This window comes from Cohaesibacter gelatinilyticus (assembly GCF_900215605.1).
Taxonomy (GTDB): domain Bacteria; phylum Pseudomonadota; class Alphaproteobacteria; order Rhizobiales; family Cohaesibacteraceae; genus Cohaesibacter; species Cohaesibacter gelatinilyticus.
In genome coordinates this window covers 398,785-511,566 of the sequence record NZ_OBEL01000002.1, presented here as the reverse complement: position 1 = coordinate 511,566, position 112,782 = coordinate 398,785, and the positions used below count along the sequence as shown (strand labels likewise).

Annotated in this window: 109 protein-coding genes and 2 pseudogenes (2 of these 111 cut by a window edge); 61 read left to right on the top strand and 50 right to left on the bottom strand. The window is 52.1% G+C overall.

Annotated elements, in window-relative coordinates:
• The 6 genes from CRO57_RS12535 to CRO57_RS12500 all read left to right on the top strand — a co-directional run.
• Nucleotides 1–20, top strand: partial view of a TonB-dependent receptor gene (locus tag CRO57_RS12535; protein WP_097153782.1) — the 3' portion only. 2,605 nt of this gene lie to the left of the window's left edge; the window shows 20 of its 2,625 coding nt (coding positions 2,606–2,625); its start codon lies beyond the left edge, outside the window; it ends in the stop codon at nt 18–20.
• 131 nt (nt 21–151) lie between these two features.
• The gene (locus tag CRO57_RS12530) at nt 152–1,210 is read left to right on the top strand and encodes a cytochrome-c peroxidase (protein ID WP_210200854.1); all 1,059 of its coding nucleotides are present in this window, start codon (nt 152–154) and stop codon (nt 1,208–1,210) included.
• A 135-nt stretch (nt 1,211–1,345) separates the two neighbouring features.
• Nucleotides 1,346–1,936, top strand: a complete 591-nt coding sequence (locus tag CRO57_RS12525) for a hypothetical protein (RefSeq protein WP_097153780.1) — start codon at nt 1,346–1,348, stop codon at nt 1,934–1,936.
• Between the two features lie 13 nt (nt 1,937–1,949).
• On the top strand, nt 1,950–2,306 hold the full coding sequence (locus CRO57_RS24405) for a hypothetical protein (protein ID WP_141401242.1): 357 nt from the start codon (nt 1,950–1,952) through the stop codon (nt 2,304–2,306).
• A gap of 164 nt (nt 2,307–2,470) precedes the next feature.
• The gene (locus CRO57_RS12515; protein ID WP_210200853.1) at nt 2,471–3,109 is read left to right on the top strand and encodes a hypothetical protein; all 639 of its coding nucleotides are present in this window, start codon (nt 2,471–2,473) and stop codon (nt 3,107–3,109) included.
• Between the two features lie 918 nt (nt 3,110–4,027).
• Nucleotides 4,028–4,927: an AraC family transcriptional regulator gene (locus tag CRO57_RS12500; RefSeq protein WP_097153776.1), complete on the top strand. Its 900-nt coding sequence runs from the start codon at nt 4,028–4,030 to the stop codon at nt 4,925–4,927.
• A gap of 246 nt (nt 4,928–5,173) precedes the next feature.
• On the opposite strand, the gene CRO57_RS12495 is transcribed toward CRO57_RS12500, so the two are convergent.
• From CRO57_RS12495 to CRO57_RS12480, 3 genes are all read right to left on the bottom strand, one after another.
• A complete protein-coding gene (locus CRO57_RS12495; RefSeq protein WP_097153775.1) occupies nt 5,174–6,574 on the bottom strand; it encodes an RtcB family protein in 1,401 nt (466 codons plus the stop codon).
• Nucleotides 6,575–7,734: 1,160 nt separating this feature from the next.
• Nucleotides 7,735–9,300 (bottom strand): vWA domain-containing protein, encoded by a 1,566-nt coding sequence (locus CRO57_RS12485; protein ID WP_097153773.1) that lies wholly within the window; start codon nt 9,298–9,300, stop codon nt 7,735–7,737.
• A 181-nt stretch (nt 9,301–9,481) separates the two neighbouring features.
• Nucleotides 9,482–9,742 carry a hypothetical protein gene (locus tag CRO57_RS12480; RefSeq protein WP_097153772.1) on the bottom strand — a complete coding sequence of 87 codons (261 nt, stop codon included), beginning with the start codon at nt 9,740–9,742 and terminating at the stop codon, nt 9,482–9,484.
• A gap of 445 nt (nt 9,743–10,187) precedes the next feature.
• Between CRO57_RS12480 and rtcR the strand changes: the two genes are divergently transcribed.
• Both rtcR and CRO57_RS12470 read left to right on the top strand, forming a co-directional pair.
• Nucleotides 10,188–11,780 carry an RNA repair transcriptional activator RtcR gene (gene rtcR / locus CRO57_RS12475; RefSeq protein ID WP_097153771.1) on the top strand — a complete coding sequence of 531 codons (1,593 nt, stop codon included), beginning with the start codon at nt 10,188–10,190 and terminating at the stop codon, nt 11,778–11,780.
• Between the two features lie 201 nt (nt 11,781–11,981).
• A complete protein-coding gene (locus CRO57_RS12470; protein WP_097153770.1) occupies nt 11,982–13,901 on the top strand; it encodes an AI-2E family transporter in 1,920 nt (639 codons plus the stop codon).
• Nucleotides 13,902–13,958: 57 nt separating this feature from the next.
• Here the strand turns inward: CRO57_RS12470 and CRO57_RS12465 are convergent, their stop codons facing one another.
• The 3 genes from CRO57_RS12465 to CRO57_RS12455 all read right to left on the bottom strand — a co-directional run bounded on the left by CRO57_RS12465 (nt 13,959) and on the right by CRO57_RS12455 (nt 18,052).
• Nucleotides 13,959–14,894 carry an alpha/beta hydrolase gene (locus CRO57_RS12465; RefSeq protein WP_097153769.1) on the bottom strand — a complete coding sequence of 312 codons (936 nt, stop codon included), beginning with the start codon at nt 14,892–14,894 and terminating at the stop codon, nt 13,959–13,961.
• A gap of 148 nt (nt 14,895–15,042) precedes the next feature.
• The gene (locus CRO57_RS12460; protein ID WP_097153768.1) at nt 15,043–17,145 is read right to left on the bottom strand and encodes a methyl-accepting chemotaxis protein; all 2,103 of its coding nucleotides are present in this window, start codon (nt 17,143–17,145) and stop codon (nt 15,043–15,045) included.
• A gap of 289 nt (nt 17,146–17,434) precedes the next feature.
• Complete coding sequence (locus tag CRO57_RS12455; protein ID WP_097153767.1) at nt 17,435–18,052, bottom strand: glutathione S-transferase family protein; 618 nt, start codon at nt 18,050–18,052, stop codon at nt 17,435–17,437.
• A gap of 53 nt (nt 18,053–18,105) precedes the next feature.
• Between CRO57_RS12455 and CRO57_RS12450 the strand changes: the two genes are divergently transcribed.
• Nucleotides 18,106–18,954, top strand: coding sequence for a helix-turn-helix domain-containing protein (locus CRO57_RS12450; protein WP_097153766.1), 849 nt, complete (start codon nt 18,106–18,108; stop codon nt 18,952–18,954).
• Nucleotides 18,955–19,157: 203 nt separating this feature from the next.
• On the opposite strand, the gene CRO57_RS12445 is transcribed toward CRO57_RS12450, so the two are convergent.
• Complete coding sequence (locus tag CRO57_RS12445; protein ID WP_170956077.1) at nt 19,158–21,053, bottom strand: autotransporter outer membrane beta-barrel domain-containing protein; 1,896 nt, start codon at nt 21,051–21,053, stop codon at nt 19,158–19,160.
• Between the two features lie 97 nt (nt 21,054–21,150).
• On the bottom strand, nt 21,151–21,333 hold the full coding sequence (locus CRO57_RS24780; protein WP_170956076.1) for a hypothetical protein: 183 nt from the start codon (nt 21,331–21,333) through the stop codon (nt 21,151–21,153).
• Nucleotides 21,334–21,573: 240 nt separating this feature from the next.
• On the opposite strand from CRO57_RS24780, the gene CRO57_RS12435 reads away from it, so the two are divergent.
• Nucleotides 21,574–22,614, top strand: a complete 1,041-nt coding sequence (locus tag CRO57_RS12435) for an AraC family transcriptional regulator (RefSeq protein WP_170956075.1) — start codon at nt 21,574–21,576, stop codon at nt 22,612–22,614.
• Between the two features lie 377 nt (nt 22,615–22,991).
• On the opposite strand, the gene CRO57_RS12430 is transcribed toward CRO57_RS12435, so the two are convergent.
• The 3 genes from CRO57_RS12430 to CRO57_RS12420 all read right to left on the bottom strand — a co-directional run bounded on the left by CRO57_RS12430 (nt 22,992) and on the right by CRO57_RS12420 (nt 28,034).
• Nucleotides 22,992–24,311, bottom strand: a complete 1,320-nt coding sequence (locus CRO57_RS12430; RefSeq protein WP_097153762.1) for a tetratricopeptide repeat protein — start codon at nt 24,309–24,311, stop codon at nt 22,992–22,994.
• A complete protein-coding gene (locus tag CRO57_RS12425) occupies nt 24,308–25,828 on the bottom strand; it encodes a YjgN family protein (RefSeq protein ID WP_097153761.1) in 1,521 nt (506 codons plus the stop codon). The genes CRO57_RS12430 and CRO57_RS12425 overlap by 4 nt, the downstream gene beginning before the upstream one ends.
• Before the next feature lie 247 nt (nt 25,829–26,075).
• The gene (locus tag CRO57_RS12420) at nt 26,076–28,034 is read right to left on the bottom strand and encodes an EAL domain-containing protein (protein ID WP_097153760.1); all 1,959 of its coding nucleotides are present in this window, start codon (nt 28,032–28,034) and stop codon (nt 26,076–26,078) included.
• Nucleotides 28,035–28,573: 539 nt separating this feature from the next.
• Here CRO57_RS12420 and CRO57_RS12415 point away from each other — a divergent pair.
• Nucleotides 28,574–29,224: a hypothetical protein gene (locus CRO57_RS12415; RefSeq protein WP_141401241.1), complete on the top strand. Its 651-nt coding sequence runs from the start codon at nt 28,574–28,576 to the stop codon at nt 29,222–29,224.
• A gap of 50 nt (nt 29,225–29,274) precedes the next feature.
• Here the strand turns inward: CRO57_RS12415 and CRO57_RS12410 are convergent, their stop codons facing one another.
• Nucleotides 29,275–29,835 carry a terminase small subunit gene (locus CRO57_RS12410; RefSeq protein ID WP_097153758.1) on the bottom strand — a complete coding sequence of 187 codons (561 nt, stop codon included), beginning with the start codon at nt 29,833–29,835 and terminating at the stop codon, nt 29,275–29,277.
• Between the two features lie 640 nt (nt 29,836–30,475).
• On the opposite strand from CRO57_RS12410, the gene CRO57_RS12400 reads away from it, so the two are divergent.
• The 6 genes from CRO57_RS12400 to CRO57_RS12375 all read left to right on the top strand — a co-directional run bounded on the left by CRO57_RS12400 (nt 30,476) and on the right by CRO57_RS12375 (nt 33,068).
• Nucleotides 30,476–30,856, top strand: coding sequence for a hypothetical protein (locus CRO57_RS12400; protein ID WP_097153756.1), 381 nt, complete (start codon nt 30,476–30,478; stop codon nt 30,854–30,856).
• 208 nt (nt 30,857–31,064) lie between these two features.
• Nucleotides 31,065–31,382: a hypothetical protein gene (locus CRO57_RS12395; protein ID WP_097153755.1), complete on the top strand. Its 318-nt coding sequence runs from the start codon at nt 31,065–31,067 to the stop codon at nt 31,380–31,382.
• Complete coding sequence (locus CRO57_RS12390; protein ID WP_097153754.1) at nt 31,379–31,684, top strand: hypothetical protein; 306 nt, start codon at nt 31,379–31,381, stop codon at nt 31,682–31,684. Before CRO57_RS12395 ends, CRO57_RS12390 begins: the two co-directional genes overlap by 4 nt.
• Nucleotides 31,681–32,157, top strand: a complete 477-nt coding sequence (locus CRO57_RS12385; protein ID WP_097153753.1) for a dATP/dGTP pyrophosphohydrolase domain-containing protein — start codon at nt 31,681–31,683, stop codon at nt 32,155–32,157. Before CRO57_RS12390 ends, CRO57_RS12385 begins: the two co-directional genes overlap by 4 nt.
• 180 nt (nt 32,158–32,337) lie before the next feature.
• Nucleotides 32,338–32,604 carry a hypothetical protein gene (locus CRO57_RS12380; protein WP_141401240.1) on the top strand — a complete coding sequence of 89 codons (267 nt, stop codon included), beginning with the start codon at nt 32,338–32,340 and terminating at the stop codon, nt 32,602–32,604.
• 83 nt (nt 32,605–32,687) lie between these two features.
• A complete protein-coding gene (locus CRO57_RS12375) occupies nt 32,688–33,068 on the top strand; it encodes a hypothetical protein (RefSeq protein ID WP_097153751.1) in 381 nt (126 codons plus the stop codon).
• Between the two features lie 510 nt (nt 33,069–33,578).
• Here CRO57_RS12375 and CRO57_RS12370 read toward each other — a convergent pair.
• Nucleotides 33,579–34,070, bottom strand: coding sequence for a P-loop nucleotide/nucleoside kinase family protein (locus CRO57_RS12370; RefSeq protein ID WP_097153750.1), 492 nt, complete (start codon nt 34,068–34,070; stop codon nt 33,579–33,581).
• A gap of 263 nt (nt 34,071–34,333) precedes the next feature.
• Entirely contained in the window at nt 34,334–36,262 is a 1,929-nt protein-coding gene (locus CRO57_RS12360; RefSeq protein ID WP_097153748.1) for a C1 family peptidase, read from the bottom strand.
• Between the two features lie 592 nt (nt 36,263–36,854).
• Between CRO57_RS12360 and CRO57_RS12355 the strand changes: the two genes are divergently transcribed.
• Nucleotides 36,855–37,277 carry a rhodanese-like domain-containing protein gene (locus CRO57_RS12355; RefSeq protein WP_097153747.1) on the top strand — a complete coding sequence of 141 codons (423 nt, stop codon included), beginning with the start codon at nt 36,855–36,857 and terminating at the stop codon, nt 37,275–37,277.
• A gap of 39 nt (nt 37,278–37,316) precedes the next feature.
• The gene (locus tag CRO57_RS12350; protein ID WP_097153746.1) at nt 37,317–39,245 is read left to right on the top strand and encodes a methyl-accepting chemotaxis protein; all 1,929 of its coding nucleotides are present in this window, start codon (nt 37,317–37,319) and stop codon (nt 39,243–39,245) included.
• A 535-nt stretch (nt 39,246–39,780) separates the two neighbouring features.
• On the opposite strand, the gene CRO57_RS12345 is transcribed toward CRO57_RS12350, so the two are convergent.
• The 4 genes from CRO57_RS12345 to CRO57_RS12330 form a co-directional block, all read right to left on the bottom strand.
• Nucleotides 39,781–40,587, bottom strand: coding sequence for a DUF1963 domain-containing protein (locus tag CRO57_RS12345; protein WP_244580089.1), 807 nt, complete (start codon nt 40,585–40,587; stop codon nt 39,781–39,783).
• A gap of 18 nt (nt 40,588–40,605) precedes the next feature.
• Nucleotides 40,606–41,382, bottom strand: a complete 777-nt coding sequence (locus CRO57_RS12340) for a hypothetical protein (protein WP_097153744.1) — start codon at nt 41,380–41,382, stop codon at nt 40,606–40,608.
• 64 nt (nt 41,383–41,446) lie between these two features.
• A complete protein-coding gene (locus tag CRO57_RS24300) occupies nt 41,447–41,899 on the bottom strand; it encodes a SecDF P1 head subdomain-containing protein (RefSeq protein WP_170956033.1) in 453 nt (150 codons plus the stop codon).
• A gap of 346 nt (nt 41,900–42,245) precedes the next feature.
• Nucleotides 42,246–42,596: a hypothetical protein gene (locus tag CRO57_RS12330; RefSeq protein ID WP_097153743.1), complete on the bottom strand. Its 351-nt coding sequence runs from the start codon at nt 42,594–42,596 to the stop codon at nt 42,246–42,248.
• A 183-nt stretch (nt 42,597–42,779) separates the two neighbouring features.
• On the opposite strand from CRO57_RS12330, the gene CRO57_RS12325 reads away from it, so the two are divergent.
• The gene (locus CRO57_RS12325) at nt 42,780–43,064 is read left to right on the top strand and encodes a hypothetical protein (RefSeq protein WP_097153742.1); all 285 of its coding nucleotides are present in this window, start codon (nt 42,780–42,782) and stop codon (nt 43,062–43,064) included.
• Nucleotides 43,065–43,338: 274 nt separating this feature from the next.
• Here the strand turns inward: CRO57_RS12325 and CRO57_RS12320 are convergent, their stop codons facing one another.
• Complete coding sequence (locus CRO57_RS12320; RefSeq protein WP_097153741.1) at nt 43,339–45,453, bottom strand: autotransporter outer membrane beta-barrel domain-containing protein; 2,115 nt, start codon at nt 45,451–45,453, stop codon at nt 43,339–43,341.
• A gap of 172 nt (nt 45,454–45,625) precedes the next feature.
• On the opposite strand from CRO57_RS12320, the gene CRO57_RS12315 reads away from it, so the two are divergent.
• Both CRO57_RS12315 and CRO57_RS12310 read left to right on the top strand, forming a co-directional pair.
• On the top strand, nt 45,626–46,255 hold the full coding sequence (locus CRO57_RS12315) for a response regulator transcription factor (protein ID WP_097153740.1): 630 nt from the start codon (nt 45,626–45,628) through the stop codon (nt 46,253–46,255).
• 28 nt (nt 46,256–46,283) lie between these two features.
• Nucleotides 46,284–48,143 carry a sensor histidine kinase gene (locus tag CRO57_RS12310; RefSeq protein WP_097153739.1) on the top strand — a complete coding sequence of 620 codons (1,860 nt, stop codon included), beginning with the start codon at nt 46,284–46,286 and terminating at the stop codon, nt 48,141–48,143.
• Nucleotides 48,144–48,511: 368 nt separating this feature from the next.
• Here the strand turns inward: CRO57_RS12310 and CRO57_RS12305 are convergent, their stop codons facing one another.
• Complete coding sequence (locus CRO57_RS12305; RefSeq protein WP_097153738.1) at nt 48,512–49,039, bottom strand: Crp/Fnr family transcriptional regulator; 528 nt, start codon at nt 49,037–49,039, stop codon at nt 48,512–48,514.
• An 83-nt stretch (nt 49,040–49,122) separates the two neighbouring features.
• On the opposite strand from CRO57_RS12305, the gene CRO57_RS12300 reads away from it, so the two are divergent.
• From CRO57_RS12300 to CRO57_RS12290, 3 genes are all read left to right on the top strand, one after another.
• A complete protein-coding gene (locus CRO57_RS12300; protein WP_097153737.1) occupies nt 49,123–49,854 on the top strand; it encodes an SDR family oxidoreductase in 732 nt (243 codons plus the stop codon).
• Between the two features lie 2 nt (nt 49,855–49,856).
• Complete coding sequence (locus CRO57_RS12295; protein ID WP_097153736.1) at nt 49,857–50,516, top strand: TVP38/TMEM64 family protein; 660 nt, start codon at nt 49,857–49,859, stop codon at nt 50,514–50,516.
• An 81-nt stretch (nt 50,517–50,597) separates the two neighbouring features.
• A complete protein-coding gene (locus tag CRO57_RS12290; protein ID WP_097153735.1) occupies nt 50,598–50,897 on the top strand; it encodes a hypothetical protein in 300 nt (99 codons plus the stop codon).
• Nucleotides 50,898–50,985: 88 nt separating this feature from the next.
• On the opposite strand, the gene CRO57_RS12285 is transcribed toward CRO57_RS12290, so the two are convergent.
• Nucleotides 50,986–52,068 (bottom strand): hypothetical protein, encoded by a 1,083-nt coding sequence (locus CRO57_RS12285; protein ID WP_097153734.1) that lies wholly within the window; start codon nt 52,066–52,068, stop codon nt 50,986–50,988.
• Between the two features lie 463 nt (nt 52,069–52,531).
• Between CRO57_RS12285 and CRO57_RS24400 the strand changes: the two genes are divergently transcribed.
• From CRO57_RS24400 to CRO57_RS12270, 3 genes are all read left to right on the top strand, one after another.
• Nucleotides 52,532–52,735, top strand: coding sequence for a hypothetical protein (locus tag CRO57_RS24400; protein ID WP_141401239.1), 204 nt, complete (start codon nt 52,532–52,534; stop codon nt 52,733–52,735).
• Nucleotides 52,736–53,058: 323 nt separating this feature from the next.
• Nucleotides 53,059–53,349: an antibiotic biosynthesis monooxygenase family protein gene (locus tag CRO57_RS12275; protein WP_097153732.1), complete on the top strand. Its 291-nt coding sequence runs from the start codon at nt 53,059–53,061 to the stop codon at nt 53,347–53,349.
• Nucleotides 53,350–53,390: 41 nt separating this feature from the next.
• Nucleotides 53,391–54,128, top strand: a complete 738-nt coding sequence (locus tag CRO57_RS12270; RefSeq protein WP_170956073.1) for an alpha/beta fold hydrolase — start codon at nt 53,391–53,393, stop codon at nt 54,126–54,128.
• Between the two features lie 188 nt (nt 54,129–54,316).
• Here the strand turns inward: CRO57_RS12270 and CRO57_RS24395 are convergent, their stop codons facing one another.
• The 3 genes and pseudogenes from CRO57_RS24395 to CRO57_RS12260 all read right to left on the bottom strand — a co-directional run bounded on the left by CRO57_RS24395 (nt 54,317) and on the right by CRO57_RS12260 (nt 56,325).
• Nucleotides 54,317–54,622, bottom strand: a complete 306-nt coding sequence (locus tag CRO57_RS24395) for a DUF4189 domain-containing protein (protein ID WP_141401238.1) — start codon at nt 54,620–54,622, stop codon at nt 54,317–54,319.
• 211 nt (nt 54,623–54,833) lie between these two features.
• Nucleotides 54,834–54,920: pseudogene (locus CRO57_RS25135) on the bottom strand (IS5/IS1182 family transposase); the annotation flags it as partial.
• Nucleotides 54,921–55,170: 250 nt separating this feature from the next.
• On the bottom strand, nt 55,171–56,325 hold the full coding sequence (locus tag CRO57_RS12260; RefSeq protein ID WP_097153729.1) for an alpha/beta fold hydrolase: 1,155 nt from the start codon (nt 56,323–56,325) through the stop codon (nt 55,171–55,173).
• A gap of 106 nt (nt 56,326–56,431) precedes the next feature.
• Here CRO57_RS12260 and CRO57_RS12255 point away from each other — a divergent pair, with 106 nt between their 5' ends.
• Entirely contained in the window at nt 56,432–57,328 is an 897-nt protein-coding gene (locus CRO57_RS12255) for a LysR family transcriptional regulator (protein WP_170956072.1), read from the top strand.
• Between the two features lie 86 nt (nt 57,329–57,414).
• Here CRO57_RS12255 and CRO57_RS12250 read toward each other — a convergent pair whose 3' ends face one another.
• The 4 genes from CRO57_RS12250 to CRO57_RS12235 all read right to left on the bottom strand — a co-directional run bounded on the left by CRO57_RS12250 (nt 57,415) and on the right by CRO57_RS12235 (nt 59,133).
• Nucleotides 57,415–57,645: a hypothetical protein gene (locus tag CRO57_RS12250; RefSeq protein ID WP_097153727.1), complete on the bottom strand. Its 231-nt coding sequence runs from the start codon at nt 57,643–57,645 to the stop codon at nt 57,415–57,417.
• Complete coding sequence (locus CRO57_RS12245) at nt 57,629–58,042, bottom strand: VOC family protein (protein WP_097153726.1); 414 nt, start codon at nt 58,040–58,042, stop codon at nt 57,629–57,631. The genes CRO57_RS12250 and CRO57_RS12245 overlap by 17 nt, the downstream gene beginning before the upstream one ends.
• 205 nt (nt 58,043–58,247) lie before the next feature.
• Nucleotides 58,248–58,655, bottom strand: a complete 408-nt coding sequence (locus CRO57_RS12240; RefSeq protein ID WP_170956071.1) for a DUF4279 domain-containing protein — start codon at nt 58,653–58,655, stop codon at nt 58,248–58,250.
• 64 nt (nt 58,656–58,719) lie between these two features.
• Complete coding sequence (locus CRO57_RS12235) at nt 58,720–59,133, bottom strand: hypothetical protein (protein ID WP_141401237.1); 414 nt, start codon at nt 59,131–59,133, stop codon at nt 58,720–58,722.
• Between the two features lie 66 nt (nt 59,134–59,199).
• On the opposite strand from CRO57_RS12235, the gene CRO57_RS12230 reads away from it, so the two are divergent.
• From CRO57_RS12230 to CRO57_RS12220, 3 genes are all read left to right on the top strand, one after another.
• On the top strand, nt 59,200–59,673 hold the full coding sequence (locus CRO57_RS12230; protein WP_097153723.1) for a MarR family winged helix-turn-helix transcriptional regulator: 474 nt from the start codon (nt 59,200–59,202) through the stop codon (nt 59,671–59,673).
• A gap of 127 nt (nt 59,674–59,800) precedes the next feature.
• Entirely contained in the window at nt 59,801–60,352 is a 552-nt protein-coding gene (locus CRO57_RS12225) for a hypothetical protein (RefSeq protein WP_097153722.1), read from the top strand.
• A 60-nt stretch (nt 60,353–60,412) separates the two neighbouring features.
• Nucleotides 60,413–60,664 carry a LysE family translocator gene (locus CRO57_RS12220; RefSeq protein ID WP_141401236.1) on the top strand — a complete coding sequence of 84 codons (252 nt, stop codon included), beginning with the start codon at nt 60,413–60,415 and terminating at the stop codon, nt 60,662–60,664.
• 59 nt (nt 60,665–60,723) lie between these two features.
• Here CRO57_RS12220 and CRO57_RS12215 read toward each other — a convergent pair whose 3' ends face one another.
• Nucleotides 60,724–61,044: a hypothetical protein gene (locus tag CRO57_RS12215; protein ID WP_097153721.1), complete on the bottom strand. Its 321-nt coding sequence runs from the start codon at nt 61,042–61,044 to the stop codon at nt 60,724–60,726.
• Between the two features lie 71 nt (nt 61,045–61,115).
• Here CRO57_RS12215 and CRO57_RS12210 point away from each other — a divergent pair, with 71 nt between their 5' ends.
• Nucleotides 61,116–61,850 (top strand): helix-turn-helix transcriptional regulator, encoded by a 735-nt coding sequence (locus tag CRO57_RS12210; RefSeq protein WP_170956070.1) that lies wholly within the window; start codon nt 61,116–61,118, stop codon nt 61,848–61,850.
• A gap of 70 nt (nt 61,851–61,920) precedes the next feature.
• On the opposite strand, the gene CRO57_RS12205 is transcribed toward CRO57_RS12210, so the two are convergent.
• From CRO57_RS12205 to CRO57_RS12180, 6 genes are all read right to left on the bottom strand, one after another.
• The gene (locus CRO57_RS12205) at nt 61,921–62,844 is read right to left on the bottom strand and encodes an ROK family protein (RefSeq protein ID WP_097153720.1); all 924 of its coding nucleotides are present in this window, start codon (nt 62,842–62,844) and stop codon (nt 61,921–61,923) included.
• Nucleotides 62,828–63,535 carry an N-acetylmannosamine-6-phosphate 2-epimerase gene (locus CRO57_RS12200; protein ID WP_097153719.1) on the bottom strand — a complete coding sequence of 236 codons (708 nt, stop codon included), beginning with the start codon at nt 63,533–63,535 and terminating at the stop codon, nt 62,828–62,830. Before CRO57_RS12200 ends, CRO57_RS12205 begins: the two co-directional genes overlap by 17 nt.
• 49 nt (nt 63,536–63,584) lie before the next feature.
• Entirely contained in the window at nt 63,585–64,859 is a 1,275-nt protein-coding gene (locus tag CRO57_RS12195) for a TRAP transporter large permease (protein WP_097153718.1), read from the bottom strand.
• Entirely contained in the window at nt 64,856–65,359 is a 504-nt protein-coding gene (locus tag CRO57_RS12190; protein ID WP_097153717.1) for a TRAP transporter small permease, read from the bottom strand. Before CRO57_RS12190 ends, CRO57_RS12195 begins: the two co-directional genes overlap by 4 nt.
• 106 nt (nt 65,360–65,465) lie before the next feature.
• Nucleotides 65,466–66,431: a sialic acid TRAP transporter substrate-binding protein SiaP gene (locus CRO57_RS12185; RefSeq protein ID WP_097154058.1), complete on the bottom strand. Its 966-nt coding sequence runs from the start codon at nt 66,429–66,431 to the stop codon at nt 65,466–65,468.
• Nucleotides 66,432–66,466: 35 nt separating this feature from the next.
• Complete coding sequence (locus tag CRO57_RS12180; RefSeq protein WP_170956069.1) at nt 66,467–67,219, bottom strand: FCD domain-containing protein; 753 nt, start codon at nt 67,217–67,219, stop codon at nt 66,467–66,469.
• Nucleotides 67,220–67,461: 242 nt separating this feature from the next.
• Here CRO57_RS12180 and CRO57_RS12175 point away from each other — a divergent pair, with 242 nt between their 5' ends.
• Entirely contained in the window at nt 67,462–68,364 is a 903-nt protein-coding gene (locus tag CRO57_RS12175) for a dihydrodipicolinate synthase family protein (RefSeq protein ID WP_244580088.1), read from the top strand.
• A 99-nt stretch (nt 68,365–68,463) separates the two neighbouring features.
• Here CRO57_RS12175 and CRO57_RS12170 read toward each other — a convergent pair whose 3' ends face one another.
• The 3 genes from CRO57_RS12170 to CRO57_RS12160 form a co-directional block, all read right to left on the bottom strand.
• Nucleotides 68,464–68,874, bottom strand: coding sequence for a thiol-disulfide oxidoreductase DCC family protein (locus CRO57_RS12170; RefSeq protein ID WP_097153715.1), 411 nt, complete (start codon nt 68,872–68,874; stop codon nt 68,464–68,466).
• A 212-nt stretch (nt 68,875–69,086) separates the two neighbouring features.
• The gene (locus CRO57_RS12165) at nt 69,087–69,506 is read right to left on the bottom strand and encodes an NUDIX hydrolase (protein WP_097153714.1); all 420 of its coding nucleotides are present in this window, start codon (nt 69,504–69,506) and stop codon (nt 69,087–69,089) included.
• Nucleotides 69,503–70,696, bottom strand: coding sequence for a multidrug effflux MFS transporter (locus tag CRO57_RS12160; RefSeq protein ID WP_097153713.1), 1,194 nt, complete (start codon nt 70,694–70,696; stop codon nt 69,503–69,505). The genes CRO57_RS12165 and CRO57_RS12160 overlap by 4 nt, the downstream gene beginning before the upstream one ends.
• A 123-nt stretch (nt 70,697–70,819) precedes the next feature.
• On the opposite strand from CRO57_RS12160, the gene CRO57_RS12155 reads away from it, so the two are divergent.
• The 7 genes from CRO57_RS12155 (at nt 70,820) to CRO57_RS12125 (ending at nt 76,641) form a co-directional block, all read left to right on the top strand.
• Entirely contained in the window at nt 70,820–71,374 is a 555-nt protein-coding gene (locus tag CRO57_RS12155; RefSeq protein WP_097153712.1) for a DUF2799 domain-containing protein, read from the top strand.
• 130 nt (nt 71,375–71,504) lie between these two features.
• The gene (locus CRO57_RS12150) at nt 71,505–71,840 is read left to right on the top strand and encodes a VOC family protein (protein ID WP_097153711.1); all 336 of its coding nucleotides are present in this window, start codon (nt 71,505–71,507) and stop codon (nt 71,838–71,840) included.
• Between the two features lie 172 nt (nt 71,841–72,012).
• Nucleotides 72,013–73,038, top strand: coding sequence for a DUF5671 domain-containing protein (locus CRO57_RS12145; RefSeq protein ID WP_097153710.1), 1,026 nt, complete (start codon nt 72,013–72,015; stop codon nt 73,036–73,038).
• 274 nt (nt 73,039–73,312) lie between these two features.
• Complete coding sequence (locus CRO57_RS12140; RefSeq protein WP_097153709.1) at nt 73,313–74,512, top strand: DUF2235 domain-containing protein; 1,200 nt, start codon at nt 73,313–73,315, stop codon at nt 74,510–74,512.
• A gap of 32 nt (nt 74,513–74,544) precedes the next feature.
• Complete coding sequence (locus CRO57_RS12135) at nt 74,545–75,186, top strand: LysE family translocator (RefSeq protein WP_097153708.1); 642 nt, start codon at nt 74,545–74,547, stop codon at nt 75,184–75,186.
• Nucleotides 75,187–75,428: 242 nt separating this feature from the next.
• Complete coding sequence (locus tag CRO57_RS12130; RefSeq protein ID WP_097153707.1) at nt 75,429–75,914, top strand: EF-hand domain-containing protein; 486 nt, start codon at nt 75,429–75,431, stop codon at nt 75,912–75,914.
• 187 nt (nt 75,915–76,101) lie between these two features.
• The gene (locus CRO57_RS12125) at nt 76,102–76,641 is read left to right on the top strand and encodes a cytochrome b (RefSeq protein WP_210200852.1); all 540 of its coding nucleotides are present in this window, start codon (nt 76,102–76,104) and stop codon (nt 76,639–76,641) included.
• Between the two features lie 247 nt (nt 76,642–76,888).
• On the opposite strand, the gene CRO57_RS12120 is transcribed toward CRO57_RS12125, so the two are convergent.
• Nucleotides 76,889–78,601, bottom strand: a complete 1,713-nt coding sequence (locus tag CRO57_RS12120; RefSeq protein ID WP_097153706.1) for a hypothetical protein — start codon at nt 78,599–78,601, stop codon at nt 76,889–76,891.
• 47 nt (nt 78,602–78,648) lie between these two features.
• On the opposite strand from CRO57_RS12120, the gene CRO57_RS24775 reads away from it, so the two are divergent.
• The 3 genes from CRO57_RS24775 to CRO57_RS12105 all read left to right on the top strand — a co-directional run bounded on the left by CRO57_RS24775 (nt 78,649) and on the right by CRO57_RS12105 (nt 81,077).
• Nucleotides 78,649–78,825 (top strand): hypothetical protein, encoded by a 177-nt coding sequence (locus CRO57_RS24775; RefSeq protein WP_170956068.1) that lies wholly within the window; start codon nt 78,649–78,651, stop codon nt 78,823–78,825.
• A 217-nt stretch (nt 78,826–79,042) separates the two neighbouring features.
• The gene (locus CRO57_RS12110) at nt 79,043–79,726 is read left to right on the top strand and encodes a polymorphic toxin-type HINT domain-containing protein (RefSeq protein WP_097153704.1); all 684 of its coding nucleotides are present in this window, start codon (nt 79,043–79,045) and stop codon (nt 79,724–79,726) included.
• A gap of 199 nt (nt 79,727–79,925) precedes the next feature.
• Entirely contained in the window at nt 79,926–81,077 is a 1,152-nt protein-coding gene (locus CRO57_RS12105) for a hypothetical protein (protein WP_097153703.1), read from the top strand.
• A 733-nt stretch (nt 81,078–81,810) separates the two neighbouring features.
• On the opposite strand, the gene CRO57_RS12095 is transcribed toward CRO57_RS12105, so the two are convergent.
• Nucleotides 81,811–82,662 (bottom strand): LysR family transcriptional regulator, encoded by an 852-nt coding sequence (locus CRO57_RS12095; protein ID WP_170956067.1) that lies wholly within the window; start codon nt 82,660–82,662, stop codon nt 81,811–81,813.
• A gap of 107 nt (nt 82,663–82,769) precedes the next feature.
• On the opposite strand from CRO57_RS12095, the gene acdA reads away from it, so the two are divergent.
• Genes acdA through CRO57_RS12065 form a run of 6 tightly spaced genes read left to right on the top strand, consistent with a single transcriptional unit; the run spans nt 82,770 to nt 90,493 of the window.
• Nucleotides 82,770–83,996: a 3-sulfinopropanoyl-CoA desulfinase gene (acdA, locus tag CRO57_RS12090; protein ID WP_244580087.1), complete on the top strand. Its 1,227-nt coding sequence runs from the start codon at nt 82,770–82,772 to the stop codon at nt 83,994–83,996.
• A gap of 11 nt (nt 83,997–84,007) precedes the next feature.
• On the top strand, nt 84,008–85,630 hold the full coding sequence (locus CRO57_RS12085; RefSeq protein WP_097153700.1) for a thiamine pyrophosphate-binding protein: 1,623 nt from the start codon (nt 84,008–84,010) through the stop codon (nt 85,628–85,630).
• Nucleotides 85,614–86,639, top strand: coding sequence for a YeiH family protein (locus CRO57_RS12080; protein WP_170956066.1), 1,026 nt, complete (start codon nt 85,614–85,616; stop codon nt 86,637–86,639). The genes CRO57_RS12085 and CRO57_RS12080 overlap by 17 nt, the downstream gene beginning before the upstream one ends.
• A gap of 20 nt (nt 86,640–86,659) precedes the next feature.
• Nucleotides 86,660–87,883 (top strand): pyridoxal phosphate-dependent aminotransferase, encoded by a 1,224-nt coding sequence (locus tag CRO57_RS12075; RefSeq protein WP_210200874.1) that lies wholly within the window; start codon nt 86,660–86,662, stop codon nt 87,881–87,883.
• Nucleotides 87,880–89,061, top strand: coding sequence for a CaiB/BaiF CoA transferase family protein (locus CRO57_RS12070; protein ID WP_097153697.1), 1,182 nt, complete (start codon nt 87,880–87,882; stop codon nt 89,059–89,061). The genes CRO57_RS12075 and CRO57_RS12070 overlap by 4 nt, the downstream gene beginning before the upstream one ends.
• The gene (locus CRO57_RS12065; RefSeq protein ID WP_097153696.1) at nt 89,048–90,493 is read left to right on the top strand and encodes an NAD-dependent succinate-semialdehyde dehydrogenase; all 1,446 of its coding nucleotides are present in this window, start codon (nt 89,048–89,050) and stop codon (nt 90,491–90,493) included. Before CRO57_RS12070 ends, CRO57_RS12065 begins: the two co-directional genes overlap by 14 nt.
• A gap of 266 nt (nt 90,494–90,759) precedes the next feature.
• On the opposite strand, the gene CRO57_RS12060 is transcribed toward CRO57_RS12065, so the two are convergent.
• The gene (locus CRO57_RS12060) at nt 90,760–91,410 is read right to left on the bottom strand and encodes a helix-turn-helix domain-containing protein (RefSeq protein ID WP_097153695.1); all 651 of its coding nucleotides are present in this window, start codon (nt 91,408–91,410) and stop codon (nt 90,760–90,762) included.
• 62 nt (nt 91,411–91,472) lie between these two features.
• Here CRO57_RS12060 and CRO57_RS12055 point away from each other — a divergent pair, with 62 nt between their 5' ends.
• The 3 genes from CRO57_RS12055 to nhaC all read left to right on the top strand — a co-directional run bounded on the left by CRO57_RS12055 (nt 91,473) and on the right by nhaC (nt 95,258).
• Nucleotides 91,473–92,753, top strand: coding sequence for an FAD-dependent oxidoreductase (locus tag CRO57_RS12055; protein WP_097153694.1), 1,281 nt, complete (start codon nt 91,473–91,475; stop codon nt 92,751–92,753).
• Nucleotides 92,754–92,776: 23 nt separating this feature from the next.
• Complete coding sequence (gene lhpI / locus CRO57_RS12050) at nt 92,777–93,712, top strand: bifunctional Delta(1)-pyrroline-2-carboxylate/Delta(1)-piperideine-2-carboxylate reductase (protein ID WP_097153693.1); 936 nt, start codon at nt 92,777–92,779, stop codon at nt 93,710–93,712.
• A 100-nt stretch (nt 93,713–93,812) separates the two neighbouring features.
• On the top strand, nt 93,813–95,258 hold the full coding sequence (gene nhaC / locus CRO57_RS12045) for a Na+/H+ antiporter NhaC (protein ID WP_097153692.1): 1,446 nt from the start codon (nt 93,813–93,815) through the stop codon (nt 95,256–95,258).
• Between the two features lie 49 nt (nt 95,259–95,307).
• On the opposite strand, the gene CRO57_RS24765 is transcribed toward nhaC, so the two are convergent.
• Genes CRO57_RS24765 through CRO57_RS12025 form a run of 4 tightly spaced genes read right to left on the bottom strand, consistent with a single transcriptional unit; the run spans nt 95,308 to nt 97,362 of the window.
• Nucleotides 95,308–95,475, bottom strand: a complete 168-nt coding sequence (locus CRO57_RS24765) for a hypothetical protein (protein ID WP_170956065.1) — start codon at nt 95,473–95,475, stop codon at nt 95,308–95,310.
• 43 nt (nt 95,476–95,518) lie between these two features.
• Nucleotides 95,519–95,911, bottom strand: coding sequence for a hypothetical protein (locus CRO57_RS12035; protein ID WP_141401233.1), 393 nt, complete (start codon nt 95,909–95,911; stop codon nt 95,519–95,521).
• A gap of 46 nt (nt 95,912–95,957) precedes the next feature.
• Nucleotides 95,958–96,410: a hypothetical protein gene (locus CRO57_RS12030; protein WP_097153689.1), complete on the bottom strand. Its 453-nt coding sequence runs from the start codon at nt 96,408–96,410 to the stop codon at nt 95,958–95,960.
• Between the two features lie 55 nt (nt 96,411–96,465).
• The gene (locus CRO57_RS12025; RefSeq protein WP_097153688.1) at nt 96,466–97,362 is read right to left on the bottom strand and encodes an MliC family protein; all 897 of its coding nucleotides are present in this window, start codon (nt 97,360–97,362) and stop codon (nt 96,466–96,468) included.
• A gap of 804 nt (nt 97,363–98,166) precedes the next feature.
• Here CRO57_RS12025 and CRO57_RS12015 point away from each other — a divergent pair.
• Nucleotides 98,167–99,732, top strand: a complete 1,566-nt coding sequence (locus CRO57_RS12015; protein WP_097153686.1) for a winged helix-turn-helix domain-containing protein — start codon at nt 98,167–98,169, stop codon at nt 99,730–99,732.
• Between the two features lie 71 nt (nt 99,733–99,803).
• Here the strand turns inward: CRO57_RS12015 and CRO57_RS12010 are convergent, their stop codons facing one another.
• Complete coding sequence (locus CRO57_RS12010; protein ID WP_097153685.1) at nt 99,804–100,673, bottom strand: LysR family transcriptional regulator; 870 nt, start codon at nt 100,671–100,673, stop codon at nt 99,804–99,806.
• A gap of 109 nt (nt 100,674–100,782) precedes the next feature.
• On the opposite strand from CRO57_RS12010, the gene gstA reads away from it, so the two are divergent.
• Genes gstA through CRO57_RS11995 form a run of 3 tightly spaced genes read left to right on the top strand, consistent with a single transcriptional unit; the run spans nt 100,783 to nt 101,996 of the window.
• The gene (gene gstA / locus CRO57_RS12005; protein WP_097153684.1) at nt 100,783–101,394 is read left to right on the top strand and encodes a glutathione transferase GstA; all 612 of its coding nucleotides are present in this window, start codon (nt 100,783–100,785) and stop codon (nt 101,392–101,394) included.
• A complete protein-coding gene (locus tag CRO57_RS12000) occupies nt 101,391–101,771 on the top strand; it encodes a nuclear transport factor 2 family protein (protein ID WP_097153683.1) in 381 nt (126 codons plus the stop codon). Before gstA ends, CRO57_RS12000 begins: the two co-directional genes overlap by 4 nt.
• A gap of 3 nt (nt 101,772–101,774) precedes the next feature.
• Nucleotides 101,775–101,996 (top strand): tautomerase family protein, encoded by a 222-nt coding sequence (locus CRO57_RS11995; RefSeq protein WP_097153682.1) that lies wholly within the window; start codon nt 101,775–101,777, stop codon nt 101,994–101,996.
• A 168-nt stretch (nt 101,997–102,164) separates the two neighbouring features.
• On the opposite strand, the gene CRO57_RS11990 is transcribed toward CRO57_RS11995, so the two are convergent.
• Complete coding sequence (locus CRO57_RS11990) at nt 102,165–103,400, bottom strand: NAD(P)/FAD-dependent oxidoreductase (protein ID WP_097153681.1); 1,236 nt, start codon at nt 103,398–103,400, stop codon at nt 102,165–102,167.
• 150 nt (nt 103,401–103,550) lie between these two features.
• The gene (locus CRO57_RS11985) at nt 103,551–104,501 is read right to left on the bottom strand and encodes a hypothetical protein (protein ID WP_097153680.1); all 951 of its coding nucleotides are present in this window, start codon (nt 104,499–104,501) and stop codon (nt 103,551–103,553) included.
• Nucleotides 104,502–104,698: 197 nt separating this feature from the next.
• Between CRO57_RS11985 and CRO57_RS11980 the strand changes: the two are divergent.
• The 3 genes and pseudogenes from CRO57_RS11980 to CRO57_RS11970 form a co-directional block, all read left to right on the top strand.
• Nucleotides 104,699–104,959: pseudogene (locus tag CRO57_RS11980) on the top strand (copper homeostasis protein CutC); the annotation flags it as partial.
• 290 nt (nt 104,960–105,249) lie between these two features.
• Complete coding sequence (locus CRO57_RS11975) at nt 105,250–107,703, top strand: phospholipase D-like domain-containing protein (RefSeq protein ID WP_097153678.1); 2,454 nt, start codon at nt 105,250–105,252, stop codon at nt 107,701–107,703.
• Nucleotides 107,700–109,274, top strand: a complete 1,575-nt coding sequence (locus tag CRO57_RS11970) for a hypothetical protein (RefSeq protein ID WP_097153677.1) — start codon at nt 107,700–107,702, stop codon at nt 109,272–109,274. The genes CRO57_RS11975 and CRO57_RS11970 overlap by 4 nt, the downstream gene beginning before the upstream one ends.
• Nucleotides 109,275–109,528: 254 nt before the next feature.
• Here CRO57_RS11970 and CRO57_RS11960 read toward each other — a convergent pair whose 3' ends face one another.
• Nucleotides 109,529–110,557 (bottom strand): fatty acid desaturase, encoded by a 1,029-nt coding sequence (locus CRO57_RS11960; RefSeq protein WP_097154054.1) that lies wholly within the window; start codon nt 110,555–110,557, stop codon nt 109,529–109,531.
• Between the two features lie 357 nt (nt 110,558–110,914).
• Here CRO57_RS11960 and CRO57_RS11955 point away from each other — a divergent pair, with 357 nt between their 5' ends.
• Nucleotides 110,915–112,231 carry an SAM-dependent methyltransferase gene (locus CRO57_RS11955; protein ID WP_097153676.1) on the top strand — a complete coding sequence of 439 codons (1,317 nt, stop codon included), beginning with the start codon at nt 110,915–110,917 and terminating at the stop codon, nt 112,229–112,231.
• A gap of 390 nt (nt 112,232–112,621) precedes the next feature.
• Here the strand turns inward: CRO57_RS11955 and CRO57_RS11950 are convergent, their stop codons facing one another.
• Nucleotides 112,622–112,782 carry the final stretch of a glycerate kinase type-2 family protein gene (locus tag CRO57_RS11950; protein ID WP_097153675.1) on the bottom strand. It continues 958 nt past the right edge of the window, so the window shows 161 of its 1,119 coding nt (coding positions 959–1,119); the start codon falls outside the window, past its right edge — the gene reads right to left on this strand; it ends in the stop codon at nt 112,622–112,624.

Below are 112,782 nucleotides of genomic sequence, written 5' to 3'. Positions count from 1 at the left end.
GACTGAAAGCCAGCTTCTAAGCTGAACTCATAGGAGATATCAGCGGGTTCCGTTCTGATGAGTGGGGCCTGCTTTGTCGTTTCAATCCAACTCACATAGGTATCGGACCTGGCTTATGCTTTTTGTGTCGAGATATTTTCTATCAAGTCTGATGATCAGTCTTGTATCCTTGGCAGCTGAGATCTCAGCCGCCAAATCTGACACGCTTGATCTGACCGAGCTTCGTCGTCTTTATCAAGGCCCTGTCTCTGACTGGCCGAAGGCAAAGGTGGCAGACGGCGTGAATCCTCTGCCCCTCGGGGTTTTGAAACGCCTTCCACGGCCACCCAAAGGCAGCATGGGCGCAAAACGCATTATGTTAGGCAAGCGTTTGTTCGAAGATCCAATCCTGTCAGGCAGCGGGCAAATTGCCTGTCAGTCCTGTCACAATCGTGAACTGGGGTGGGGGGATGGATTGCGGTGGTCCTTCGGCGACAAGCGCCAGATGGGCAATCGCAATGCGCCATCGGTGATCACATCAGGTTATCGCAAGCATCTGTTTTGGGATGGTCGCGCAGACAGTCTGGAAAGTCAGGCGATTGGCCCACTGACCAACCCGGTGGAAATGGCGACTGATCTGGATGAGATGCTGGCTCGGTTGAATGCGCATGAGACCTATCCGAGCTTGTTTGAGGCAGCTTTTGGCAAGGAGGGTGTCGATCTGGATCAGGTGGTTGCGGCATTGGCAGATTTTCAACGCCAACTGGAGCGCTCAAGCCGGTTCGAGCGCTTTCTGAAAGGCAAGCATAAATTGCTCTCCGACCAGCAAATCCATGGCTTGCATCTGTTTCGCACCAAGGCCCGCTGCATGAATTGCCATTCCGGCCCGCTTTTGAGCGATGAGAAATTTCACAATCTCGGCCTGACATTTTTCGGTCGCAAGCTTGAAGATCGAGGGCGATATCTGGTGACCGGAATGGATGATGATCTGGGGCGGTTTCGCACGCCAAGCCTTCGCCATGTCAGCAAAACTGCGCCTTATATGCATAATGGCATCCTGCCCACTTTGCGCGGGGTCGTGAATTTTTACAATGGCGGCGGAGGTGTTGAACGCCGACCCAAAGGCATGGCGGCAGACGCCCTCTTTCCAAGACGTTCAGACCTGATTGGCAAACTGAACCTGTCAAAAAGCGAGCGTGAGGCACTGGTGGCGTTTTTGAAAGTTCTTTGAAGATGGGGAGCTGGGCAAACGTATTTTCTATTTATTAAGAGCGAATTTTGTTTTTGCAATCAAAAATTGATTTCGTGTGGTGTGCGCCGCATTGTGTGATCGGTTGATCAATGGTGCAGCAAAAGGATATCTGCCATGAATATGCCCAAGATGAAGACTGCATGGAGGGCCATGACGCTTGGTACCATGCTTTGCCTCGGTGCACCGGCCTTGGCACAAGATGATCCTGTTGATGTAACGCCCAAGAATTGCAACACGCCCATCGGTATGACATTGAAAGGCCCATTGGCCAGTATGGTTCAGCCACGCCCGGATTATGCAGCCTATATCAATAAGCATGCGACCGAGCTTGATCTTTACAAGCTGCAAAACTGGATGGACAAATCTCGCGAAGTTATCTTCGAGGCGGAATATTCGAAAACCATGTCCAAGTTGCAGGGCAAACTGAGTTTGGCCAATATGCAGCTGCTGATCAAAACCTTTGATGGCCTCTTCTCGAAAAATGATAATCCGAACAAGCAGTTGATCGACAAGGAAATTGCTGCCGATCACGCTCATTTCGTATTCATCTCAACTTACAAGAACAAGCGTAGTCTTGTGATGGAATCGAGCTACTTTGTCGGCAGATGCATCGTCACAACCCGCCTGCAAGCCCCGCTTGCTCGCTTCTCTCCCCGTCAATGGATGAGCGCGGCCAACGAGGTGGATGTCGCGTTGATGAAGTAGGGGATGCAAAGTCGTGAGTGAGACGGAATATCATGAATTTCACGAGGCTGAAGTCACTCGTTTTGAGTCCAGCCTTGATGGAAAACGAATTACGTTAGAGGCCGTTGATGTCTTCATCGATGGTGTTAACACAAAGTGCCGAATTGAAGCGCAGAATGTGAGGAAGATCTTGAGAGATGATCTGGCCGTCAATCATGTCATCCTCGAGGCGAATTCTTCTGAAATTCTGGTCGTTAGAGGTGATCGTTCGCCGTTGTTCTTGCTTGTTCAATGGGAGGATTTTCAGCAAAAGGTGAGCCACACCAGAAGCTATGAAATCTGGTGTGATGACTTTCATATAACAAACCTCGGACCTCATGTTGAAGAATAATGCTGGAGGCTTTGGTTCTTGCGAGAGGTTGAAGTGTCTGCTTTCCATGCCGGGATATTATGGGTTCAGATATTTGATGCCACAGACTGGTTGTTTGCAGGATTGTGATGAAACGCCATTCATATTTGACATGGATCTGAACTCTGAGGAAGGGCGTCTGTAAGATGGCACAAACTTTGGAAACACTTTTGTCGAACTCTAGTGATCCGATGAGTTCAGCCGCGCCTTTCTTGAGCAAAGGTTTATATGATCAAGCCGGTTCGCTGGCGGAGGAGCTAGTGGCGATGCTGTCCAAGCGAAATGGGTTCTATGCGTTTGAAGCGGCTCTGCATGTTTTTCCTTCCCATTCCACCTGCTACGAGATTGGTCTAGACGAATGGAATAGCGAAAGCTTGTGGCGCGGTGAATATGAAGTATTGCTAGGGCGATGTGTGTTCTTTGGCGAGGACATATTCGGCAATCAGTTTTGTATTAAAGACGACAAGATATGTAGCTTTGATCCTGAAACGGCGGAGTTCGAGTATTTGGCCGATGATATTGAAGGCTGGTCACAGGCCATCCTTGATGATTATGACCTGTTGACGGGCTATCCGCTTGCTAATCAATGGCAACAGCGTAACGGAGCTTTGCTGTCCGGCCAGCGCTTGCTGCCCAAAATGCCATTCGTTGCAGGAGGAGAGTTTGCATTGGAAAACTTGTATCTCGGCAATGCGGTGGAAGCTATGCGGTCCAGAGCAAATTTAGCCAATCAGATTAATAATTTACCTGATGGATCTAAAATTCAATTTTCTGTTGTCGATTAGGCTGCAGCAAATCGTGGGGCTCGTTAGTGATGTCAAAGTTCTCTATGTTTGATGACATTTTGAGCAAAATATCCAGATATATGAAGAATGCATCGGACGCTGAATATTATCTCATTATGATCTCTGCGATCATATTCCCCTTGCTCACCTTCTCCCATTTTGGCCCTGCTATTCTTTTCAAGTTTTGGGCTGCTGTAACAATCGTGATTATCGTTTTTTATTTTCCTAGGAGAAAGTGACATTCGTATTGGCTCATATATGACAGGCTGCCTCAGTGCCTTCCCTTTTTCTTTCGTTTCCACGTGAGTTGCACATTCTGGGAGTTCAGTTTATGGACTTTTTTCTAATTATTGTATTGATGTTGTTAATGTTTTTCTTCTGGAAGAACAAAACAACGATAAAAATAAATGGCAAAGAATTCAGATTGGTCCCTGATGGTTCTTTGAAGGAATTTATTAATTTCGCTTATATTTTTGCCGTAACCGTCGTCTTTCTTCTGTTGGCCGTAATTTTTCTGGTGATCTGGCGGAACGCTCACGGAGAGTAATATTGGCCGAACGCTATTGGTGTGAAGCTCGGCCTTATTGGTTTCCAAACAATAGTCCTTTAAGCACTGCTGGCGATACTTTGATCGCGAGCAGTGCTTATTGGGAATTGGCCACTGGCAGGGCAGTCAATTCCCGTCCCCCCCGGAATAGGTTTTCTTGATATCCATGTTGCCTCACGTGCAAGCCTTGGGAAGGCGGGTCAAGGCGGCTGGAATCAAGGTTTTGACTGTTTGGGGAAGGTAGAAAGGGATTTTAAGCAGATGAATACACAAAGCTACAAAGTGCTTGCACATTTCTCCAAATCGGGATCTGCTCGGATGATTGTGGCAAAGCTCATGATAAGGTGACTGCCTTCAATTAGAGGTGCGGAATGCGTTCGGATTGCGAAAAACTTTTCAATTTCAAATCTTTGATCGAGCGCCATGTCACAGAAGACGGATTGCATTTCACGGATCTGGATGGCTTTGTTCTGTTTCGTGGATCGCAGACGCATAGCGCGGCCCAGGAGCTGTATCAGCCCATGATGGTCTTTTGTGTGCAGGGACACAAGAAGCTGATGCTGGGCGAGCAAGTGGCCGATTTCAAGACCGGAACCGCCTGCGGAATTTTCCTTCCCTTGCCCGTGATCTGCGAAGTGATCGAGGCCAGCGAGGAAGCGCCTTTGCTGGGTGGCGGGCTGGTGCTAGATCCGGTTCGCCTCTCCAAGATGATGCTGAAGCTGGATCGCTTGATCGAAGGTGAGCCCAAGCGATCGGGCGATCTGGATATCTCCGCCTTGCTGGCTGGGGATTTGAGCGACAATCTAATGGAAACCTTCACGCGGTTGATCTCCTGTCTGGACAATAAAAAGGACGCGCTGGTGATTGGTGATGCGATCCTTGATGAGATTTACTATCGCTTCCTGACAGACTATCCAGATTGGGATTTGCGCTATCACCTGAGACAGAAGGGCGACTTTGCCCTGGTCTCCAAAGCCATCGCCTATATCCATGACAATCTGGACCAGATGATCAGTGTTGATCAGCTCTCTGAAGAAGCCCGCATGAGTGCCTCTGGCCTGCATAAGAAATTCAAGGACATCATTCAGCTCTCACCCTTGCAATATATCAAGCTGGTGAAGCTTAAAAAAGCCCACGACAATATCCTGAACGGTATGAGCGCGCTGGAGGCCAGCTATTCCGTCGGCTATAACAGCCCCGCCCAGTTCAGCCGCGAATATAAACGCCAATTCGGTGTTTCTCCGTCGCATCAGAAGCGCTTGAGAGCTTAGTTATCTCTCACGGCTAATCCGGCCTTTGGCCGGGCCTCCGAGGGGGCGCAGTCAAGCTGCGGTCGCTTATCAGCTCCCGACGGAAGCGCGATGCTTCCGTCGAATTCTTTTCCCTTGAGAGGTTGGCTAGGAAAAAGAATCCGCAAAAGGAAATCCTTCCTTTTGCGACGGCCGATAGGCAAGCGCAAAGCGCACCCCCGTAGGCCCAAGCGAAGCTTGGAATAGCCGTGAGGGAGAAAAATACCCCTATCTTCCTTTCTTCTTTCGCTTCCAGAAGGGTTCCATCTCGCCAGCCATGATGCAGCCATAGGGGTCGATGTAATCTTCGATTTCGGCGAGGCCGAATTTCTCGATCTGGGCGACCACTGCGTCTGCCTTCTTGTAGCTGGAAGGCAGTTCCGAGATGTCGATCTTGTTTTCAAAGAAGCGGATATCCAATCCGGCTGTCTCCGCCGCCAAGATCTCTTCTGGCGTTTTGCCTGCATTGCGGCGCTTATGCTCGGTGCGGGAATAGTTCCGCCCCGCCCCATGTGGCGAGAAGCCAAGGGCGTGGTCGGCGTCTTTTCCGCGTACCACCAGAACAGGCTCTGCCATGTTCAGCGGGATGAGCGTCAGGCCGGTGGCGTCACTTGCATAGTCATCCCAGGCCGGGGTGGCGCCTTTTCCATGATAGAAAAGACCATCCCGTTCGAAGACGAAATTATGCTCGTTCCAATAGCGCTGTTCGCTATCGGCTTTTGCTGCCTCAACAGTGGCCTGATGGATGGCGTTATGGTTGGCCTTGGTCCATTTGCGAATGAGCTGCAAGGCTTCCCAATAGGCTTTTCCATCCTCGCTATCCGCCGGGATCCAGGCATTTTGCTTCAAGGTCTGCGGCGACAGGCGCTTGCGGACCTTCTCGGCCAGGATCATGCCGATCTTGTAAAGCTGCGCGCCCGGCCCGCGAGAGCCATGATGGGTGACGATGGCCGTCTGGCCTGTGGCCCGCGATGTGCCTACAAACAGGAAATGGTTGCCGTCGCCCTGTGTTCCCAGATGTTCCTGCGCGGCACGCAGGATCTTTGGATTGCTGAGGAATTTGTTCTCGCGGAACTGATCCATCAGCTTCTGGGACATGGTGAAGCGCTTGCCATTGGCGCGGCCACCGGGGCCGAAATGGGTCACGCTCTGGGCGGCATCCAGCACCGCTTTCGGGTCGGCATCCTTGACCATGGTGATCATCACCGAGCAGCAGATATCAGCGCTATGCATGCCGGGGTGAATGGCATTGCGCGCTGCCACCACACCGCCCACTGGAATGGTGCCCAAAGGGCCAGCCGGGCAGGCATCGGGCATGATGGCTCCGGTTTCCACTGTCGGGGTGCGCATCAGCTCGCGCATATGATGCATCACGGATTCCAGATTGGCTTTCTCGTCCTCGCCGTCCGCTTCAATATTGGCATGAAACGGCTTGGCACCGGTTGGTGCCAACTCCAGCTGAGGAGGCGGAATATAAGGCGCTAGCTTTTCGCGCACGGCGGCCAAATCCAGCCCTTCTTCCAAGGCTGTCTGCCCATCACGAAGCGCAGCGCCAAAGGCTTTCCCGGGCTTATGGCCCCATTCTTTCAAGACTTCACTGGTCAATGTATTGGTTTCAAATTCGCTCACGTTACTTTCCTCACATCGGTCGGAAGTCTGGCTTTTCTCTCACGGCTATTCCAAGCTTCGCATGGGCCTCCGAGGGGCGCTTCGCGCTTGCCTATCGGCCGTCAGAAAAGGAAGGATTTCCTCTTCTGGATTCTTTTTCCTCGCTGATTTCTCAAGAGAAAAGAATTCGGCGGAAACATAGGTTTTCGCCGGGAGCTGATAAGCGACCGCAGCTTGACTGCGCACCCTCGCAGGCCGACGCGGAAGCGTCAAATGGCCGTGAGAGGTTAGAAGCCAGACTTCCATTGGGGCAAACGGATGACAAGATGAAAATTCCGCCACCGGATTTCTCCGGGCCAGATTTGAACTGGCACGGATCACATCTTCATGTGATCCCTTCTGACAAGAGGCCTCATCAGAATGCGTTTACCTGTAATCCTGTCGGCATCCCCAATTGGGTTATTTTTTGTTTTCTCTCGGTGTTTTCTCTCACGGCTATTCCTCGCTTCCGCTCGGGCCTCCGAGGGGCGCTTCGCGCTTGCCTATCGGCCGTCGCAAAAGGAAGGATTTCCTTTTGCGGATCCTTTTCCCTTGCCAATCTTTCGAGGGAAAAGAATTCGGCGAAAACATGGGTTTTCGCCGGGAGCTGATAAGCGACCGCAGCTTGACTGCGCCCCCTCGGAGGCCGACGCGCAAGCGTCGAGTAGCCGTGAGAGAAAAAGAGCTAAGGCGACAAGTTTGTTGCAAAACGTTTCCTGCTCTACCTCTGAGCTACGCTGCATCATAAGTGGCTGCAGCGGCGGGATTCGAACCCGCGACCTGGCGGTTAACAATCGATGTAGTTCTGCAGGCATTCGCCCTAACCAATTTCAAACGTTCAAATCAGGCGACAAGGTGTTGATGAGACACAAGCCAGGCGCGCCACGATCATTGATCTCCGCTTTCCTGGTCCACGATGTAGTCTCATCGGCATTCGCCCTGTGTCAGATTTGGCAAGGAAGGGCAGGCGACAAGAGAGAAGGAATGGTTTTGGATGTCCCGTTCGGGCCGAAGCCTGTTGGAGCAAAGCTCGCCCAGACTTTTGAACGCACGCCTAGAGGGGAGTTGAACCCACTGAACATCCGGTTTGGTGGCGGCAATGTAATTCCTTCAGCATTCGCCTGCTTACTTTCTTGCTTAGTCTAACGCAATTCTATCCTTTCAATTTCGCCGACCACATATTCGGCGCTTGATCTGTCCTCTGCAAAAGCAGCGATCTGTTCGAAGACGGCATCAGAGAAGCCCCCTATATTCAAGACGTCCGGGCGGGATTTGGCCTGGCTTGTCCCGTAAGGGGCAATGTCGATGCAGACCAGTTTCGCCTTCGGGTTCCGCTTCTTGAGCTTCTCCCATTCGGCCATCATGTTTGTCTTGTTGTTCGATCCCCAGCTCTGGTCGACCCAGGACTGGTTGTCCGAGACCATGATGACCAGATCCGGTGCCTTCTGCCTTTTGTTCAGCCAAGCCAATGGTGCAGAGCAGTTTGTGCCTCCTCCGGCCAGCTCGGCCAGCCTTCGTGCATTGGTCAGGATGCTATCCCGTGGTTCCAATGAAACCTCTCGCACATCGAACTCAAACGGCAAGATTTCTGCCGATTTGTTCTGGCGCAAGACCGCTGCGCTCACCAAGGCCGCGATATCGACAAAGCGCGTGGACGTGGTTGCCGTGCCGCGTGTGCCGGTGACGGGCCAGGTCATGGAGCCCGAGACATCGGGACAGACCACGACTTTGCCGTCAAAGGCAGGCACATTGGAAACCGCAATCTCCATGGCGTCATGCAAGGCCTCGCGGATTTGCCGAGGCATTTGCATGGACAGCGCCTGATAGGTCGTCATCAACTGGTAAGGAAAGGCATTGGCTTTTCTCACGCGTGTTTCATCACTCACTATCCTTGCGACATCTGCAACCACCTGCTCATCTTCAAAGGCACCATGGCGCAAGAAGGTGTTCAGGTTCATGCGGATCATGTTCCAGCTTCCGCGCCGGGCGATTGTGGCCCAATCCTTTGCTGACAGCGGCAAGCTGGTCAGCATCTGAAAGGGAACATCGGGCACCATGCGGCCTTTTGGATCTTCCTTATAGGCTACATAATCACGCACCTGTTCTGGCAGATTTTCTGCTGCACATGGTTTGCCGATCAGCCAGCGATACAGGGCTTCACGCTCTGCATTGCGTGGCTTTGGATGCACCATCTTGATCACATCAGCCAGAGATGGAGACTGGCCAACGCTCGCCTGCAGCAGCTGATAATCGCTGGCGCTGTTCAGCCATGCCTGCACCAAAGCCTTTGGCCGTGTGCCAAGAGACTTTCGCCCGGTCTGGCCAGAGCGCATGATCTGCACGAAATTGCGCAGCATTTTGCCGTTGGTCACCACCTCGCCAAAGGCGCGAGAGAGCAGAACCGGATCGCGAGATGCCAGCACGGCCAGCAGCAAAGCGGGCATGTCTTTCATCTTGCCGTTTTGGCGGGCATAGATGGCTGTCTTTGCCAGAAAGTCATCGCTGACCTTGCTTGCAGCTGTCAGCACTGCCTGCAATTCCTGCTCGGCATTCTGATAATGCAGATCACCAATCGTGCCGGTTACGGCCAATTGTGCCAGCTTGTGCCGGTCGTCATATTCATAGGCCCGGCCTCCAGCCAGATTGTGGCTGACGGTCTTGTTTGAGAAGCGTCCTTTGAATGACGCGAACAAAGATTTATGTGCCATCGGTTTGACCCTTTCTCTTTCTCTCACGGCTAATCCAAGCTTCGCTTGGGCCTCCGAGGGGCGCTTCGCGCTTGCCTATCGGCCGTCAGAAAAGGAAGGATTTCCTTTTCTGGGTTCTTTTTCCTTGTGGGATTGATGAGGCAATAGGTCCTACTACGCGAAACTCTTTCCTTGAATGTGCCTAATCCCCTTCCACGAAGATCCATTTATCTTCGGAGATGCAGGTTTTCAGCATTTCTGACAAAGGAGTGTCTGCCTTGAAATTTGCCAGAACAATAGCGGCATGATCAGGACTTAATCTGCTGTATCCGTATGGGTCTATGTACACACCGGTTTTTTCCCTCAGTACATCGAATGCAGGAGCAACGCTGTCAAATTCGGCGTCATCCAGGCAAATGGAGTAGTTTTCTGAGTGATCCAGCCATCTGAAAAGAACTGCCATAATGTGTCTCCTGCCAACTTGAACGTGCCCTCGCAGGCCGACGCGGATGCGTCGAATTGCCGTGAGAGGAAAATTATTTGGTTATGCTCAATTTCGATGAACTAAGAATGCTGCAGGAAGCGTGCCCGAAAAATAGAAAAGTGAAAAATTACTAAGATATTGATTTGTTTGATGTATAAGTAAAAATGCAAAAAGAGGTGGCAAAATTTATGATAAAAATATATCGTCTTTTATAAATTCATATCGTTTGAGTGAATTTCATGAAAAAGGCCTCTGCATTATGAGGGTTTTTGTGATCTGACGCGGAAATGTGAAGCTGAGGATCGGAACATAGGCAGGGCTTAAGCGCGTTTCCGAAAAGTTGCAGACTTTTCGGACAAGAATTCGCTCAAAGGACGAGAACCGGAAGCGAACATTGACAAAGTCAGAGGGCAAAAGGACCATCATGCAGGGGTCTTTGAAAAAGAATGTTGTGATCGGCTTCCTGGGCACCCAGCTGGATGCAGGGAAGAAGCGGCGATGGCGGCCATCGGTGGCGGTGACGCAGCATGGGCATTTTCCGGTGCATCGGCTGGAGCTGCTTCATGATCGTAAATTCTCTCGTTTGGCCTATAAGGTGAAAGAGAATATCGAAGGGGCCAGCCCGGCGACGGAGGTTCTGCTGCAAGAGGTGGATCTCAATGACCCATGGGATTTTCAGGAGGTCTATGGCGCGCTGTTCGACTTTGCCAATGGCTATGGCTTTGATGAAGAGCGCGAGGATTATTATCTGCATCTGACCACCGGCACCCATGTGGCCCAGATCTGCTGGTTCCTGCTGGCCGAATCCCGCCATGTGCCCGCCAAGCTGGTGCAGACATCGCCACCGCTACAACAGGGGGATCCGGATTACGGCTCCTATTCCATCGTTGATTTGGACTTGCGGCGCTATGATGCCTTGCAGCAGCGCTTTGATCTGATTGCGCAGGAATATAATGCGCTTTTGAAATCGGGTATCGAAACCCGCAATGCCGCCTTTAATAGCCTGATAGAGCGTATAGAGCTGGTGGCGAGCCAATCGGATGCGCCTCTGTTGCTGATGGGGGCGACAGGCACGGGCAAGAGCGAACTGGCACAAAAGATTTATGAGCTGAAATTGCAGCGTCGCCGTGTCAAGGGCCGTATGGTGCATGTCAATTGTGCCACGCTGAAGGGCGAGCGGGCCATGTCCAGCCTGTTTGGTCATCGCCGCGGGGCGGTGGGCACGGGCAATTCCGACCGGCGTGGCCTGTTGCGTGAGGCGGATGGCGGAGTTCTGTTTCTGGACGAGATTGACGAGCTGGGACTGGATGAGCAGGCGATGATCTTGCATGCGGTCGAGACCGGGCGCTTTCTGCCCGTTGGCTCGGACCATGAAATCACCAGCCGCTTTCAGCTGATCGCTGGCACCAACCAGAATTTGGGGGCGCTGGTGGCCAAGGGTAAATTCCGCCCTGATCTTTATGCGCGGCTGAATTTATGGACCTTTGCACTGCCATCTCTGGCCGAGCGACGAGAGGATATCGAACCCAATATCGAATATGAGTTGAACCGCTGCGAGACCTTGCTTGGCACCCGCTTTGGCTTCAATGCCGATGCCTATGCCCGTTACTTGCGCTTTGCCACATCGCCTGCCACGCTGTGGCCGGGCAATTTTCGCGATCTTGGGGCCTCCATGCAGCGGCTTTGCACGCTGGCCCCGCGCGCCCGCATCACGCTGGCCGCTGTCGAGCAGGAGATCGAGACCCTGCAAGCTCATTGGGAAAGTGCCAGGCAAGATCCGGATGCAGAGCTTTTGAGTTCTGTTCTGGGGGAGGAGGCGAAGCTGCTGGACCCGTTCGACCGGGTGCAGCTTGCCTATGTCATTCGCACCTGCCAGCAAAGCCCCAGCCTCAGCGCCGCAGGCCGCAGCCTCTTTGCCGCCTCTCGTGAGAGCCGCAAAAGCAAAAATGATGCGGACCGCTTGCGCAAATATCTGGAGAAATTCGGCCTGTCCTGGGCTGAGATCAGCGAGGGGTGATATTCATCTGATCGAAGATGAAACAGGGGAAGTAGAAACCATTTGGTTAGGATGATTTCATTTGGTTGTTGGCGTATTTGCTTCAAGTGCTGATTGCAGTGTTTGATTCACACTTGCAGTGCAGTCTGACTGGCAAGAAAACAAGGGATAGGAGGTTCGCTTTCCGCCCTTGTCAGTTTCAGATATGTGATTGAGACAGTCATGAGTGAAAGTGGAATGCCACTCACGCCTTCTGAGGGGCGTGGGCGAGGAAAGAAATCCCGCCCATGGTTCAAGATATTTGTCGTGGCCTTGGTAATCTCTACCATTATTACCTTTATAATGCCGGGCTTTGCATGGGCATTGGTTTTGACCATTGTAGGGACACCGGTTGGTCTGTTTCTGCTTTTGGCACCAACCCTTCTGCTCTATCTGTTTTTGCTCTGGGCTTTGCATAAGCTTTTCAGCCAGCGCACCGACAAGAGATGGATCAGCATTTCTCTCAGTTTGGGTGTGGGGATTGGTCTGTTGGCCATTCCGCCCTATGTCAGCAATCCAAAGATCGAAGAAAAAGCCCGTCAATTGATTGCGGGTGACCATGATGACATCACCCACCCGGTTAAGGTGAAGACGATTGCTCTGCGTAAAAGTCGTTATGATCCGACCGAATGCAATGGTTTTTGTGTTTATGCGCTTTTGAGCGGGGCAGCTGAGCGGGTTTTGATGATCGAGGCGTCAGATGATGATCTTCTGGGTGATGTCTTGTCTTATCAGGATGGTGCGCAATATCGACTGGTTGAGCAGGAAAACTGTGTTTTACCAAAGAATTTGCAACGCAACTTTGTCGCGTCTCCAAAATTAGGCAAGGATAGCAAAGGGCAAACCGTCAAGCTGATTGAAGAGTTGAGGTTGCGAGCCAGCTTGGGGCAGTGTCTGGTGAAGACGGATGAGGTGGATCTGGAAGATGCGGATCTGATCGTCTCCAAAGGTAAGGGGTATTCTTCTGCAGAAGGCAGCCGCTTCAGTCTCGATTTTTTGGGTGCTCGATGGTCACATATTCGCGTGCACCAACCTGATGAAAACGGTCGCAAGCTGAAGGAGATCTATCGCTGGACAGGCGGATCCTATGAAAAAATGTTCCCTATATTGTTCATCTCACCTGGTGCGATGGAGCGGGGCCGTAAGGAGAGCGCTGGCTGGTTGCGTGGTTCCGAACTGCTTGGGGAAGGCCATGGCAGGCTGAATGACAAGGTTTGGTCGCGTTTTCTGGATGAAGTCCTGCAATTTTCCCTGCCTGCGACCGGCGAGACACCTTATGACATCATGAACCGTCAGATTGATCAGATCCTTTCGGAAAATCGAAAGCCATCAATTGCTGAATGGTCGATGATTAATCTGAAACTCAATACAAGAGTTCGAGGTGCACCTGAAGGCTTTGATGAGAAGCGGATTGAGCACATGTTGGCTATTCTTGCCAGCCCACATTTCCCGTTGCCTGCCGGTCTGGATGATATCAAAAGGATGCTGGCAAAGAGTGGAGATGAAGAGCGGCTCGCTCTCATGGTCCAGCATGTGTTTGAGCGTTTGGACAACTGGAATGAGCGGAGAATCAATATGGCGTTTGAAGAAGAGGGAACATCGCTCAGTTCTGCTCACTGGTTTCTCAGCCGTTCTCCTGATTATGCTCTTCAACCAAATTTTGATGTGATTGAAAGATGGCTATCCGATCCTGAAATGCGTGCGAAAATGCGAGGGTTTTTGCATAGGCTTCCTGAGTTTGGAGAGCCGGGGCGCACGCTGTTGATTGAGCAGTTTCGGGCCATCATTCAAACGGGAGTGATCAATAGTGAAGACGATGTAGATTGGGATCGCTATTGGCGAGCGCTTCGTGGGCTTTGCAAGGCTGGAGAGGCAGCCACGCAGTTTTTGCCGGAGCTGGAGCAGATGATCCTTGATGGAAAAGTGCCATTAGGAGATCGTAGTTTGCTACGACAGCTTATGGACACCCATATACGGTTGGGCGGCGACCCCGACATGATTTGGGGCAAAATTGAGCAAGCCAATGCGCATCGGGAAGATCTTGATGACTGGTTGCGCCGATTGGAGAAAAAACGCGCAGTCTCTGAGCGAGACTGCAATTGATGACTGGTTATGAAGGCGGACGGCCTCTCTTGGGCTGAGGTCAGTGAGGGGGTGAGGCTACAGATCGAGCGCTTCCTTTAGCCATGCGTCGATCTGTAGGGCGCTTTGCTTGGCATTTCGTTCCAGCATCAGATCATGGCCAGCATCGGGAATGGATAGATAGTCGGCGCCATAATGGTTGGCCGCGCGGCGAGATGCTGCGTCGGGGATGATGGCGTCCTCTTCTGCGCCAAGCCAGAGCATGGGCATTTGTCCTGCGGCTGGGGGTGTCCAGATAGGGGCGCGATGTTGCATCAAGACGATCTCGGATTCCGGGCCAAGCTCGGGTCTCAGCTTTTGTGCAGCCTCATCATTGCCCTTGGTGAAGAACCATTTGCGAACGGCCTGATCATTTCGAAACTGAAAGCGCCAGCCGAGAAAGGGTGAGAGACATGTGCCCAACGGATCAATCTTCATGGCATTCCAAAGGCTGTCCTTGAGGATGTCATGAGACGTCCAGGATGCGACCAGCACCATGGCCGGGAGTGGGCCGACATATTTCAGATACCATTGGGTCAGTGCGCCACCCATGCTGTGACCCATCAGGATTGGTGGCGTGTCATGGCGCTGGATCTCATCTGCCAGAAAACGAAGATAATAGGCCAATGAGCACTCTGGTACGGTCCTTTGCTCTGGAGAACGGCCATGGCCGGGCAGCGAATGGGCATGACTTTCCCAGCCACATTCGGCAAGCCAAATTTGCCAATCCCGCCAGCAGGAAGCGCTATGCCACATGCCATGTTGCATGACCAGAGCCGGACGTTTGGATGGTATGGATGGTTTGACCACGACCCGCTCGATACCGTCTTCAATGCTGTGAGACAGGGACCAGCTATCCGTTTTCTGCTGCTCAATGGTGATGGACTTGCTGCCGAGCAGCTCGTTCTTGCTGGATTGATAATCCGAGAGAGGGTCCACAGAGGATAATCGTTTGATCGTTGAAGGGCTCAGCATCTTTTTCTTTGTGACAAGTGGATAGTAAGATTGTGCGTTCCGGGTTCAAAGGAAAACGTGGCCATATGGTTTTCATTCAACAGACAGGTATGGCCACCCGGCAGATAGTCATAACATGATCTATCCGCTGGGTGGGACCTAATCGATATCAGCTTGCTCTGACCTGTTGAATGAATTTGCCGACTTCGTCTTTCAGGATGGAGGCCTGTTGGGCGAGTTCGCCCGCAGCTGATTGGACCTGGGCTGACGCGGCGCCTGCTTCCTGGGATGCGTCCGAGACCGCCCTGACATTGTCATTCACCACTTGCGTGCCCTCTGCTGCCTGATGAATGCTGTCGGCAATTTCATGGGTGGCTGCATTTTGCTCTTCCATGGCCGCTGCAATGGCCGAGGAGATTTCATCCACCTGCTGGATCACATGGCTGACCTGTTCCATGGAAAGGGTCGCTTGCTGGGTGGCGTTTTGAATGCCGGTGATTTGCTGCGCAATCTCGTCGGTTGCCTTGGCGGTTTGGCCTGCCAGATCCTTGACTTCTCCGGCGACCACGGCAAAGCCCTTGCCGGCTTCTCCGGCGCGTGCTGATTCAATGGTTGCGTTCAGGGCGAGCAGATTGGTCTGCTCTGCGATGGTGGAGATCATCTCGACCACCTCGCCGATCTTGTTGGCTGTTTCCGCCAGCAATTGCATCTGGCCGTTGGTCTCATCCACCTTGGTCACGGCATCTCTTGCCGATTGCGATGCCTGTACCACCTGCTGGCTGATCTCGGCTATGGTCGAGGTCATTTCCTCGGTGGCCGTGGCAACCGTCTGCACATTGGAAGAGGTTTGCTCGGATGCAGCAGAGGCTGCTGTGGCCTGAGAGGAGGTTTCCTCGGAGACGTCTGCCATGCTTCTGGCGGTGGTGCTCAATTCGGTCGATGCAGAGGAGACCGCATTCACGATGCCGCCGACATGGCTGTCAAAATCGTCGGCCATTTGCAGCATCATGGCATGTTTTTCTTCTTCTGCGCGCTGTTTGGCAGTGGCCTGCTCGGCCTCCAGCTCGCGGGCGCGAATGCCATTCTGCTTGAAGACCTCAACGGCCCCAGCCATCTGGCCCAATTCATCTCCACGGTTTTTGCCCGGCACATGAATGGTAAAGTCATTGCGTGCAAGTTTGTCCATGACGCTGGTCAGATCGAGAACCGGCCTGGTGATGCCGCGAGAAATGACAAAGGCTGCAATCAGGCCGAACAGAACAGCCAGTGCACCGACAATCATCATGGCATTTTCAGCATCAAGCAATGTATCGCTTACATCTTGCAGAAGAATTTTCTCGTCTTTTTGGGCAGAGGCTTCGATGGCATTGGTATTTGCCATCATCTGCGTCGCGCCATTGTCCAGAATGGTTTTGCGGATCTTGTTGCGTCTGAAGATGATTTCTGTCAGTTCGTTGAAAGATGCTTGATATTTGGGTGCGGATTTCTGGACTTTTGCCAAAAGGGCCCGGCGTGACGGATTTTCCAGGCTGGCTCCGAGATCGGTCAGTTTCTGACCCAGGGCGGCCAGCTCCTGATTGGCCCGATCCATGCTTTCCTTGCTGTTGTCGTCGAGAAATTTCATTACATACAGACGAGCAAGCAGCAAATGCTCCTGAGCCACGCCAGCAAGACTGGCGGATTCATAATCATTGGCGTCAAAGGCGCCTTCGCGGATCTGGGTGAGCCAAATGCGGATATCCATGCCGGAGACCGACAGATCCGAGTAGAGCAATTCATTACGCCGATCAAGAAGGGTAGCTATTTCCGAGAAACCCTTACCATAGTCATTCATTTGTCTGGAAACGCGGCTTAGAAGTTCCACCCGTTCGGGTTTGAAGATTTCACCTTTGGCTTGCTTTGCCAATGCATCCAGCTTTGCAAAGTTTGTTTCGAATAGGGATTTTTCCTTAGTATCAGAGGTTGCCAGAAACTCCCGTGCGGCCAGTTGTGTTTCAACGACTGAACGCTGGATAGCGGAAACCAGGCGGGAGTCACCCGCCATGTCTTCATATTTCAGAAAACTGTCATCCAGGTTTCTCAGCTCCATGATGGAAAAGAAACCAAGGCCGACCATTGTGGTCAGGACAAGTCCAAAACCCGTGTAAATTCTGGGGCCTATCTTTAATTTGGAAAAGAGAGAAGAAGATTTGGAACTAGTGAGATCTTTGGCGTTTTTGTGCGCGCCATCGATGCTTGCCCGCGTGTCCACGCTCATCGAGTTATGCGACATTTTTTAAAGAGCCTTAATTGAAAGTGAGACTGATCCGTCTCAGGGGTAGGGTGTTATATACACCCCCATTCTGTGCTCTCGTTAAGTTAACAAGGACTTACCAAAACTTGTCCAAAAGAGAAGGTGGTTTTGTATGTTCGCAATTCAAGATATTGTTTTGTCGACATTTCCCCTCACACGTGTGATCAATTTGTGCCATTTTGTCGCACCCTGCAAAAGACTATGGATTGTTACATGATGCGCTTCGTGATCCGGTATCCATCTGAATTGTCGGCGATAATTCGTCTGCTCAATGAGCCAGATTCTTCATTTTTGTCTGGAATTCTGTGTCTTCCTCGGTCACCTTGGCAAAGGCCGGACGGGTGGCGCAGCGCTGGAGCCAGCTTTGTATGGCCCCAGCCTTCGGGGCCATGACGGGGAACCAGATGAAGGGGGCGGCGATGAGGATATCGGCTGCCGAGAAATGATCGCCCAGCAGGAAAGGATGTTTGCTGAGTTGATCATTGAGGCAAGCTTCCATCTCTTCAAAGCCACGGAAGGTGGAAGTGAAAAGCTTATCTGGCTCCATGGACGACATATGCATGGTCAGCACCGGCTCGATCACGCCGCCATAATAATGCAGCCAGCTTAAGTAAGCCCCGCGCTCCTTATCGCTGATGCCGGGTGCAAGGCCAGCATCGGGGAAGAGATCATTGAGATATTGCACAATGGCACCGGACTCTCGGATCATCACGCCATCATGCTCCAGCAGCGGGACTTTGCCCTCGGTGTGGGGACTTTTCGGCGCGGATTGGCCGGGGCGGATGGAGACCAGTTCCAGCTGGACCTGATCGCGGGCGCCGAGCTCTTCCAGCAGCCAGAGAATGCGGGTGGAACGGGTTTGTGGGCAATGGTATAGACGGATCATCGGGGCCTCTTCATTTGCTTTGCGGCACCGTAGCGCGTGGCCGGGAGGGGCTCTTGGAAAAAGCCGACAAAATCACATTGGTTGAACGGGAACTGCCCATCACACGTGGCGTGGTGGTGGATGATCCAACCCGCAAACATCTGTCCATCAGGCAGTTTGTGCCCTCTCAGCCCGATCTTGTGCCATGGCTGGAGCATGTCTGGATGGTGGCTTGGGATATGCCGGACGGGCAACAGCATATGCAGCGCACGGTGCCGTTTCCGCTGTTCAATCTGGTGGTGGACCAGTGTCGGGGCTCGGCATTGTTTGGCTGTACGCGCAGCTATTTTGAATATCCCTTGCAAGGCTCCGGCTGGGTGGTTGGCTTTCGCTTCAAATCCGCTTTTCAAGGGGCCTTTCATGACGGTCCAGCGGTGGAACTGACTGATGGCTTTGCCCCCGCAACCAGCTTCCTTGCGCCAGACATCTTGCAGCCTTTGGAAGGTGTGAATGGGAGACTGCCTACGAGGGAGGATATCGCCGCCAGTTTGCGCAATTTGTGCGATGTGGCAAAGCCGGTATCCGATGTTGCCCGGCGTGTGAACCAGATGACCGCCTTCATCGAGGCGCATGGGGATCTGTTTCGTGTGGCTGATCTGGCGACAGAATTCAGCCTTACCGAGCGGACGTTGCAACGGCAATTCGAAGCCCATCTTGGCATGACGCCCAAAGCGGTGATCGAGCGCTTTCGCATCCATAACGCCCTTGCCAATTGCGCAAGCGGTGAGGAGACTTTCTCGGACCTTGCCTTGCAGCTTGGCTATTTCGACCAATCCCACTTCATCAACGCCTTCAAACGCATCGTCGGCTGCTCCCCAGCCGATTATGCCAAGCGATTGAGAGAGACGGATAGCGTGGGCTGATGACAACGAACAGTTCAATCTTACGATTGCATGCTTTGGAGATCACAAGGTCCTGTCTGACAATAAAGGAATGCTGCACAGTCCAAAGAGTTGCATCTCTTGGATAAGAAGCTCAAAATCCTTTCCGTATAAAAATGCAGGCAAGGTGGTGGGAAAGATCCCAGTCACCTTGCCTGCTCCACGTCCCCCAGGAAATCAAAATATCAATTCAACGGGATGGTCAGGCGAACCTTGCCGCCATAGGCCTGATATTTGTCGACACCAATGCCATCATGGAAGGATGACATGTTGAACAGCCAGTCATTGGCCGTCTTGATACCGAGACCTGCATCCAGACGGGCTCTCAAGCTGCCCTCTTTCAAGGCGGAATTCTGAGAGCTGTCATTGCCGGACATCTTGAAGTCCCACAAGCCCGATGCCGATACGAAAGGCGTCAGGCGCACACCATTGTCCAGTTCCGTGACCAGCGTGAATTTGGGACCAAAGCGGATTTCCCCGACGCTATAGGTCTGCCCCTCGACGCGAGAGCCATTGCTGTCGATATAGCTGTCCTGCTTCTCTTCGAAATAGGTAGCCCGCAAAAATGGATTGAAGGCAACACGGGTCATCTGATCAAGACTGCTCAAAAGGATATCACCCTCTATTTGACCGGTGGCAATCCAGCGGGTGGTATCGAAGCGATCCTTGTAGGTGCCGGTCGGAGAGATCTTGTTATTGGATTGGCCCCAGGCAATGCGGGCTTCATAAAGCAGGCTGTGACCGGGAAGACGACCGGCAATATAGGGTCCGGCCATCCAGCCCGTCCCGTCAACGGAGCTTGATCCATTTTTCTCGGAGACGGAATCATATTGTGCCATCGCTCCGACAATCAGGTTCGGATTGACAAAATAATGCGCACCAAGATAGGCAACAATCGTATCTGCCCTGGACTGATTGAGCTTGGCACGAGAGGCATAAAGCTGTGTCCAGACATCAAAGCGGTTCTGGGGTATGCCATAATCTTTGCTGTTGTCGAGAGCATCGATGTTATCCAACCCCGCATTGGCACGATTGGCCGCCTCTGGCGCTGCATAGGATGAAGCATGCGCGGCTTCCACAGACTGATCAATGGCTGCAAGCCCATTGTCATGGCCGGCTTCTGCGGCCTGTCTGGCGGCCTGAATGCGTGACAAGGAGGAGGAGAAAGCAAGATCCATACGATCTGCATTGGCAGACAATCCCAAATTCCCCAGAGGGCCGCCACCGGCAAGATTGAACCCGTCAATAAAACCGGACAGAGACGGCTGATGGTTCAGGACATGGGTGGCACGGTTCTGAATGAAGGACTGGATTTTCTGGACCGTTGCCTCATTTGAACTGCCACGCACAACGACCCGGGTTGCCGCCTGATTGTCTACATCCCCTGATTCACTTTGAGTAACACCAGCCGCGATATCAATGGTCACATCCCCATCACCGGATGGACGTATGCTAGCACCATATTCAACTGAATTTGTCGGTTCCATATCCAGAACCTCCCCATTCATGACGGTGACATCTTCAGGACGAAGAGCAGTCACAGGCTCTGAGAATCTGACTATGACCGAAAAATCTTCGCCATTATGGCTTTCCGGCGCATCAATCTGCACCGTCGGGCCCTCGGCCGGCTGTGGGGAGGATATCGGACCAGCAACTACTTCGGTATCAGTAGCTCCCTTGATTGCATATTCATAATCAACCCCTCCAAAGGTATATTTGAAGCCAAGATAGTCAGCACCCGCAAAAAGATTTGCGGTCGGATTAGGAATTGACACGCCAGTCACTGGGCCAGTGAAGCAACTGTTAATATCAGCAGAAGTCATTGCGCCTGAAAAAAAATAAGTTCTACTTCCACCGGAATAAACACTACTGCCAGCAATTTTGTCATCGAATCCTGCTTGCAGCGCAACTCGAGCGTTACCGCTGGGTGAATAATCAATCTGAACCTCACAACCACGATCACCAATTGGCTTGACCTCGCTATACGGACTCCCCCCACCAAAAGCGATGGCACTTTGGGCACTGATCGCAATTACGCCTGCGGCAACGAGGGGCAGCAACATGGCCCTTAACATCTTCATGGAAACCTGCATGTGCCCATGCCAAAAGGGCCATTTTGTCAATTTCGAGCCTGTGCTGCGCCGCGCAAAACCGTACGCTGCTGCATCAGACAAAGCTTTATGAAAGGAGAGGTAGGCCCGACCCGAAGATCTGAACCAATCGGCAAATTCTGACATGATCAACCCGCATTTCCTGATCAGCCATCATGTCGTCAGGTTCGCCCAAGGCATCCCGCACTGGAGTATTTGGCACCACGGAACAAAGCCGTTCGCTTAGCCCGCAAAATGAAGACTGCGCCATACTCTGGTCGTAAAAATACGGATGCAAACAGCGAGGAAACTTGCCGTAACATCATGATTTAGCTGTGATTCTCGATAAGAATTGTGGAATCGAAAATGGATGGAAATCGGCATGATGAACACATCTCGATGCGCCAAAAACCAATCAAATCTCGCCAAACAGCCTTTGATGGCTGTTTCATGAGCCATACTTTATGCTAATCGAAAAAGGGGGCGAATTTGCAGGATGGACCAATCAAAGATGAGTAGAAGAAGATATCAGACCGGACACGAAATCATGGTTTGTTGCGCCATTTTGGGTGTCGAGTTGGAGGTGGTTTTCAAGAAAGCAGGAATAGCCTGTGAACCAGATCGTGTGAAACAACTCACCCTCACAGCCAAACAATGTGCAGCCGCTTTCTATGCTCTGATCACCGAATATGGAAAAGAAGATTTCTATCTCAAACTGGCCGAGGGCTTTTCAAGTGTGCCTTACGGTGCGACCATGTATTCCTTCGCTGCAAGCGCCAACATAGAAGAAGGGTTGCAACGCCTGGCAAAGATCAAGGCAACCATTCAGCCGGTCAATTGGGACTTGAGACTGACGAAAAAGAATTGCCAACTTCATATCTTTGAGCTGGACCCCTTTTTCCCCATCAATGGACTGTCAGGCATTCTGTCATTTCTCTGGATCATATTGATCGGTCGAAATTATAGCTTGCAGAATATAAAGCCCCAGCGCGTGATCTTGTCGTCCCCGATCCCCTTGCATGAACAGGCCGAGGAGAAAATAGGCTGCAAGATTGAAATTGGCTCCGAAAACATATTGGAGCTGGACAAGGCAACATCGAAATTGCCGCTTCTGACCGATGGCGGCTTCATGGGCTTTGCCTATGATAAGGAAGCTGAACGCAGACTGGACACCACATTGGGAGAGAGCCAGTTTTCGGAAAGAGCTGCACAGCACATTTCTCGCTTGCTACCATCAGGACAGATAACAGCAGCACGTATTGCGCAAAATCTGACAATGAGCCAAAGAACATTTGAACGTCGGCTGAGAGAGGAAGGCACCAACTTCACAAAATTGCTGAATGAAATTCGATATGACTTGTCTATCCAATATCTATCCAGTGACACCATGTCGGTAGCGGAAATCGGTTTCATGCTGGGCTTTGAAGAGCCCAATTCCTTTATTCGTGCCTTCAAGAGATGGCATGGACTATCACCCAATCAATTCCGCAAAAGACACAAGGACAAGGTCGTGCGTCTGGAAGAAGAGGCCTGCAGCATCTATGGCACATGACAGCGTCGATTTAAGCCGGGCTGCAATGCTGTCGATATGACTTTTGCATGGTCAGGCTGGCTTGCTCCAAGGGCAACTCGGTATTCTTGCTTTTCTGCTCGGTTGGTTGGGGGAGGGGAAGCAGCAAGATAATCATTTAAGATGGCAAAGATCTATCCAATGCAATCTTCTCTGTCCAGATGGCAGAGCGGCGCAGGGGTTGGGCGTGCGTGCGGTTTTGTGTGTGATGTTCTCTAAGAGTCTGATTTAAAAGTCCTGAGCCAAGCCCTCTCCCCCTCCCAAGCCACCCGTCATGGTACCCTCGTGGGCGGTTTGGGAGGGGGAGAGGGCTGGACATGCAGCCTAAAAGTCTCATTCAGAGACTTTTAAATCGGGCACTAATGACCAGACTGTTGCTGAGTTACTTTCATGCTGGCCAGATCTTTCAGGGCTTCGGACAGATCTTCGCTGGCGCCGTGATTTGGATTGATGGCAAGAGTTGCTTCTAACTTTTCGATGGCCTTTTCCAGCAGCTTTTTGCGCTTGGTTCCCTCGTTCAGATAGGCGAGCTTGTTTAAGGCATGGCCCCAGTTGAACATGGCTTTGTCGTCGTCAGGGGCAATTTGCAAGGCATGTTTGAAATGCCGGATTGCGGCTTTTTGGTTTGCCTTGCGCTCGTCGCCTTTTTGCAGATCGGACAGCTCGCCCAATGTTGCGCCGAGATTGCAGATGGCTTGGGAATAATCGAGTTTGACCTCGATGGCGTGCTTGTATTTTTCCATCACGGCATACAGGGCTTTGATGCGCTTTTTGCCCTTTTTCATGTCGGCAAGTTTGTCCAGCACCCGCGCCCAATTGAAAAAGCCCTCATGATCCGATGGGTCGAGCCTCAGGGCTGTGTCATATTTGCGAATGGCTTTTTGCAATAGAGCCTTGCGCTTGTCGGACTTATGGAACTCTGCCAGATCTGACAATGCATCGGCCCAGTTTCGTGCCGCAATATCGTCAGCGGGGTTGAGCTTAAATGCTTTCTTGAAAGCTTTGATGGCGTTTTGCAGATAACCCTGCCGTTTCTTGCCTTCATACATGTCTGCAAGGTCGTAATATGCAATGCCCTTACTGCCCAGAATATCCGGGTCTTTCGGTTTGATATCGTATGCCGCCGCATAGAGTTTGATCGCGTTCTTCAGACTTGCTTTTTGTTTGTTTCGATCTTGCAATTCGGACAGCTTGACCAAGGCAAGACCCCAATTATAGAGGGCTCTGCGTTTGCTTGGTTTGATCGCCAATGCCGCCTTGTAATGCTTGATGGCGTGTTTCAGATGGGCTTCTCGCTCGCTTTCCTCGAAATGATCGGCCAGCTTTGCATGGGCTATGCCCAAATTATTGAGCGCATATTGATCATCAGGACGGACCTTGAGGGCTTTTTTGTATTTCTCAATGGCTAGCTGCAGGCTGGTTTGAGAGAGCGTTGGGTCCAGCTCCGCAGCCAGCTCTCCCAGCTCGGCCAATGCCATGCCCCAATTATACCAAGCGTCTCCTTCTTCAGGCTCCAAAGCCAGACCATCTTCATAGCATTTGCCAGCTTTTTCGATTGCAAGGCTGGCCTGCTCCAATGACATGTCAGCGATGCCGTCTATCAGCTTGTCCGCCTTTATGAAGCAGTCCTCGGCATGTATGTTGATCGCTTTTTTACTGCTCTTATCCTGCTTGTTCATGCCATTTCGCTTTTTTCCTGGCCAGAGAACAGATCATCCAGCGGGCCGGTTTGTTTGTAATGGATATTGTTGCAGAGATAGTGCTGCAGGCGCAGTTCGGCCCATGGGGTGGCGAGGCCAAGGCTGGCGAGGATGGCCAGCAGGTTTGTGGCCGCCAGTGCAAAGAGCGATGGGATGCGCAAGCTGGAGCTGAATTGCACATGATCCTTGAGGCTGAGATTGCACAAGACCAGATGCAGCATGCTTAGCCGGGCCATGCTGTAGCAAAGATAGAAGCCAAAGGTCAGGCTGGTCGTCATGGTCAGCATCAGTAGAGTGTTGTTTGACAAGATGAACGACAGCGAGCCTGCCAGCACGGCAAGGCCGGCAAAAGCCCAAAAACGCGGCAGGAAGAGGAACCATAAAAGCGTGGAGGCGATGATGGCTGTCTGGGGGATGATCTCGACCTTCGGGTCCAGATAAAGCACCAGCAAGCTATCGCCACCCATGGCAACAGGCAGGGCAAAGGCCAGTAAGATGGGCGCAAACATCCATGGGGCGCAAAGGGTCCAGAAGCCTTTCAACGAGATATCTGGCGTCAGTTCATTGTCGCCAATGCGCACCTGCTTCAGCTGCCATTTGGTCATCACTTGCACAACCAGCGGATAGGCGAGGCCAAGGGTGAAAAGGGTCAGCAATTGGCCGCCAAGTACATGGCGGATCATGCCCCAGCTTGAGCCTGCCCAGCGGGCGCGAATGCCATGCCAGCTGCTGTTGCGGGCGCGATAGCGCATGGCAAAGCCAACCAAAGCCAGCGCACAGGCGGTCAGAAGCAGACTGGCAGCCACACCAGCGCCGGGCTTCAGATCCGGGCTGATAAGATAGCGATAGCCGCCATTGACCAGCGCAAACAGGATCAGCCCGCCAAGCAACAGCTTGAACAGATCCTTGCCCTTGCCGTGATAGTCGAACCCCGTGCCGCCCAACTGAGTGTGGCCAAAGAGATAGCGCCGCTGCTGCACATGGGCCCATGGGCCATAGAGGCCAAGGCTGAGCAAGGTGAAGAGGGTGCCCTTCAGCCAGAGTGCATAATAGCTTTTCAGGGTGCCGGTGAAGCGTAAGGGGCGAAAGGCTTGTGTCTGGCGGGGATTGGCCTCGTTTGTGCCATCGCGTATCTCATCTGTGACCGCGATATCTTTGGTCTGTGTGGTTTTGGGAGTGCTGGATCTGTCTTTGCTGTCCTTGGCGGCATTGCTGGCAATTTCTGCTGCCCGGCTGGCGAGGCTGGCCGCTTGCATGGCATCATCTGCTGCCTGTTGGGCGAGCCTGACATCAATGCTGTCGACGGCGCGCCTGGCTGCTTCTGCCGCTGTGATGGCGGCTTCTGACGCTGCATTGGCCGCTTGGGCAGAGCGATGCGCTGCTTCCCAGGCAGAGGCGGCGGCTTCGGCTGCGGATATGGCATGATCGGTCTGTTGATCGGAAGAAGAAGGCGAGGAAGCATTGGTAGCTTCATCGAACAGGCGTTCAGATGTCATGGCACCACTGAAACTTGATTGAACTTTAGCGTGTTCCCGAAAAGTTGAAGCATTTTTCGGATAAGAACTCACTCCAAATCAGAGAATTAAAGCACTAATTGCGAGAAATGTTTTAATGAGAGAGTGATCAATCACAGGTAGTGAGTCCAGTAAAAAGCACCTTTCCGCTGCCTATATCACAAGAAAGCCTTTGGCATGGTTAGAGAGAAGTGAATGGCGGTGCAGGAACAAGCCTTGGGCGTAATGTTTATGAATTGGCGGCCTGTTGCGAAGGGGCATCTGCGCTTGAAGGGCTGAAATTGCTGACTTCGCTCTCCGGCAGGGGTTTGGAATAATAATAGCCCTGTATCAAGCGACCGCCCAACTGGGAGAGGGCTTGCATTTCGTCCTGGGTCTCGACGCCTTCGACCACGCAATCGATGTCCATGTCACGGCTGAGCGCAAGGAGTGATTTCACGATCTTGTAGCTTGCCGGATTGCTGTTGAGATCGGTCACGAAGCTTCTGTCGATCTTGATTTTTGTCAGCGGCAGCGCGTGAAGCTGGGTCAGGCTGGAAAAGCCGGTGCCAAAGTCATCCAGAGCCAGACCACAGCCAAGACCTTTCAATATTTCCACGGACCGTTTGACTTGCTCGAAGTCGTAAACCATCGCGGTTTCGGTGATTTCAAAGTCGATCCGGGAGGGGGCGACGCCGCTTTTCTCCACCAGTGCCACGATCTTCAAAAGGCTCTCCATGGAGCTGAGATCATGGGTCGAGAGATTGAAGGAAAGCCGGATATCCTCTGGCCAGCATGCCGCACAGGACAGAGCTTTTTTCAAAAGCACGGGTGTCAGGGCCTTCACCTTGCCAGAGCGTTCGGCCACGGGAATGAATTCACCGGGAGAGACGTTGCCCAAGGTAGGACTGGTCCAGCGGGCCAGAGCCTCAAAGGCGATTGTTTTTTGAAATTGTGCATCGACGATGGGTTGAAAATGGATGCTGAGTTCTTCCTCAAGATCCGCATCATTGAGTGCCTGTTCAACGCGGGTGGTCTGTTTGATTTCCAGGATGTGCTGATCTGCAAAGAGCGCAACACCCCCTCTTTGTGTCCGCTTGCGATTGCAAAGTGCATAATCCGCCCGCACATAAAGCTCCTGCGCGCTTTGGGCAAGATCGGGGAAAACGACCACACCCATGGATGCAGATATCTGGATTGTCGCTTCTGCCAGTTCGAAAGGCTCACTCAATGCCTGACAAATCTGGTGGCCCTGTCCCATCAGCTCGTCATTGTCATGGTCGTGCGGCATGATGATGGCGAATTCATCACCGCCCAGTCTGGCGATGACCGATGTCTCGTCCAAAGTGGTGGTAATGCGCTTGGCCACCTCTTGCAACAACCTGTCTCCGACGGCATGTCCATAGAGGTCATTGATGGGCTTGAAGCGATCCAGATCGATGATGCCAACCGCAAAACGGCTCTCGTCGATTTTTGCTTTTTCGATGGTCTGATTGAGCTGAGAGAAGAATCTGCGCCGATTGTTCAGCCCGGTCAGGGAATCGAGATTGGCCAATCTATGATTTTCCCGATTGGCGGCTTCCAGCTTGCTACGGGCGTCGACCGCGTCGGAAAAATGCCGGAATTGCACAAAGACAACAATCAGCAATGTGACAGCCACCAGCGCAACATCGATCGACATGGCCATGAAGGAAATGAGGCCGGTCGAAAAGAAATGCGTCACAAAGGGAACGGAAATGCCAATGGTGACGATATGAGCCGCGATTGGGACCTGTTGCAGACAGATGATGACCCCGACGCCGGTTATCGCCATGAAGAAGGCAACATTGGCCTGCATGGATGTGTCGCCATAGGGATGAAGGGCAAGAGACCAGCTGCAGAGGATGGCAACAAGAATAACGGACAGTATTTTTGTTTGCTTGAGTGCTTTATAGGCGACTTCTGCTGTCGGTATCCGGTGTCTGGAATACCACCAGCCAACCAGCCTGACAGCGCAAAGAGCAGTAAAGCCAAGCGGGATGTAAAGCCATAGCCAAGTGGGGGCTGTGCTCGAAAAGACCAGGGCAAGAGCCCAGGCATTGACGAGCAGGATCGAATACATGATCGGCATTTGGCTGGAAAGCACTCTGAATTGTGCTTTTACCAGTTCTGGATCGTTGTTATTGATGATGCTTAGAACATGCTTGATAAAGTGCAATGGCCCCGACATTCAAATAGCTTTCTTATCCAAAAAAGTTCCCGGTCAAATGCTGCTCGCCGTTACAAAAAAGACGATTTATTATATGCGGCAGACATCCTGTCACAGACTTGTTCTTATTTGGTTAAGGTGAGGCAAAATATCTTTTGTTCGTTTCTTGTGAAATTTGCAATATTTGCAAGATCTATACAGGTGAAAGGAAAGATTAACCCAAATCTCTTCTCACGTTCATTGGATTGCTTGAGAGATTCTTCCTCCATGTTTTGGTGAGAGGTGGTCAGGATAATGTGGATGCTGTTGTGGGATTTCGATTTTGTGCAAGAGTTTGATTTAAAAGTCTCATCCAGAGACTTTTAAATCAGGCACTAAGACATGTAAGAAGGGAGCTGTGGTTCATTCTGGGGTGCTGATTATTGCTCTGGTATTCATCTGTTTTCAAATTATTCGAGCTAAAAATGCGAAGTAAACTTACCCCTTTACCCAAGACAAAAAGGCGGCTTGTTCGGGTTGGATTGGTTTTTGCTGTTCTCTGTTTTGGGGTCCTTGGTTTCATGGAACTTTATGCGCCAAGCCGCCAATTGAATTTTCGGCTTGATGTAACCTTTGAAGTGGATGGCCAGCAAATTACCGGCAGTGGGGTGCAAAAATTTGTATTGAGCAAGTCCATCATGTCCTTTTTCCCCGGTATAAGTTACGACTTTGACATTTATGGCGACGCAGTAATTGTTGATCTTCCCAATAGATCGTCTGTGTATGTATTGATGAATTCTCCCAGAGATGACGGTTCTATTGATTTTGATTCTGGAAGCTACATTTTCTTTGTAAACTCAGTATGCAAGTTGGGAGAGAAAGCTGGGAAATTGGGCCCCGCAGGGTATGTGCGATTTGTCGGCAAGTTCACTGGATCTTGCGATGTTGAACCAAAAGATGTGCCTGTCATGGTGCGCTTTGAAGATGAGCTTGATCCGGCCACTGTTGAGCGAATATTTCCAGACAAGGCGGAACAGGTTTTGGGAGCGGATGTGAAGTTTATCGGTGCACGTATCACCATTACAGATGATCCTGTCACAGCCGGTATCGGGGATCGTCTAACCTGGTTATCGGAGTTCGGCTCAAGAAGCATGGTAAGCGGCCCGTCTACAACCAATCCTCCATTTGCACAAATCATAAAACATCGCCATTTTCGGGAAATTGAAAAATGACAGATACCAGTTCATTCTCTTCAGGGCTGGTCTCTATTACATCCTAACCCTCACTTCATCCGTTCCTTTGCCCGGCGCAGGCGTGCGGCGAGGTCGTCGGTCAGGGTGACGTGGATGCTGTCGCTATAGAGGGAGTGGTAGCGGGCGAGCATGTCGAGGGCGCGGAGGCGGTCGGCGCTTTTGATTTTGGCGACATGTTTGACCTCGCCCCGGGCGCGCTCGGTGGTGGTGATGTCGAGGGCTGCCACGCTGGCGGCGGTGTCATCGTCCCAATCCTTTGGCGGGATCAGATCGCCATTTTCATCAAACATGGTGCGGATGTCGGAAAAGGCTACTTGCGCGATGGCTTGCAAGGTTTTCTCGACCGAGATGTCCAGCCCCTTCGTGGACAATTCCTGCATGGTTTGTTTGGTGCGCTCGGCCAGCTCCTGCTTGATGGCAGGGTGGTTGAGCAGGCGCGGGCCGCTGGAATAGGCGGTCTTTTCGGCATAGCCCGCCCGAATGGCCGCCTGGGTGGCGTTCAGGTCTTTGGCATATTCTTCGCAGAAGCGCTTTTGCTTGTCGGTCAAAGACGTCTGCTTATCGGCCTTTTTGCGCTCTGACTTTGTCAATGCTCACCTCCGGTTCTCATGCTCTTGGTGCTCTATTTAAAAGTCCTGAGCCAAGCTCTCTCCCCCTCCCAACCGCCCACGAGGGTACCATGACGGGTGGTTGGGAGGGGGAGAGGGTCTGGTGCAGGGCACTTAGCAAAACTCATACCGCTGTGATGATCGCAACAGGGGGCCGTCCCGGCAAGCCTTAAATGCATGGTGGCTGGCAGCGAGGGACCTTTGGACCCTTTTTGACCTTTGAAAATCTTTCAACAAAAACCAAAAAGGGCGATCGGGAGGCGTGTTTATAAGGTCCTGCCCCTTATATACCTGCCTCCCGATCGACTTTTTATCTTTTATTTTTTCATTTTCAAAGGGCCGAAAGGGTCTAAAGGTCCGGTTTCTTTATATTTTTGGATTTGGCAAAAGGATCGAAAGGGTGCAAAGGGGTCAAAGGGTCCTATGCTCAAAAAGGTCGATTTGAGAGAAAATTTTTGCGCGGAAATTCTACGGGTCGGGGTTGTGTAAATCGCTCTGGACAAAAAGGGTGTAAAAGGTCTGAAAGGGTCAAAAGGGGGTAGAAGGGGTCAAAAGGGTTGTTGACATTATCACAACAAAGGATTATTGATATTGATGTGATTATCGCAATATGGAGTGTGAAATGACATTATCCGTCGATCTGGCCCTGATCCGCATGAATGAAAGCATTCACAAATCCAAGGCCTCTTGCCCGGTTTTTCTGGCCAACAGCCGCGCCGGGCGGGTGGCCGTGGCGCAGAATATGGCCAGCCTGATGGAAGCCATGAGTTCGGCCTATGCCGAGGCGATGGTGGATCTGGCCGGGCAATGCGAAAGCCTGACCGGGGCAGGGGACTTATCAGAAGCCGCGACCTTTCGTGAGCTGGTGGCGGAAGATGCCAGCGAATATCTGATCACCGCTATTCGCCAGGGTGCTGATGGATTGGAAGAGGATTTGGATGATGACCCGAATGCGGAGCATCGGCTGACTGCGAGGGATTATGGAATTGGATGCTCAGTTTAAAAGTCTCTGTAGGAGACTTTGTGAGCGAACTCTTATCCGAAAAGTCTGCAACTTTTGGGGAGCGCGCAGTAGGCGGCACGTCCAGCCCACTCCCCTCTGCATCCCACCCGATATGGTGCCCTTGAGGGCGTTTGGGAGGGGAAGTGGGCTAGACCTGGATTTTAAACATTTGAGAATGATGCTGTGAATTTCACATTTTGAGGTGGCGATGACAGGGAATGACTTGAGCGGACTGCTGGCCGGGCAGGCATTGAAGGAACTGGATTGGCGGGCGCTGGAAGACAGCGAAGATCTTGTTTCAGACTATTACGCAATTAGGGCGGAAGGGAAGAATTTCCCGACCCGTCATTGGGTCTGGATTTGCGAATTTCATGGCCAGCGGCTGGAAGCGGAAGCCGCGACGCTGGATGGAGCCAAGGCGCTGGTGGATCTGCATCGGCGAGAGATGATTGATTGTTTATTGGGTGACGGCAAAGAGCGCTTGCTCAGCCAGCCCTATTATGACGAGAATGGAAAAGAGCTATGACAGACTATCGTCAGATTGCGCCGGGTGTGGAGGTGGAGGCCATCGCCTATCCTGCGTCAAATGCCTTTGATTTCAGCCAGATACAACCGGGTGAGAGCTTTATGGTGCGTGCAGGAAATGGTAAGACAGCGCGGCAGAATCGTGACCGGGTTCTGGGTTGGGCGACGGCCTGGCTCATGCAGAATGATTGTGAGGCGCATTTTCGATCGGGCGAGCGGGAACAGGACGGGTCCTATCGCATTTATATGATTGCAGGCAAGCGGGCCTATCCGGCCAAACATGTTGAGGGAGATTGGGGATGAGCGAGCTGAACAACAGGCTGGAAGCCTTGCGGATCCTGATGGATGAAGAAGACGAGATGGGCCCTTCCGGCCGCTGGGCCGAGGCGGAGGCCATGGCGCTGTTGCTGGCTGCCTGGCGAGCGGGCAGGGTGTCATTCAAGGATGAGGGCGGGAGTTCTGATCTTAGCTTTGCCAAGATTTGGCAGGAGCATGAAGACTGGTCTTATGATGTCTTTGGCGGGCCAGATGTGAAAGGCCCCATCGGCCCCATCAAGCATCTGGGCAAGGAGCAAAAGGAGCTTCTGGAAAATCCTGATGACCCTTCCGAATATGCCGATTGCATGTTCCTGATCATGGATGCTGCCCGCCGGCAGGGGCTGGGCTTGCAAGGCCTTTTGAAAGCCATGGCAGACAAGCAACGGATTCTCTGGGCGCGAGATTATCGGGCCGATCCGAACAATCCGGACGAACCGGTGGAGCATAGGCGAAGCTAGTTTTCTGAAGCTGCTAATCTCCCCTCCCAACCACCCGATATGGTGCCCTTGAGGCACTTGGGGAGGGGATAAGATTATATCTATCAATATCTTAAAGACGACAACTGGCGCATGAGGCATGGGCTGGCAGCGATGAGCTGTGCTCTGTGCCCAAGTGCGGCTTCTTTGAAGGAACCAAACATGAGCACTTTATTTGATAAATTCATCTCGTCTGCCTCGGCGACCATTGATCATCATCGCGCGCCGATTGAGGCCTGCAAGATGAGCAAAAGCACCTATCACGAGCTGGAAGTGGAAGCTATTGATCAGGGCATGGCAGAGCCGGAGCGATCAAACATTCGCCGCAGGCATATCTATGGCATTCCCATTACCTTGGACGAAATGATGCCGCCATCTCAGGTGCATTTCATTGTCGAGGGAGAGCCACAGGCTGCTCTAGACCTCTAATTATCTTTCTATTTTGAAGTAAATGTTGTGATTTTCGCATTATCAATATTGCGGCACATCTCGATTTTAGATGAGGAACCCTCATGACTGAATTTGTTTCCACCGCCACCATGCGTAATGACAGCGGCAAGCTGGTCTATATGCGCTCCAAACGTGAAGCGTCAGACACCGATACCCAGGCCCGCAAGGCCGCCACTCGCTATTGGAATGGCATTGCCGATGCCCGTGGCTGGGAGCTGGACAGGGTCTATTGCGTGCGCCGTGGCTCTTGCGGCTTTGTCGTCTCCGAGCGCCGCATGGATCGTCGGGACTGGACCCGCTATCTGGCGCCGGAGACTCCCACCGCCCAGGTTCAGGTCTGTATAGAAGAACTGGGTGGTGAGCCCCCAACTCAGCCGCCACCCGAAACCATGACCATCAATGGCTGGATCTATCAGCGCGGCGAATTTTTGGGCGAGGTGTGAAGGAGTTATTTGTCTTCACGCTATTCCTGATCTGGCGATCAGGGCTCCAGACGGGGCGAACCATGCGGTTCGGTCACCTATCGGTTCCCGGTGAAAGCGCGATGCTGTCACCGAACTGTACCTCTTACCGGCTATTCCTCGCTTCGCTCGGGCCTGCGAGGGCACGCTTCGCGCTTGCCTATCGGCCGTCAGAAAAGCGCTATCGCTTTTCTGGGTTCTTGTCCCTCGTGGGTTTATTTCCTGTCTCGGCTATTCGCCGCTTGTGCGGCGGCCTGCGAGGCGCGCACATTCCTGTCGATACGCTTATCATCTCGCCTCGGCTCGATGGCGTATCTTGTGCGGATCCTTTTCCCAGGCCAATCTCTCAAGGATAAAAGAATTCGGCGGAAACACAGGTTTCCGCCGGGAGCCGATAGGTGACCGGGCTGCATAGCCCGCACCCCCGTAGGCCCGAGCGTGAGCGAGGATTTGCCGTGAGGGAAACAAGTTACGGAATAGCGTGAAGATGTCTCAGTGGCCGTGCCGGATGATGGTGAAGCCTTCACCCGGATGTGGGGGAACAAAATGTCTGGATAGCTGATCGAATTGCTCTTCGGTCGGGGCGAAGGGGTGGGCACCATCGGCATTGCGTGATCGTAATCTGGTTTTGCAAACCTCGTCCGGAACATCAAGATAATGCAGCTGGTGTGCAGCTCCTGTGGTCTGGATCAGATCGCGCATCCAGCTGCGCCGTTCGGTGGTATTGGCGTGGAAATCCAGCACCACCGACAGTCCGGCATTGAGCAGAGATGCAACATGGGGTCCGATGATGGATTGCAGTCTGGATGCATTGCGCACATAGTCTGATATCGATGTCATCTCATCGGCATAGAGAATGGCCAACCATTCGTCTTCGGCTATGGTGATTGTTCCGGGTTGGGAGCCAAGGAGCGCAGCCAGTGTGGATTTTCCAGAGGCGATCTTGCCGCACAGCAGATGCAAAGTCGGGGATGTGGGAGACATGAAAACTCTCATGTTTGATAAAATGCGTTTCAGACAGTCAGATATTGAGGACCCGGCCCGCCAGTCAGGCCGGGATGGTAATTCGCATGTGGCAAAGGCCACGCTGTGTCTGATGCAAGCATTTCATGGGCGATTAGTGACACGAAAACGGCCTGACTTCAATAATCTTGCAGGACCCCAGGCTCAGGGCTCATTAATTCTGCATATTCTGCGAGGATGATTTTTTGCCCCTGCTGCATGGTTGGCATGCAGCAGGGGGTGCCTCAATAGCCGATCATGTCTTCCGGCTGGAAACCATTGGCGGTGGTGGGTTTTTTGCCAAGGATGGTTTTGAGGATGTGGTTCATGGTGGCGCGGTCATTGTCAAAACCACCATGGCTTTTGCTGTCGGTGATCGTGGCACCGCGACCCGCATAATGGATGACATGGTCTTGTTTCAGGGGCAGATTTTCGGCGAAATTTTCCATGCCCAGAAGTGGCATTTTCTTGTTGTCTTCAAAGGCATTGGAGACAAGATAGAGCAGGGATTTTCTGTAAGGACCGACGCTGTCATCTTCTTCGCGCTGATCGATCAGGTTATATTGCGTCAAAGTTTTCAGGCCGCTTGCCATCCCGTTCTGGCCGATCTTGGGTTTGATATGGCTGTCAAACAGATCAATCGTGCAGGCTGGGGCCATCAGCGAACAGGACTGGAAAGGAGCCTTCAGCGGATTGATTCCATTCATGGCTTGTAGCATATGAGCCAGCAGAATGGATCCGGCACTGTGGCCGACAAAATGCACATTCAGTGGTTTCGAGCGACTGGCATTGCCCTTCAGCAACGCTTTCAGCGCCTGCCGTCCGCCACCATTGGTGTCAAAGGCGCGAGAGGCGTCGCGTTTCATTTCGTTCCAGACAGCGCGACCGGTTGGCCGTGTGACTTTTTCCAAAAAGCGATCCCAGATATCGGACAGACCGGTGACGCGGCCTTCTGCCCTTTTGTTGGCCGAGAAGATGACATCGCCAAGCGATCCCCAGAAGCCGGTCTCCCACATGAAATGGATGGGATAGATGCCGTTGCGCTTGAAGACTTCCTTCATCTTGCGCACCCGGTTGGCAGAGGATGCAGCATCATTCAGGCCGCCATGGGCATAGAGCAGCAAATGTTTGTAATCGCGTTTGGCAGTGGCGGTTTCATCGGCCAGAAAATCGGCTGTTTCCTGAATGGTGGTCATGGGAGTGGGATATTTGCCTGTTGTGACCAACTGACCATTATCCAGATGGATGATATGGCCGATAATCTCTTCGCGCCGTGGGGCGCGGATCGTCTTTGTGTCGAGAAATCCCGTGCCGGTGGTTTCGGTCTGGGCCGTGGTCAGATCAAAGGCTTCAGGCGTTGGCACAGCAAGGCGCAAAACCCATGCATCCATGACATTGGTGACCCAGTCATCGTAACGCCAGCGGGCGATGCCTGGCATGCCCCTGAATTTGCCCCAGTTCTCGCCCCATGAGTTCTGGATCAGGAAGCCTTCCTCATCATAGCCGACAATGATGAAGGCGTGGCCACCCTCAGACAGATGCGAGGGTTTGATTTCACCTTTGATGGGTTTGTTCCAGCCGCGATGCACATTGGCAGACACATAAATGACGCCGGTTTCATTCAGTGCGGCGTGATAGTCACGAATTTCGGGGTTGAGGCGATAATAGGCCCCAAGGCCGACATTGCGGGCATTCTGTGCCTGATCCTTGTTGAGATACCAATTCTGCTCGCCTGCAATATAGGGAGCCAAGCCTTCGGTGCAGACGCCATTTTGATAAAAGCCTTTCAGCGCCGCTCGAATGCTGGATCCTTCATAATCCTCGCCGGGCCATTCATCATTGATCTTGGCCATTTCATACAGCATGCGCGGGCTGGCTTGTGGTGCTTTTACCGGTGGGCTCAGACGGTCATAACGCTTGCGGTTCATGAGTGTGATGGCGCTTGCCAGTGAAAAACCGGTGCAGGAGCCTTCGTTGCCCTGATCGAGGATTGGGCTGATGGATTGATCTGGCGGATCCATGATCAGGGCAAGCTCCATCAGGGCGGGCTCATACATGCGGTCGCGCAGATCAGTGGCGTCGTTCCAGACATTGAGCACGCGGTCGCCCAATCTAGGGGCATTTTTCAATTGATTGGTGGTGGTTTCCTTTCCGGTTCCATTTTTCTTGTTCATGCCAATATGCCTTTGTAATTTTTGAAAAATTGAAAATATATGGATGGTTAAGAGAATATTAATATTACCACAATTGGTTGTGTTGATCAAAAATGCAATTTAGACATAGGTGTCTCTATTCCTCCTACCGGCGATTGCTCGGGTCTGCGAGGGCACGCACATTCCTGTCGATACGCTTGTCATCTCGCCTCGGCTCGATGGCGTATCTTGTAAGCTGCGGTCGCTTATCAGCTCCCGATGGAAGTGCGATGCTTCCGCCGAATTCTTTTATCCTTGAGAGATTCGTGAGGGAAAAGGACCCGCAAAAGGAAGTCCTTCTTTTTGCGACGGCCGATAGGCAAGCGCGAAGCGTGCCCTCGCAGGCCGCCGCGCAAGCGGTGAATAGCCGGTAAGAGGAATAAAACCCAATTATTTCAAATAAATCCGCGTTGAAAATGATCTATTCTTGGTTGGAGGTGGGGTTTACTTTGCTATTTGACTGTATAATTTGATATTTCGCAAGTATGAATTCTCTAATGTTATTTTCAAATTACTATTAATGGTTTTTAAATTCTTATGTTCATAATTTTAGATATTGGGTGGAGGATGATTGATGGCAAAATTACAAATTTACGCGAGACTTTTTTTCTTTCTGGTGGCCGGACTTTTCATGGTTTTACCTGCTTCGGCTGAACTATCCCCTGAGACAATTTCTGGCGCGACGACGGTGGATGCAACCAAGGCCAAGTCGCTGTTTGAGCAAGGCGTCAAGTTTCTTGATGTGCGCTCCAATGCCGATTTCGAGGCCGGGCGGGTACCGAGTGCCATTCATATCGAGCTGAAGAAAAAGCTGAATGAAGAGAGCATGGAAGCCCGGGTGAGCAAGGATGAGCCTGTGGTGATCTATTGCAATGGCTGGTCCTGTCTGCGTGCCAGCAAGGCGACAAGCAAGGCCATCAAGTGGGGCTATTCCAAGGTTTATTATTTCCGCGATGGTTTTCCATCCTGGCAGACCGCCAACTTTCCCATCGAGTAGACATTCCGCTGCCTTGCAGATTTCAAAAAGGGATCTCCCATGCTTTTGAGAACCAGAATTGTATGCGGCGCGGTTTGCGCTATCCTTATTCTTTCCGCCGGTTTCATCGTTGGTGAGCAACAGCTGCGCGGGGTTACGCAAAAACAGACGCTGGCTGCAAAAACCGAAAAGCAGACTGGTTTGATGAATTATGTCATCATGAGCCAGCGCCAGCTGATGTATTCCAATATTCTCAATATCACCCGCAATCTCGAAGGCCGAATGGCACTGGCCAAAAATGATACCGGTGCGGTGAAAGAGAATTACAAGACCAATTACAACCGCCTGAAAGCCAACAAGACAATCAACGGTCTGGTTGTTGCCAATGCCGCCGGGTCCGTGCTCTTTTCCAAGATGGTGAAGGGGGATGAAAGCAGCTTTGATGATGTGGTCAAGTCCAGCTTGCAAAAGCAGGAAATCGTCTATTCCGTCGCCAAGGATAAAAGCGCCAATTTGTCCGTTGTTCTGGCTTTTCCGATCTATCAGGAGCGCCGTCTGATTGGCAGTGTGGGTTTCTCGCAGGACTTTGCTGTCATCGCCGGTTTGATGAAATCAACCGATCAGTCCGAGATTCTGGTTGCCAGTACTGATGGCCAGGTGATCCATAATACGAACAAGGATTTCTTTGGTACGGTTCAGCTGGCCGACATTCGGGCGGCTATTGCCAATAATGACAAATTGTATATCGGTGGCAGGGTCTATGATGCCCTTGCCTCTCCGGTCAAAGGCATGGATGGGGAAACCATTTCCGTTGCCTATAGCCTGTCCGATATCACCCAAACCCATAATGCCGAGCAAGAGCAGGTGCTTTATATTGTGGCTTCGCTTGCTGCGGTCATCATTCTGTTTCTTGTTGGTTTTACCTCCTGGTTGCGCTGGCAGATGAAGCCACTTGCCAAATCCATCGATGTGTTGGGTGAACTTTCAAATGGCAATTATGACATCCATATCGAGGACAATCACAAGAAGGATGAAATTGGTGAGATCATCCGCGTTATCATGATTTTCCGTGAAAAACTGGAACAGGTGGAAAGCCTTCGTCAGGAGCGCCGTCAGGACGAAGAACGCGCCGCTGCCGAGCAACGCGACATGCTGAACAATATGGCTGATGAATTCGAGAATTCTGTTGGCGGGATCATTCGCTCGGTCGCGACTGCGGCGTCGCAGCTGGAGCAATCTGCCGATGTGATGCTGCTCAATGCATCCCAAACCAGTGAGCAGTCGGGATCGGTGGCCAATGCCGCCTCTCAGGCGTCTTCCAATGTGCAAACAGTTGCGGCGGCGACCGAAGAACTGGCAGCGTCCGTGAATGAAATTTCCAGCCAGATCGATCATTCCAATCAGATCTCGGAAAAAGCGGTCATGGATGCAGATGCAGCGGCGGCGAAAATTACCGGTCTGTCCAACGCTGTGCAGCGTATTGGCGATATTGTCGAGCTGATCAATGGTATCGCTTCCCAGACCAATCTGCTGGCATTGAATGCCACCATTGAGGCGGCAAGGGCAGGTGAAGCGGGCAAGGGCTTTGCGGTTGTGGCCTCGGAGGTGAAGGTGCTGGCCGACCAGACCGAGAAAGCGACCATCGAAATTACCGATCAGGTGCATTCGATCCAAAGCTCGACAACGGAATCCACTCAAGCCATCAATGACATTGCCGAGACGATCCGCTCGATGAGCGAAATCTCCGGTTCGGTCTCGCAGGCGACGGATCAGCAATCTGCGGCCACACAGGAAATCTCGCATAATGTGCAGCAGGCGTCCGATGGCACGTCGGAAGTTTCGCTGTCTATTGCAGATGTGACCAATGCGGCCAATCAGTCGACACAAGCGTCCCGCGATGTTCTGGAAGCGTCTCAAAATCTGTCCAAAGAGTCAGAAGTTCTGTCCGCAGAGCTGGAACGGTTGTTAGCGGGTATCAGAGCTGCATAGGAAGTTTTGTCTTCACGCTATTCCTGATCTTTGATCAGGGCTCCAGACGGGGCGAACCATACGGTTCGGTCGCCTATCAGCTCCCGGTGAAAGCGCTGTGCTTTCACCGAATTGTACCTCTTCCCGGCTATTCGCCGCTTGCGCGGCGGCCTGCGAGGGCACGCACATTTCTGTCGATACGCTTATCATCTCGCCTCGGCTCGATGGCGTATCTTGTAAGCTGCGGTCGCTTATCAGCTCCCGATGGAAGTGCGATGCTTCCGCCGAATTCTTTTATCCTTGAGAGATTGCTTTGGGAAAAGGACCCGCAAAAGGAAGTCCTTCTTTTTGCGACGGCCGATAGGCAAGCGCGAAGCGCATCCCCGAAAAGTTGCAGATTTTTCGGATCAGGATTCGCGTAAAAGTGCGCACCCCCGTAGGCCCTGATCGCAGATCAGGAATAGCCGTGAGGGAGTAAATTCTCGCAAAAGGAAACAAATGGATTTTACCGTTTGATATTCTCTTCTGTGATGTCCGGCGCTTGTGCACCTGTATATCAATAGCAGTCTTTTTTGATTTCCCAGCTTTGGGGTGTTTTGAAGATGTAGCAGGATCCGGCGTCGCCCAGATATAATTTGCCCTTGTCTGTTGCATCGATCTGCAAGAAATATTGTCCGTCGCGGGGCCAGTTGGAGCCCTGTATCCATGCGGGCCAGCCACCAAGCTTTATGGGATATCGGGAGCGTAGCTCATAATAGTGATCTGACGCATAGTGGCTATTGAAGAACCAGTCATCATCTGAAGCGCAGGCGACATTTGTCGGCACTTCGTCCGCCATGTCTTCCCAGCCAGGTTGTTCAAGGGCGGCGTCGCGCCAGCGGACGGGAAATGTCGGCAGTTCCGGGCTTTCCCGATAGCCAAATCCCAGGGGAACGAGGGGTGCAAGATCATCATAGCTGCGCACAGCAAAGGTGTTGCCGTTTGTGCCATCTTCCAAAGATTGGGATTGCAAATCCATCCAGATGGTGATCAGGGCAAGGCCTTCGAATTCCGGCGGTCTTTCAGGAAGCTCATCCACGCGGATTTGAAGGACAGGATGCATGGGGCGTCCGGATTGTGAGCAGATAGGGACTTCTTCGCCCTTTGCACCCAGAAAATTGCCACCCCACCAGCTTGTAGCCCGATTGTCCTTTTGTGGACGCATGCCGCCAATGTCCCCGAAAATGGCGAGTTTGGCCAATTCATCCAGACGATCACGCGCTTCCTGCAACTCCTGTTCCGTCGGTTCGGCATATGGGGTGCTCGTCGTCTGTTGTTGTGGGGCTTTGCTGCCGATGAGTGATTTCAACCATGTTCTGATCATCAAATGCTCTCACGCTTTTCAGACAAGGCTGTCTCGGTGGAAATCGGAGATCGGGCCATGTCCGGCATCCATGAGCATTTGAGCCATTTGCTCGCGGGGGAGTTTGCCCATGGCAATATCCTGTACCTCGGCTGGTGACAAGGCGGTGACCGCGACCATGCGAACGGGCGAAAGGGGTGTGTCAGGCACGAATGTCGGGCGGTTCTCGGCCTCCATGCCAAAGAGCACGCCGACATATTCATCCTGATTGAGGAAGGTTTCTGGAATGGCGCCGTCGGGAACCGGAATTTCGGATGAGACGATTTTTATCTGGTCAAGAAGTGTGGTGATGCCACCCCATTCCGCAATTTGTCTTGCGCATTGTTCGATCAGAGAAAAAGCTGCAGAGTTCTTGATGTCATCAAATGTCATGTCCTGCTGTGCCTCGACCTCGATATATATCTCCATTTCAAAGCCATTGCACTGGCTGTCTGCGTCTTCATCGAACGGATCGGACAGTCCATCGGATGCAATGATCAGGCTGTTTGATGTGCGAATGATCTTGAAGGCCTGTCGTCCGCCCGGCCAGGGAGGAGAGCCCATGAAAGCGGGGTTGATGAGATAGCTGATCACGTCACTATCGACCGTGCCGATCTTCTCCCAATAGGCTTGTATGGCGTCATGGGTTTTCTGGTAGGCCGGATCTTCGGGATCGCGCGGGGGTGTGGTTGGCTGCAGGTCTGGAGTTGGGTCCGGTTTATGGGTGTTTGCAGGTGTGGGAGTGTTGAACAGGGACTTGATCCAGTTAAACATCATTCTCTTTCTGAGTATTAAAAATGTGGCTCAATTCATAAATACAGCTCATTTATGAGTATACGGCCTAATCTGGTGATAAATGCGCGATCAGATCTTTGGCTGTCTCCTCAGAGAGGGCAATGTCATATTTGGTGGACTCTATTGCTTCGCGAATGACGGGGGAGCTGACTGTTTTCCCATCTATCTTCATGGCCATGGGCTGCCCGACTGAGTGTCGTGTGAAGCCTGACAAGGCAGCTGCGATTTCTTTTTTCAGTTCAATATGAACGATCCGGTTGCCGGATGACAGCGCTCCTGGCTTGATCGATACAATATCATTGGCGGTGATTGCTATCGGGCCGATCAACAGGTAGGGATCATTTTGAACCACAACGCATATGGGGAAATTCCCGGGATTGCGTCCTCCACCCAGATCCAGACATTGGTCTTCATACAGGTTCGATTGGATTTTGGTGCCTGTCCAGACCAGTGCACCTGCAACGCCAAGCGCCATGATGCCTGTTATCAGTTTTCTCACTGCCATCTCTTTTTTCTGTTTCGCGTGTGCTTTATATCATGTCCTAATACCAACGAGGGGGAACAATAACCCATAGGATGCTTTTCGATTGTTTGCTGACAAGGCAGCTTTCGACGGACAATGCCGGGGCATTTTCGGAAGAAAGATAACGACGTTCAGCGAGCAATCGAAAAACACCAAAGGCCGGATTTTCAAGCTTCGTGGACTGCGTCGCCGCAGCCTCGTGGTCAGTCAGACCAAGACGGCACCCGCTCCTTGTCACAAAACCTGAAAAGTTCGGTCATATGGGTCATTCTTTCCCCTCGTTGGTATAAAATGGTGATCATGGTCATGATGCCCACTGCGTCTATTCCTCGCAGCGGATCTCGATCAGCGTGCCGGTCCGTTTCAGGCTCACCGCACTGGCCTTGACCGTCAGCAGTCCGTCAGGCTCCTCATGGATGGGGCCTGATGTCGCCAACTGGCATAGCATGCTCAAGGCCTGCGCCTTGCCATTTGTCTCTCCCGTCATTCTGCCGAGTTCGGTCCATTTTTCGCGGGTATGCAGATATGTGGCGACGACTGAAAGAGCGAGGATCAAAATAAGGAGGATGGATTTGATCAGACCATTGCGGGTCAGGCGGATCATCATATGGGCCCAGCTTGTCGGGTGAGAAGATATATCAGGATTGTTCGGGGCAGACTGATGGGAGATCATGGCCAAATCTTGACTGTCAGGGTGCTTTTTCCTGTGAGCAGAAAACCTTGCCCCTTCCAACGTTATCTCATTTCTGAATCGATGTTCCGGATTTGACAGCGCAGACCATATGATTTGTTTTTTATGTGTCTGAAGGGTATCAAGGAGAGCGGATCAAATCCACCACACGCGTCAGGAAGAAGAATGTCAAAGCCTCTGATCATTGTTGCGCATCTTGCCCTGGTCTTGGCAACGCCCTATTGGATTTTCGTGGTGGTCTTCGCCCCTCTTGTCATGGGCGGGCAAGTCGTCCCTGTCATGTCCTATCTTTTGCTGGGCCTGCTCTATCTCGGGCCGGTGGCCAGTCTGATCTGTCTTGTGGTTTTGTGGGGTGCAATCTGGAAAGGCAGAAAAGACATTGCCCATGGGGCTGCATGGGGGCTTATCTTCGTGCAATTGGGAGCAGGGATCCTGGCCATTTTGTCGTGAGGCTCCATATCTCTTACCGGCTATTCGCCGCTTGCGCGGCGGCCTGCGAGGGCACGCACATTCCTGTCGATACGCTTTTCATCTCGCCACGGCTCGATGGCGTATCTTGTCGTGCGCTTGCCTATCGGCCGTCGCAAAAGGAAGGATTTCCTTTTGCGGGTTCTTTTCCCTCGCAGATCTATCAAGGAAAAAGAATTCGGCGATAGCCAAGAAATAGCCGTGAGAGGTATCAATCATGGAATAGCCGTGAGGGAGAAAATCCCCGGTAAGAGGTTCAAAACGGCAAGCTCAATCTCCCTGAGAAGGTTCCTGTATTCACGTCGCTGCCCAAGCCTGAATAGGCGCCGGTGATTGTGCTGGTGAGGCCGTTCTTCAGTTGCAATGTCAGGCCTGCATTGAGGGAGGCGGACCATTGCGTGGGTTTGATCACCGAGCCGGTGGTTGTGGTATAGGCGGCCGGGGTCTCGAAGTTCCAGATGCCATTGATGCCGACTTTGGGTTCGAGCATGGCGATGGTCTCGCTGACATTGCGCATTTGCAGGCCAAAAGTCGGGCCGAAGGACAGGACGCCCTGATTGAAACTATCGGACGGCACATAGGAGCCATCGCTTCTGACATAGCCGTGACGTTTGCCCTTGATGTAGGACAGCGTCAGGTTCGGATCGATGAAGTAACGGCGGTCGATATTGTCGCTTTCAAAGATGAAGCGCTTTTTCAGACTGCCGCCATAGGTATAGATATCGCTTTCAAAGCCACCGGTGACAAGGGTCGCGCCGTTTGAGATATCCAGATCCGAATTCACCCGCTCATAGGCAAAAACCGGGGTAAAGATCGCCCCGTAAGGGAGTTGGATTTGGGCAAAGATCGAGCCACCAAAGCCATCGCCCTTGGTGGAGGCGCTGCCATCGCTGCGATCAGACGCCTTGTGGCTATAGCGCAGCATGCTGCCGATGCCGATCTTTTCCAGCAGCTGATAGCTGGCGCCAGCACGCACCTGAATGGAGGTGCCTGTGCCTTCGTTGCCACTTCTGTTGTCGCGGGACCAGCTGACGGCGGCATCGATCCAGGCGTTGAATTTCTTGTCGCCTAGCAGACCGGGCAGGGGCTCTTCGATGTCAGTTTGCGGAATGGCAGGCTGGCTGGTGGCATCAAAGGCCATGGCCACGCGGCTGCCGATCTGCTGGCTTTGTTGTGCGGCCTTGCTTTTGCGCCAGGCACGCAGTTGGCGCAGCGTCATGCCAAAGTTGGCACTGTTGTCCGAGAAATTGAAGGATGTGAAGGGGCTTTGCGCATGGCTTGCAGGCTGGTTGAGGGCCGGATCTGCATAGAATATGCTATTGGTGTGGCCATTGTTCGCATTGCTGCCAGTGGATCGAAACAAGGCATACTGCTCGGCCAGAATATTGTCTTCCTGCCTCTTCATGTCTGCGAGCTTGTTCAGAAGTTGCAAGAGCTGCTGAAGCTTTTGGGGATGCCAGATCAGGACGTCGCTACCATACCATATTTGCAGCCTGATGAGGTCATTACTGGAAATGTCAAAGTCGTCATAGAGCCCGTTGATCCCCCATATGAGCAGATCCTCTTCCTTGAAATTCTTGACGTCCTCCTCCAGCTCGGCTTCCAGTTCTTCAAGCTGTTTTTGCGTTTCGGACTTGTCTTCGCGCAATCTGGCAAGGGCATTTTGCAGTTGCAGCCTGGGATTGTTGCGATTGTTGAAACGGCCTGTATTGCCATTCCACCAGCTGTCCGGGCCGTCATAAATCGGTGTCCAATTCTCTGTGCCCGACTGGCCGGTCCAGGTGATGAGATAATCGCGCCCCTGACCGATGGATCGTTTGATGCTGAAAGTATCGCCGTTGGTATTGGAACTTCCACTGCTGCCAGATCCACCGCCACTTCCCCCGCCGCCAGATGAACCTGCACCCACGCAATTGACCGTCGCCGTGATGCCTGCATCGGCATACATGAACAGCCTTGCCTGAGCCTGGCCAAGGGTGTTTTCCGCATAGGCGTTCACGGTGAAGGAATAGGTCAGATTGGATTGATAAACATTGATATGTGGATCCGACACGGATGATCCGATAAAGCGCAAAAGGGCGACAGTACTCAGATCATAATTTTTGGTCAGGCCGGAAATGGTTCCGCTGATCACATCGCCAGTCGTCACATTCAAGGTATTTGTGCCGACGGAAGGAGAGCCATCGCTGACAAGCGTGGTGCTCAGACCATCACAGCTTTGAAATGGCTGGGCGGATAATGGCGACAAGGATGCCATCAGCCCCAAAAGCGCACCATATAGAATGCGGTACTTGTTGCTTTGTGTGTTGCCTCTGTTTTTGATATTTTGGCTGTTGCGGCCTAACCGCGTCAGATCTGCCCCGGTCCCCATTTTACACCCCACATTTACGCTTGTTCGGGGCTGCTTTTGTGTCCCCGATTTTGCTCGGGACTCTAGGAAATCCGCCAATTTGGGAATAGCTGTCTGAATCGACAGGGTGCAACAGCTTATAAGTGTGCTAAGTTGGTTGCATCATATTCCGGGGGTATTTTTGAAGGCTGTCATGAGTGGGGAAATGAGGGAGAGTGAGATCGGCGTGGTGATGGCCGATGATCATCAGATTTTTCTGGAAGGGCTGTCGCGTTTGCTGGCGGCTGACGAGCGGCTTTGCGTGCTTGGCACCTGCAACAGCGGCGATGATCTGATCGAGCTGGCCAAAGCGCATGAACCCGATGTGGCGATCATCGATATTTCCATGCCGGGGCCGGGGCCTGCTGGCATCGTGCAGCAACTGGATGCGCTGGATATGGGCATCAAGACGCTGGCCCTGACCATGCATCTGGAGCCTTCCTTTGCGCGGGATCTGCTTTCCCATGGCATGGATGGCTATGTGGTCAAGGAAGCCGCCTTTGATGAGCTGGTGGAAGCGATCCTGACCATCCAAGGGGGCGATCAATATCTCTGCCGCACCCTGATTGATGTGCTGCCCAGCGAGAGCGCCCTGACGGATCGCGAGCGCGAATGCCTGTCCGGTGCGGCCCGTGGTCTGACCGCCAAGATGATTGCGCGGGAGCTGGATATCACCGAGCGGACCGTGCGCTTTCATTTTGCCAATGCCTGCCGCAAGTTGGGCGTGCAACGGGTGACCGAGGCCGTGGCTGCAGCGCTGAAGCAGCGCCTGATTGCTGCCTGAAGGGGAGGTGAGTTTGCGGCTTCCTTTCATGTCTCAGGTCTCAATGTCTCAGATCTCAATGTCTCTGGCCCTTCTGCTGAGTCTGTTGTTTCTGTTCTTGCCCACGGGTGGGCAGGCGCAGTCGGGTCGGTCACTCGATCTCACTCAACTTCCCGTCAAGCTGATGCTAGGGGACGATCCGGCCTATGCAGACCCTGACTTTGCCGATGATGACTGGAAGCATCATGATGTCTTTGCCATCGGCGATCGTGTTGCGCGCGATGGCGGGCTGGAAGTGCGCTTCTATTGGCAGCGGATCCATTTTGATGGGGCAGCTCTGCCCGTTCTTGCCAAGCCTGCCCTTCATATCGGTGTGCTTGTTTCGGGCAATATTCTTTATCTCAATGGGGTGGAATTTGCCCGCGTTGCCATGCAGGAAAAACCCTTTGGTGGCCTTGATGCGGGTAATGACAAAGGGATGCCCAGGGTTTTTGCCATTCCACCAAATCTCTTGAAGCAAGACGGGAAGAATGTGCTGGCCATTCGCTCGGTGCGCGGTGCGTTGAATGCTTCCATTCTGGCGGGGCCGGTTGAAATCACGGAAGAGAGCACAGCCCTTTCCCAATCGCACGGCAAGACGCTCTTTTTCGTGCTCTTTAACAGCTTGTCACTGTTCGTCTTTTTTCTTGCCTTCCTTGTCACGCTGATTGTCTGGCTGGTGAGCCGTGAGACAAACGGCCTTGGCTGGCTGGTGCTGACTTTCCTTACGTTGCAGCCGCATTTCATCTTCAATTCCAGTCTGGCCCTGTTTCTGGGCCTTTCAGTGTCGCCCGTGATTTTCCCCTTTCTGACGGCAAACCTGGCTGCATTATCGCTCGTGCCGATGCTGGAATTCTCGGCCCGGCATTTGAAGATCAAGATCAGATGGTATGGGCGTTTGCTGCAGCTGGCTCTGTTGCTGTTGCCCTTCATTCCGGAAGTCGGGTCTGATTTTCTCTTTCCCATCCGACGCCTTGACTCGCTGATCTGGCTGGTCTTTTTGTTGCTCACCTTCACGCTCATCACATGGTGGGCTGTGCGTCGCGCTCTGCAGCCGGATCGGCGGGCTTATCCCGTCATTATCGGGGCAACGGCCATCTGGATTGGGGCAGCTCTGGGTTTGGCTGGTGGCGACCAGTGGTTCTATGCCAAAACCGGGACGAGCTCGGGCGACATCACCGTCCCCCTCTTTCTCATCTCGCTGGCTTGGGCCGGGATGCAGCCTTTGTTCGAGGCACGGGCACGGCTGGCCAAGGCCCAAAGCGAGGTGATCGAAGCGCAGGAATATGAGCGCCGCCGCATTGCCTATGACATTCATGACGGGGTCGGGCAGTGGCTCTCCACCATCAAGCTGAATTTGCAAATGCTGCAAGGCCAGCACAGGGATGGATCTGTCGCGCAAGGTGTGGCCGATGTGGTCTGTCATGTGGATGCGGCCATTTCAGACACCCGCCGCATTGCCCACGATCTCTCACCCGCCATGATCGAAAAGCAAGGGCTGATTGCGGCCATGCAAAGCCATGCCGATGTTATCCGCTCCCGGGCGGGCATCAATGTGCGCATCGAGATTGAAGATGAACAAGAGAGCGGGTTTGATGCGACATCAGAGGGTCATCTTTATCGCATCTATCAGGAAGCCCTGCAAAACGCCATCAAGCATGGCCGGGCAACGGATATCCGTGTCTCCTTCTCCCGCAATGGCAACCAGTTCCGCTTCATGATCAAAGACAATGGCACGGGCTTTGACACCAATGCCCCCAGCAAAGGCTTAGGGTTAGCCTCCATGCACCGCCGCGCAGAGCTGCTGGATGCCACGCTGGATGTGAAGTCGGTGGCAGGTAAGGGCACCGAGGTGGTGGTTGCGCGGTGAGAGTTTTATCTCTCACGGCTAATCTGGCCTTTGGCCAGGCCTCCGAGAGGGCGCAGCATTTCTGTCGATACGCTTGTCATCTCGCCACGGCTCGATGGCGTATCTCGTCAGCTGCGGTCGCCTATCGGCTCCCGACGAAAACCGAGTGTTTTCGTCGAATTCTTTTATTCTTGAGAGATCTGCGAGGGAAAAGAACCCAGAAAAGGAAATCCTTCCTTTTCTGACGGCCGATAGGCAAGCGCAGTGCGCATCCCCGAAAAGTTGCAGACTTTTCGGATCAGGATTCGCGTAAAAGTGCGCACCCCCGTAGGCCCTGATCGAAGATCAGGAATAGCCGTGAGGGAGAAAATCCCCGGTAAGAGAAATAACTACCCCACCACACGCTTCTTGATACGGCTGAGGCCGACGGGGGTGATGCCCAGATAGTGGGCGAGGTCATTTTGGGTGACCAGATCGAACAGTTCGGGCCGCTCATTCAGGAGCCTGCGAAATCTGTCTTCGGCGGAAAGGCAGAGCAACTCATATTCTCGCATTTCCTTTTTCATGCCGAATTTGAGCAGGAAATCCAAAAGCTCTGCCGAGATTTCCGGGTCGCTGCGGGTGGCGTCATGAAGCGCGCTGAAGCGCAGTACGATGAGATCGCAGGGCTTCAGGCAGACAAGACTGAAAGTGCAGTGTCCGCCTGCATGCATGGCTGAAAGGCTGCCGATATTATCGCCGGGGAGCAGGAAGGATTTGATATTCTCCTTGCCATCCACGGACAGGTAATAGGCCTTCAGCAAGCCGCTTTTCACCACATAGAGCAGCTCGCTCTCATCCCCTTGCCGGAACACATGCTCGCCCGCATCCAGCGAGAGTGTTTTGCCATTCTGGGCTATGAAATCTGCAAGCTTCATCGATTTTAACCTGGGTTAATTCCAAGAATTTCAGGGATGGGTATCCAAGGGTTCCAAATAGTTTAACCCGTCAGGAACCCGGAATGAAGATCGTCAACAAGCATATTGTGATTACTGGTGGAGCGTCCGGTATCGGGCTGGAGTTGGTGAAGCAGCTCTATGGCCAGAATGCGCTCTCCGTCATTGCTCGCCCCTCCAAGCATCTGGAAGAATTGCAGGCCAATTACCCCGACATAACCATATTCGAGGCGGATCTGTCGGATCTGGACAGGGTGCGTCTGGCAGCCGATCAATTGATCAAGACGGAACAATCGATTGATATTCTGATCAACAATGCCGCCGTTCAATATGTGCCCTGTTTTCTGGATGAGGACTTTCGCCTTGAGACCATCAAGCGCGAGGTGGACATCAATTTCACCTCGGTCTGCATGCTCATCTATCTGTTGCTGCCTGCTTTGATCAAGCAAGACCCGTCCATCATTCTCAATGTCAATTCAGGCCTGGCAATTGCGCCCAAGGCCAGCTCGGCGGTTTATTGCGCCACCAAGGGCGCGCTCAATCTCTTTTCGCAATCCCTTGGCTATCAATTGGAAGCAACCAATGTGGAGGTGAAGCAAGTCTTCCTGCCGCTGGTCGATACCGCCATGACCAAGGGCAGGGGATCGGGCAAGATCTTGCCCGAGGAAGCAGCTTTTGAGATGATCCATGCTCTCTCCAAATCTGGCGGCAGCATCGATATCGGCAAGGTGAAATTCCTGCGTTTGTTGCAGCGCCTTTCGCCCGCTCTGGCATCCCAACTCATGAAAGGGGCGTGAGCATGAAACCTCTTGTCAAAGTCATGCTGATCCTTGGATCGCTTTTCTTGATGACCTTCGTGATTGGTCGGTTGCTGGGCATCCTGACGGTTGAGAATGTCAAACATTGGCTATGGTTGGCCGCACAGATCGACCCGCTCTGGCTGGCTGCCATGGTGATCATCCTGTTATGCGTCGATCTGTTCGTTGCGGTGCCGACCCTGACCATCACGCTTTTGTCCGGCTTCTTTCTGGGCTTTCCCGCCGGGGCGCTGGCTGCCTTTACCGGCATGACATTGGCGGCCTTCGGTGGTTATGTCATTTGCCGCCTTTGGGGCGAGGGCCCCGTTGCCTTTCTGGTGCGAGACGAGGCCGAGCGGCTTGAGATGAAAGAGGCCTTTCAGCGCAATGGTCCGGTGATGATCCTGCTGTCGCGCGCCGCGCCAATTGTGCCAGAAGTCACCGCCTGCATGGCGGGCGTGACCCATATGCCCCTTGGCCGCTATGCGATCCTGCATTGTCTCAGCACGCTGCCCTATGTGCTGATCGCTTCTTATGCGGGCTCCATCAGTTCGCTGGAAAATCCAAAACCCGCCATCTATGCCGCCCTGATGCTCTATGCGCTCTTATGGGGCGGCTGGTATGTCTTTCGAAGAAGAACGCGCGTGCGGGTGGAGGGGTGATTTGAAGGGACAGCGTGATGAAAAATAGGCTATATCATTATTCTCAGATCACTACTTATTTGCCGTCTGGTTCATAGAGATATGACTTCATTTTTAGACAAAGCTGTCCCGATCCTTTCCAAAGAAGATCTGGAGAAGCTTCACACAGGAAGCCTTCTTTCACGTCTCCAAAAACTGCGTGCACTTGAAGAGAGTGAAAGCTCCTCTGATTGGCTCGCTTCAGAGCTTCCATCTGCAGAAGAGTTCGTCTTATTCAAGGAAACCGATGCGTGGCGAACAGCCTATGATGATTTGAAATCCGTCTTGGATGCCCGCGAACATATCCCACGGGGAGGCAAAGAAAAGCGACGGGAGCAAGCATTCAAGAGGAAGCATCGCTAAAGGACTTTGGAGTCTACTTGCCCATCCCTCACTCCTCTGGCTTCAGATAGCAGGTGATCAGGGTCACGCTTTTTCTGATTTGCTCGATTTATTCGGCTCTCTCCAAGTCTTTTCTCTTGCGAAAGTAAGCTTCGATATGGTCTCGGACAGGAGTATCTTTGTCGCTTCGTAGATGATTGGCAATCCGGTCCATATTTTTACTGGCGTATTGATGTTTTCGGAGCAACGCATCAGCTGCCATGCGTCGCACTTTGGGAGACTTGTCGAACGCAGCTATTTCCAGTTGGATCTCGAAATCAGTCGAGACCTCTATTTGCCTCTCCCTGAAGCGGGCAAGTGCATTCCCCTTTATATTTGGGTCATACCAGCGTGCCTGACCAAGCAGAAGCGTATCCAATGCGATGGCTCTTATTATGGGTATGGCTGCAGATTGTGCGAGCTCTTGCAGATTGTGATCAAAGCCGGGTTTCTTCAAAAGCCATCTGAGAAGCCATGAAATTTGCCCCGGTCTTTGGCTTAGCAGTTCAGTGTGCAACATATTCAATACATCAGTTCGACTGAGTGTATGTTCAAAGATCTTTCGTTCGTGATTGCTCCAGCGTCTGAATTGATGACTGTAGGGCAGTAAAAAGAATGCACTCTTGCCAATAACTTGAGCGGATGTCTTTGGAAAGTATGATGATGCGTAGATGGCTGCCTCTGTACGTACCTGATCGACCCAGTCATTCATGCGATAGAGGATTGCTGCCATTTCAAATTCGGTGGCTGGCGCGCGTTTCAGCTGTTTTATTGCATCTTGTCGGACATAGCCGCTGGAATGAAACAGAAGCAACCAGAAGAGGTCTGGTTGTGCTTTCAGAAATTCTCCGGGGGATGAGAGTTTGAACTTGCGCCAGTCAGCGGGAAGTATTGGTGCGTCCCAGAAGTTTGCATTATGCCCGTAATCGACAAGGTAAAGTCTTGCAATAAGGCGAATTTCATCGGCAGTCCGTGAAATATCGGAAGCCGGGACGTCTCTTAAACTTCTTTGATAAGCTAAGATATGTTCATCTGTGACCGAGCTATCGCGTAGTGCATTTCCGATCTCGAAAATGGCCGTTTGCGCTTTGGGTGGAAAGATTGAAAACTTCCTGTGGGTATAGAGGTCACCATAGCATTTCGCGTTGCCCATCCCTCACTCCTTCGGTTCCAGATAGCAGGTGATCAGGGTCACGCTGCTTGTTCTGGTTTGGTGTCTTTTCTTATTTTTATGCCAATTTGACCAAAAAGAAAGGTGATTCATTTTGCCAAAATGCAACCGGATACAATTTTTGATTGAATGATTTTTATCTCTATCTGACGGATGCGGGCGAATAATCAATGTTCTCAACCATTTGTTCTCATTCATGAAAATTCAGCAAGAAAATCATGCCTGTGAAGTGAGATGGTTTGAGAGAATTTTTGACGATTGTTTTTTGCTGAAAAATGAAATAAGTATTTATAATTATTAGTGAAATTGTTTTCCCCGTAATTAACCGTGATTAAATTTCTGCCCCATTTGCCTTGTATGAAACAGAGTGATATGTTCTATAGAACAAAATGAGAACATAATTCTTGAATTCAATCCTGGCTCACGTTTTTTTGGAGCATCATTCATGAAAGAACTCGATCCGCAAACACCAACCGAACAGCAGCTTTACAATCTTTCGTTTCATTTGGATTGCGCCTTTGCGCACCTCAGTGAGATGCATTTTCCAACCCTTTACAAAGACCCGCAGACAAGACAGGCCTATCGATCCTTGCAGGACAGCCTTGCCGACATTCATCACGATCTCGCAGCCATAGCCGGGCCGCGTTAACAATACTTTGCTTGAGCGTCTTCTTATTTCGAAAATCGTGCCTGTTTTCGAGACCACGCTCCAGCCCCGCTACAGTCATCCCTTTCACTTTGTTTGAATAAGCTTGTCGTGATTGCTCCTTATTGACAGGCTTGCTTTTCCACTCTTCCCACTTCGCCCATCCATCAGACATTCGACCAAGCAGGGTCAAGCCAGTCATGGCTTGGCCCTTTTGGCTTTGTGACGAGGTGCATGATGATTTGCTTCGGACAAAACAGATTTGGATATAGTTCCTTGTTTCAAATCCAGCCACGATATGGTCTTGTTCAGACAGGAGAGAAAACATGATCACACGTATATATCGAGTGCGTATCAAACCTGAACTGCGCGAGGCATTCGAGCCGTTGTTCCAGACTGTGGCACGGGCTTCTGTTGCGGACTGTTCCGGATGCAAGCAAGTGACGGTTGGAGGCCCGACCTCTCTGGCTCCCGATGAATATGCCATGATCTCGGTTTGGGATAGCGTTGAAAGTCTGCAGGACTTTGCCGGGTCGGATTGGTCGGTTGCCCATATCCCGGATGGTATGGAAAAATTTGTCGATGAATGCTGGCTGCACCATTTCAATCATATGTGAGAAGCATCTCAGGTTTTGCGGAGCCATCACCGGATTTAGGTATGTCAGATTTCATCGATAGAGGGACCGGGCCGGTTGTTGTCCTCCTGCATGGTGCTGGCGTTGATAATCGCCTTTGGGATCCGCAAATATCCTCGTTTGAGACGACGCACCGCGTCATTGCGCCCAACTTGCCAGGACATGGAGGTGTTGCGGCGGTTGATAGCGTCGAGCAAATGGCGGACTGGATAGAGAGGCAACTGGCAGAGCGCGGTGTGCGCCGATATTCAGTCGTCGGGTTATCGCTTGGCGGTATGGTCGCCTTGGAACTGGCGTCTCGCAGGCCCGATGGTGTCACACATCTTGTGATGATCGAATCCGTTCCCCGTGTGAGTGATCATCCTGTTGTCCGACTCTTTGCCCGTGTCATGATCAATCTCCTCAGACTGGTTCCGCCAAAATTGCTGGTCATGCTTCCCGGGCGGCAAATGGGAGCTGAAACTGCTGGCGCAGCCGACTATATCAAAAGCGCCATCGCTCGCATGACCTCATCCAATATCCATTCTGTCATGCGTGTGGCTCTCGCTTATGATGGCCGCCCCCATCTGGCGCATTTACGGATGCCTGTGACCGTGATGATTGGTGAGAAGAACAAGGCAACGCATGACTGGGCCGCAGAGATGACCAAGGCGATCAAGCATTCAAAGCTCATTGTGATCCCGAAGGCCGGGCATATCGCCAACCGCGATGCCGCCGACTTTACCAATGATGCCCTGAGATCCGTTTTAGGTGAAAGATAGTGCTGAACCTGTCAAGGGGCAGTCAAGGTCTGGAATGCTGACAAAGCTGACTTTTGCCCGGTGATGATTTTGATACTCTTGGAAAGGGTAACCGGGAGATTGGGCGAGAAACAGGGATGCTGCTGGGCAATGCAAGCGTGAGTGATAGCTGCATGATGCAGACTCATGGCCTGTCAGGTGAATGGGTTTCACTTAACGTCAGTCACAACACATTTGATATTGGATGTATGTTTTTTGGAATGATGTTTGCAATATTCCAGAGCGGTTTTTTTAGCATTCGCGCGGCTGCTTGCCCCAAATGAATAGCCACATCCCTTTCCATTTTGATTGGAAGCAATTGCGGCGAAACCAGTCTTTCCCTTATAGGGCGTGATCTTAAGTCTCTCGATACTCCTACCAGAGCAATTGGGTCCTGCATGCGCTTGAGAAATAAGAAGACTACCTAATCCAAAAACTACGGCAAATGTAATACCTGTCCAGTCTAGCTTCTTCATGTCGCGTATCCAAATGAGATTGGTCTAAAATAATAGTCAGTATGTGATCGAAGTTATAGTTGAAGGTGGCACAGTTCTAGTTCTTTCACAAGCCTCCTCTATCTGGCCGGTTGAGCACTGCAAAAATATTGCAATCAAATGACTACTCTTGCTGCAGATATCCTATTTGAATTCGGATCTGGCCAGCTAGCTTTCCCGTGTTGCGTCCATGTTGCTTGGGATTGGAGCGGCCTGGAATGACCGGGGCGATGGCTGAGTGACGCAAGAATTTTCTCAGACTGTTTGCGTCATAACCTTCAATCAGTTAAAGGGTTTTGCAGCGCGAACCAGGAAGATTGCTGAACAATAGCCGTTGCTCACTTGTTTGGGATGCTACGATTGCAGCCCATACCCCGCTATTGGCTGCACCTGCTCGCTTTCGGTAATGAAATATGTTTGAAGAGCGGGACAAACCAGACATTCATCGAAAATGAGTGGGTGTCCGGTTTGAGATAAGACCTTGCGGGGCCGGTTGCCCGGAGATTACCGCAAGGTCAGTTCAGTATGGCTTATTGTGCGGAGAAGTGGTCTTCGCGTAGGCGCATCGTGCTGTCTTTCTGCATGACCCACAACTCATTCGTAATGACTCCGCTGGCAACATTCATACGCCATTGAGATGACACACGGGCTGATTTGGCATCCAACACCTCAAGACGTGTATTGAAATACTCCACATTGGCGGCGCCTTTGCCGATCAAATCGGTCCAAAATGCTTCGATTTGCGTGTGGCCGGTGAAGCGACCGAATGGGTCGGCCACCATCAGAGCGTCCGGTTCATAAAGTGCGGTCGCCGCAGCGGCATCGCCTGCGTTGAACGCATCCTGCCACGCCTGGCTGGCCTGCCGAGTTGCCTTGCGCACTCGCTCACGTCCTGCAATATCTTGCAACGCGGCTGACAATCCGCTCACGTCGCTGAACATTGGTAAATGGCTTGTGGTTAGGGAATAGACGAATTCGACCTCCTGAGCGCCATACATGGCCCTTTGTTGTTCGATAGGCAGCGCTCGGTCATCGGTGCACTCGATATAGTATCTCGGCACACTGCCGTAGCCAGTTTCAGTCAGGTTCAAGGTTTCGCCAAGTGGCCCTACCGGCTCGGGTACCAGATGTGGGCCTGCTGCAGAGAAGACATCCAGCGGAACATCGTGGCCGACTGCACCATGCAACGCATCTTCCTTGATTGTCACGGTTTTGCCATCCGCAGAAAACTTCAGATTGTTCAACGCCTGCGACGTGCTGACACCGGCAATTGCATCCATGAATGAGGTGTCATTGGGCAACATGAATGCGCAGACATATACCAGCGCATCAATCTTTTCAGGCCGCATCTCTGCTACTTGGCTGGCAACCACCCCTCCAAAGCTGTGCCCAACCAGGATCGTCGTCCCTTCTTGGGCATCAATCTCCTCGACAATGCGTTCCGCATAGGCTGCCAGCGTAGCGTCCGATGGATCGCTTGCATCGCTGCCATGCGCAGGGAGATCCGGCGTGGCGTATCCAGCTCCAGCTCCAAGTTCTTGGGTCAGAGACTGCCATTGCCATCCGCCCATCCAGGCGGAATGAACAAAGGTAAAATGTGTTTGATCTGCCGCCAATGCGGGAGACGATAGGGCAAGTGCGGTGACTGCTGCAGAAATCAGAGAGTTAGCTTTGCGTTTGAGCATTTTGATATTCCTTTCAATGAACTTCTCCGAAGCTAAGGCTTGTCATTCGCCCGAAAAACATATGGATTTAGTTTTATTTGTTCGATATAATCGAACAATGATAGATATGTTTTCACCGCAAATACGCACTTTTCTGGCCGTGGCTGAAGCTGGCTCCATTACTGCGGCCGCCGATCGGCTTGGTATGGCAAAATCCAGCATCAGCCATCATCTTTCGTCTCTGGAAGCGTCTCTGGGCATTTCCCTTATCCACCGGACAACCCGCCGAATGGCGCTGACCCACAAAGGTAGTCTATTGTTGGAACACACACAGGCGATGCGGTCCATCGCGGACACTGCCCTCAAACAGGTGCGCGCCAGTGAAACCGTGCCGACAGGTCCAATTAGGCTAACTGCGCCCCATGCGATGATCACGGATATCATCGCGCCAGCCATTCAACGCCTGCTTCTGCGGTATCCCGGACTGGAGCCATTCCTGATCAACGATGACAAACGCCTTGATTTGCTGGATGAGAAACTAGACATGTCGATCACGGTCGGTGAATTGCCCGATAGCGATTTTCGCGCGCAGCGGGTGGGAACATTGAACGACGTTCTCTGTGCGACACCAGACCTTTTGGAGGGTGCGGATCTGAAAGTGAGCAGTAACGCGACATCCCTGGCACTCACATTGCCTTACATTGCCCATGCCCGGCAGACAAGCATCCCTAAACATCAGCTTTATCATGTAACATCTCAACACGAGATCGAAATCACTTGTCATCCAACGGTGACAGTCAACACGGTTGAAGCCATAGCCGCTCTGACCCGGATCGGAATGGGCGTTGCCGTGTTGCCGGATTTTGTCGTAAAGGCCGATCTGCAGCACGGTCGGCTGGTGTCCGTCCTGCCAGAATACAGCTTTGCGTCCAAACCTGTTTTCGCGGTTCATCCCTATAAAGGAAAGCCGCCCAAATCGGTGCGCGAACTAATCGCTGAAATTAAAAATTCCTTCAAGTCCTGAAGCGACGGCCGCGTCTCGTAGCGCGCACCGGACATTCCTACAACATGCTGTACTTGTCAAAGTGGGTTCAATGCAATTCTTGCGTTTTAATGCTCATATGCCCCTGTCCCGAACTTTTCCCTCCGCAAACCAAAATGGTGTTGGCCATAGGCCAATGTGCCGACCATGATGGCCATAATAAGAGAGGGCCAGATGGCGGTATGCGCTGCTTTCACCTGTGTGTCAGCTGCTTCATCCAAATAGGAAAGCTCGTTTTCGGATAAGGCATTTCGAAGCCATACCCGACCATATTTCTCAAAGTCACTCTTCAGGTTCATGAGCCTGGTCCGTTACGGAATAGCAGACGGCCTGGAGCTTGTTGCCATCCGGGTCGCGAATATAGGCGGCATAATAATTTTCGCCGTAATGTGGGCGCGGACCTGGTTCTCCGGCGCAGCTTCCGCCAAGGCGCAAGGCAGATGCATGGAACGCTTTGACGGTTTCTCTGGTGTCTGCGATGAAGGCAATATGCGTTCCATTGCCCCAAGTGGCAGGCCGTCCATCTTCTGGCGGATATATATAGATCGTTGGCATGCCGTCTTTTTCATAAGCGGGCGGCTTGCCCGGTGGTTTGGGCAGACGGTCGAAACCAAGCAGGCCCAGAACTTCATCATAGAATTTTCCGGCCCGTTCGATATCGTTGGTGCCAAGCGTGATGTGACTGATTGCTGACATTGCCTATCTCCCTGTTTGTCGTGAGACTAAACCGGGAACAAATGCAATACAATGCCTTTGTTTGTTATAGTGTCGTGAACGGATTGCTGATCTGTGGTGCCTGTTTGCGGTGGCGATTTGGTTTGAAGAAATGGGATGTGGGTTTCAAACTTTGAACATCTTATGAAGCAGCGTTTAAAAAGGATTGTGTTTGTTCTGTTTGGGGTTAGTTCGCCCCGTAAATGTCCATATCCAATTGGATTCCTCTTTCTCCAAGAAGCAACATGGTTTTTGAAGAAATGGTAAGCCCTTCGTTGTAGTCTCCGAGAAAAAAGCCACCAAAGATTTCTACCTTAAACTTCTTTGACAACTCCAGCCATACAGCCATATTAGAAGTGGTTCCTTCTAATATTTCCGTGACTTGACTATCAATATCTCCGGGAGATTTTGTTTCGGCTGATATGCTCCAAGATCCGGTTCTAGCAATCAGTTGCTTGCCATTAGGAGTGTTGAATGGGGCACCCTTTTTTCTAACCGAGCTAGGTGCTTTGCCGATCAGTTCAGTGATTTTTTCTGGATCTAGCTCGTCCCCCATAATACGTAGACTTGCAGCTGTTTTATAAATTTCACCCATTTTGCAACCTTGTCGTGTAGTGGTTGCCCCCACCATATCGCTGGAGATCCATGTAGGAAAGGGGTTAAGGCAAACCTGTGCTTTCTGGCTGTTCAATTAGCTGTCTTACTTGTTTCTTGCGCAGGCCAAAATGATATTGTCCATAGCCTAATGTGCCCACCATGATGGCGACTATAAGAGACGACCAGATGGCGGCTGTGCCCTGAATCCAGAAGTTGGATGCGAGCAGGGCAAGGGTGCCCAGAACCCAGCTTGCATCTCCCAATATGAAGAAGGCGACGGCTTTGGGCTGGGCGTACCAGCGCCAGGCTGTCAGCACCAGCAGGATGGCATTGATGGCCAGAAGGGCGCCAAGGCTGGTGACGATGATGGGCGGGATGGTGCCGATGAAGGCGGCACTACCCACAGGATAGGCGAGAAACAGGCCGCCAAAGACCGCACAGGAGGCGGAATTGACAAGCAGCAGCGCTCGCAACATGGATTGCTCTTGCATTATGTCCTCGATTCTTGTCAACTAAATTGACAATAATGAAGGAGGATAGTCTTGTCAACCAATGGTACAAGATCGCCACGTACTGGTCTGGTGATGGTCGATAGTCAGGCGCTCAGGCTCAGTCAGGCAATTGCCAGATATCAGACGCGGCAGGTGGTCTGGTTGATCGAGGGATTGGCTGCGCGTGGCTTTGCCGATTTGACGCCCGCCCATGTGGCTTTCGTCTCAGTTCTGGATTGCGATGACAATTTTGCCTCTGAAGTGGCACGGCGGCTGAACCTCTCGCGGCAGGCGGTTCACAAGACGGTGCGAGAACTGTCCGCTCTTGGCTATATCGAAACGCTTGAGAACAAAGCCAAGCGCAACAGCCGGATCATTCAGATTACCGAGCATGGCGAGGAGCTGATTGCGCAGGCTCGTCAGATGTATGCCGAACTGGACCGCGAAATGCAGGCCAAATTGGGGGCATCTGAAATCGACAAGATCATTGCTTTTCTTGATGAGGAGAAAGAAGAGCAGGGCTAGGCATCAGTCACGCCTTGGTAACTTTATCAATAAGTTGCGTTCGTTCCTGCTGGTGACGTTGGAAATTTCATGCAGCTTATGATTTGTAGATCTCCTGCCTCTCTTACTGACTTCAAGGACCCAAGCCATGCCTCATCCAGCCCCAAAAGATAAGCGCGCGGTCAGTGCAGACGGAAGCATTTCTGTTTCTTATTCTGGACTAAATACTTCGAACGATCGGGGAGGCGGAGTGTTTGAGGTTATGATCGGCAAGCCGTGGGTGAATGAAGAGATTATTGGGTCACTTTTACTTACTTCCAATAGTTCCACTATGGCTAGGGATGAGGCGATGAAAGAAGGTGTAGACATTTATGATTTGTCTCTCTCCGAATCTCTGAGTTATATGTATAAATTTCAAATTAAAAATGGGTTTTTCTATAGGGTGTCTGAGTTTTTATTGGATGTAGATGATGTCGATGGCGCAGATTTGATGGTTATTGTCAAGAATATTTGTAATTTGTTGTTTTTTATTACAGACGAGGTGGGTGATTTTAAGAAAAACAGCGATTTGGATTTGCCTAGCCGCTATCCCGTTGAGATTGACTTTTCTCCTCTCATCGTTGGTTCAAAGGAAAAAAGTTCACCTGCCGAGTTTCGAGAAACCTATTTCAAGACATATCATTTTATTCGAGGCGCTTGATCTGGTGATGCTTGGCGGAGGCGAAGACCACTGGTGCTGGTTTAAGAAAATACGGGAGCCATGCACGTTGGCTCACTGACCAACTTGCTCAATCCCAAGATGGCAATCTTCGTGCTGGCGCTGTTTCCGCAATTTGTCTCCCCCGCTCGTGGACCCATTGCAACGCAGATCCTGATCTTTGCGACGCTCTTCAATCTGATCGGGCTTGGGGTGAATGGCGTGGTGATCGTGATGGCCAGCAATATCAGCCGCTTCATGTGCCCGCAAAAGTGGATGCAAAAAGCGGCCAGATATAGGCTCAGGACCCAATAATTCTGCACATTCGGCGAGCCTGATCCTTGATGATCGCTCATGAAGGATTGGAAGTGCGATCAGGCTAAGTGCGTTTCCAGCGTGACATGGACGTCCATCTCGGTATCGGGGTCGAAATCACTGAGATCCATAACCGAGAAGAAGGCCGCGCAGGCAGGTGACTCCATCTCTCGTTTGGTGACATCCAGATAATCTTCATGGCTGCGGAACTGGACGATATCCAGATAGGTTCCGTCCGGTTTTCGGACAAGTTCGCGGCGCAAGATGCTTGCCTCATGGCATACGAAATCTCGCTGGAAAATCTCTGACGCTGCGCGTAGGTCGGCCTCGCTTTTGCCCTTTGCCAGTTTGATCGGGGCCAGAATGGTGACTGGTGACATTGGTCTCTCCTGTTCAATCAAGTCACCCCACCTCTATTGCCAAATAAGACACTTTATGTCCTATTTGTTTGATGGCTCGAAGCAATGCACATGACAGATTGAAAAGGCTGGATCTTCTGGCGGCTCAGCTCAAGCAGGATGAGCTGGCCACGGTCAAGGATCTGGCCGAGCAGTTTGATGTGAGCGTGCGAACCATCACACGGGATTTGCAAGTGCTGCGGGAGCGAGGGCTTCCCATCGACGCAGATCGGGGGCGTGGTGGCGGTGTTAGGCTGGATCGGCACTGGGGTGTCGGACGTCTCAATCTCAGCTATCCCGAAGCTGTCGATTTGCTTATCAGCATTGCTGTGGCGGAACAGATGGAGTCGCCGATTTTTCTGGCAAATCTGGGCTCGATAAGACGACAACTTGTTGCGTCTTTTTCTTCCGACAAGCGTTTCAAGATTGATCGGTTGAAGGCGCGTATCCTGATCGGCCTCACATCGTCGACCTTTGTGCAGGAAAGCAGTGCTGCGCCCAAAAAGGCGGTCATCCAGTCTCTGCATCAGAGCTTTGTGACTCAGACCTGCCTGACCATTCGCTATCGCGCTGACAATGGCAAGGTCAGCGAGCGCGTCATTGAAGCGCACTATCTGTTGCTCAATTATCCTGTCTGGTATGTGCTGGCCATGGATCATCTGCGAGACGCCCCAAGGACCTTTCGCTGTGATCGCATTCTGGATGCAAGCATGACAGAGACCCGCTTTCAGCTTCTGCCCAAAGAAAGCTTTGCCCAGTCCCTGGAAGGCAATGAGTCCTTGAAATAGCAGGTTGTTCAAAGGTTTGTGCACATCTTCCCAGCATCTGATCGTAAAGAGTTGCACAATCGACGGGAAGTTACGTGCGTTTTCTGGAATTTGGTGGTGAGCCCAGGGCATGAGAGAGGGCACCATAGAGCACATTGTCTTGTTGCAATCGAGATGGCTTGATGACAGGGCGAAAGAGCGCTGGCTCATCTGCCTGATGCTGGATGATGCGTTCCATGAAGCCGGGTGCCAAGCCGACGCTGCCTCCTATGACCACGCATTCAAGCCCGAGAATGGCGGCAAGGTCGCCGCAAAGAACGGCAATAGCTCTGGCGGCTCTGTCAATTATGCCTTCAAAACGCATGTCGCCATGTGATCGGGCATCGAATGCCTTTTGGGCGCTGTTGATCTCGGCATCGATTTCTGCTGCATAATGACCAATGGCTGTGCCTGAAGCGATGGATTCGACCGTTGCCCGACGGCCCGATCCACATTCACGGTCTGCGTGGCAGCTGGACATGAAACCGCAATGGCCTGCAAGGCCGTTTTGGGAGTGTATCGGGCTACCGTCGAGTAGAAAAGCACCACCAACGCCGGTGGAAATTGTGATGAAACCGAGGGCCGGACAACCTTCGCCCGCGCCATAATGATATTCCCCCAGAACGGCGGCGACCGCGTCATTGATCACTGGCGTCTGAACCAACAGGGTGGATTTGAGAAGGCTGGCAAGAGGAATGGCTGAAACTCTGGACAATGTCTTGCTATTGACCGCATGCCAAAAACCCGCGTGATCAATACGGCCGGTGACTGCGATGCCCAGGGGATCCCTTGGTGCAAAACCGACTGCCTTGAGGAGTGATAAACTTCGGGCCATCAGTTTGGCCGGATTGCTCATACCTTCTGTCGCCATGATATGGCGAGTGATGATCTTGCCCTGCTCAAAGCGAGCCGCTGCCGTCTTGGTGCCACCCAGATCAAGTGCAAAGCCGGTGAGATCTTCAAGAGGACAGAACATCGTCGTGCTCCTCAGCTCTGGTTGCTTCGTCGATGGCTGTCTTGAACCAGCCAACAATATGCTCCACACGGGTGATTGCGCTGCCGACAGTCACGGCGTCAGCGCCAGCAATGAAGGCTTCTGCCGCCAGATCCGGGCTGTTGTAACGCCCTTCGGCCATAACAAATGCATCCAGCCTGTTAAGCGCGCTGACCAAAGCAAGATCTGGTCTGTCGCTTGCGCTTTCGGTCTTCGCCGTATAGCCCGAGAGGGTGGACCCGAGCATTTGTGCACCTTGATCCAGTGCTTGTTGAGCATCGTCAAACGTGGAGCAATCCGCCATGGCGATGCAGCCATGGGCCAATATGGCGTGAAGGACTACATCTCGGTCATCCTGTCGAGGCCGGTCCGTGGCGTCATAGGCAATGATGTCGGCCCCGGCATGGACCAGCGCCTCGACATCAGAAAGGCGTGAGGTGATCCTGACGTCGGTCCGGTCTACCTCATGTTTGACGAGGCCGATGATCGGCTTGTCCGTTGCCATACGCACGGTGGCCACATTCCTGGCCCCTTCGATGCGCAAGCCATTGGCACCACCATCGATGGCGGCCAGAGCCATGGCCACCACGATGTCGGTGCGGTCCATGGCTCCGCCTGTGACGGGCTGGCAGGAAACCACCAGACCGCCTTGCAATTGTTCCAGACTTGTCATTTTGATCAGCCTTTGCTTGCGTCCATCAGTCCATCAGTCCATCAGTTCATCAGTTCATCAGGCCTGGAAGGCCTGTTGCCAGAATTGGGAAGGTGCAGACCAGTGCCAGAACCACCAGTGGCGGAATGAGCCATGGCAGAATGGCCTTTGCCAGATGGTGATAGGGAATGTTGCCGACCTGGGCGACAACGAACAGGGACATGCCCATGGGAGGGGTCAGCGTGGAAATCATCAGATTGAGAACAACGATGATGCCAAAATGGACCGGATCGATGGCAAAACTGAGGGCCACGGGGATGAGAATGGGTACCACGATCAGAAGGATGGCCAGACTTTCGATGAAGGCTCCGAGCACGAAGATCATCAGGTTGACGGCGATCAGGAAGGTGATCGGGCTGTCGACGAAGGAAAGAAACAGCCCGGCAATCTGTTGTGGGGCCTGTTCGCGCGCAAGAACGAAGCCCATGACCGACACCCCGGCAATGATGGTGCCGATGGTTGCCGAGGTTCTGGTTGTTTCATAAATGGCGTCCCAGAAGCGCAGCAAGGTCAGTTCCTTATAGACCACCAGATCGATGAGGATGGCATAGAGTACAGTGACTGCTGCAGCTTCCGTGGGAGAGAAGAGCCCGGAGAAAATGCCGCCGACAATCACGGCAGGGGTCAGCAGGGCCGGAAAGGACTTGAGAAATAGTCGGCCAATATCGCGAAGAGAATGGACCGGATCCTTGGGGTAGTTGCGTTTCTTTGCAATCAGATAGACCATGATCATCAATGAAGCTGCGCACAGGAAGCCTGGTACGATGCCACCCAGAAACAGCTTGCCGATGGAGGTATTGGCTATCACACCATAAAGCACCATGGTGATGCTGGGAGGGACCAGCGGGCCGATCATTGAGGAGGCTGCGGTGACCGATCCTGAAAACCCGTCATCATAGCCTGCATCCCGCATGGCCTTGATTTCCATCTTGCCAAGTCCGCCGGCATCGGCCACTGCAGAGCCGGACATGCCGGAAAAGAACAGCGAGGCAAGCACATTGACATGCCCGAGGCCACCGGTGATATGGCCGACCAATGCGCGGGCAAAGCCGAACAGATGATTGGTGATGCCAGCTGAATTGAGGATGGCAGCGGCCAGAAGGAAGAGCGGTACAGCAAGCATGGGAAAGGAGTTCAGCCCATCGACCATGCGCTGGACCGCAAAGGCCATCCCCATGCCGGTATGATAGAAATAGCCGACGGATACCAGAATCATGGCAATGCCGATGGGAACCCCCACAAAGACCATTCCAAGCCAACTGAGGCATACGACAAGAAGTGTCATGACGGGTCTCCCTTGGGCTCACCTTGGGATGGATCAGCCGGTTGAGGGGAAAACAGATTGTGCCGGATGCGAGCGATGAGGCGATGGATGATGAAGACGGCAGCCACAGGGAAGGCCGCATAGAGCGCTGCATCCGTGAAATAGAGCGTCACCGATTCATTGTTCCAGGTGCGCAATACCGTCTTGTAGCCGATCCAGGTGAGATGGAACATGACACCAAGAAAGATCATGTCGGCGGCGGTGTAGAGAAGATAGTGGTGCTTGCCAAGAATCCATTCAGCAAAGAGTCCCATTCTGAGCTGGGCATTCTGTCGTTCGGCTTCACCAATGCCCAGAAAGACCATCCAGACCCAGATCCATCGGGCCAGCTCTTCGGTCCAGACGGGCGCGGGAAACGGGGCGATGCGGCCAAAGACCTGTAACAAGACAATGGTGATCAGGGCAAGGAACAGAAGCGAGGCTGCAATGCCTTCCAGACTATATTTGCCTTTGCCAAACATGGCAGCCTCCTTGATATTTGCAGGATGTGCAGCGCGACCTCTTCATTGATCGCGCCACCATTGGCGTTGACGGGAATGTCTGTGATACCGGACAGCTATGTCCCGCTTATTCGCCGATCACGTTGGCAATGCTGCCTTTGCCGAACTCGGCTTCCAGTTCATCATAATAAGGCTTCATGGCCTTGCGGAATGGCGCGGTGTCGGGGCTGGTTATGGTCAGGCCACGGCTCTTGAACTGATCGAGAAGTTCTGCCTCCGCCTTGAAGGTCAGGCCATTGGACTTTTCGCGTCCGGCCATGATGGCCTTGCTTAACCAGCCTTTTTCCTCATCGGACAGGCTGTTCCAGGTATCCAGCGAGACCTGAATGGCGCTGGAGGCGACAAAGTGACCGGTGAGTGCGATATGGCTCTGCACTTCGTAGAATTTCATGGCTTCAATGGTTGGAAGCGGGTTTTCTTCAGCATCAACCTGATTGGTCTGTAGGGCGAGATAGACTTCCTGGAAAGCGACCGGGGCAGGGGAGGCTCCGGTATTCTTTGCATAGGCGATCAGGAATGGCACGTTGGGAGTGCGCAGGCGCAGGCCCTTCATATCTTCAAGGGAATTGATTGCCCGGTTCGATGTGGTATGGCGGGTGCCATAATACCAGACATCGAGAACCTTCACATTCTGCTTCTCGAAGGCTGCGGCCATTTTCTGACCAAAGGGGCCATCGATGATCTTGAGCAAATGGTCATAGTCGGACACCACGTAAGGGGCGCCAATCAGTTTCAGCTCCGGGATGATATAACTCATGTCCGGATAACCGGTCATCACCATATCCAGTTCACCTGCCTGGACCTGGGCCACCATGGCCTTGAAATCACCGAGCTGTGCGGAAGGGAAGAGCTTGACCGACATCTTGCCGCCGGAAACTTCTTTCAGCTTTTCTTGCAGAGCGATGGCACCTTGATAAACATTGGATGCTTCGTTGTCCTGCATACCGAAAGTCAGTTCGCGTTCAGCATGGGCAGCGGTGGCGAGCAGACAGCTGGCAATCGCTCCGATAACAAGTTTCTTTAGCACCTTCATATCCTCCATTCAGGTTGTCACACCAGGCAAACGGTTCAATCCTCCAGTTGCCCGATCTCTTGATCTCCGATCTCGATTGAGGCCGGACTTTTCAGTCTTGAGCGATAGGAGCGGATAAGATGCTGGTCCATCATGTCTGAAGCGGCGACGCTGTCCCCTTCCAGAACGGCCTGATAGATGGCGCGATGTTCCTGATAGCCGGTCTGATCGTGGGCTATCTGATCCTTTACTCCCGGACGCTCGGCGACCATTCTGCTCACGAACATGTCGTGAAGCTGCAAAACTATCGGGTTGCCAAGCACAGATAGAAGTGATCGATGGAAAGCGATGTCGGTTGCCGGAAAATCTGATGTTCCGATCGCTTCAAAATTAGCGTGGAGTTCCCTGGCCAGATTGGCAATCTGAACGTTGGATGCGCGTTTGGCCGCCTCCCGCGCGGCACCGGCTTCAAGAAACTGACGAATTTGTTCCAGATGGGCACCGGTTTCCGCATCGCCCAACAGACCGCGGATGTGATCTCCGGTGGACTGCAGAATTCCTTCGAGTGAGGGTTTGGTGATCCTTGGTCGCTTGCCGGATTCCGCACTGAGAAATCCGAGCTGACGCATCTGGTTCAGCGCACTTCGTATGGTCGGACGGGATGCGTCGAATGTCTCGCATAATTCCCGTTCGGTTGGCAGAAGCGCACCCACTTCCATCTTTCCGTGCTTGATTTGATCGATCAATGTTTCGGCAATCTGATCGGCCATTCTGCGAGCATCAGGAATGTTTTCATCTTCCTTGGCCATTTCTGACTGACCTCCTTTTTTGTGCGTGATGTGACCTGTCCGGTCTAGCAGTCTTGCCGATAAGGGAAAACCAAAATTTGATCGATATTTAATTTGGTAACCTCAAAAATTAGTATTGTCAAACCAGAATATGATGTTAATGTGATTTTGAGCTTACCAATTTAGTTTTTGGTTAGTCTATTTGTGTCGATCAACAATATCCCGAAGGGTTGGCATTTCATGAAGAATCGCGAGGACGAACAGTGAAAAAAGAACTCAACGGCATGTATGTAGCCTTGATGTCCGGTTTTGATGATCACGGCGAATTGAATGCAGAGCGCCAGAACAACATCATCGACTATGCGGTTCGACAGCGGGTCAGGGGCTTGTATGTCGGGGGGAGCAGTGCCGAGTCCGGATTGATGTCAACCGATGAATTGCTGGTTCAGCAAGCCTGGGTATCGGAAAGGGCTTCGGGAAAAACCGACAAGCTGATCGCCCATGTAGGACAACCCAATCTTGCGGACTCCATCAAGCTGGTCAGACAGGCGGCAAGATTGGAATATGATGCCCTGTCGGCGTTGCCACCGCATTCCTACAGATTTTCCGATCAGGAAATTTTGTCTTATTATCAAGCGCTTGCGAAGGAAACTGATCTGCCGTTGATCGTCTATGAGGTGCCCGTTCGTACAGGTCGCGATCTTCCCATGGAACTGCTTGATGAGATCATGAAATTGCCCAATGTTACCGGCATCAAGTTCACCTCAAGCGATCTGTTCAAGCTTTCCATTTTAAAGCGGCGGCATCCTGACAAGCATTTCTATTTCGGCTTTGACGAGATCTATGCCTCGGCGGCTATCATGGGAACAGATGGTGGCATTGGTACGACTTATAATGTGCTTGGTAATCTTTATGTGGCCATTGATGATGCGATCAGAAACAGCGATCTCGTTGAAGCCAGACGCTTGCAGGTCCTGTCTCAGAGATATATCGAATTATTATTTGAGACAGGTGTTCTTCCTGGTGTCAAGTTGACTATGCAGGCCATTGGCATCGATTGTGGTCCAGTTCGAGCTCCACTAAAGTTGCTTAGTAAAGAGGCTGCACAACATTTGAAGGCGTTTGTTGCCCTCCCAGAGCTTGCAAAATGGTATGCCAATAATTGATCTGTCTAAAAGCAGACAGCTTTCCACTATAGAAAAGTGCTCATCATCTGGCTGTCGTGAACCTACCCGAGGGATATAGCTAATTTCTCAGTCTATGGTCTAATCCAGAAAGCGGGTGCGTTGTTCTGGTGTCGGGATCAGGCAGTCGGTTTTGCGGCCAAACCATTGCAGCCGGTTTCTAGCGATCAGATCGTAAAATGCATCGCGGACAGGGCGCGGAATGATGCGCAGAATGCGCAGCCAGGACCATGGTGCTTTCAGCTCGCCAAGCAGCACGAAGGTGGCATCTGATTTGGCGAAAGCTTCACCATTGCAAATGACCAGATAGGTGAGGTCCAGATCCTCTGGCGCATAGCCGAAGTTGGATGCCAATTGCTGACCGACCGTCTTGCGCGATGAGGCAAAGTGGATGGTTGGTGATGTTTCATGACTCAAGATCAGGCGTACCCAATGACTGCAGAGGATGCAGTCACTGTCGAAAATCATGGTGATGCCGGGCTTTGATGTCATGAGCTGGTTTCTATCCTGATTTAGAAATCCTGAACCGAGCCCTCTCCCCCCTGCATCCCACCCGTCATGGTACCCTCTCGGTACTTTCAGGGGCGGTTGGCAGAGGGAGAGGACTGGTGATGTGGCCTACAGCGCGTTCCCGAAAAGTTGCAGACTTTTCGGATAAGAACTCGCTCTTAAATGTCTCTACTAGAGACTTTTAAATCGGGCATTCAAGTCTTTTCCAGCGCGATGCGTAGCAAGGTATCGACATCCTTGCTCATGGCCAGCTTTGATGTCAGCACGTCGTCAAAAGCAATCCATTGGGCGTCTGAGACATCATCCTGCGCCATTGGCGTGCCGGATTTATATTGGCAAAGGACTGCCGCAAGAAGGAAATGATGTTTGATCGTGCCATCGGAATCTTTCTCGATCACATCGAAATTGGTCAGATAATCCAGCGGCTCGGCGATTACGCTTGTCTCCTCAAACAACTCACGGCTTGCGGCCTCCAATGCTGTTTCGCCCAGATCCACATGCCCGCCCGGATAGCCCCAAAGCCCGGCATCGGGCTCGTTCTTGCGTTTGACCAGCAGGACTTGATCCTCGTGTATCAAAACGGCCAAGGCGGCGAGTTTGGGGGCTTTTGTCATTGTAGTGCCAGTTTTGTTTTCTGAAGGTGAGCGGCCCAGAGCGCACAGAGCAGACCCATGGTTGAGGATAACAGCATCAGGCTTATAAGAAATTCTGCGCCATTTTCCTTTGGTATCAGGGATCCTGTCACCGCAGTCAAGAGAGCGCCACCGGCCACCACCATGGCCCCGAACAAACCGGCGGCACTGCCAGCAAGTTCTGGCCGGACGGACATGGCACCGGTATTGCTGCCGGGCAGGGTCAGGCCGTTGCCGATGCCGACAAAAATGGTGCTGCCAAAATAGGTGATGGGGGATGAAATGCCGATGGCCAAGAGAACCAGCCCAATCGTCAGTCCGGAACAGGCCACGATCCTGCCAATGATCATTAATGTCACGGTTGGCATGCGTGCTCCAAACCGGCCAGACATGAAGCCGCCAGACATGAAGCCGAGCGTTATGGAGCCGATATAAAGGCCAAGCTCGGCCGTGTTCACACCAAAGACGGACAGGGCAACGAGCGGGGCTCCGGTGAGAAAGATATAAAAGGCCCCGACAGAAAAGGTGCTGCAGAGGGAGAAAGTCCAAAAGAGCGGCTCTTTCAGCAAATCGGTGGACCGGGGCAGACCGGCAGAAGTATCCGCATCCTTGCGGACAGTTTCTCCCAGATCGATCCAGCACCACAGAACCAGCAGGAAGCCTGCGGTGGAATAGAAGATGAAGATTGCCCGCCAGCCAAAGGCGGTATCCAACACGCCACCCAGCATGGGGCCAAGCATGGGAGCCAACGCCATGGACATGCCGATATAGCCGATCAGGCTGACGGCTTGCCGCTCGGTTCGGGTATCGCGCACAATGGCCATGGACAGTGTGGAACCTGCTGTCATGCCGCCTTGAAACATGCGAAAGAGCAGAAAGGTGGCGGTGTCTTCGGCCAGGGCGCAACCGATGGAAGCACAGGTGAAGCAGGACAAAATGACAAGCAGTACCGGGCGTCGCCCAATGCGATCTGACAAGGGACCGGCGAGCAACTGGATCAGCGCGGTAATGGCCAGATAGCCCGAGATGGACCAGGTGATGGTGGCATAGTCGGTTCCCAGATCATCGGCGATGTTTGCCAGCGACGGCATGAACATATTGAGCGACAGCGGAGAAAATCCGGTCAGCAATATAAGCGTGATCAAATGGGGTGGCGTCTTGGCGGGATGCATCTTTGGAAATTCCTGAAGGGAAGAGCCAGCGTTGGAACTGGCTCTCCCATTATTGACAATTTATCTTGCCTTCTTTTACGGTGGACACAGTTTTTTGCGGGATTGAAAAGGCGGCGATAGTCGATGTTTGGGCGGTATTCTGTAATTGTTTTTTCGGCTGTTTTGCTGTCTGGTTGTGCCAGTCTGTCAAAGTCCGAATGTGAGGTCGGGGATTGGTATTCCCTTGGCAAGTCTGACGGATATAGCGGTTATTCTTCCTTTTCCCGACTGGCCAGTCATGGTGAGGCGTGCAGCAAGTATGGTATAGCGGTTGACCAGATTCAATATCAACGTGGACATGCTGAAGGATTGCTCAGCTATTGCACCTTCCCTCGTGGTGTGAGCGAGGGCCGGGCGGGGCGTCAATATGCCGGTGTGTGCGAGGGTGACCGGGATGCAGAATTCAGACGCGGTCACAGCGCTGGCATGGAATATCACAGCGTGAATTCACGCATTCAAAGCTTGCAGCGGGATATTTCCAGCGCGGAGCGCAAGCAGCGTAAAGTCGAGGCTGGATCCGTGGACTATTACAAACTGGAAGCCGAAATTCGTGCCAATAACAGAGAGATTAATCTGCTGAGTGTGCAGAAGGGCCAGATCCAGGAGAACCTGGATACACTGCTCGCCAGCTATAATTGATTCAAATGACAAGGGTTAGCTGAACATCGCCCTGTTATATGAGGCCTGGTATTATTGCGCGAAGCGCAGGCGCAAGCCATAAGACCACGGATTTACCCGTGGGTATCTATTTCGGAAGAGTTCAAAAAGAATGAAATTCAACCATATCGGCATTCCCACGACGGAAGCATTTCCCGGTGAGATACGGCTCGAAGCGCTGAAGATGACGGTCAGCGATCATAAGAATAATCCATTTGGCATTCAGTGGCAGCGCTATGATGATGATGCGCCTTATCCGGATATGGTGAAGAAGGTGGCACATGTTGCTTTTGAAGTGGATGACCTTGCCGCTTCCCTGCAGGGCCAAACAATTCTTATCGAACCAAATTCTCCCATCAAAGGCTTGGTGGTCGCCTTCATCGAGGTCAATGGTGCACCTGTCGAGTTGATGCAAGTTGATCGGGAATTATGCGAGGAAGATATTTGAAGCTTTTCCTCAGAATGCGTGTGGCTGGATGTTTTACCCGGAATTCAGAACATGGGCTCATAAATGCACCATATTTATGAGGTTGTGTTCTCTGCGAATAGCTCCGTGGCCCGTATATGCAGCCCGGCCAGTCGAAATGGAGTGTTTATCGCAGTGAATGAATGAGAATGTCATGCAGCTTCCCCCAGACCTCTCCAACTTTGTCCGTGATGCGTTGAGCAATGGGCATTCCAAAGATGATATTGCCACAAGTCTGGCGTGCTCAAACTGGACAAGTCAGGAAATTGATCAGGCTCTTGGTGCATGGTCCGTTGATGAGAAAATAGGAACCATCCCACAACCGATGCGATCGAGTGCGGCGTGGGATGCGCTCTTCTATGCTCTGCTATTCTCTGCCTTTGGCATGGTGATAGGCAATATATTGACCCTGATATTCGGGCAGATCACGCTTTGGTTACCGGAGGCTGGTGATACATATTCCAGCAATGGTCTTCGTAACCTGCGCTGGTCAATGGCGGCGCTGATCATCTTTACGCCGGCTTTTCTGTGGCTGCATCATCGTGACATGCGTGCGTCGCTTGCAAATTCGGCCAACAAATTTGGCGCGCCAAGGCGCTGGCTTTCCGCTATTGCCATTTTTGCCGCAGCCATAGCTCTGCTCTGTGATGGCATCTATCTCATCTATCGTTTTCTGGATGGTGATCTGACAGTCCGGTTCCTTTGTAAATCTGGCGCAGTTGCCCTTGTTGCCTTTGTTGTTATTCAATATTTCCGGCAGGATCGTCTGGAGGGCAAAGACCTTGCGCAGACCAGCCGGGGTGATCGCTTTCTTGCCAACTGGTTATCGCCATCCCTGGCCCTTCTGGTTCTGGGCTTGTCATTCTGGACCATTGGTGGCCCTGCGCAGGGGAGGATGGAACATCATGACAGATTGCGGATATCGGATACCCGGTCTTTGGCAAGGGATGTTGCTGACTGTCTGGCCAGTGCTGACAAGGATGTGCCTGACAGTCTGGACCCGATGACATGTGCACATAACCCGCACCGGCTTTCCGGCTATGCCTCGTCTGTGACCTATGAGCGGTTGTCGCAGAAACGCTTCCAGCTTTGCACCAATGTGGAAGTGCCAGAACGCGCCTGGACCTATGGTGGGGAGTTGAAAGGCAACCGATATTGCATTGACAGGACCATCAAATAGACAAACCTGTATGGCAAAGATCAGACCGGGTCAGAGATGGCCCGGTTTTTTGTTTTCGGGGTGGTTATTCTTTCGAACTCATGGCTTTACGCATGTAAGACTTTGAGCAGGAGATGAAGTGCGGGACCTTTCTGTCCAGTTGGATGCCATGTCCACAATGCGGATATTGTGATAGTATTGATTTGAAAACAAGCATTCGATGCGTGTTTTAAGATTTTGATCGTTTTGTCTAAAGTATTCATGTGATTTATTTGATTTATGGTTGGGTTGTGAAATGAAAAAGAAAAGCAAGAATATTGTTATTTGTTTGGATGGAACCGGAAACCAGATTGAGAAGAATCTTTCCAATGTTCTGAAATTGTATCGAACGCTTGATAAAGATGAGGAACAACTTGTTTTCTACGATCAGGGTGTTGGGACATTGGGGCATGTCTATACCTGGGGGAAGAAATATCAGCAGTTTAAAAATCTGCTGGGTCTGGCTTTCGGGCTTGGGCTCGATAAGAATGTATTGGAGGCATATGAATTCATCATAGAGAATTATGCTGAATTCAAAGATCCGAAAACCAGAGAAGTCATCCGGGACAATATCTATATTTTCGGGTTCAGTCGCGGTGCCTATACTGCCCGTGTTCTGGCTGGCCTGCTGTATGAAGTGGGGTTGCTTTCTCCCTCACAAAAGCACCTGTCCGGTGCCGCACTGACCGCCTATAAACAATCCCATGCAGATGCGGAATCAGCCGACATAAATGATGAGGGGGCTGCGGCAAACTTTCGGCGGATTGCCGGCACAAAAATCGTGTCGATCTCGTTTTTGGGTGTCTGGGATACCGTCAGTTCTGTTCTGATCCCCCGTTATCGCGGATATTTTCCACCTCTGGTTTTCGAGAAGCTTCCCCATACCAATAGAAATCCGGCGGTTCGATGTTTCAGGCATGCCATGGCGATTGATGAGCGCAGAAGAATGTTTGCGGTGGATCGTTGGGAACCCGATCAGGAGTTCAGGCCTGCACCCTTCATTTCCAATGATGATCGGCAAGATGCTTTGGAAATGTGGTTTTGCGGATATCATAGTGATGTCGGTGGCGGCAATGAGCGAACGAGCAGCGGTATATCGCAATTTTCCCTGATCTGGATGATCGGGGAAGCCCAAAAGCACGGCCTGAAGATTTCGAAAAGAATGGCGGATTATGTGACCGGTCAAAAAAAATGGTCGGCAACAACCCGTTATACCTATCCTGAGCCGAGCATTCTTGCCAAAATTCATAATTCCATGAAGGCTGCCTGGTTCTTTCCGTTGGAGATTATTCCAAAGCGGGTACACCCAAAAATGTCGCCGCACCGCAAATCCCTGTTTGGCTTCTACATTCCCTTGGGAGAGCCCAGGGTCATCGGAGAGGATGATGCGCTGCACAGTTCGGTGAAAGAAAGGATTGAAAAAGTCCCTGACTATGATCCAATAAACATGCCATGAAGGCAAGAAATGTATAAGAGGGGACTTTCTGTATGGACCAGTTTTTTGCCTATTTGCCCGGGATCCTGCTGGCTTATTCTGTTTTTCTGGTCGGTGTGTCCAGCCCCGGACCTAACATTCTGGCCATCATCGGAACATCCATGAGTGTCAGCCGTCGCTCGGGGGTGGCTCTTGCTCTCGGGGTGGCATTCGGCTCTCTGACATGGGGTACGCTCACGGCTTTGGGGCTTGCTGCGATGCTTTCGACCTACGCATCTGCATTGATGATCATCAAATGTGTCGGTGGCCTCTATCTTGTCTGGCTGGCCTATAAATCCTTTCGATCAGCTGCATGCGTACATGATCTGGAAGCTCCGGATGTCGGGCAGGAGCAGCAATCATCGCTTCGCTATGCCATGCGCGGATATGCAGTTCAAATGACCAATCCCAAGGCAGCTCTTGCCTGGGTTGCCACCATTTCTCTCGGTCTTCAGCCAGGCTCGCCTCCTTGGGTTGCCGTCGCCATCGTGCTTGGCATTTTCCTGTTGTCTGTTGCTGTTCATTGCCTGTATGCCGTGGCCTTTTCGACACCGTTCATGGTGGCGGCATACAGCCGGGCAAGGCGATATATTCAAGCCGGTTTGGGTGTGTTCTTTTCCATTGCAGGATTGAAGCTTCTGACAGACAGAAGCTAAGTGCCGCACGGTGATGACAGCCACCGGTATGATGGGCCGGTATGGCGGGAAGGCCAAATCGTCATCGCTTTGCGGACCCGGAGATCAGATCACTGGCCGTTCAAACGGCCTTTGTATTATTTTGCATTGCAGGCTATACATATAATATAGCTTGCTATATATAATATGGCAATCAACCCAAAAAACAATTTGAGACATCGCAACATCGACTGTCATTTGAAAACCCGAAGGGGAAATTCAGAATGAAATACCTGACAACCCGTGCACTGATCTTGTTTATGACTATTGCTGCTGTACCAACGCAAGCAGATGAGGCGACCCCGGGAGGTGGCTTGGCCAAAGATATCTATGGATCGATAGAGGACAATCCGAACGGCCGAGTTGATTTGGGTGAGTTCATTAATTTTGGGCGAAGCATCTTCGACTCAATGGATTCCGATGAAAGCGGTCATGTCGATTTTTCCGAATTTACCGAATGGGACTTTGGCTTCAATTTCATTGCCGAAGAAAAGGGACAAGAGCAAGCCTATAAGGCGGCACAAAAGATTATCTTTGCGTTCTGGGATCGTGACGGTGACGGCAAATTGCAGCTCAAGGAATATCATAAATCCATGAACTGGGATTTTAACCGTGCCGATCTGAATGATGATGCTTTCCTTTCCCGTAATGAATTCCTTGAAGGATATATCGTCAATGTTGCCTATCGGGCTGCGATTGCAGGTCTCTAGTGTGGTGGAGTTGAAATAGGTTCATTTATTTGCAAGTTTGGTCGCCTATTTCAATTTCTGAAACATCAATAGAAACATATGTTTGATAGTCATCTTTTTGAATCTGAAGCGAGTTCGGAGCTCGCCGCTAAATGTGACGAGCTTTGGAATCGGGTGACTAGGTGGATATGGGTTCAAAGGAATTCAGATGATGAAGAGCACATCTACAAAATATGGAACTGTCGCAGTTACCATTCACTGGATCAGCGCGCTGGTCATTTTTGTTTTGCTCGTTTCGGGATTTCGTGCAGGCTCTCTAACCAATGGAGCTGATAAGGCAGATATTCTGAGCCTTCACGTGCCGTTGGGGCTTACAATTCTACTCCTGACGGTGTTACGGGTAGCATGGTGGGTTTTGGCAGATAAAAAGCCCATCAGCCAATCCAGTGATCCGGCTTGGCAGACTTTCAGTGCAAAAGCCGTGCATGTCATCTTCTATATCGTGATCTTTGGAATGGCGGCGAGTGGTATTGGTCTGATCGCTCTTTCCGGGGCAGGGGCGGTTTTGTTTGGCGGTGGTGATGGTACCTTGCCGAATTTCCATGACTATTTGCCACGCACTCCACACGGTATCGGGGCGAGATTGATGGTCCTGCTGATTGTCGCTCATGCAGGGGCTGCGCTATATCATCACTTCATCAAGAAAGATGGTCTGATCTGGCGCATGTGGTTTGGGTCGAAGGGTTGACGGGGGAATATGATCCAAAATGGGTTTCAATATTCTGCCGATTTATGAGTCTTCAACCTAGAGTATTTTAATGAATATCCGATCATTTGGAAGTCCTAAGCCATTGTTTCCAAGTATATTCTTGTTCGAAAACCGCACGCGCTTTTCGGGGATGTGCTCCAGTGTGGTGGAATTGAAATAGGTGTTATTTATCTACAAATTCGTTCGGTGCTCGCTGCTCAATGCGACGAACTTCAGATTTGGGTGACTAATCTGGCTTGCCGGTTTGAGGAGGGACGTAAAAATCGAATTTCGTGTTCGCAAATGGATGCACGTGATCGGCTGTGACAGTCGGAAAGACTTCAAGTTCATAATGCTCTGCGGCTATCATTTTGGTCGGGCTTTTCCTTTCCAACGTAAGCTCTGCGAAACAGCCGCTATACTTTTCCGTCCTGCATTTTGAACGCAGGGATAGCGATGCATGACGCAAGAATGAACGAATTATGTATTTGTTGGAATCTCGGGTAACTTCAAGAATACCAAATCTTGCGCCCTTGCCGAGTAGATGGGTGAACTGGAAATAGGCTGACGATTCCGAAATGTTGATCAGATCCTGAATGAACATGACGCCGAAGTAATAGAGGTGGTGGGAATCCAATGTTGCGTTGATGACTGCTGGAACATCGTCGACAACAGCACACCAATCGATGTCTGATTGAGCACTTGCAGGCGTGCATCTGCTTGTGTCTCGTTCATAGGCGGCATCCAGACGGGCAGGTTTTCTCTTGGCATTCGTGAAGCGATCCAAATTTGCATCCAGCTTTTCGTAAACGGGCTTGAGCCATTCCTCTTCCAGCGCTTTTGGTTTCGCGTTATAGAGCTGCACCGAAGGTGTTGACCGAATGAAGGACACATTGTGTTCCAGCATTCTGGCTATGATTGTCTTTTTTTCTTCGGTGGTGAACTCTTTTGAGCGAGCAATATTGTGTATTGGGAAAAGAAAAAATGGTTCGCGTTTTTTCGTATTGTAGAGGTCCTGATAGCTGTGAGGACTTGCGCCAGCATCCATAAGGGACAGCATTGCGGTCGCATTTCCTCCCTCGAAACTTGCGTTGAGAAGCCCCATTTCGATGTTTCTTGCGGTCACGCGTTGCTGGGGATCAATTGTGGTGGTGAGCGCTTTGTCAAACCATGATTTGAAGTCCGGATTGTCTTTGGTGGCTTTAAAAAAATCGAATGCCGTTGTTTTCAAGGCACCTTTTATTTGGGTATCTGTCATGCCCGCTTTTGTTGCGAGGTCTATCAGTTCCATGTCGCCTGTGGCAAACATGTTTCCAATTGCATCCGGCGTTAATGTGATGCCGCGTCTCTGAAGTTCAGCAGCTGCTCTCTCGGTGTCAGTGAGGGGAAGTATTCCACTGCCCAGAGTAATTGCAATCACCAGCACCAGCAGAGCAACAGACAAACCGATCACGTACCATTTCGCTTTGGCTAATCCGGACGCAAGCGAAGTCGTAAACTGCTCGTTGGTTTTTGTAACCCCTTCCATTGAGGCGATAGCCGTTTCCATCATGCTGATACGCGCGTCCATCATCTCGTCAACGGCGTCTGCTTTTTCCTCATGTTTCGATGTCTCCCCCAAGCCTGTCTGCTTTTCCAGCAATAATCTGTCCCAGTGCTCGTCAATCTTTGGAATTTGAGTTGGAACAAGAATGATTTTGATGGCTGCCAGGTGATCTTTTGATCGTGTCAGGTGGGGAGACTTTCGTTTGTTGCGCCAGTTGTGAAGACTGCGGGTGACTGGCTCGACCTTATCCGCACTCATTAGCCCTTGTTTGTATGCGGCGTCTGCCACGTCCCCGTTATATTCGAACTCTCCGATTTCCATGAGTTGTGTGAGCAAGTCAGCAAAGTCATCACATCTTAGAATTGATGCAATTTCTCCTTCTTTTAACAATTTCATCATTTTCATCGAAGCCATTAAGTTGCTGTAAAAATTGAATAATATTTGGAATTTGATGAAATTCCGTGCTTTTGCTTTTACAAGGCCGGGATGAATTGGCCAAGCTGATCCTGTTCGTACCGGACAGAGTAAATCCTATTCGTTCCAAAGCAAAGGATTATGAAGATGAGACTGATGCTGACTTTGATGATCGCGCTGCCGCTGGTTTGTTCAAGTGCACTCGCAGATCAGAGCAAACCTAATTCTTCAAGCAATAAGCAGAGCCAAACGACCAGATCGCAGCCCGACAATGGTGCCGTTGTGCTGGGAGGCATTGCGGCGCTTCTGCTGGCCTGGGGATTGTCGGAAGGCTACGAAAAATCACAGCAGGATGACTGCATGAAGTCCTGCAAACTCAATCGTGGACGCTGCATCGAGCTGTGTACGCGATAATTGAAACCTCAAACAAGGAGAAGTGCTATGGGATGTCCAAATTGTGGTGCGCCTGGAGGCGGAGTGTCTGGTTGTGGGTCTTGTGGGTTGGGTCGAGACCCAAATGTCGGCGGTGCGTTTAATGCAGGCCAAACAAACTTGCAAATAGAGCGTGATCGCCAGCGTAATTCCGGTGGAGGCGGTGGAGGCTGCTTCACATTGGATACGCCAATTCTGACACCCACCGGATGGCAAGCACTTGGAAAGATAGAGCCGGATCATGAGATTTTATCATATGATCCGGGGAGTGAGAGAGTGATCTCAAGGCCGGTAACTGCGGTAAGGCATTATGGATTGCGCAGGCTCTGGTTGCTCCAAACGCGTAATCATGCCAAGCCGATCAAATCCACCTGGTCTCACCCTTTCATGACGTCGAGGGGATGGAAATGGACCTGCGCCTTGCGGTTGGGTGACGAGTTTCACGAATATTCCGAGAATGGTGATATCCAACTCAATGTGATTGAGAGCATAACGCCATCTGATCACTATGAAGCAGTCTGTAATCTGATCACGTTCAAACAGCACAATTACTTCGTGCAGGGCGCACTGGTTCATAATTTCGGATATATGCGCGGCCTCCGTTCAATATTGAGCGACTTGGCATATCGCTTTCGTGACGTGTCAAAGCACGACATCGAAGCCGATCAAATGGCCAACCGAATTGCTGGCTAGATAATTCCCTAAAATCGGAACGGATACTGTCATTCATGTGATGCCCTCAAGGGTTCTCGCAAAGGAAGAAGTGCGTCCTCACGTCAGGTGCCCGTTCCGAAACATCAAGCATTAATCTGATCAAATGAGAAAGGGTCTTGAGATGAAAATATCAAATAAAACAAATAGAAAGCTCGTGAGAACAACGGCAATATGTTCAATGCTGGTCTATCTTGCCACGTTTGGGTATGCCAATTTCAGTTACGCCGGCTTCACACCCCAGTTCGATGCAGGGCAGCTTTCCGACACTCTTGTGGTCAATAACCAGGGGGTGTTTGATCAATTCGTGGAATATGCAAGCTTTGTCGGGGTTTCCGAACGCGAAATATCCCGAGCGATCTGGGAAGGCCGGTTTTCGCCTGCTCCTGCAGATGTCGAGCGTGTTTATGGTGAACTTGCCATAATGACCTTGCGCGATCTGGGGGCGACCATCAGGCCGAATGTTGAATGGTTCAATCAGGGTAATATCAAGCAACTTGCAAAAATTTTCGGCATGAAGGTCAGTGACTATCTCGCTATCAAAGATGAGAAGAACCGCCGGATTCGCCAGGGGTGGATCTCACGTTTTGGAAGCCTGCCTGACAGCTTTTTCGACTATATGGAAAAAGCCGGTAAACCAGTTTCCTCAAGAGAGGATTATCGAAAGAATGTACCTCTGCCCGCAGTCATCAGCAGCAATTTGGGCGGTTCTCCGACATCCTGGAATGAATATGCGCGCATTCGAAAAGAGGTATATCTGCCATGGTTGGCTGGTCATATGGCGGGACAGGGTTTGACAATAGAAACAGCGTCCATCGACAATAGTGTCGAGGGCATCAAGGTTGATGACTTTGCTTATCCCGAACTCATTACTGCCTTCATCAAGAAGGATGCATCCCGGTTCACGCAAAAACCGATCATCCCCCTTGCTTATGTGATGGGCATTCATGAATCTCTGAATGACCAGAGTGCTCTCTATCTGATGGAGAATCCAAGACTCTTTCTGAGAGAATTGGATCCAGGGATCGGGTCAAAAATCAGCAAGCTTCTTCTGACTGATGGTGGTGCCGTTTCTCAAACCACAAAAATGAGTTCCAATAGTATTGCAGAATTCTTTTTGAAGTTGGGACAAACCAGACGTGAAGGCGGTTCCCTCACCCAAGAGCTTCAGGCCATGAATGGCGCATTGGGTAAGCCAGCTTTGAGCCTCAAGGAGGCAAAAGAATTTGGAACACGTGACGGGCGGGCTCTGGCACTGTTATTCGATGAGGATGCTGAGGCATTTCGAGCTATCTATGGTGGTTTGATCAAGTTTGTTCGCGAGGATTTCTAATCTCATGGAAATCGCCAAACCGTTGATGAGCTTTTTGTTTGCGCTTGGCATTCTTGCGCTGCCGACTTGTCTGCCGAATGTGGTAAAAGTTGGCAGCGCATTTGCTGCGCCACCCAAGTTTGTGAAAGCCAAGCGTCCAAAATCGAAACCCGGGTCGAAGGCGAGAAAGCCTTCGAAAGCTCAAGGGAAAAGCCCCAAGCCGTCCACTGCGCTAAATATGCAAAAAAGTTTTTCGAAGGCAATAAAACCGCAAAGTCTGGTTGGACATCAAGTGCTTACAAGAGGTCCCAAGGCGTTTCAGTCTGTTGGGTCAAAAGTGGAAAGGAGGCGAGTCCGAAATGCTTTTGCCGCCGGAGCAATGTTGATAAAGCTGAACAAGCCGATTGTTGTTCATCGGCACCATCGGGATGGCGGCGGTTCAAATCCCAGTCGATGGTTCAGCCGACAAATATATATGAGCACCAAGGGTGCAGAAAAATTCCTGGCATTGCCGAGAGGCAATGATGCAACAAACCGATCTGCATATCTCATTCCTGCTGGTTCAGTGATCATTGTCGGGCGCGCTGCTTCTCAGGCTTCCAATACCAGAGTGTTCGGTCCGAATGCCACCGGCGGAGGAGAGCAAATCTATATTGTGCGCGGACGAAGGCCAATACGAATTGGAACAGCGGATTAAGATGAGACATCTTCATTTTGCTGCTTTGCCTCGTTCTTGAATGAGGCATCCTGCGAGCTAAGATATGAGCAAGTTTTTCAGCGTTTTTACCCAATGATGGGTAAAGCTGTCGTGAACTGTTGTCAGAACCAGCTTGCGGGATAATTGGATCTCTTCAGGACACATGATGTGCACGCTTTCGTCAGCATACCGTAAGATGTCGGGTTTGGGCAGCAATGTAAAACCCACTCCAGCTTTCACGCATTCCACGATCGCCTCCACATTGTTCAGGACCACAGCAGAGCTTTGTTTGCCCTTTCGCAGCTTGAACATCTGGTTGGAAATCAGTTTGCCGATACCAGTGCTTGGCATGAATTGCAGGAACGTCCTGTCGGCGATCAATGTGTCGAAGGGCACATGTTTGATACCGCTCGGTATTGCAAAAACAAGCGGCTCGTCATACAGGAGCTCATAATGCAGTTGCGCGTCGGTATTGCTCGATGCCGTTACGATTGCCGCGTCGAGTTGGCCTGACAGCACTTTTCTCTCAAGGAACTCCGAAAGCCCGGTTTCGAGAGAAAATGTTGCATCCGGTGCCAATTTGGCGGCATTTTTCAGGAAGCCGGGTATCAAACGCACACTTGCTGTCGTAACAAGCCCAATCCTGAAATGCCCGGCCAACTTGTCATCGGGATAGCAAAGCCGGACAAGTGTATCCTCAGCATATAGCAGACTGATTGCGTTCTCGGCCACGGCGCGGCCGATGGGTGTGAGTTGCGGCGGTCGATAGGATCGATCAAACAGCTTCACACCCAACTCCTCTTCCAGTGTCTTCATTTGCATGGAAACGGCGGACAGCGTCATGTTCAGGTGTTCGGCGGTCTGAGCGAACGATCCGATTTGGGCAATCCTGGCGAAGGTTCTAAGCATACGTGTCTGCATAACTTCAATATTTCTGTATATCTTCTACATTCTAATTCGATTGTCATGATGTTACTTCAACTCTACTCTCTGATCAAACAGATATGGAGAGTGTCATGGGCACGCAGACGAGTGTGGTTCTACAGCTGAGTATGGAGCAGAAACTTCTTCAGGATGCAGCAAAAAAGCTCGCAGAAACCAAGTTTCGCGACCGGGCTGCCGATACGGACCGGACCGAAGACTATCCTTGGCAAAATGTTGAAGACCTGACAAAGGCCGGATTCATGGGCATGACGATCCCGACGGAATTTGGCGGCCAAGGACTTACCTATTTCGACGCCGTACTTGTCATTGAGGAGATGGCCAAGGTCTGTGGCGTCACTGCACGGATCGTGGTTGAAGCCAATATGGGTGGTGTTGGAGCCATCATGAAATACGGTTCCAGCAAGCAGAAGAAACTGGCTTCCGCGCTTGTTCTCGCAGGAGATAAACCGGCCATCTGCATCACCGAGCCCGGAGCGGGCAGCGCGGCGACGGAGATGACCACCACGGCCGAAAAGCACGGTGATCACTATGTGCTGAATGGCACCAAACACTGGATTACCGGTGGTGGTGTGTCGAAACTCCATCTGATCTTTGCGCGCGTAATCGAGGATGGTATGCCGCAGGGTATCGCTGGCTTCATTGCAGTGCGCGGCAAGGCTGAGGGCCTGGTGATTGGGCGCCGGGAACCCGCAATGGGGTTGCGGGGTATTCCCGAAACTGAAGTCATTCTGGATGACCTGAGGGTTCCGGAAGACATGATGGTGATCCCACCCGAGGGCATCAAACGCGGATTTGCCGGTCTGATGAATGCCTATAATGGTCAGCGCGTCGGTGCCGCAACGGTCGCCCTCGGCGTGGCTCAGGGGGCTTATGAGCTGGCGCTTGACTATGCCAGAACACGCCAGCAATTCGGACGCCCGATCGCCGAATTCCAGGGACTTCAATGGATGCTGGCGGACATGTCAATCGGCCTGGCCGCAGCAAGGGCCCTGATACATCAGGCGGCACTTGGCGCGGGAACCGGTTTCCCGGACATGGCAACAGCCGCTCAAGCCAAGATTCTGGCTTCCGAAACAGCCATCAAGGTGACGAATGACGCATTGCAGATCCACGGTGCTGCGGGTTACTCGCGCAACCTGCCGCTGGAACGGATGGCGAGGGACGCCCGGATGTTCACCATTGGTGGCGGTACCGCCCAGATTCTGCGCACACAAGTTGCTGGCAGCATCCTTGGAATGAAAACGCCGCAAACACGGGACGGCCATCTCAAGGCTGAAGCCCGCGCAAAGGCAGAATAGAGACCACGATCATGACACCATCAAATCTCCGCGCAGCAGACCTTATTGCCGAGCGCTTGTATGAGGCTGGATGCCGGTTTGCATTTGGCATGCCAGGAGGAGAAGTCCTCACAATTGTCGACGCTCTGGAAAAGGCTGGTATCGAGTTCGTCCTGTGCAAACATGAAAACAACGCCGGATTCATGGCTGAAGGCACCTATCATCGCACGGGAGCTCCGGGCATTCTGGTGGCGACGGTCGGACCCGGTGTCGTCAACGGTACCAATGTGATTGCCAATGCCCATCAGGACCGCGTTCCCCTGATCGTGCTGACAGGTTGCGTCGATGCGGATGAAGCTCTGACTTATACCCATCAGGTGCTCGATCATGAAGCCGTCTTCAGGCCGATCACCAAAGCAACATTTCGTCTGACGGCCAAGGGTGCAGACATCATTGCCGACAAGGCCGTCGGGATTGCGACCGAAGGGCGATGCGGTCCTGTTCTTATCGATGTGCCGATCAGCGTTGCGGATGAGGTGCCGGGTCAGTTGCCAAGACGTCGGCGGCCTGTCGCGAGCCCGGTGCAACCCGCTTCAGGGCAGAACCTTGATCAGGCCCGGCAATGGCTTGGCGCAGCCAAACGCCCGTTGATGATCATCGGTCTGGATGCGGTGCAAGAAACGTCCGGACCGCAAATCCGGAATTTTGTTGAAAAACACAATGTTCCGTTCATTACGACCTACAAGGCCAAAGGTATCGTTCCTGAGGATCATCCCTTGTGTCTGGGCGGGGCCGGTCTGTCACCTCTGAATGACAAGACGCTTATGCCGCTGGTTCAATCTGCGGACCTGATCTTGTGTGTTGGCTATGACCCAATCGAGATGCGTACCGGGTGGCGTGAGATGTGGGACCCGTCCGAAACGGATGTAATCGATATTTCGGCTGTGCCCAACACTCACTATATGCATCAGGCTTCGCTCAATTTCATAGCAGACGCCGGGGCGACACTTGACGCCCTCACGGAGAGCGTGGCACCCATTTCGACATGGTCGGACGGTGAGGTTGTGCGGGCGAAATTGCAACTTGATGCGGATTTTCCCAAAGACGATGACTGGGGTCCCGGTGCGGTTATCGATGAATGCCGGAAATGTCTTCCCAGGGACACGATCGCTACCGTCGATTCCGGTGCCCACCGGATATTGCTGTCGCAAATGTGGACCTGTTTCGAGCCGCGCACATTGTTGCAATCCTCTGCGCTCTGCACGATGGGTTGTGCGGTGCCATTGGCCATGGGCACCGAACTTGCTGACCCCGAACGAACTGTCGTTTCGTTCTCCGGCGATGCCGGCATGTTGATGGTAGCGGGCGAGTTGTCGACGGCTGCTGAACTTGGGCTGAAGACGACCTTTGTTGTTTTTGTCGATGCGAGCTTGGCCTTGATCGAACTTAAGCAACGCCAGCGTCAGTTGGAAAATTCAGGTGTCGATTTTGATAGGCATGATTTCGAAGGTATCGGGAAGGCATTTGGCGGGAACGGCTACACGGTCAGGTCCCGTGTGGAATTGGCGTCAGCGCTGAAGAATGCTCAGGAGAGTGATCGTTTTTCGGTCATTGCAGCCCTGATTGATCGCCATGCATATGACGGACGCATTTAAGTCGGCCAGTGCGCATACTGGCGGCGTCGCTTTGTGCGCACTGGTTGCTGGCTGTTGTCTGGTGTTGGCCCCGACAATCGGTTTTCCAACGGCATTACTGGCGCTTTTGTGTGGGCTATTCTTGCAAATGGCATCTTCGGCCACTTCCCTTGAAGATGGCATCCGCTTCACTTCCGACAGCGTCTTGAAAACTGGCATCCTATTGCTTGGATGTCGGATCGCCTTTGACGATCTGATATCTCTGGGCTGGGTCCCGATGTTGATAGCTATCGTTGCGTTGGCTGCATCACTTGGCAGTGGGTTGCTTCTTGCAAAGTTGATGAATCGGCCGATGGCATTTGCTGTTCTGACCGGAACATCCGTTGGAATTTGTGGAGCAGCGGCAGCCACCACCATTTCCAGTGTCCTGCCGAAACATTCTTTTACTAACCGGAGTGGGATTAAGCACGAAGATGTGGCGTTTACCGCGATCACGGTAACTGCGTTGAGTGCACTTGGTATGCTCCTCGTGCCGCTTATCTTCAGTGTTGCCGAGGTTGGGGACGTTACCGCAGGTTATTATATCGGAGGGGTCATTCACGGTTATGGTCAGGCAATCGGCGCAGGCTATGCGCTGTCCGATCAAGCCGGATATATCACCACGATCACCAAACTGACCCGGGTGGCCCTATTGATGCCCTTGGCTGTTCTGGTGGCGGCTTTCTTCCGGTCGCATACGGAAATATCAGCGGATGAAACCCAGCCACGCAAGCAACTGGTTCCGCCATTTCTGCTCGGTTTCCTTGGGTTGGTCACAATCCAGAGTCTGGGTTTGATCCCGAATGCGTTGCAATCGATTCTAACAGCAGGATCTCAAACCTTTATCCTCATGGGCCTGGTCGCACTCGGCATGCAGACATCTTTCAGCGTGCTGCGCAGGGTAGGCCCCGACATTCTTCTGTTCGTCATTTTCCAAACCATTGTCCTCCTGATTGCCATGGCGGGGCTTCTTCTTATCGTGAGAACCTAGAAGGGAACATCATGTCCAGTATCACCGCGAATTCGACCATGAGAGCAGATCGGCTGAAAGCCGTGCGCCCCTCAATGATCCTCGGGCTGGTCCAGAAAGCCCGGCAATTGAAGGCGGATGGTCATCCAGTCATCGATCTGGGCATTGGCGAACCGGACTTTGAGACGCCGCAGCATGTCAAGGATGCGGCAATCAAGGCTATCGGTAACAACGAGACACGCTACACGATTGTGCCCGGAACGCCAGCAGTGCGCCGGGCGATCATCGAGAAGCTTGAACGCGAAAACCGGCTGATTTATCGTCAGGACGAGATCAGCGTGAGCGGCGGTGCGAAGCAGGTCATCTACAATGCCATGGCGTCAACCCTGTCGCCCGGTGATGAGGTCATCATCCCCGCGCCCTACTGGTCGTCCTATCCCGATATCGTTGCCATCGCCGAGGGTCGCCCGGTTGTGGTTGACTGCCCGCAAAGTCAGGGGTTTCTGATTTCGCCTGAACAATTGGAAAAGGCAATCACACCTCTAACAAAGTGGTTGATCCTCAATTCACCAAGCAACCCCACCGGTGGTGTCTACGGCTCGGATCACCTCGAAGCCTTGGCAGACGTCCTGCGCTGCCACCCCCATGTCCATATTCTAAGTGACGATATCTACGAGCACCTGATGTTTGATGGTCGGTGCTTTACCTCGTTGCTCAATGTCGCTCCCGATCTGAAAGACCGGACGCTGATCGTCAATGGCGTGTCCAAAGCCTTCGCGATGACCGGCTGGCGCATCGGCTATGGGGCGGGACCGGAAGACATTGTTGCGGCGATGAATGTTGTTCAGGGTCAGAGCTGCACCCATGCCTGTTCGATCTCCCAGGCAGCGGCGGCGGCGGCGCTGAGTGGCCCGGTGGATTTCTTTGTTGAACGGGCCGCACGGTTTCAGGATCGCCGCGATGGTGTCGTCGCGGCTCTGAACGCCATCGACGGGATTGACTGTCTGACGCCGGAAGGTGCGTTCTATGTCTATCCGGACTGCTCCGGCCTGATCGGCATGAGGACAGCGGCTGGTCGTGTGTTGACATCGGACACGGATATCTGCGCGTGGTTGTTGGACGAGCACCACGTCTCGGCGGTTCCAGGCGCCGCTTTTGGTTTGTCTCCCCATCTGCGGATATCCACGGCGGCCTGCACCGATGACCTTGAAACGGCTTGTGGGCGCATTGCTGCGGCTTGTGCAGAACTGGAGAATGTACAATGAGTGGGGCGCTTGATGGCCTGAAAATCCTCGATCTCAGCCGGATTCTGGCCGGACCGACTTGCACTCAGCTGCTGGGTGATCTGGGTGCCGAAATCATCAAGGTCGAAAATCCCAAGACCGGCGGTGATGACACGCGTAGCTGGGGACCGCCCTTTGTCACCGGACCGGATGGTCAGCCAACGGATATGAGCGCTTATTTCATGTGTGCCAACCGCAACAAGAAATCCGTCACCCTCGATATCGGCACGAAGGAAGGTCAGGCCGTGATCAAGCATCTGGCCGCAAAATGCGATGTTGTGATCGAGAATTTCAAACCAGGTGCCCTGAAGAAATTCGGTCTCGATCATGAGACGATGCTGCGTGACTTTCCGCATCTGGTTTATTGCTCGATTTCAGGCTTCGGCCAGACCGGTCCGAATGCGCAAAAGCCGGGCTATGACCTGATGGCACAGGGCTATGGTGGTATCATGAGCTTGACCGGCGCACCGGATGGCGAACCGATGAAGGTCGCCGTCGGTATCGCTGACGTCATGTGCGGAATGTATGCGGCGACGGGCATTCTGGCCGCGTTGCGACATCGCGACCGGACCGGCGAGGGGCAGCATATCGATATCGCACTGGTTGATAGTCAGATCGCCTGGCTGATCAATGAAGGGGTGAATTATCTGACCTCTGGCGAGCGACCACAGCGACGTGGTAACGGTCATCCTAATATTGCACCATATCAAGTCTTTGAAAGCTCCGACGGTCATGTGATCGTGGCGGTCGGGAATGACAGTCAGTTCTCCCGCTTCGCCGAATGGCTGGATCTGGCCGATTTGGCCGACAACCCGCAATATGCAACCAATCCGGCACGGCTTGAAAACCGTGCTGTGTTGACATCAGTCGTGCAAGAGCGGTTGAAGCGGCTTTCTACCGGAACTGTCATCGAAGGGCTTGAAAAGCTCGGGGTTCCCGTTGGTCCGGTGCATCGGCTCGACCAGGTCTTTTCCACTGATCAGGTTGCCGCGCGGGAGATGAAGATCTCGATGGATACAGAGAGAAGCAACAAGGGCCATGTCGAATTGATCGGCAATCCCCTCAAGCTCTCCAGAACTCCGGTCAGCTATCGTCTTCCGCCGCCGGCGGTTGGTCAACATAACGAAGAAATCTTTGGATTGCCCGATGAAACTGAATGATCCCTCGTTGCTTGAAACGCGCGGCTATGTCAACGGCACCTGGCTGTCAAAGACTGAAACCTTTCGGGTCACCGACCCGGCAAACAATGAGCAGCTTGCTCAGATCGCTGATCTGGACAGGTCCGACGTCGTGGCGGCGATCGAGGCAGCATGTGATGCTCAGGCTGGCTGGGCCCGCCGCACCGGCAAGGATCGCGCAGGGATATTGCGTAAATGGTTCAATCTGATGGTGGCCAACGCGGATGATCTGGCCACGATCGTGACAGCCGAGATGGGGAAGCCCTGGCGCGAAGCACATGCGGAAATTCTGTATGGTGCCGGATATATCGAATGGTTTGCCGAAGAAGCCAAGCGAGTCTATGGCGATGTTATCCCGGGCCATCAGCCCGACAAGCGCCTTTTCGTGTTGAAACAGCCGGTTGGTGTTGTCGGTGCGATAACGCCGTGGAACTTTCCCAACGCCATGATCGCCAGAAAGGCCGCTCCGGCGCTCGCCGTCGGGTGTACATTCCTTGTTCGTCCTGCCGAGCAAACGCCGCTCTCTGCATTGGCGATGGCGGTGCTGGCTGACAGGGCGGGGATCCCGGCCGGTGTTTTCAATGTCCTGCCAAGTTCTGATCCTGTCGGGCATGGTCAGGAGCTTTGTTCCAACCCAAAGGTGGCCAAGGTTTCGTTCACCGGATCGACCAGGGTCGGGAAGATCCTGATGCGGCAATGTTCGGATATGATAAAGAAACTCTCCCTGGAACTGGGCGGCAATGCACCTTTCATCGTTTTCAATGATGCGGATGTGGATGCGGCCGTTGAAGGTGCCATGATCGCGAAATTTCGCAACAATGGCCAAACCTGTGTTTGTGCGAACCGTTTCCTTGTCCAATCCAGGGTTTATGATGAATTTGCGCAAAAGCTCAGGGAAAAGGTTCAACGGCTAACGCCGGGAAACGGATATGACCAAGGCGTCACAATCGGTCCGATGATTGATGAAGCGGCGGTGAGGAAGGTGGAGACCCATATTATGGATGCGGTCGACAACGGTGCCAAAATCCTGGAAGGAGGCCGGAGATCTGAACTCGGGGGGACATTTTTCACCCCGACGGTTCTGACAGGCGTCACTTCTGATATGCTGATCGCAAATGAGGAAACCTTTGGTCCCGTCGCGCCACTATTCCAGTTTGAGACCGAGGCTGAAGTCATTTCCCTGGCCAACGATAGCGAGTTCGGGCTGGCGGCATATTTTTACAGCTGCGATCTATCTCGCGTCTGGCGTGTTGCCGAGGCGCTGGAATGTGGGATGGTCGGTGTCAATACCGGCTTGATTTCGACTGAGGTCGCACCATTTGGCGGTGTCAAACAATCCGGACTGGGCCGGGAAGGATCGAAATATGGTTGCGATGATTATCTGAATATCAAATATCTTTGTGTGGAGGTGTAGCGGCAACTTCCTCCACAAAAATGGCAGAGTATCGAGGCCGTTCATCCCGATGCAATTCCGCCCGATCGATCTGGCAATCCATCATTCCGCAACATAGTCACGGGCGGTTCAGGCCTTTGTGGACATGATGCAGAGAGTGAAAGGGTAATTTACAGGCGTTTGCCGCGTTTGCGAAAGTGGTAGAGAGAAACGCAAACCTGACATCAACCATTGTCGTTGTATATTTTATCACATTCCCTCTTTGGGCATGTGATTGAAGGATACTCTTACCGCACTCCCTCGATATGGGTGCAGGCCCACAATACGCGCGCTTCGTTGGGGCCCAGGCTGCGAATGCCATGCCGCATGGTGCTGTCGTAATAGGCGCAATCTCCGGTCCTGAGGATGATGGGTTCGTAATGCTCGACCTGAAGCTCGATTTCTCCGTTCAGGACGAAAAGCAATTCTTCCCCTTCGTGCTGATCCAGCTGATCCTGGCTCAACGGCCCGCTGGGTCCGATTGGAGCGATCAGGGGGATGATTTTCTTGCCTGTCAGTCCATTGCACAGCACTTCATAATTGTAGGCAATGCCATCGACAGCGCGCCCTTCACCTGATCGGGTCACCGTCAGTCGAGTGGTGTTTACCTCTTCCGTCGGGGTTTCAATCAGCTTCTCCAAACCGACACCATATCCCCGCGCCAATCTCAGCAGATTCTCAAAACTGGGAGAAACCTTGCCATTTTCGATCTTGTAAATTGTCGAAACAGCCAGTCCCGTTTTCTCGGAAACCTGCTCCAAAGTCATGCTCTCGCCAAGCCGCAAGCTTTTGACTCTGTTCCCTAATTCAGCTCGAATGCGGGTTTTTTCTTCGTCATCGAGGAATGGAGAGGTGGTTGATTTTTCTTCGTTTGGAAAGTTTTTTGTTGATTTAGCCATAATTTTTCTTATTTTACCAAAAATTCTCTTTAAGGCTTTATTTGGGACATCCAGACCATAGTATGCATGAGCAACACAAAAATAGCCAGAGGGTCGCCGTGATCGGTGCGGGGGTGATTGGTGTGACAACAGCCTATCATCTTGCACGGCAGGGCTTTCAGGTTTTGGTTCTGGACGAGGCCGATGTACCGGCAGCGATGTGCAGCCATGCAAATGCCGGGATCATCGCGGTGGGACATGCGTCAAGCTGGGCAGGGCCAGCTGCCCCTCGTCAAATGGTTCGGGCATTTTTGGGCAAGGAGCCCAGTGTCATGGTCTCGCGCTTTATGGATCCGGATTTGTGGCGTTGGGGGCTCAGCTTCTTGCGCAATTGTCGTGCAGCGGCCCATCGCAAACATTCTGATGCCATGGCGCTGTTGTCCCGTCATGGGCGCAGCGCGTTGCAAGATCTGGAAAGGGAAGCGGGGCTGATATTCGATCAGGCTCATGATGGGGTTTATTACCTTTACACTTGCCCCACGCAATTTGCAGCGCGTTTGCAGGGTGATTTCGGGGGGGACACAGGGTTCACAGCCCTTGATGCGCCGACATTGATGCAGATGGATCCGGCCTTGCAGACCTTCGACGGCAGACTGCAAGGCGGGCTGATCTCCAATGTTGACAGCAAAGGGGACTGCCAAAAATTTACCACCAGTCTGGCCAACTGGTTGAGTGATCAGGGCAATGTTACGTTTCACTTTGGTTGCAAGGTTACTGGATATGACATCAGGGGTGCGACTGTCCATGCGGTGTTGACGGATACAGGGCGTTATGCTTGCGATCATGTTGTGATTGCTGCGGGTACAGCAACGCCCAAATTGACTGCGTCTTTTGGCGTTCGCCCGTTGATCTATCCCGTCAAAGGCTATTCAGCGACATATCCAATTCTGGATGCCAGCCATATTCCCGATCGTCCGTTCATTGATGAAACCAGCTTGCTTGCGGTCACCCGGCTTGGGGATCGCTTGCGGGTCACCGCCATTGCGGAATTTGCCGGTCATGACAAAACGATCACCGCAGATCGGGTTGCTTATCTTGATCGCTATGTTGCCCGGTATTTCTCTGGTGCCGTGGATGTGGCGCAAGCTGAACATTGGGCGGGCTTGCGTCCAACCACCCCAAGTGGTCGACCCTATCTGGGACGCCTGCGCAAGACTGCCAACGTCTGGCTCAATGCCGGTCACGGTCAACTGGGCTGGACCATGGCCGTGGGTGCTGGTGAGGTCTTGGCCGCGATGATTGCTGGCAAACCCAATTCTGGTGCGCAGGTCTCTGAAACTGCACGCTGGCTGACCATTCCATAGAAATCCGGAAAAAGAAGATAGATATGATAGTTCTTGACCTTGATGCGACGCGGGCTGCGTTGCCCTACAAAGACCTGATCAATGCGTTGGAAGAGGGGTTTCAGGGTGATTATGATGCTCCTTTGCGTCATCACCACTATCTTCGGAATGAGGGGACCGAAGACGACGTCTTGCTGCTGATGCCTGCATGGCGCAGTGAAGGCTATGGCGGGATCAAACTGGTCAATGTTGTGCCGGGTAATGCCAAGCGAGGCCGCGCGGCGCTTTCATCCAGTTATGTTCTGTTTGATCGTGAAACTGGTGAACACCTGCTGATTGCTGATGGGGGAGAGCTGACGGCGCGCCGGACAGCGGCAGCTTCGGCCCTTGCGGCTCGCCGGTTGGCTCGCCCTGACAGTGCCACTCACCTGATCGTTGGGGCTGGCCGTGTCGGGTTCAATCTGGCCCTTGCCTATCGCGAAGTTCTGCCGATCACACGCACGCTTGTGTCTGATATCAACCCTGACAATGCCGCACGCATGGTTGCATCTTTGGCCGAGGAAGGCATTGCCGCCGAAGTGGCCGATAATGTGCAGTCCGCCTCTGCCGAGGCTGATGTGATTTCCTGCGCCACATTGGCCCGCACTCCTGTGTTGCTGGGGGACTGGTTGCGCCCCGGTCACCATGTGGATCTGATTGGCAGCTTTACCCCCGAGATGCGCGAAGTGGATGATACAGCGGTGACCCGCGCGTCGGTCTATGTCGATACCCATGATGCACTGGTGGAAAGCGGTGACATCAAAACACCGCTTGAAAGTGGTGTGCTGAAAGAAAATGACATTCTGGCGACGTTGAAAGAGCTGTGTGACAGTGGTGATCATCCTCGCCAGTCCATTGATGAAATCACCCTGTTCAAAGGGGTGGGAACTGCCATCGAGGATTTGTCAGCCGCCATTCTGGCCCTGAAATCCACGTCTTGAACGTAAGACCCGGTTGTGTTCAGCCGGGTCTTTGCTTTTGCCCCAAAGAAAAAGAGCGGTTGCACCGTTCACATAAGCTCATACGGAGAGAGGAACAACCATGTCACTACAACAAACCGAGGCACATCCGCCGATTGGGCTCGCCCTGATCCCGATTGTGCTCACGTTGGCGCTGCTGGGCGTCCAGATTTTCCATTTTGGCGACTTTACCCCCCATATCCCACTGGCTATCGGGATCGCTTTGACCACCCTTGTCGGGCTGATGACCGGTCTGAAATGGGAGGAAATTGAAAAAGGCGCGTTTCACGTGATTGCCGTGTCCTTCCCAGCCGTGTCCGTGCTGTTGCTGGTTGGCATGATTGTGGGCACATGGATTGCCGCAGGTACCGTTCCGACATTGATCTATTATGGCTTGGCATTGTTGTCGCCGGAGATGTTTCTGGCTGCAGGCATGGTCTTGTGCTCTATCGTATCCCTGGCGTTGGGAACCTCCTGGGGGACCGTTGGTACTGTGGGGCTGGCCTTGATGGGTATTGGCGAAGGTTTCGGCATTCCCACCTATTGGACCGCTGCTGCCGTTGTGTCTGGCGCGTTCTTTGGTGACAAGATCTCGCCTTTGTCAGACACCACAAATCTGGCCCCGGCCGTGACCGATACCAAGCTGTTCGATCATATCCGCAACATGCTGCCGACAACAATTCCGGCCATGCTGATTGCTCTGGTGATCTATTTCATTGTCGGCTTCAATCTGGGTGATGGTGTGCCATCATTCGAGCGGATCGAGGCGTTCAGAGCAGCTCTTGAAAGCTCGTTCGACCTGTCGCCCTGGCTGATGCTGCCAGCGCTTTTGGTTGTGGTGCTGGCCGTGATGAAAATGCCGGCAATCCCTTCGCTGTTCATTGGCGTGGTTCTGGCATCCCTGATGGCGATCTTTGTTCAGGGTGCATCAATCCACGACATCTTTACCTACGCCAACTATGGTTACAAGGTTGAGACCGGCGTGGAGGCTATGGACAAGCTGATGAATCGTGGTGGAATTCAATCCATGATGTGGACCATCTCGCTGATCCTGATTGCTCTCGGATTTGGTGGTGCTTTGGAGCGGACCGGTTGTCTTGCATCCATCATTTCGGTGCTGACCAAACGGGTGAAAAGCTTTGCTGGCGTGCAAACTTCGGCAATCCTGACATCGGTTGCGACCAACACTGTTGCTGGCGACCCTTACCTGTCCATCGCGCTGCCGGGTCGAATGTTCCGCACGGTCTATGACCGCATCGGCTATTCCCGTCTGAACCTTGCGCGTGCCACGGAAGAGGGCGGCACAATCATTTCGCCGCTTATTCCGTGGAATGCAGGCGGCGCCTTTGTGATTACCGCCCTTGGCCTGTCGATTGGTGATGGCAACCTTGAAAACCTGCTTTACATCCCGCTGGCATTTGCTTGTTGGTTGGCACCGGTGATTGGCATTTTCTATGCCTGGGTTGGATGGTTCTCACCCAAGGCCGAAGAAGCAGAAGCGCCATCAGGTGAAGCAGCCGACGCATAATTTGCTGAAATATGTACCGCCCTGTTCCTGGAACAGGGCGGTCCTTCATCTACATCTGGCCAAGCGTGATCTTGATGCCAGCGAAAATCGAATGGTTGTTATATTCAAACCCTCTCGGCCCGATGCCGGAACCGTCATTCATTGTGGTCATGCAATCACCAACGATGTCGAGATAGGTATATTTGCCAAAAAGAGATATTCGTTGGGTGACGTCCACGCTGATGCCGCCAATTAAAATGACTGAATCTGAAATGCAGCTATCACTGGACGCACTTGAACTTTGCTCTGATCACTTGCCCGCGCTTGCGGTTCTCGACCAGTTGCATGGTCATGCGCAAGGTTGAGCCTTGTTGCTCGAGATCAAGCTCGAAGCCCTCTGTCGTCTTGCTGCCTGCCCATCTGCCCCAGCCTGTTGCCACCGAATTGTCGCCGTCCACCCATTGCAGCTCGGCAAACCAGCCATTACTGGCCTTGACGCCATAGGTCTGGATTTGGCGGAGAGATTTGATAGTGATAAAGCAATTGTTGCATTGACCGGCATTGGAGCTTGTTTGCTTGTATTTCTTGCAGAATTCCGCCTGTGCAGTGCTTGAGAGCGACGCCATGGCCATCACCATGGTCGCGGCAAATATGGATAGTTTTGTCCGTCGCATTGTGGTCTCCTTGAGTTCGGTGGAAGCAGAAATGGCAAGCAATCGATCAGCCGCGTACGGAGCGGCAGGAGCGTTTTCCATTTTTCTGTTTTGCAGCTCTATAGATGGCGTCAAACGCTCCCTTTTTCAGGTCGCGACCTCCCGTATTGCGAGATCCTCCGGCACCGGTCCACATATGATCGGCATGGCGTCTTGGGAAAGTTGCAATTCTGAAGCCGCCGCCACCCCGATGCTTGCATCCGCTGAATGTCACATATCGTGAGGGGTTCATGCAGCGCCCGTTATGTTGCACAGTGGGTTCGCGACAGGTCACAGCCTTTCGAACACAATCCGTGCCGTCCGCATTGGGCACCAAAGGCGCAATACATTGCAGAACAATCTTTGGCATCTGTGCATTGGCAGGAGTAGGTGACAGCGCACACATGCTTGCGACACAAGCCATAGCAGCCAAGGTCAGCTTTTCAAAATGCGTTAAAAATGGTGCGGAACTCAGTCTCATCAGTCTCTCCCAACTACAAAATACATGCTGCGCCATCTCCGTGAGGGCTGTTGAATTATTCAAAGCAATTGTCGACACCCGCCGGATGCTCGAGCGTGGCTGACCGCCCCTTTGAAAAGAGCGTGAAGCGGCCATTGGTATATTGAGATCCGGACCCGGATACGACCTCTTCAAGGCGCTTCTTTGGTGATCCATCAATGCTGAAAATCGCGTGGCCGTTGCCTTTATTCACGTAAGTGACGACCAATGGAATGCCTTCCGCACAGCTGTAACGAACGGTCCTGTTACGATTGGCTCGGACTTTGTTTCCGGTTTTCCTGATAGCACCCGCCCGCGCGGAGGCTCCCGTGATGCGATAGAGCACCCGCGCCGGACCACTGCCTTCTGCATAGAAGATCTGCCCTGCTTTCAGGTCCAGACTCAGGAACACATTACGGGAGGCATCATGAAGTCTGACCACGCGCTTGCCACGACGAATTTCCCGAAAATGGAAATTGACCCGCCCTCGTGCATCGGCCTCCTGCCATTGGCCATTGCCAACATGGGTAAAGCTGCCCCCTGAATGCCGCACCTTGGCAACATTGAAACCATTGACTCTGGATCGCACGGAGGACTGCTTCACTTTCAGCCTTGGTCCATCACAGGTGCGAAAGATGGTCTGATGGGGCTTGCTCGAACACATGATCCCACCCCACTGAAACCCTCTCCGGCCATTGCGATAGCGGATCTCAAACCACTCATAGCCATTCATCATGGAACCGGTGCCATTGAGGATGACGATTGGATCACCCTCGCGCAGACTGCCGACCTGTCGAAAGCCCATCCCCGGACCAGAGCGCACCTTGCCACCATAGGAATATCCCGATTGCGGGAAGTCGATATCGGGCGAGGCGAAAGCAGGCGTAGCGAGAGCCAGCAAACCTGCCAAGAGAGAAGAGAAAAGAAGCCGCATCAATGTTCTCCGAGAAAAGTGGCTAGAGTGCTTTGAAACAGGACGCTTTGAAACAGTGCGCGTTGAAGAGAAACCGCTCAGCGATTTGCATCACAAGGCATGGCGCTAAGGACGCATCTTGTTCCAATTTTGCCGCCATCGGATAATTTCAACCGAGTGCATCGCATCTTTCTGTTTTTTGCAAAGCCCGCGCTTGCAAAAGCTTTTCCGTATTTCCTTGAAACATTCCTGCGCCATTTCCGTTCGGCTCGACGTTTTGCCCGCACTTCCTGGTTTTTCCTAATGAATGCCAGGGATTGCCCCACCACTGCAAAATTCTCACCAACGCAATGGGCCTTGGCCTCCACGTTGGGAAGGATGAGCAACGCCGCTGCAACAATTGCTGTCTGTATGGCTCGATAGGTCATGAAATCTCCCTGATCCAATATTCATCACGCAGCTCAACGACTTACCGCTGCGAAAGCGCAATTGAAACCGGATTGAATTTCTAAATTTGGTTGTTTGAAAGAGAAGTAGAAAGCAATTGTTGCAGAAATATTTGCAAATCCTGCAATTCAAATATTTTGTAAATATGTCGCTTTACCCGTCACACTGATCCAATATATTTCAAATATAGAATTCAGTGCCCGATTTAAAAAGTCTCTGGATGAGACTTTGAGGTTGCATGTCCAGCCCTCTCCCCCTCCCAAACCGCCCACGAGGATACCATGACGGGTGGATTGGGAGGGGGAGAGGGCTTGGCTCAGGACTTTCAAATCAGGCTCTAAAGCACACTGGCAGCAGACAGGCTTTTAGGGGACTTTCATGAATATAATACCGACATTCGGCAATCTGTTCTTCGACGAAGACTTTCTGAATGGTCACTTCGCCGATGGAACCTCTGTCAGCTTCACCAAAACGGAATCTGGTCTTCTGAAATACATGACGGCAAACCCCAATCGTGTGCTGACCCGCAACCAGCTACTGGATGCGATCAGCGGCAATGGTGCCGACAAGCTGGATCGGTCCATCGATTTTGTCATCAATCGCCTGAGGCGCAAACTCAAGGACGATGCAAAGGACGCAACCTATATCGCCACACGCTATGGCGAGGGCTATATCTGGCTGACCCAGCCGAACCAGCCCACCATCCAGCTGGAGGGCGTGCATGCCATCGTCGGTCCATGTCTGGGGCTTGATCATGTTGGCGATATGGGGGCAAATGCGCTTGCCTTTGCAAAGGCATTTCATGGGGTATTTGCCAAATGTTTCAGCTCCGACCTGTCCGTCATATTCGAGCCCGACTGCCCCAAATATGCCACACTGGGCAAGGATGCCCCGAAGATCGGCATCGAACTGTCCTTCCTGACACAAAAAGGCCAGTTGGAATGCGTTATCCGGGGTGTCAGCATCCTGTCCGGCCGCACGCTTTTTGCCGGACGCCATATCGTCGCGGCACCCGACAAAAGCCTCTCCTCTCATCCGGAGGATCTGGCCAAGGAAGCATCGGACCAGATTTGGAACAGCCAGGCATTGGAGCCGGATGACGCAGTCCCGCTCACCGTCAGCATGATCAATGCAGGCACGACCTTCACGGGCCTCAAGGGGCACTGGAAGGACAATGACAAGGTCTTGCGCAAGGCCATTGCCGACGATCCGGATGATCCGCGCGCCAAGATCATGCTGGCAACCAATATTCACACCAAATATTTGCAGGAGGGGGTGGAGATCTTCATGTCTGGTGACGATCCACGCCAGCAGGATGAAGATGAAATCGAGCAATTGGTGCTGGCCAGTCTTCCCCATCTCAACGATGCCCCATCCTTCCAGCTGGTAGCAGCCAAGCTCTTGTTTTTTCTGGATCGAGGCTATAACGAGATGGCCGTTGAGATCGCAGAGCGCTCGGCCCGGGAATGCCTTTCCCTGACGGCCTCCCTGCCGGTCATCGGCCAGATGTGGGTCTTTGTCGGCCAGAATGAAGAGGGATTGGCTGCCATCAATCAGGCACTGGATGAATGCGAAGAAGGCTCCCAATTCGAGATCTATCTGTTGATCCTGAAATGCGAAGCCCTTGCCGCCGTCTCTGACAGAAAGGGTGTGCGCAGTGTGCTCAATCGGGTCTGCGCCAATGTACCCCATATCGAGGTGCTGATGGAGGTGTTGTTCACCGATCCCGATCATCCCTCCAAGGTGGCGCAACAGGCGCTGGTCAACATGGCGCCTGCTCAGGCAAGAGCCATGTTATTGTTCATGCATTATGTCTATGCCCGCCTGCTGAAGGTCGAAGAACACAGACACAATGCTTACCGGACGGTGGTGACCCTGTTCAGAAAGCAGTTCGGACCGGATATCGTGCCCGCTGAAGTAAAGCCGATGATCGAGCCCGTCTGATTGACAGCGATGTGTTTGCCCGTCTTGTCTGCGGCATGTGAGCTCGTTCAAGGTGCATTGGTTCGGGCTGGCTAGCCGATCCGGCTCCAAAGCTCATCGGCAACGACCCCTATCGCCTGATCTCTGCGCCTCATCTTGTAGATTGTCGTCCGGCGCAAAGGAAACCCCTCCAGATTCAGGGAGAGCAAAGCCCCGGATCGTCGCTCTTTTTCTGTCATATGATCGGGCAAGCCGCCCCAGCCGAGACCGGCGAGGATGACCTTTTTCTTGGCTGTGAGATCGGAAACAGTCCATTTCAGTCCACCTGATAGCAAATCACGGCTCTGCTGATGAGCAGCACCGCCAGTTCCGGCCGTCACCACCTGTACATGGCTTTGCATCTCGGATACCGACAATGTACGCGCGTTGGCGGGTAAATTGAGATCAGGGCTCGCAACCGGGCGGATCGTTACTTCAACCACCGGCTCTGCCTCTACATTGTCCAAGGGTACTCCTTCGAGGGATGCAAGTGCGATATCCGCTTTGCCCTCCATCAGCCGGGCGATCGGGCCGCCCATCATTTCCATCCGTAACCGAAGGTGAGTGGCCGGGTGGTGTCGCCCGGTGTCGGCAAGCGCAGGCAGCAATGGGTCCAGATCCATTGTGGCACTGACGGCGATTGTCAGCTCAGGTTCCTCACGGGCACGCAATCGCGCCGCAGTGGTTCGCAGTCCCTGCATTTGTCGCAGCACGCGAGATGCTTCGCGGTAGAAGACTTCGCCTGCCGGGGTGAGCGAGGGGCGATAGGCTTCGCGGCTGAACAGCTCCAGGTCAAGCTCCTCTTCCAGTTGGCGGATTGTGTGGCTGACTGCGGATTGCGACTTGTGGAGACGTTCTGCCGCGCCACGAAATGAGCCAGTCAGGACAATCGCCTCCAGGGTCATGAGCTGTTCGTGTTTCATGGATATCCTATATGGGCAGTTTTTCTAATCATTATAGTGAAAAAACGATATTATCAATCAATCATATCAAAGGATAGTCTGTCGGCCATATTCAACATTGGAGACTATCATGAAACTCTATTACAAACCCGGCGCCTGCTCGCTCGCCAGCCATATCGCCCTGCATGAGACCGGCTGTATGTTTGAAATCGAAGCTGTTGATACCGTGACCGGTCGGACTGAGAAGGGTGCGGATTACCATGCCATCAATCCCAAGGGCTATGTTCCGGCTCTGGATCTGAACGAGGGCGGTGTTCTTACCGAGGGTGCCGCTGTTCTGCAATATATTGCAGATAGCCATCCGGCAGCCGAGCTGGCCCCTGAGGCTGGTACCATGGCCAGAGCCCGGATGCAGGAACAGCTCAACTGGATCGGGACCGAGCTGCACAAGGCCTTTGGGCCGTTGTTTCGTGAAGGCACTTCGGAAACCGGTAAAGACGAAGCGCGTGTTGCTGTTGCTGGCAAGTTCGATCTGATCGAGACGGAGTTGAAGGATGGACGCGAATGGTTGGTGGCTGACCGGTTCACAATTGCCGATGCTTATCTGTTCGTGGTTTCGAACTGGGCGAATTTTACCGGTATTGATCTGGCTCGCTGGCCCAATCTGGCAGCATTTGTAAGCCGTAATGCATCCCGCCCTTCGGCAAAAGCTGCGATGCGTGCAGAGGGACTGATCCAATGACGCCTATCAGCCACAAGCAACTCTGCGAACTGATGGAGACCTATTTCGAGGGCCTCCATCAAGCGGACAGCGCGATGCTGCGCGAGGTCTTTCATCCGCAGCTCGCCTATGTCTGTGCCACCAAAGGCGATGAGCTATATCTGGATCTTGAGACCTATATGAGCCGTGTGGATGGGCGTGAGCCGCCAGCCAAACGCGGTGAAGCGCGGGAGGAGGAGATCCTGGAGATTGCCTTTGTCAATGACCGTCTGGCCCGCATCAGTGCTCGAATGACGATGATGGGCCGGGATTTTCATGATCTCTTGACACTCGTTCGTCACGGAGCCGAATGGCGCATCGTTGCGAAAGTGTTTTCCTATGTTCCGCGAAAGGACTGATCGATGCCCTATGTGAATATCAAAGTCACCCGTGAAGGGGGGCCGGATGGTACCGGGCCGAGCGCGGAGCAAAAGGCGCAATTGATCGCGGGGGTCACCAATCTTTTGCAGGACGTGCTGGGCAAAAAGCCGGCGACCACATTCGTGGTGATCGATGAAGTTTTGCTGGAGGATTGGGGCATTGGTGGTTTGCCGGTGCAGGATTACCGAAAACTGACACAATGAAGATGCAGCTGGGCGAGACATAGCCTTTTGATAAAGCTATCCGGTTTGTGTCTGGAAGGTCTGAGTGATGATCCGGGCGGGGTGTGTTCTGGCTCTGCCCGGATCATAAGTTATTGTGTTTGATATCTGTATTGTCTGAAGACTGTGCGTAATTTTTGGAAATATGCTCTAGCTGTGTGAAATAATCTGCCTCGACTTGCTAGCTCTGGCGGCGGCGCATAACTCACGAAAATGGTCCCCATGCGGATCGACTGGTCCAAAACGATCGGGGCGAAATGGCTCCATATTGAATTGTGGTGTTTGCTCCAATGCCAGATCAGCGATTGCATCGCCGATGCCTGCTGACAAGGTAATTCCGGACCCGCAATCTCCTGCAGCAACATAGAAGCCTGATATTCCGGGAACGGGACCCAGAAGAATTTCACCATCAGGGGTATAGGACGACAGGCCGCATATGTAGCTGGAAAAATGGGCGTTTTCGATTGCCGGGAAGAATTGTGATAGATCCTCGTAGGCATTTGCCAGAATATCCCAATGTTCCTCTCCCAGTGTCGGCGAGAAGCCAGACAAGTCTTCGGGCAAGTTTCTGGCGTTGAAAGTCACCGAATTTGCTTCCTGAACCCCCAATACCAGGCCGCCGACTTCAGGTCGCGTGTAGGCAGCCACATCGGGAAGGATCGTCACCGGATGTTCCCCCCCATACGTCCTGTCTGGCTGTATGATCCAATAGTGACTGCGGACTGGCGCCATCGGGAGCGAATAACCGACCTTTTCAGCAAACAGGGCCGCCCATACACCACAAGCATCTATGACGGTTCCACATGCGATTGGGCCATGGTCGGTTAAAACACCAACAACCTTTTCTGCATCCTTCACGACACCGCATACATTTGTCCGGGTGCGTATGACTGCTCCGCGCGCACGCGCAGCATTGGCATAGGATATGGTCAGAAGATAAGGGTCAATATATCCATCGCTTGGCAGGAAAGCTGTTTTTTGAATGTTGCTGATATCCAACCAGGGAACCATTTGCCTGATGTCAGACAAATCGGGCCATTCGATTGGAATATTCCGGCTGGCTGCGTCTTTTGCCATGGCATCCAGTTCTATCGCGCACTTTTCGGAGGCTGCGATGCGCAGGCTGCCCACCATATGATATCCCACGCTCTCGGCCAATTCCTCTTCGAGATGCAGCAGCGTATCGATGGTCAGTTTTGCCAGCGGCGTTTTTGAAGGCTTTGTAGATGCCTGCAGCACCAGCCCCGCAGCCTGACAGGATGCTGCACTGGCAAGTTCATTGCGTTCCAGCAACAATACCGACCGGGCGCCCTTTTGCATCAAATGGTATGCAATCGAGGCACCCATGATACCGCCGCCAACTATTACATGATCAAAGGTATCCATTCATAATCTACTGACATTCCACGGTTTTGATCTGGACGTGTTACATCGCAGGGTTACATGAATGTCTGGATTTGTCGATGCTCTGTTGCCCGCCAAATCCAGCTTATTTTTGGGCCTGTGGCCTGAATTGCAGATGTGAAGCTTTCAATGTCAACGCCTGAATATTTCGGCAAACATGGCGGTATCGAAGGCAACGCGAGCACCAAGTATGTGATAGCTGGTGAAATGTATGATCGGATTGCCAGTGCGGACCGTGAAAGTTGCTTTGCCCATGCCTATCAGTGTCTGCGTAGCGAAGATATAAAAGAAGGAGCTGAGCCCCACAGTGGCGTTTGCGTAGCTCACACCGGGGTCAAACAGGCTGAATGTTGCATAAACAAGACCCGCAAGCATGATCGCGAGCAGTTGATTGTCGAACAAAAGAACCAGTCGGGGAATGATGATCAGATGGATCATGATCAAAACCGGTAGCCCGGCCCCGATGGTGTTTACCAGAATGCCCATTGGTATCGCATGGAGATAGTCCGAGGGAGCTACCTGGAAAAAATCTGATATGAGTGCGACACTGATGAACTCTCCCATCCAAAACAGGATCATGAACCAGATATCCCGCTTCCATTCGATGCCAGCTATCAGCTTTCTGATGCTGAAACCTTGCTTGCGAAGCCATAAACAGGGGAGAATGACAAAGACGATCCCTTGTATCGCTACCCACCGTGCAACATCGTTCATGCCATGATCAGACGATTGAAAGACATCCGGACCCGGGAAGTGGAGCCCGATATCGAGCAAACCGCCCAAAAGCAGATGCCCAATCGTCAAATAAGTGATTGCCAGCAACAGATCACGCTTGAGCGTGGCTTTGTTGATTGCAAAATTTTCCCATGTGGGTGGTTTGCGCTTGCGAGTGAAGAAAAAGACGATGGCGAGTGTGAACAGCAATAGGGGCAGATAGAAATTCCAAACGTCGTTCAAACCTTCGGATGCTATCGGTGGCAGACCATCCGGCGGGCTGTCGATTGCCCAAAATCCGATGAGCATTGAAACCCAAAATGCAATGGGTAGAAACAGCACTGATACCTTCGTTATCCTGATATTCATTGGTCTCAAATCCTGGCATATAATACGATAACGAACTATATAATGTGAATTCGCACTAAACAAGTGCGATATCGAATTATATAGTTTCAGAAACGACTATGGATCGAGGAAATGAAACTGGCCCGGAAGGACATTCCGATCTTTTCGGTTTTTTTCAGAGGTGAGCATCCTCAACCAGCTATCACGGTGCGGCAACCGCACTGGAAGGACTGGAGGAACTGGTCAAGCTAGCCAATCAAGCGCCACCCAGCATCACCATCATGCCCGGCTCCGGCATCAATCCTGACAATATCGCAGACATCAAAGCCCGCACCAAAACCAACGAACTCCACGCCTCAGCCAGCAAAGTCATCAAAGCAGACAACACCAAAACCACCCACCTCGGCTTCGTCCCCAAAATCACCAAAGCCACTTGTGGCGAAACGATCAAGCGTTTGAAGGCAGAGATCTGCAACTGAAGGTACTGATTTCAAGGGTACAGGAGGACGGGGAGCTGACGTTCAGCAGTGCATCAACGGCTCGAGCTTTGCTTCAATAAGTGGCCACTTGGTCTGCAACCATTCTCAACAAATGTACGAACCCTATAGATAAGTAATTTCAAGCCTCTTGAAGTTGTCTAAATTCTCAATAACAATCTTCGCGCGTGATTCTGATTGCATATGAAGCCCTTGGCCCCAAGTTTTCAGGTGCCCAATAAACTTGGACAATATCTTCAGAGGGAGTTTAGCTTTGACGTCAACAAATAATTATGGATAGCAGTGTTTCATCAATCGTTGATATCATTCAGATGCGCAGTTGGAAACACGCATTATTCACGACCTATACCCTAAGTCTAAGTTACTTTGAATCAGAAATACTACCATTGCTTTTGCGGTCTGGTTGCTCAGATATTTGGCTGATCGCAGATGCCGAAGGATATCGTTCTTCTCTACTAGAGCGTCGCTCCATGCGTATCGGACATGAATACCACCTTGTTCCTGCAGCGCTGCCTAACGGTGTGTTTCATGCTAAAAGCATTTACTTGTCCAGTGACCAAGATGATCTGCTTTTAATCGGTAGCGGTAACATCACCTTCGCAGGGCATGGTCGAAATCTTGAAGTTTTTGAAGCCTTGACACCTGAAACGCACGGTACCGCATTTGGAGATTTTGCAGATTATCTAGAGGCGATGCGGGCGCGGGATGACATCAAGTTTGCCCGAACCGAATGGATTGACGATTTTTCAGCCCGGGCACTCGTCGCATCAGACAAAAGCAAAGGACCAGTCCAGTTATTGCATTCTTTGGACGATCCTATTGTTAGCCAAATACCTATCGCTCTTACGGACTACGGGACGTGTTCATCCGTCTCCATTGTATCACCGTATCACGATCCTGATGGCCTAGCAGTAGAGTTACTATCGAACGAACTTGGAAAAGTTCCAATCGCGATTGCCGTCACAAGCAAGGATACAAGCCCCTTCCCGTTTTCGAAGGCAACTTCTTTGCCATTCCCTGTTACTCCTGTTCGGGTTGTCAGCAAGGACAAACGCTTTGTTCATGCTAAGCTCTATGAGTTTTCGTGTTCTGACGGAACTGTCATTTTGAGCGGCAGTATCAACGCCACGCGCAAGGCTTTGACAACGACAGAGAATGTCGAGCTTGGCACATTGCGTAAGCTAGATTCAGAGAAATCACTTCTTAGCTGGGAAACTATTAAAGCGCCTGTGTTTGAAGCTCAATCTCGCATGCCATCCGGTCTCAAAGAAAGCGAGATTGTCTATGCTGGATTTGATCGCAATGAATCAACTCTCCTAACTGGTCAGCTTATCTCTTTAAAACCTGTCAAAGGCTTCTGGCGAGGATTGATGATCCAGGCGGATGGAGATGCGACGCCGTTTGAAGTGGAAGTGGACGAACGAGGTCGATTTTCTAAAAAGGACAACACTTTTGAACCTTTCTCCCAAATGCCTGCTCTGCAAATCCTATTGTCACAGGGCGATCGCGAAGCACGCGGATGGGTTCACAACGAGATGTTTCTCGCAATGCCGGGACGACGACGACTAACAGCAGGTTCACTTAGCAGAATCATGAGACGTGAAGAATCGGATGATGATATCGACGCGCTCCTTGATTATTTGAGTATTAATGCTGAAAATCATATACGTTTATATGATTTACCTGTTCGAAAAATCGATGAGGGAGTGGGCCCTTCGACCGAAACTACTGTGATCACCGTAAATCTGGAAGATCTTGCGCCCATTGAAGAAATAGGTGGGAGCGGAACGCCTACAGGGCGTAACGGGCAAGATCAGATTGACGCATTTGATCAGGCAATGCAAAGGCTGAGAAAAGTTTTTCTCGGCCACGGCCGAAGCAAAACGATTGGTGCGTCAAATTTCGGTGAATCTGTTGTTACTGGAGAAGATGCAGTAAACAACGGCAGCACGAACAAAAAGCAAAAAAGGAGTTCGAGGAAGTGTGCTCTTGCTGAATTTGAAAGCCACATAGACAAATTGATCAATGAAGCGATGGACAAACCATCCAGCATCAGGGCTCTTCTTGTTCTGAAACTTGAGGTCGGTATGTGGATGCGGATTTACCGGCTAAGCGATTTGAATGACGCCTATGAGTTTTTGTACACCTGGTTTTATCAGGCTTGCCGCTCTGCAATATCAGAGCCCGACAAAGTTTCTTCTCTCGAGCAACATATCATCACTAACGCCGCTATTCTTTTTGCGCTAGGTGCAAAAAGTGATCGTGATGTAATCGCAGAAAACCTGCACGATTGCTTGGAGCATTTCTATAATGGTGATGCTGATAAGGAGCATTTGCTTAACACGCTGATTGCTAATAGTGATTTTGGCTTCGGCCCACTCTTGATTGGCGAGACAGCTAATAGTGAATTGTTATCCAATTCGATCACCGAAATACTGTCCCACCCCACGATAAGGCAGCAGCTCCTCCGAGCTTTGACACTTGCCGAAGCCGGGCATCTCATTCCAAGGGAGTGGAAAATATTCCGGTCAACGCCGGGAACGGCTTTACTGAAAGCATTTCAAAGCCCCAACTGGCGGCGGAGAATCCGTGCTGTGAAGAATAAGAGCCCTTCCTGCGCATTTGACTATTTCAGCTTCTCTATCGATATCACTGCCAAGTACCAACGCTACCGGATCGGGCATTGTATTCATTGCAAGAGGTTTACACTGGATGTGTCACCATGAGCAAACAATTACCACAATCAGCCTTTTTCTTGTCGCCTCCTGTTTCAGAAAACAGCGGTGTAGACTTCCTCGGACTACGGCAGGCCAATCTCGACATGATGGCCGATCTCATCCCAGGTACAAATAACGTAACCCCGTTCATCCGACCATTCTCAATATTGAGCTGGATCTTCTGGAAGTTCCACGAACTTTGTGCAAGTCAAAGTAAACTCGCTCCGACCAATATTGAGGCGCGTGCCTTTCGTGAACGCATAGAAATCTTGTTCACCTGGGGTGCACAAGTTGAGAATGCCCCAAATATTCCAGGCAAATCTGCTGAACCGCCTGCGAGCACCAATGGGCAGGTGGAACTAACATTTGAAGCGTGGGAAAGAGTACAGAATAGTACCAGCCTCATCGCCGCCCTTTGGTATGGGCCGGCATCAAAAACTATTTCCGGTCTTGGCTTCCTGGCCCCACACCGCCCTGAGTTGTTCAGAACGACCGGAAAAGGAATTCTGCTTGCTACAAAACTAGACGAGGTGCTGAGACAAAAGCCTGATCTTTACCAACGTCTCCTGAATACACTTGAACCGGTAAAAGCATCAGAGAACGATGCAACAGCTCTATGGCAGCTTTGGGGTGTTAACACCGCTTCAGAAGAAGAGCAAACCGCGTTCCGCTTGGCGTTATTTGATGAAAATGCCGTTGGCAATTATGCGGAAGCGCTTGGCAAAAGAAGTAGTACCATAGCGCTTGCACGTCTTCAGCTTTCAGGTTCAGCAAGACCGCTTACTCCAGATGAAGTACGTCAAAAAATGTACTATTCCGAATGGGATGACGTTTTATATTCCATCCCCGAGGGGTTGATCACTGCACGCAAAAAATGGATCACACTGCAAGTTCGCCAGCTACAAAGGCTCGCTTTCGAGACACTTCTTTCTTGGTGTGAGTATAAAGTACTGAACGGTGTACATGATACTGTAAAAATGACAACCGACGCCGAAACTGCCTTCAATGATGCAGAATTTGGATTACCTTCTGGTTCTCACCTTGGGACATTGCTGGAGACTCTTGACGAACGAGCAGAGACAATCGAGCAATTCGCTGAAGTCGGACGAATGGATGGTTGGTTCTGTCCCTTTACAATTATAAAAATAATTCAGGAACAGTTTGCAACGATGAACGACAAAGCCGCCGCTTCATGCCTTTATGCAGCATTGCTATGCGCTTCCTTTGCCGGATGCGCCTGCGATGATGATAAACTACTGGTCAACGTAGGTGGGCACCACCGCCTATCAACCTTACATTTAAGGAAGCGGTTAATCGCACTCGGAAACGTTACACTTCGGCAGGCCATCCAGTTTATCCTTGAAGCATTGGTAATAAGCCAACATATGGCCACAGCAGTAAACCGATTTGACGGCCAAAATCAGCGTCTTCGTCTTTCCATCGAAGAGACGGGACTTGAGGCACTCGTAAACAAACCTTGGGTTCCTACTGTAACCGAGGACAGACTTCCAACGATCTTAAGACTCGCATCGAACTGCGGTTTAATAAAAAATCCATCTAGGGATATGTTTACAACTTAAATGCCTGTTACTATTTGGGACACATTAAAGCATTAACTCAGTAACCGGACGACAATCCCAACGAGAAGAAGTGACATTTTCACTAGGACTGCACTGAAACAATATAATCTAATAAAAATCCACAATGGACCATAAACCCTGCACCGGCAAACAACTGGATCCTTTCATCTCGCGCAGGGAGATGTTTGAGCAGATGCTGATGACGCCGGGGAGTTTGCGGAGCACTCGCTCAATGAAGGCGCTGATCGGCCTGTTCAAGCGCTCGCTTGGTTCGCCGTCATCTGTCGGAATTCTCGGAAAGAAATAAGCTTTCGGCTGTCTTCATCCCACAAGGCCAAGGGGATGCAACGCAGGCTTTCGCCGATTGTGATGCGTCCGACATCCTTTAATTCAGGATGATCAATCAGCACTTTCCCCAGTCGGTAAAAGGGGATGCCGCTTGCCAGGTGATGAACATGGTGAATGCCGATATTGGCTGTAAACCAAGTCAGGACGGGCGGCAGGTCATAATGAGAAGAGCCATGCAGAGCGGCATGATGTCGGCTCCAGTCTTCTTCATGATCCCAATGCGCGCCCTCGAACTGGTGCTGAACAAAAAACAGCCAAACGCCAATCGTCGTCGCCAGAATGGTAACCGGGATCTGAATGATCAGGAATTCCTTCACCCCGAAAATCCACATGCCTGCAATGGCAACAGCAATGATGCCGACATTTGTAGACATCGCAGACACCCAAGGGACCCAGCCCCGTCGCATAAGGCCAATTGGCAATCGATGCTGCAAAAAGAACAAATAGGTAGGTCCGAGAACGAACATCACCAATGGATTGCGGTAGAGGCGATAGAGCAGTTTTCTAAAGGGCGATAGCGCTCGATATTCATGAACCGTGATTGTGTCGACATCGCCCAATCCTCGCCGATCCAGATTTCCCGAACTGGCATGATGGATGGCGTGCGTGCGTTTCCAAAAATCATAGGGGGTCAGCGTCAACACACCGATGAAACGCCCTAGCCAGTCATTGGCCAGCTTTGAGCGGAAAAAGGAACCGTGACCACAATCATGCTGGATAAGAAACATACGAACGAGCAGACCCGCAGTTGGCACGAGCAACAAGAAATATAGCCAATAACCAGAGCCAACCGACCACAGCATTGCACCCCAGCAAAGCGCAAAGAGGCCCATCGTCAGGATCAGTTCAAACACACTGCGTCCATGATGAGGTAACTTGTAGGGGGCAAGGATTTTCGCCCAGCTCCTCGCTTCGGACACGAGTGGTTTGTTCATAATGGTTTCCTTGCAGGTGAAAATCGGCATTTAAAGTCTGAATTAAAAGTTCTGAGCCAAGCCCTCTCCCCCTCCCAAACCACCCGTCATGGTACCCTAGTGGGCGGTTTGGGAGGGGGAGAGGGCTGGACATGCGGCCAACAGCGAACTCTTTAAATTGGTAAAGAAGACGGGCCCAATGCTCAACCACAAAGTCTCCAGAATTGGCAATAATGATGACAGAATTGCGTCCGTTCACGCATTTGCGCGAGCTTGCGCCGATATTTCCTCTCTTGCCATATTCCAGTGACAGTGGCAGCCTATATATCTCGAAACCGAAGGTAGTATCTGCCAGCGGAACGAACAAGCGGGGCCACAATGAGCGGGAAACCGGAAGCACAGAAGCAACTGAAGCCAACACTGGCCCTTCTTGACGAGGTGGCCAAGGCACTCAATGCCGACATTGCCATAGAACTCTGGGACGGAACCAGGGTCCCTCTGGGCAGCAACCCCGCCCCCGACCTCGCCATCCTTATCAAGGATCCGGGTATCATCGCCTCGCTGCTCCGTCGCCCTGGCCTCGACCGCATCATCCGCCCCTATATCAAGGGTCTCATCGAGATCAAGGGCGGCACGCTCTATGATGTCGGCCTGCTCTTTGCCCTCTCTCCTTCGCGCAAACGCCTGAAGAAAATTCCGAAGCGCACCATCCTGTCCTTCTTGACCGCCTTCCTCTTTTCTCCCGGTGTCAATCTCGATGAGGGCCGGGCTTTTGAAGGCGATGAGAACAACCATGGCAAAAACCTGCCCAAGAGCAACGAGATCGATTTCATCCAGTTCCACTATGATGTCGGCAACGATTTCTACGAGTTGTTCCTCGATGAGCGACGCCTCTATAGCTGTGCCTATTTCACCGACTGGAACAATTCGCTGGATCAGGCCCAGCATGACAAGATCGACATGATCTGCCGCAAGCTACGCCTCAAACCCGAAGAGCGTTTCCTCGATATTGGCTGCGGCTGGGGCGCGCTGATCTTCCATGCGGCCGAAAAGTATGGCGTGCGTGCCCATGGCGTCACCCTGTCCGAGGCCCAGCTGACCCATGTCCGCGAACAGATCAAGGCCAAGGGGCTTGAAGACCGCGTCAGTGTGGAACTCAAGAATTATGTCGATCTTGAAGGCCCCTTCGACAAGATCGCCTCGGTCGGCATGATGGAACATGTGGGGGAGGATAATCTCAACGAGTATTGCGCCACCATCAACCGCCTGCTCGTCGACAAAGGGCTGTTTCTCAACCATGCCATCTCTCGCAAGGCCAAGAAGAAAAAGAACCGCTTTTCCTCCCGCCCCGAGCAGCGCGCCCTGCAGAAATACATCTTCCCCGGCGGCGAACTGATCGATCTGGGCCAGACCATTTCCAGCTTCGAACAGAACAAGTTCGAAGTGATGGATGTGGAAGGCTGGCGCGAGCATTATCAGCTGACCACGAAACTCTGGCTGGACCGGCTGGAGACCAACCGCGACAAGGCGGTGGAGTTGGTGGGAGAGGAAGTCTATCGCATTTGGATCGCCTATCTGGCCGGATCATCCCTTGCCTTCCTGCGCGGCACAGCCCGTCTCTATCAGGTGCTTGTCAGCAAAAATCCCAAGGGACCAGCAAATCTGCCGCCAAGCCGGGCCGATCTCTATCGCTGAACGGCGACTGCCTGCGCACAAGTCATTTTAAACCCGCGCCCGTCTTCCGGGGCTGCATCCGATATATCCAGCCTCTGTCACTATGCCAAAAAAGAAAGCCAGCTCTATCCGCACTGCCGAAGTCGTGAGAACGGATATGCTACACTACTCACCAATGTCCGCTTCGAGCCCATAGTGATCATTCGACTTCTCAATTACTCTCGTCTGTTAACCCAGTCAAAAATTAAAGCTTCTTTGTTGTAACGTATTAGGCTTCAAGAGTGCCGATAATCCCCGCCAACTCAAGAAATTCGCCAAAACACAAAGCAGTGCCATCTGTAAATTTGAACTTACAAACTCCAACCTGAATATGGTCGTTTTAAACTTTAAACGAATTTGGGCTCGCTCATTCTAATGTTTAGCTGCAATCAGTAAGTCCATGACATTCGTGCCAGTTGGTCCCGACTTAAACAATGCACCGCGAGATTGGAGAAAAGTGCCGCTATCTGCGTGTTTTAAATAGAGAGCAGCTTTGTCTGTCCACGTTTTACTCGTTACAAGTCCGCCGGCGG

What these genes read in the sequence shown, in the direction of transcription:
- CRO57_RS12530 (WP_210200854.1), top strand. Translation starts at nt 152, where the DNA reads ATGATCAGTCTTGTATCCTTGGCAGCTGAGATCTCAGCCGCCAAATCT.
- CRO57_RS12525 (WP_097153780.1), top strand. Translation starts at nt 1,346, where the DNA reads ATGAATATGCCCAAGATGAAGACTGCATGGAGGGCCATGACGCTTGGT.
- CRO57_RS12515 (WP_210200853.1), top strand. Translation starts at nt 2,471, where the DNA reads ATGGCACAAACTTTGGAAACACTTTTGTCGAACTCTAGTGATCCGATG.
- CRO57_RS12500 (WP_097153776.1), top strand. Translation starts at nt 4,028, where the DNA reads ATGCGTTCGGATTGCGAAAAACTTTTCAATTTCAAATCTTTGATCGAG.
- CRO57_RS12485 (WP_097153773.1), bottom strand. Translation starts at nt 9,300, where the DNA reads ATGGCACATAAATCTTTGTTCGCGTCATTCAAAGGACGCTTCTCAAAC.
- CRO57_RS12480 (WP_097153772.1), bottom strand. Translation starts at nt 9,742, where the DNA reads ATGGCAGTTCTTTTCAGATGGCTGGATCACTCAGAAAACTACTCCATT.
- rtcR (WP_097153771.1), top strand. Translation starts at nt 10,188, where the DNA reads ATGCAGGGGTCTTTGAAAAAGAATGTTGTGATCGGCTTCCTGGGCACC.
- CRO57_RS12470 (WP_097153770.1), top strand. Translation starts at nt 11,982, where the DNA reads ATGAGTGAAAGTGGAATGCCACTCACGCCTTCTGAGGGGCGTGGGCGA.
- CRO57_RS12465 (WP_097153769.1), bottom strand. Translation starts at nt 14,894, where the DNA reads ATGCTGAGCCCTTCAACGATCAAACGATTATCCTCTGTGGACCCTCTC.
- CRO57_RS12460 (WP_097153768.1), bottom strand. Translation starts at nt 17,145, where the DNA reads ATGTCGCATAACTCGATGAGCGTGGACACGCGGGCAAGCATCGATGGC.
- CRO57_RS12455 (WP_097153767.1), bottom strand. Translation starts at nt 18,052, where the DNA reads ATGATCCGTCTATACCATTGCCCACAAACCCGTTCCACCCGCATTCTC.
- CRO57_RS12445 (WP_170956077.1), bottom strand. Translation starts at nt 21,053, where the DNA reads ATGAAGATGTTAAGGGCCATGTTGCTGCCCCTCGTTGCCGCAGGCGTA.
- CRO57_RS24780 (WP_170956076.1), bottom strand. Translation starts at nt 21,333, where the DNA reads ATGGCGCAGTCTTCATTTTGCGGGCTAAGCGAACGGCTTTGTTCCGTG.
- CRO57_RS12435 (WP_170956075.1), top strand. Translation starts at nt 21,574, where the DNA reads ATGAGTAGAAGAAGATATCAGACCGGACACGAAATCATGGTTTGTTGC.
- CRO57_RS12430 (WP_097153762.1), bottom strand. Translation starts at nt 24,311, where the DNA reads ATGAACAAGCAGGATAAGAGCAGTAAAAAAGCGATCAACATACATGCC.
- CRO57_RS12425 (WP_097153761.1), bottom strand. Translation starts at nt 25,828, where the DNA reads ATGACATCTGAACGCCTGTTCGATGAAGCTACCAATGCTTCCTCGCCT.
- CRO57_RS12420 (WP_097153760.1), bottom strand. Translation starts at nt 28,034, where the DNA reads ATGTCGGGGCCATTGCACTTTATCAAGCATGTTCTAAGCATCATCAAT.
- CRO57_RS12415 (WP_141401241.1), top strand. Translation starts at nt 28,574, where the DNA reads ATGGAACTTTATGCGCCAAGCCGCCAATTGAATTTTCGGCTTGATGTA.
- CRO57_RS12400 (WP_097153756.1), top strand. Translation starts at nt 30,476, where the DNA reads ATGACATTATCCGTCGATCTGGCCCTGATCCGCATGAATGAAAGCATT.
- CRO57_RS12395 (WP_097153755.1), top strand. Translation starts at nt 31,065, where the DNA reads ATGACAGGGAATGACTTGAGCGGACTGCTGGCCGGGCAGGCATTGAAG.
- CRO57_RS12390 (WP_097153754.1), top strand. Translation starts at nt 31,379, where the DNA reads ATGACAGACTATCGTCAGATTGCGCCGGGTGTGGAGGTGGAGGCCATC.
- CRO57_RS12385 (WP_097153753.1), top strand. Translation starts at nt 31,681, where the DNA reads ATGAGCGAGCTGAACAACAGGCTGGAAGCCTTGCGGATCCTGATGGAT.
- CRO57_RS12380 (WP_141401240.1), top strand. Translation starts at nt 32,338, where the DNA reads ATGAGCACTTTATTTGATAAATTCATCTCGTCTGCCTCGGCGACCATT.
- CRO57_RS12375 (WP_097153751.1), top strand. Translation starts at nt 32,688, where the DNA reads ATGACTGAATTTGTTTCCACCGCCACCATGCGTAATGACAGCGGCAAG.
- CRO57_RS12370 (WP_097153750.1), bottom strand. Translation starts at nt 34,070, where the DNA reads ATGTCTCCCACATCCCCGACTTTGCATCTGCTGTGCGGCAAGATCGCC.
- CRO57_RS12360 (WP_097153748.1), bottom strand. Translation starts at nt 36,262, where the DNA reads ATGAACAAGAAAAATGGAACCGGAAAGGAAACCACCACCAATCAATTG.
- CRO57_RS12355 (WP_097153747.1), top strand. Translation starts at nt 36,855, where the DNA reads ATGGCAAAATTACAAATTTACGCGAGACTTTTTTTCTTTCTGGTGGCC.
- CRO57_RS12350 (WP_097153746.1), top strand. Translation starts at nt 37,317, where the DNA reads ATGCTTTTGAGAACCAGAATTGTATGCGGCGCGGTTTGCGCTATCCTT.
- CRO57_RS12345 (WP_244580089.1), bottom strand. Translation starts at nt 40,587, where the DNA reads ATGATCAGAACATGGTTGAAATCACTCATCGGCAGCAAAGCCCCACAA.
- CRO57_RS12340 (WP_097153744.1), bottom strand. Translation starts at nt 41,382, where the DNA reads ATGATGTTTAACTGGATCAAGTCCCTGTTCAACACTCCCACACCTGCA.
- CRO57_RS12330 (WP_097153743.1), bottom strand. Translation starts at nt 42,596, where the DNA reads ATGATCTCCCATCAGTCTGCCCCGAACAATCCTGATATATCTTCTCAC.
- CRO57_RS12325 (WP_097153742.1), top strand. Translation starts at nt 42,780, where the DNA reads ATGTCAAAGCCTCTGATCATTGTTGCGCATCTTGCCCTGGTCTTGGCA.
- CRO57_RS12320 (WP_097153741.1), bottom strand. Translation starts at nt 45,453, where the DNA reads ATGGGGACCGGGGCAGATCTGACGCGGTTAGGCCGCAACAGCCAAAAT.
- CRO57_RS12315 (WP_097153740.1), top strand. Translation starts at nt 45,626, where the DNA reads ATGAGTGGGGAAATGAGGGAGAGTGAGATCGGCGTGGTGATGGCCGAT.
- CRO57_RS12310 (WP_097153739.1), top strand. Translation starts at nt 46,284, where the DNA reads ATGTCTCAGGTCTCAATGTCTCAGATCTCAATGTCTCTGGCCCTTCTG.
- CRO57_RS12305 (WP_097153738.1), bottom strand. Translation starts at nt 49,039, where the DNA reads ATGAAGCTTGCAGATTTCATAGCCCAGAATGGCAAAACACTCTCGCTG.
- CRO57_RS12300 (WP_097153737.1), top strand. Translation starts at nt 49,123, where the DNA reads ATGAAGATCGTCAACAAGCATATTGTGATTACTGGTGGAGCGTCCGGT.
- CRO57_RS12295 (WP_097153736.1), top strand. Translation starts at nt 49,857, where the DNA reads ATGAAACCTCTTGTCAAAGTCATGCTGATCCTTGGATCGCTTTTCTTG.
- CRO57_RS12290 (WP_097153735.1), top strand. Translation starts at nt 50,598, where the DNA reads ATGACTTCATTTTTAGACAAAGCTGTCCCGATCCTTTCCAAAGAAGAT.
- CRO57_RS12285 (WP_097153734.1), bottom strand. Translation starts at nt 52,068, where the DNA reads ATGGGCAACGCGAAATGCTATGGTGACCTCTATACCCACAGGAAGTTT.
- CRO57_RS24400 (WP_141401239.1), top strand. Translation starts at nt 52,532, where the DNA reads ATGAAAGAACTCGATCCGCAAACACCAACCGAACAGCAGCTTTACAAT.
- CRO57_RS12275 (WP_097153732.1), top strand. Translation starts at nt 53,059, where the DNA reads ATGATCACACGTATATATCGAGTGCGTATCAAACCTGAACTGCGCGAG.
- CRO57_RS12270 (WP_170956073.1), top strand. Translation starts at nt 53,391, where the DNA reads ATGTCAGATTTCATCGATAGAGGGACCGGGCCGGTTGTTGTCCTCCTG.
- CRO57_RS24395 (WP_141401238.1), bottom strand. Translation starts at nt 54,622, where the DNA reads ATGAAGAAGCTAGACTGGACAGGTATTACATTTGCCGTAGTTTTTGGA.
- CRO57_RS12260 (WP_097153729.1), bottom strand. Translation starts at nt 56,325, where the DNA reads ATGCTCAAACGCAAAGCTAACTCTCTGATTTCTGCAGCAGTCACCGCA.
- CRO57_RS12255 (WP_170956072.1), top strand. Translation starts at nt 56,432, where the DNA reads ATGTTTTCACCGCAAATACGCACTTTTCTGGCCGTGGCTGAAGCTGGC.
- CRO57_RS12250 (WP_097153727.1), bottom strand. Translation starts at nt 57,645, where the DNA reads ATGAACCTGAAGAGTGACTTTGAGAAATATGGTCGGGTATGGCTTCGA.
- CRO57_RS12245 (WP_097153726.1), bottom strand. Translation starts at nt 58,042, where the DNA reads ATGTCAGCAATCAGTCACATCACGCTTGGCACCAACGATATCGAACGG.
- CRO57_RS12240 (WP_170956071.1), bottom strand. Translation starts at nt 58,655, where the DNA reads ATGGGTGAAATTTATAAAACAGCTGCAAGTCTACGTATTATGGGGGAC.
- CRO57_RS12235 (WP_141401237.1), bottom strand. Translation starts at nt 59,133, where the DNA reads ATGTTGCGAGCGCTGCTGCTTGTCAATTCCGCCTCCTGTGCGGTCTTT.
- CRO57_RS12225 (WP_097153722.1), top strand. Translation starts at nt 59,801, where the DNA reads ATGCCTCATCCAGCCCCAAAAGATAAGCGCGCGGTCAGTGCAGACGGA.
- CRO57_RS12220 (WP_141401236.1), top strand. Translation starts at nt 60,413, where the DNA reads ATGCACGTTGGCTCACTGACCAACTTGCTCAATCCCAAGATGGCAATC.
- CRO57_RS12215 (WP_097153721.1), bottom strand. Translation starts at nt 61,044, where the DNA reads ATGTCACCAGTCACCATTCTGGCCCCGATCAAACTGGCAAAGGGCAAA.
- CRO57_RS12210 (WP_170956070.1), top strand. Translation starts at nt 61,116, where the DNA reads ATGGCTCGAAGCAATGCACATGACAGATTGAAAAGGCTGGATCTTCTG.
- CRO57_RS12205 (WP_097153720.1), bottom strand. Translation starts at nt 62,844, where the DNA reads ATGTTCTGTCCTCTTGAAGATCTCACCGGCTTTGCACTTGATCTGGGT.
- CRO57_RS12200 (WP_097153719.1), bottom strand. Translation starts at nt 63,535, where the DNA reads ATGACAAGTCTGGAACAATTGCAAGGCGGTCTGGTGGTTTCCTGCCAG.
- CRO57_RS12195 (WP_097153718.1), bottom strand. Translation starts at nt 64,859, where the DNA reads ATGACACTTCTTGTCGTATGCCTCAGTTGGCTTGGAATGGTCTTTGTG.
- CRO57_RS12190 (WP_097153717.1), bottom strand. Translation starts at nt 65,359, where the DNA reads ATGTTTGGCAAAGGCAAATATAGTCTGGAAGGCATTGCAGCCTCGCTT.
- CRO57_RS12185 (WP_097154058.1), bottom strand. Translation starts at nt 66,431, where the DNA reads ATGAAGGTGCTAAAGAAACTTGTTATCGGAGCGATTGCCAGCTGTCTG.
- CRO57_RS12180 (WP_170956069.1), bottom strand. Translation starts at nt 67,219, where the DNA reads ATGGCCAAGGAAGATGAAAACATTCCTGATGCTCGCAGAATGGCCGAT.
- CRO57_RS12170 (WP_097153715.1), bottom strand. Translation starts at nt 68,874, where the DNA reads ATGACATCAAAGCCCGGCATCACCATGATTTTCGACAGTGACTGCATC.
- CRO57_RS12165 (WP_097153714.1), bottom strand. Translation starts at nt 69,506, where the DNA reads ATGACAAAAGCCCCCAAACTCGCCGCCTTGGCCGTTTTGATACACGAG.
- CRO57_RS12160 (WP_097153713.1), bottom strand. Translation starts at nt 70,696, where the DNA reads ATGCATCCCGCCAAGACGCCACCCCATTTGATCACGCTTATATTGCTG.
- CRO57_RS12155 (WP_097153712.1), top strand. Translation starts at nt 70,820, where the DNA reads ATGTTTGGGCGGTATTCTGTAATTGTTTTTTCGGCTGTTTTGCTGTCT.
- CRO57_RS12150 (WP_097153711.1), top strand. Translation starts at nt 71,505, where the DNA reads ATGAAATTCAACCATATCGGCATTCCCACGACGGAAGCATTTCCCGGT.
- CRO57_RS12145 (WP_097153710.1), top strand. Translation starts at nt 72,013, where the DNA reads ATGCAGCTTCCCCCAGACCTCTCCAACTTTGTCCGTGATGCGTTGAGC.
- CRO57_RS12140 (WP_097153709.1), top strand. Translation starts at nt 73,313, where the DNA reads ATGAAAAAGAAAAGCAAGAATATTGTTATTTGTTTGGATGGAACCGGA.
- CRO57_RS12135 (WP_097153708.1), top strand. Translation starts at nt 74,545, where the DNA reads ATGGACCAGTTTTTTGCCTATTTGCCCGGGATCCTGCTGGCTTATTCT.
- CRO57_RS12130 (WP_097153707.1), top strand. Translation starts at nt 75,429, where the DNA reads ATGAAATACCTGACAACCCGTGCACTGATCTTGTTTATGACTATTGCT.
- CRO57_RS12125 (WP_210200852.1), top strand. Translation starts at nt 76,102, where the DNA reads ATGATGAAGAGCACATCTACAAAATATGGAACTGTCGCAGTTACCATT.
- CRO57_RS12120 (WP_097153706.1), bottom strand. Translation starts at nt 78,601, where the DNA reads ATGGCTTCGATGAAAATGATGAAATTGTTAAAAGAAGGAGAAATTGCA.
- CRO57_RS12110 (WP_097153704.1), top strand. Translation starts at nt 79,043, where the DNA reads ATGGGATGTCCAAATTGTGGTGCGCCTGGAGGCGGAGTGTCTGGTTGT.
- CRO57_RS12105 (WP_097153703.1), top strand. Translation starts at nt 79,926, where the DNA reads ATGCTGGTCTATCTTGCCACGTTTGGGTATGCCAATTTCAGTTACGCC.
- CRO57_RS12095 (WP_170956067.1), bottom strand. Translation starts at nt 82,662, where the DNA reads ATGCTTAGAACCTTCGCCAGGATTGCCCAAATCGGATCGTTCGCTCAG.
- acdA (WP_244580087.1), top strand. Translation starts at nt 82,770, where the DNA reads ATGGGCACGCAGACGAGTGTGGTTCTACAGCTGAGTATGGAGCAGAAA.
- CRO57_RS12085 (WP_097153700.1), top strand. Translation starts at nt 84,008, where the DNA reads ATGACACCATCAAATCTCCGCGCAGCAGACCTTATTGCCGAGCGCTTG.
- CRO57_RS12080 (WP_170956066.1), top strand. Translation starts at nt 85,614, where the DNA reads ATGACGGACGCATTTAAGTCGGCCAGTGCGCATACTGGCGGCGTCGCT.
- CRO57_RS12070 (WP_097153697.1), top strand. Translation starts at nt 87,880, where the DNA reads ATGAGTGGGGCGCTTGATGGCCTGAAAATCCTCGATCTCAGCCGGATT.
- CRO57_RS12065 (WP_097153696.1), top strand. Translation starts at nt 89,048, where the DNA reads ATGAAACTGAATGATCCCTCGTTGCTTGAAACGCGCGGCTATGTCAAC.
- CRO57_RS12060 (WP_097153695.1), bottom strand. Translation starts at nt 91,410, where the DNA reads ATGGCTAAATCAACAAAAAACTTTCCAAACGAAGAAAAATCAACCACC.
- CRO57_RS12055 (WP_097153694.1), top strand. Translation starts at nt 91,473, where the DNA reads ATGCATGAGCAACACAAAAATAGCCAGAGGGTCGCCGTGATCGGTGCG.
- lhpI (WP_097153693.1), top strand. Translation starts at nt 92,777, where the DNA reads ATGATAGTTCTTGACCTTGATGCGACGCGGGCTGCGTTGCCCTACAAA.
- nhaC (WP_097153692.1), top strand. Translation starts at nt 93,813, where the DNA reads ATGTCACTACAACAAACCGAGGCACATCCGCCGATTGGGCTCGCCCTG.
- CRO57_RS12035 (WP_141401233.1), bottom strand. Translation starts at nt 95,911, where the DNA reads ATGCGACGGACAAAACTATCCATATTTGCCGCGACCATGGTGATGGCC.
- CRO57_RS12030 (WP_097153689.1), bottom strand. Translation starts at nt 96,410, where the DNA reads ATGAGACTGAGTTCCGCACCATTTTTAACGCATTTTGAAAAGCTGACC.
- CRO57_RS12025 (WP_097153688.1), bottom strand. Translation starts at nt 97,362, where the DNA reads ATGCGGCTTCTTTTCTCTTCTCTCTTGGCAGGTTTGCTGGCTCTCGCT.
- CRO57_RS12015 (WP_097153686.1), top strand. Translation starts at nt 98,167, where the DNA reads ATGAATATAATACCGACATTCGGCAATCTGTTCTTCGACGAAGACTTT.
- CRO57_RS12010 (WP_097153685.1), bottom strand. Translation starts at nt 100,673, where the DNA reads ATGAAACACGAACAGCTCATGACCCTGGAGGCGATTGTCCTGACTGGC.
- gstA (WP_097153684.1), top strand. Translation starts at nt 100,783, where the DNA reads ATGAAACTCTATTACAAACCCGGCGCCTGCTCGCTCGCCAGCCATATC.
- CRO57_RS12000 (WP_097153683.1), top strand. Translation starts at nt 101,391, where the DNA reads ATGACGCCTATCAGCCACAAGCAACTCTGCGAACTGATGGAGACCTAT.
- CRO57_RS11995 (WP_097153682.1), top strand. Translation starts at nt 101,775, where the DNA reads ATGCCCTATGTGAATATCAAAGTCACCCGTGAAGGGGGGCCGGATGGT.
- CRO57_RS11990 (WP_097153681.1), bottom strand. Translation starts at nt 103,400, where the DNA reads ATGGATACCTTTGATCATGTAATAGTTGGCGGCGGTATCATGGGTGCC.
- CRO57_RS11985 (WP_097153680.1), bottom strand. Translation starts at nt 104,501, where the DNA reads ATGAATATCAGGATAACGAAGGTATCAGTGCTGTTTCTACCCATTGCA.
- CRO57_RS11975 (WP_097153678.1), top strand. Translation starts at nt 105,250, where the DNA reads ATGGATAGCAGTGTTTCATCAATCGTTGATATCATTCAGATGCGCAGT.
- CRO57_RS11970 (WP_097153677.1), top strand. Translation starts at nt 107,700, where the DNA reads ATGAGCAAACAATTACCACAATCAGCCTTTTTCTTGTCGCCTCCTGTT.
- CRO57_RS11960 (WP_097154054.1), bottom strand. Translation starts at nt 110,557, where the DNA reads ATGAACAAACCACTCGTGTCCGAAGCGAGGAGCTGGGCGAAAATCCTT.
- CRO57_RS11955 (WP_097153676.1), top strand. Translation starts at nt 110,915, where the DNA reads ATGAGCGGGAAACCGGAAGCACAGAAGCAACTGAAGCCAACACTGGCC.